Below are 93,907 nucleotides of genomic sequence, written 5' to 3'. Positions count from 1 at the left end.
AACGCCCCCTTCACCGAGGTCCAGAAGGTCCTCTCCGTCTTCTCAACCGTCACCGCACCGGTCTCGGCGGCGGCGTCGGTCTACAGCGTCTCGCGCTGACACGAAAAAGGGGACGCTCGCTGCGCCCCCTCCCTTCGTTCGCCGACGTACCCGATCCTAGAAGTAGGACTTCAGCGTGCCGCGGCGGCGGACGTCCAGCGTGGCGCAGTGGAACGAACCACCGAACGGGCCGTAGGACAAGAACGGCGCCGGGATCGGATCGAACCCCCAATCCTTGAGCGCCTTGATCAGTGTCGGCTGGCTCGCGTCGACGACGATCTTCTTCTCGTCGAGCGCCAGGACGTTGATCGACGTCCAGGGCGAGCACATCGAGATTTTGCTCATGAAGCCCTCGACGGGATCGGGCCGGGGCGCGATCAGCACGTCCCACTTCTTCAGGACGGCGGGCAGCTTCTCGACGTCGATGTAGTCCGGGTTGACCAGCACCTTGCCGGGCGCCAGCGGCATGAACGACGAGTCGATGTGCATCGGCTGCGGGCAGCGGCTCTCGATCTCATGGACCCGGAAGCCGGAGCCGAGGTGGCGGCGCAGCCACTCGATGCCCATCAGGTTGGTCACGTTGGAGCGCGTCACAAAGATGTCGCGGCCGCAGCGCACGAAATCGGCTGCGTCGAAGACCGGCTCGAACTCGTTGACCGTGAACTGCATCGGTTCGCCGGCCTTCAGGTTCGGCACCCGGTAGTCGTAGTTGTAGAGTTCGTCCGTAAGCTGTGGCCGGGGCGCCGAGGTCCAGCGCGCACCGTTCCGGAAGTACTCCTTGAACAGCGAGCGGTAGGCATCACCCTCGAAGTAGCGCGAGCGCCAGCACATCGGGCTCTCGATGATCTCGTCGCCGATCACGAGGTACGGATCGCGCGGGCAGGCGACGCAGAAGCCGCGGGAGGACCAGCGCGGCGCCTTGTACTTCCGCGAGAAGTCGAGCGAGTCGGGACGGCGGATCTTCACGCCCTCGCCGGCCAGGATCGAGATGAAGTTGTCGAGCTCCTTCTGCGCGAGCGTCTTCATGAACTTCGGGTACCGGAACCCGGACGCGAAGCGATAGAACGGCTGGGCCGCTCGCGGAAGGTTGAAGATGACCGTCAGGTGGTGTGTCGGAATGGTCGCACCGTCGAGACTTCCGACGATGACCTCCTCCAGCGGGTCCCACTCGTTCCAGGCCATGACCGGAGAGCTCGGCGCGGGATCGCGGGTCGCCCCGTAGGCGCTTCCGGCGTAGCGCTCCATCTGCGCGTCGTCGTGCACGACCTCACCGGTCGTGATGTGTGATTCGCGGTCCATCGAATTCTGTTCCCCTGTCCGCCCCGACGGCTGATTCTCGGGCCTTCCGCCCTGTGCCGCTTTGGTTCTGACTGTGTCTCCGGGGTGATAGACAACGGTTCCCAAAGCTGCAACTTCCGGAGACGTTCACCGTTTCCGACGGTTTTTTCCGGTCGGAAACACGGCGGATCTAAGCTGCGATTCGCTGTGCTGCTGGCCGAAAGGGGCCCATGAAACGTCTCACGACATTGGCCCTGATCGTCGGTCTCTGCACGGTCGTCGGCCTGTTCCTGTCCTCGGGACTGGAAGACGTCGCGGCTGCTGTGGTCAGCGCCGGTTGGGGTGCCCTGATCGTGGTCGTCGCACGCGCCGTCGCGGTGGCCTGGGCCGGCCTCGGCTGGTTCGTGATCTTTCCGGCAGCGGCGCGCCCGACGCTCTGGGACTGCACGACCCTGCGCTTCGTGCGTGAGGGCATCAACACGCTCCTCCCCGTGGCCCAGGTCGGCGGCGATTTCGTCGGTGCCCGGCTCCTGACCAAGCGCGGTGTGCCCGGCGGAATCGCGGGCGCCAGCATGTTCGTCGACCTGATGACCCAGGCGGTCACCCAATTCCTGTTCACCGTCGCGGGCGTCCTGCTCCTGGTCTGGATCGCCGGCGATGGTCCGATCGTCCGGACGGTGGCGGGCGGTCTCGCCCTTGCGGCGCCCGCCCTCGGCGCTTTCTACCTGATCCAGCGCCGGAGCGGCCATCAGGTCATCCAGGCCCTGGTCAGCCGCTTCGCCGGCTCGCGCGAATGGCGGGCCCTCGGTGCCATCGACGTACTCTACGACAGCCTGAAGCGTCTCTACGGCAACCGCGGCCGCGTCGCCGGTGGCCTCGGCATCCATCTGATCGGCTGGTTCATCGGCACGGTCGAGGTCTATGTCGCCCTGCATTTCATGGGCTATCCGGTCAGCATCGTCGAGGCGGTGGTGATCGAGAGCCTCGCTCAGGCGGTTCGCGGCGCGGCCTTCGCGGTCCCGGGCGCCCTCGGCGCCCAGGAGGGCGGCCTCATCGCGCTCTGCGCCATCTTCGGCATCCCCGCTGAAGCGGCCCTGGCGCTGTCCCTGGTCAAGCGTCTCGCCGACCTTCTGGTGGGTGTTCCCGGCCTCTTCGCCTGGCATGCGCTGGAGGGCACCCAGGCCGTCGAGCCGGTGGCGGCGGAGGCGCGGGCCGAACCCGCCCTGCGGCACGACCTTCTCGTCCCGGTGCTCGCCAATGACTTCGGCAGCCGCGCTCGCGCCGAGGCCGATCTGGGAGATCTCAAGAAGTGCGCCTAAATCGCGTCGTTCTCGCAGCCCTCCTCTTCGGCCTGCTGCACCTGAGCCCGACCGCGCGCGCGGCGGACGATGCCGCGGTGGAGTCGATCAGCAAGGTCTATACGACCTTCGAAGCGGCCCTGAAGGAGGCTCCGAAGGATGTCGGGGCGCGTGCGGCCAGCATTGGTCCCACCCTGAGCGAGACCTTCGATTTCCCGGCCATGATCCGCCTGGCCGCCGGACCGAAGTGGAAGACCTTCACGCCGGAGCAGCAGGGCGCGCTGACCGAGGCCTTCGGCCGATACTTCACCGCGACCTATGCCACACGACTCGCGCAGGCGGCCGGCGGCAAGTTCACGGTGAAACCGCAGAGCGAAGCGCGGGGTGCCAACCGCGTCGTCCAGACCGAAGTCGCCAACAAGGACGGCGACACCTCCCAGGTCGATTTCCTGGTCGGTTCCGGCAACCGGGTGCAGGACGTTTATCTCAACGGGAACGTCAGCGAAGTGGCGAGCCTGCGCGGCAGTTTCGCCGAGCCGCTGAAGACCGGCGGTGCGGACGGCCTCCTCACATTCATGCGCGATCGCACCACGGGAATGCTCGCCGTCAAACCAGCGCCTTAGAGTCGGGTGAAACACGCCGGACTTTGTTCCTCTCCCCGCCTTCGACGATTCGCGCCGCTCGCTACTGCGGCACTCTCACGAGACCCGTGACCGAGCGATGCCCTTCATGGACCTGACCTGGCTCTCGCACCTTCTGCCGCTGATCGCCCTGGTCGGCTGCTTCTACGGCCTGGCGGCGGCTGCCCTGGCCACCCGGTTCGCGCAGAAGCCCGAGCCGAAACTCGGATCCACGGTCCCGACGGTCACGATCCTCAAGCCCCTCTGCGGGATCGAGCCGAACCTCTACGAGAATCTCGAGACGTTCTGCCAACAGGCCTATCCGGCGCCGGTCCAGATCGTGTTCGGTGTCCAGAACGCCGCCGATCCGGCGATCCCGGTGGTCCGCCGGCTGCAGGCCACCTATCCGGCGGCTCGCCTGGATCTTGTGATCGACGCCCGCCAACACGGTTCGAACCGCAAGGTCTCGAATCTGATCAACATGTCGGCCCGCATCGCCCATGAGATCGTCGTCCTCGCCGACAGCGACATGGTGGTGAAGCCGGATTACCTCGCCCGCATCGTCGCTGCGCTGGGCCAGCCGGGCGTCAACGGCGTCACCTGCCTCTATCACGGCGTACCGGCGCATCGGGGCATCTGGGCCCACCTCTCTGCGCTCGCCATCGATGTCCAGTTCCTCCCCAACGTGGTGATGGGGACGTCCCTCGGCCTCGCCAATCCGTGCTTCGGCTCAACCATCGCCTTCAGCACGAAGGCGCTGGCGGCGATCGGCGGCTTCGAGGCGTTTCGGGACGATCTCGCGGACGATTATGCCATCGGCGAGGCCCTGCGCGCGCAGGGCGGACTCGTGGCGATCCCGAGCTTCAGCATCGGGCACACCTGCGTCGATACCGACCTGGCGAGCCTGTGGAGCCACGAGCTGCGTTGGAACCGCACCATCCGAAACGTCGATCCGGCCGGATACGCCGGTTCGTTCGTCACGCACGCCTTTCCGCTGGCCCTGATCGGCGCGCTGATCCCCGGGGCTGGCACCACTGCCCTCGCGGTCGCCGCCTTCGCGCTCGCCTGCCGCATCGTCCTCTGCGTCCGGCTGGAACGTGCCTTCGGCCTTGCCGCGCACCCCTACTGGCTGTTGCCGATACGTGACATCCTCTCCTTCATGAACTTCACTTGGAGCTTCGTCTCAGGTGCGGTGACATGGAAGGGCCACGATTATCGCGTGGTTGCAGACGGTACCTTGATCCCGGAGACGACGCTCGGCCGCGATGCTGGTGCATCGTCGCTCTGACCTTCGCCTCGACCCTCGTTTCATCTTTCCCCTGATTTCGCTGAGGCCTTGAACCCCATGCGCACCCTCTTCCTGCAGGCCCCCACCTTCGACGGCTTCGATGGCGGCGCCGGCTCCCGCTACCAGGCCAAGCGCGAGATCAAGTCGTTCTGGTATCCGACCTGGCTCGCTCAGCCGGCCGCTTTGGTGCCGAACTCGAAGCTGATCGACGCCCCGCCGCACAACATCAAACTCGACGAAATCGTCGCGCAGGCGCACGATTTCGATCTGGTGGTGCTTCACACCTCGGTTCCGTCGTTCAAGTCTGATGTGAAGACCGTCGAGGCGCTGAAGGCCGCCAACCCGAAGCTCATCGCCGGCCTGATCGGCGCGAAGGTGGCGGTGGACGCCGCCGGCTCCATGGCGCAGGCCCCCTGCATCGATTTCTGTGCCCGCAACGAGTTCGACTTCACCGTCAAGGAAGTCGCGGACGGCACCCCGATGTCCGAGATCAAGGGCTTGTCCTATCGTGATGCCAATGGCGTCGTGGTCCATAACGAGGACCGCGAGATCATGACGGACATGGATCAGCTGCCGTTCGTGACGTCGGTCTACAAGCGCGACCTCGAGATGGAGAAGTACTTCATCGGTTACCTGAAGCACCCCTACATTTCGTTCTATTCGGGCCGTGGCTGCAAGTCGCGCTGCACCTTCTGCCTCTGGCCGCAGACGGTCGGCGGCCACACCTATCGGACCCGCTCGGTCGCGCACGTGATCGAAGAGATCAAGTACTGCCTGAAGGAATTCCCGCAGACGAAGGAGTTCTTCTTCGACGACGACACCTTCACGGACAACCTGCCCCGCGCCGAGGAGATCGCCCGCGAGCTCGGCAAGCTCGGCGTGACCTGGTCGTGCAACGCCAAGGCGAACGTGCCCCGCGAGACCCTGAAGGTCCTGAAGGATAACGGCCTGCGCCTGCTGCTGGTCGGCTACGAGTCCGGCAACCAGAAAATCCTGAACAACATCAAGAAGGGCATGCGCGTCGAGGTGGCCGAGAAGTTCACGAAGGACTGCCACGAACTCGGTATCGCCATCCACGGCACCTTCATCGTCGGCCTCCCGGGCGAGACGAAGGAGACGATCCAGGAGACGATCGCCTTCGCCAAGCGCATCAACCCGCACACGATCCAGGTCTCGCTGGCCGCGCCCTATCCCGGCACGTTCCTCTACAAGCAGGCCGTCGAGAACGGCTGGCTCGACGTCGAGAATGCCGAACTGGTGGATGAGAACGGCGTTCAGATCGCGCCGCTTCACTACCCGCACCTGTCGCATACGGAAATCTTCGCGGCCGTCGAGGAATTCTACAAGAAGTTCTATTTCCGTGCGCCGAAGATCGCTTCGATCGTCTCCGAGATGGTTCGGTCCCCCGACATGATGAAGCGTCGCCTGCGCGAGGGCGTGGAGTTCTACCGCTTCCTCAAGGAGCGTCAGACCAGCGCCGCCGCCTGACCGCGACGCCAGTTCGATGTGAGACGGCCGGGCTGGAAAGCCCGGCCGTTTCGCGTTTCGGGGTTCAGGTCCCCAGCCGCGGACGGGGATCTCGTCCGCCAACCGGAGCCGCTGTATGAAGCGATTGGTTGTCACGGCCGATGACTTCGGCCTCAGCCTTCAGGTCAATGAGGCGGTGGAGCAGGCCCACCGCGACGGTATCCTCACTGCCGCAAGTCTGATGGTCTCGGCGCCGGCCGCCGCTGATGCAGTGGAACGGGCCAAGCACCTGCCGTCCCTGCGGGTCGGTCTGCATCTCGTGATGGTGGAGGCTTGGCCGACTCTGCCGCCGGCCGAACTGCCGGATCTCGTCGGGCCGGACGGGCAGATTCGCAGCGATATGGGCCGGCTGGGTCTGGATCTCGCGCTGAAGGCATCGGCGCGCCGACAGCTCGCTGCCGAGATCGAGGCGCAGTTCCGCGCCTATGCGGCGACGGGCCTGTCCCTCGACCACGTCAACGCCCACAAGCACTTCCACGTGCACCCGCTGATCGCCGGGCTCGTCCTGGCGGCCGGCGCTCGGCACGGCATGCGGGCGATCCGCGTCCCGCGGGAGACCCGGGCGGTCCTGCGGGCGGCCGAGCCGGGGACGCAGGCGAAGGCGGCCCTGGACACGGCACCCTGGGCCGCGCTCCTCGCGGTCCGCGCACGCCAGGCCGGCCTCCTGATCCCCGATCGGACGCTTGGTCTCGCTTGGTCGGGAGCAATGACGCCGGCCCGCGTGGCGGGCCTTCTGACACATCTGCCGGACGGTCTCACCGAACTTTATACCCACCCGGCGACCGGGGGCGGGTTCCCGGGCGAGGCTCCGGGTTATGCCTACGCGGCCGAGCGCGACGCGCTCATCGCTCCGGAAAGTTCGGCGGCCGTCGCCGGGATCCCGCGTGGCGGGTTCTCGGACTTTCTGACCTGAGGGTTCGAACGGCCCGTCGCCGATCGCGCTTCCGGATCGGAAACGGGCGCGGATTCGATCCGCGCCCGTTTTTCGTTTTGCTTTGAGAGTAGCGACCTACTTCGCTGGAACGGCTTCCGCCGTCTGAGCCCGTGCGGTCGGCGGCAGGGCTGCGTCGCCTTCGGGGCGCTTCGGATCGGGGTGCTTGGGCGGTGGGCCAAGGAAGGCCGGGACCACGAAGAACGCGGCTACCAGGGTGAAGAACAGCGACAGGGCAAGGAGCTTGCCCATGCTGGCCGTGCCCGGATGGCTGGAAAGCACCAGCGAGCCGAAGGCGGTGCCGGTGGTCAGGGCCGAGAAGAAGATCGCCCGCGTCAGGCTGGAGGCCAGCATGTCGGTGACGCCGGCCCGCCAGGCGATGACGTAGTAGATGTGGAAGGCCACGCCGACGGCGAGCATCAACGGCATCGCAATGATGTTGGCGAAGTTCAGCGGCATCCCGACGATGTGCAGCGCCATCAGCGTCCACAGGGTCGCCAGCACCAGGGGCCCCAGGGTCATCGCCACGTCCCACGGCTTCCGGAGCGCCACCGACAGGATGATGAAGATCAGGACCAGGGCGGTGATCGCGGCCTGCAGGAACGCGCCGAGGATGGTGTAGCTCGACGAGGTCGTCGCGACGGGAGCCCCGGTCGCGTGCGGCGCGACGCTCTGGACCTCCTTGGCGAAGTTCCGCAGGACGCGGTTGTCGTTGGCGTCACCGCTCGGATGGACCTCGATCCGCGAGCGTCCGTCGGCGGCGACCCACTCGGCCTTGAGCTTCGGCGGCAGGTTGTCCAGCGTAACTTTCTCGGGGTTCAGGAGTCCGGAGAGGCGGGTCAGCAGCGTCTTCAGGTCGATGGTGAGCGCGACACTGGCGGCCTCGCGGGTGCCGACCGGTGCGGCGGCGAGCTTGTCGAGGTCGGTGGCGAGGTCGCCCGCCGCCTTCGCCCCAGGGGCATCCGAGCCGGACGCGATGCCCCGCAGGGCCGTGACCGCCTCCTTGATCGCCTTGACGTTGTCCGCATCCGTGGGCGGCGGCGGCTTGCGGCCCGGATTTAGCACGGGACCGAGGAGTTGCGCCGTCTCGGCGATGGTCGCGAGCTTCTGGTCCTGATCCGGCGGCACGAAGGTGTTGATGTCGATCACCTTGGCCACCGACTTCAGCTTCGTGAGCTTGTCGGCCAGGGCCGGGACAGCCTCCACGGAGGGCGCCATCACGTCGATGATGTTCGGGCTGGTCGCCGGATCCTTGATCAGGTCGAGATAGGTCGAGATCGACTCCACCTTCGGGCTGCGCAGGTGCATCGGGTTGGAGTCGAAAGGCAGCTTGAAGAGAAGCGGAGTGCCCGCCAGCGTGATCACGCCGACGCCGATCAGGATCGGCTTGCGGTTGCGGATGATCCACGGGTCGACGCCGGCGAGCCAGGTGGTCTCGACGGCCTCGCGCTCGCCCTTCGGCTTGAACACCGCGATGAGCGCGGGCAGCAGCGTGAGGGCGAACAGATAGGCCACGATCATGCCGACACCGGCGATGAGGCCGAGCTCGGAGACCCCGCGGAACGCGGTGGGCAGGAACGCGAAGAAGCCGGCGATCAGGGAGATCGCCGCCAGGGTCAGCGACCAGCCGACTCCGTGCGCCGCGGCCCGCATGGCCGAGAGGAGGTCGGGCTGCTCGAAGCGGTCGGCACGGTAGCGGACCGCGAACTGGATGCCGAAATCGATGCCGAGGCCGACGAAGAGCGCTGCGAACGCCACCGAGATCGGGTTCAATTCGCCCACCATCAGCAGGCCGAGGCCGGCGGTGACGATGAGGCCCGCAAAGGTGGTGATCAGCACGGCGCCGATCAGTGGCGCGGAGCGCAGGGCGAGCCAAAGGAACAGGACGATCGCCCCGACCGTGACGCTATAGTTCAGGAGCGCATCTTCGGAGAGGGTGGCGAATTCGTCATCCGCCACCGCCACGGGACCGGTCAGCCGCATGCGCGGCGCACCGGCGAATTCAGGACCACCCAGGGTGTTGATCTTGAGATCGGAAGCGACCTTGCGCACCACCTCGGTGGCGTTCGCGCCGGGCTGCAGAGCGTTGTAGTCCAGCACCGGCTGGATCATCACGAACTTGCGCAGGTCGGTGCTCTGCGTCTGCCCGTTCGACAGGAGCATCTGCCAGGACATCCGCGCCGACTCGCCGGCCAGCACCTTGCGCACGGTCGCATCGATCTGCGTCATCGGCCGCTCGAGGTCCTCGAGCTTGGCATCGCCGCTCTTGATGCCGCGCGCGCCGAGACCCAGCACCCGCATGATACCGCGCAGGGACGGATCGGCGGCCAGCGGACCCAGCAGACCCTGCTGCTGCACGAGCTGCTCGGTGGTCTTGGTCAGCTCCTCCTGCGACATCAGGAGGAAGCCGTTCTTCTCGTAGAAGGCACCGCCGTCCGGACGGTAGACCGACTCGATCATGTCCTTGTGGCTGACGAGGGCCGCCGAGAACTCGGCCGCCGCTTCCTCCGCCTCCTCAGGCGTCTTGCCGTCGATGACCGCGACGAGGGTGCCCGTGCGTTGCGGAAAGGCCTTCTCGTAGTTGATCTCGTCCTGTCGCCAGGGCACATCCTTGTCGATCAACCGCTCGACGTCGGTATTGATCTTGAAGAGGTGAGCCGCCACACCGGCACTTGCCACGGTGACGAGTGCGACGAGAGCTATGACCAACCAGCGACGCTGGACGGAAAACGCGACGAGCCGTTCGATCACGAGTATCCTACCTGCCTGAGCGATCCGATTGCCGCCCGGCCGCGCCACATGTGGGCGCCGAGGCCAGTACGGCCACGGGACGGGAATCGATCTGTCTTGTGACGCCGGTTATCACCTGTTGGTGCAAAACCCGAATCCGGCGCGCGATCGGCCGGAGAGCGACGGTCCTCGGATCATCGAACGAATCGCATCGCTCACACGAATTTGCTTCACCGTGGCGCTCACCTAGCGAGCAAATGTCTGTAATGCAACGCGAACGGATCGATCAGTCTCCGGTTCGTCCAGGCGTGCGCTTTCGCACCGCACTTCTCCACGACCCAAGCTTTGGTGGATCGGAGAAGCGGTGACGAACAGCCAAGCTGCGGCCCAGGCATGCAGCCAAGGACTAGGAATAAGCGCTTCCGGCGGAGCTATAATCCGCCGGAGCGTTCCGGCTGACCGAAGGGTTCGGGTCACCGTCTGTGGCCGGATTGTTGCAGCACCCGGAGAACTTGCGCGAACGGCATCCATTCGGAGCCTTTCGGATTGGTTCCAGTCTAGCTCGCTGGAATTTGGCCTTTTTTCACGCTAAGCAGCCCGATACATCGGGGCCAACAACAAGGAGCCGCGTCTTGGGCATCCCTATCCGGTACGTCGCGAAGATTGGCGGCTACATCCTGAAGCAGCACCTCACCGGTCGCAAGCGCTACCCGCTCGTGATGATGATGGAGCCGCTGTTCCGCTGCAATCTTGCCTGCGCCGGCTGCGGGAAGATCGATTACCCCGACGAGATCCTGAACAAGCGGCTGCCGGTCGCCGACGCGCTGGAATCCGTGCGCGAGTGCGGTGCGCCCGTGGTGGTGATCGCCGGCGGCGAGCCTCTGCTGCACAAGGATCTGCCCCAGATCGTCGAGGGCATCATCGCGCAGAAGAAGTTCGCCATCGTCTGCACGAACGCGCTTCTGCTCGAGAAGAAGATCAAGGAGTACAAGCCCAGCCCGTACTTTACCTGGTCGATCCATCTCGATGGCGACAAGGAGATGCACGACCAGTCGGTGTGTCAGCGCGGCGTCTACGACAAGGCGGTGGCGGCGATTGCGAAGGCCAAGGAGATGGGCTTCCGCGTCACCATCAACTGCACCTTCTTCAACAACTCGTCCGCCGACAAGATCGCCGATTTCTTCGACAGCGTGACGAAGATGGGCATCGACGGCATCACCGTCTCGCCGGGCTATGCCTACGAGCGGGCGCCCGATCAGAAGCACTTCCTGAACCGCAAGGCGACGAAGGAGCTCTTCCGCGGCGTGTTCCGTCACGGCAAGGAGAAGGGTCGCGAGAAGTGGACCTTCCAGCAGTCGGGCCTGTTCCTGGACTTCCTGGCCGGCAACCAGACCTACCACTGCACGCCCTGGGGCAACCCGACCCGCACCGTGTTCGGCTGGCAGAAGCCCTGCTACCTCCTCGGCGAGGGCTACGCGGCGACCTTCAAGGAGCTGATGGAGGAGACCGACTGGGACTCCTACGGCACTGGCAACTACGAGAAGTGCGCCGACTGCATGGTCCATTCGGGCTATGAGGCCTCTTCGGTCGTCGACTCCGTGAAGAAGCCCTGGAAGCCCCTTGTGCACGCCCTCCGCGGCATCAAGACCGAGGGCGAGATGGCCCCCGAGGTCAGCCTGGAGAACCAGCGTCCGGCCGAGTTCGTGTTCTCGCGCAACGTCGCCCAGAAGCTGTCCGAGATCAAAGCCTCGGGTGTCGACACCAAGCGCGAAGCCCGCAACCGCAGCGCCGCCTGATCCAGGTTCGGCGCCGCCATCCGCGGACAGCGAAAGCCCCGCTCTGCTTCGGCAGGGCGGGGTTTTTCGTTGTTGCCCGGGTGCTGGCTGCGCGGGGAATCTCGCGTCAAGTGCCTTAAAAGGCCGAGATGCCGCGCTTCCGGGACGGGACGCCGATTCCGCCGCTGGCGATCTCCTCCGGGGTGGGGACGTCTGTTTGGGCCGCCGGCACAGGCACGGCCGCTGTCGTGACGGATGTGGGTTGCGGCAGCTTGCCCACGCGCTCGATGCGCACGCCGACATAGTCGCCGCGCCGCCAGGCGATCCGGACGAGGCAGAGGAAGTCGCGCCCGATGATCCGGAGCATGAAGACGGGCGGGAGCGCCTGGCTCGCACCGACGCAGATCCGCGCGCCCGATTTCGAGACGTCCTTCACGCTGCACGGAATCTCGGTGCCGTCCCGAAACCGGATCGTCGCGATCCAGTTCGTCGGGCTGCGCTCCTCGCGCCGCGGGATCGGCGCCGCTAATTCGGGTTGCTCCATGCGGGTCGTCACGGGGTTCCGTCTTTGCGCACCGTGCGCGTCGGCGCATGCTAGCAGCGGAAGTCTTTACAGACGGATATCGCCCGCCGCACGCTGCGCTTGGCGATGAGTCGGCGGCGCGTCGCAGGCGGTCACGGCCGGGGAGGGCGGCGGCGGTGCGCGGAGCGCAACCCGACCGTGATCAAGCCTCCACGCGACCTGAACGGCCCATTCCGGCAAAGCTTCGATCCGGAATAGGGCGGGACGCCTTGCCTTGCCGGCGCGAATCCTGATAAGGCAACCGCCTTTCCGCGATGCATCGACACATCGCCGAGGCCGCCGTCAGGTGCCTCGTTCCCGAGACCCTATGGATAGGCGGCGGGCTCGTTCCCGACCGACGTGAGACCGATGAAGATTCGCAACTCCCTCAAGTCCCTCCGTGGCCGTCACCGCGACAACCAGATCGTGCGTCGCAAGGGCCGCGTCTACGTCATCAACAAGACCCAGAAGCGCTTCAAGGCCCGCCAGGGCTGAGGCCACGGGGTGCTTGGCCGCCAGACGCGGCAAGCGCGCACGTTGACGTCGCGATCCGGGGCGAGGAAGCTCCGACCATGTCGCGACCCTCTCCGCATCGATTCTGCCTGAAAGCCGCGCTCGTCGCGGCTTTCTGCGTTTTCTTCGCTGTCCCCGCCGGAGCCCGGCCGACGCCGGAGGCGCCGCCGCCGAAGAAGGCGCAGCCGCTGACCCTCGACGACCTCTACGCTCGGCTGAAGGCGGCGGGCGACGAGGCCGAGGCGAAGGGCATCGCGCGACTGATCGAGCAGCGCCTGGGCCGATCCGGCAGCGCCACGGCCGACCTGCTCACCGAGCGGGCGCGGCAGGCGATGTCCAGTCAGGATCTCCCCCTGGCGATCGAGCTGATGGACCGGGCGACGACCCTTGAGCCCGGATGGTCGGAGGGCTGGAACCGGCGCGCGACGGTGTTCTGGATGCTGTCGGACCCCTCCGCGGCGATCGCGGACCTGCAGCGCACCCTCGTGCTGGAGCCGCGTCACTACGAGGCCTGGGCGGCCCTGGGGCGGATCTACCAGACCCTCGACGACAAGCGCCGCGCCCTGGAGGCCTTCCGCCGGGCGGCAGCGCTGTATCCCCGGATGGACCGGCTGCAGCAGGCCATCGACCGGCTGTCGCCGGACGTCGACGGCCGCGACCTGTAGCCGATCATGCTCCTGCTCAAGCTGATCGCCGGCCTCCTGGCCGGCGGCGTCGTCCTCGCGCTCGTCGCCGCGGGCGTCACCCTGCTGATCGCGGCGCGGATCGACGCGCGCTATCCCCCGGCCGGACCGTTCGCGTCGGTGACCGGCGGGCGCATCGCCACGATCCAGGCCGGTCCGAACCCGTCCGCCCGGGGCACGGTCGTCCTGCTGCACGGGGCCTCGGCCAACGCGGCCGACCCGATGGCGGATCTCGGCCGCCGCCTCGCCGCGGAGGGGTTCCGCGTCGTCGCCCTCGACCGGCCGGGCTTCGGCTGGAGCGACCGCCTGACCGGCGGCGCCATGGCGACGCCGAAGGCCCAGGCCGCGGCGATCGCCGAGGCCCTGGCGAACTTCGGTGTCGGGCCCGCCCTCATCGTCGGCCATTCCTGGGCCGGTGCCCTGGCGACCGCGCTCGCCCTGGATCATCCCGATCGGCTCGCAGGCCTCGTCCTCCTCGCGCCGGCGGTGATGCCGCTGCCCGCGCTCGGACCGATCCCCTGGTATTACCGGCTGGCCCTGCTGCCGCCGGTGACCTGGCTCCTCAGCCGGACGGTGGCGACGCCGATCGGGCTCTACTACCTGGCGCCGGCGGGCCGGTCGGTGTTCCGGCCCCAGGAGGCCCCGGCCGGCTACCTGGAGGCGAGCCGGGCCGCCCTGGTCCTGCGTCCGGCCACGATGCTCGCCAATGTCCAGGACCTGATGGCGCTGCCGGAGGCCCTGACGCGCCAGAGCGCCGCCTACGACCGCATCACCGCGCCGACCGTCATCATCACGGGCGACCGCGACGGCATCGTCCCGGCGGACCGGCACGCCAGGCCGCTGGCGCACCTGATCCCGGGCGCCCGGCTCGTGGTCCTGCCCGGGATCGGCCACATGGTCCACGTCGTCGCCACGCAGGCCGTGGTCGACGAGGTCGTGCGCCTCGCCGAATCGCTGCCCGCTCCCTGAGGCGCGTCGGGCCCGGAGCCCGGCGCGCCCCCGGCCGGGTCAGGCCTTCGCCGCGTGCTCGCGGGTGACGAAGGCGATGCGCACGAGGTTCGTCGCGCCGGGCGTCCCGAACGGCACGCCGGCCACCACGATGATCCGGCCGCCGATCTCGGCGAAGTTTTCGCGCACGGCGAACTTCGCCGCCCGGAACGCCATGTCGTCCACGTCGCTCGCATCCTTGGTGACGATGGGGTGGGTGCCCCAGCACAGGGCGAGGCGGCGCGCCGTCTCGCGCTTGGGCGTCAGCGCGATGATGGTCGCGTTGGGCCGGGAGCGGGCGAGGCGCAGGGCGGTGGAGCCGGAATGCGTCCAGGCCATGATGGCCGTGAGGTTCAGGGCGTCGACCATCTGGTGCGCCGCCGCCGCGATGGCGTCGGAGGCGGTGGCGTCGGGCTCGGAGCGCTGGGCCGTGAGGATGGTCCAGTAGAGGGCGTCCCGCTCCACCTGCTCGGCGATCCGGCTCATCATCGAGATGGCCTCGATCGGGAAGGTGCCGGAGGCGCTCTCGGCCGAAAGCATCACCGCATCCGCGCCCTCGTAGACGGCGGTGGCGACGTCGGAGACTTCGGCGCGGGTCGGCACCGGGGCGGTGATCATCGATTCGAGCATCTGGGTCGCGACCACGACCGGCTTGCCCATGCGGCGCGAGGCGCGGGTGATGCGCTTCTGCACGCCGGGCACCTGCTCGAGCGGCATCTCGACGCCGAGATCGCCGCGGGCCACCATCAGGCCGTCGGAGATCTCGATGATCTCCTCCAGGCGGGTCAGGGCCTGCGGCTTCTCGATCTTGGCCATCACCAGCGCCCGGCCGGCCGCGACCTTCTTCACCTCGGCCACGTCCTCGGGACGCTGCACGAAGGAGACGGCGATCCAGTCGGCGCCTGCCGCGAGGCCGGCTTCGAGGTCGCCCCGGTCCTTCTCGGTCATGGCGGCGACGGGAATCACCGTGTCGGGCAGGGAGACGCCCTTGCGGTTCGAGATGCGGCCGCCGATCTCGACGCGGGTCACGGCACGGCCCTCGGACACCTCGGTCACGGTCAGCCGCAGCTTGCCGTCGTCGATGATGACGACGTGGCCGGGCTCCAGGGCCGAGAGGATCTCCGGATGGGGCAGGTAGACCCGCGAGACGTCGCCGGGCGTCGGGTCGCTGTCGAGCACGAAGGTGGCGCCGTTCTGCAGGATGGCGGCGCCCTCGGCGAAGGCGGCCACGCGCAGCTTCGGCCCCTGGAGGTCGACGAGGATCGCGATCGGATGCTTGAGCTCGCGCTCGATCGTGCGGATGACCTCGATCTTCTCGGGCAGCTTCTCGCGGGGCAGGTGGCTCATGTTGAGACGGAAGACGTCCGCGCCGGCGCGAAACAGCTTCTCGATCATCTCCGGCGTGTCGGAGGCCGGGCCCAGGGTCGCGATGATCTTCGTACGGCGTGAACGTTTCACTGTGGTCTCCATCCCCAATACCAGCCTCGCCGGTTTCGGACGACCGGCGTTGAGCGAAGGGCCACAAGCACCGATGGGGCCGGCGCGTCAAGAACGCCGGACCGTGCCGGCGCCCGACGGACGCCGTCGCACTGCGCTGCCTGCATGTGCGCGCGGCCCCGCCGCCGGTTCCGGCGCGGGGGATCTATGGCGGGAGACGCGGGACGCCGCGAAACCACGGGAACAGAACGAAAGCCGGTTCCCCGGCGTCCCTGGGCCCGGCCCCGGAGGCCCGAACCCGTCACGTCACGGCGTCTGTCTACGGCGCTGGCGACTCGGCTTGTGGCGGCCCCCCTCCGGTGCCCCGATCCCTTGCTGGATCGACGGCCCCGGCGGCCGGCTGATCATGGCCCAAGGCCCCGGACCCGCCTCGTAGTGGGCGGGCCGTCCGTTGTCTGGGGATGCCCCAGATGCCGGGCCGCCGAAACGGCCCTCCATCCGGAACACCTTGCGTCGCGCGGTGCCGCCCGGGGCGATGGCGAAACCGGGCCATCGACGCGGGCGCCGTCTCCTCCTCCCAAACCCGCCGACCCGGTCCGCCTGCGGGCCTCCCATTGGGGGAGGCGAGTGACGGCAAAAGAGCATACAATAGGAATATTGTCAAGAACTTCGTGCGGCATCCTGGCCGTGATCGATGGTGGACGCTTGTCGCGATACCGTCGGTGGCCAGCCTGATGGCGGCCCGTACCGGGGTGGGATCGACCGAGTCGTGTCCTGCGACTCAACGGACCCTTCCCGGATGGGCACTGTCATGGGCCGACGCTTGGGCTCGTCTCAACCCGCTGCGCCCCGGGAAAAGTCGGCTTCATGGCAATGGGTAGAGTCAGAACCGAAGGCTGGATACGGTCGCTTTCCGCCGGTCTGCTTCGAAACGTGGGACAGCTGGACCGGACGTTCGTCCCGCGCGGAAGTGCGCCGCCTAACGAAGCGCTTCCGCGATCCGGAGCAGCGTCGCGGTGACGATACGGGGGTCGAGGGGCGCCACGGCAGTCCGGATGCGATCTTCCGTATCGGTCACGATCCCGGAGGCCCTGTCCAAGATGCCACGACCCGACGCCGTCAGTTCGGTCTTCAGAACGCGCCCGTGCTCGGGGTGGGCCGTCCGCACGATGAAGCCGTTGCGCTCAAGCGCGACGAGGATCGCCTGCATCGTCTGCGGGGTGACGAAGGCGGTCCTCGCGAGCGTGGCGTTCGACGCGCCCGGCTTGCCCTGAAGGCAGGCGAGGACCGCGTATTGCGGCATGGTCAGCCCGATTTCACGAAGCTCGGCGTCCAGACGGATGCGGAGCGCGTGCTGGGCCTGCTTCAAGGCGAACCCGACGGTCTCGTACGGATCACCCATGCCAGACACGGCGGCCTCGCTTGACATATCAGTGCCCTTATATGTATCAGGACCCTGACAATAGCGTCGAGCGTCGGCCCAGGGAAGACCCATCGTGCCTCATCTGATCGGACCGGATTTCATCGGTATCCAGGTCGTCGACATCGAGGCCGCGCGGGCCTTCTACACGAACGTCGTCGGGTTGAAGGCGGCCGCCCAAAACCCGCCCGGTGCCGTGGTCTTCGACACCAAGCCCATCCCGTTCGCCGTCCGCACGCCCGTAATCGACCTGGGGGACGCGGAAGACCTCGGCCGGGGCATCGCCATCTGGTTCGGCTGCGACGACGCCGACGCCCTGCACGATCACCTTGCCCAGCGGGGCACGACGATCATCTTCCCGCCCAAGGACGGGCCGTTCGGCCGATACTTCGCGTTCCGTGACCCGTTCGGCTACACGATCACGCCGCACACCGTCGCGCGGTCATAGCCGGAGCGCGCCATCCGGACGCCCGACCGTCGCGGACGGTACGGGCGGACGGGAGTGGTTCACGCCGTCCCGCGGGCGTCATCCATCGCGTCGAGGTCGGCGATGAGGCCCCTGCCGTTCGGCTGCCAGCCCAGGCGGGACCGCGTCAGTGCGCTCGACGCCGTCATGTCGGCCCCGACAAACCCCGCCAGCCATCCGAAATGCGCGGCGGCCGCGTCGGGCGCCACGGAGACCGCCGGGACGCCCAGGCCCCGGCCTACGGCTTCCGCGATGGCCCGGAGCGGGACGCCCTCCTCGGAGACGGCATGGTACCGGGCCCCCGCCTCGGCACGCTCCAGGGCCATCACGTAGAGGCGGGCGACGTCGCGCCTCGGCCCCGCCGCCCAGCGGTTCGCGCCATCCCCGACATAGGCGGACACGCCCTTGGCCCGGGCATGGGCGACGAGGTAGGTCACGAGTCCCTGCTTCACGGTGTCGTGCACCTGCGGGAGCCGCATCACCGACACGTTGACGCCCGCGTCCAGCAACGCCGCACCCGCCCGCTCGGAGGCGACCCGGGGGTTCGGGTGATCCAGGTCGAAGACGTCCTCGGTGGCGGGACGGCCGGGCGTCGGGCAACCCATCGCCACGCCGGACGTGATGAGCAGGGGCCGGTCCGAGCCCTTGAGCGCAGAACCGAGGGCTTCGATGGCCCGCCGGTCCTTCTCGCAGTTGGCCACGAAGTCCGAGAAGTCGTCATGATCGAACGCGGCATGGATCACGCCGTCGGCCCGGGCGGCTCCCTCGCGCAGGCTGTCCGAGTCCGTGAGGTCGCCCCGATGCGGCTCGACCCCCGCCGTGCGCAGCGCCGCCGCACCTGCCTCGGACCGCGTCAGTCCGATGACCTGATGCCCGGCGGCGACGAGTTCCGGGATGAGCGCCGAGCCGATGAAGCCGGTGGCGCCAGTGAGAAATACGCGCATGTGTGTTCGTCCGCGTCATGAGGGAGACCCTCTTTCCCGCAGCGCCCGACACCATAAAATACGTGACCGTATCAGGGTATAATTGCTCACAGGATCGCCATGCCGGCCGGCTCGGAGAACCCCCTCGGCGCCTATCTGCGGGACCGTCGGTCAAAGCTGGACCCGTCCTCCTTCGGGTTCGCGGGCCGCAGGCGGACGCCGGGCCTGCGCCGGGAAGAGGTCGCCCAGCGCTCGAACATCAGCGCCACGTGGTACACGTGGCTTGAGCAGGGCCGCGGCGGCGCGCCCTCCGCGGACGTGCTGAACCGCATCGCCGCGGGGCTGATGTTGACCGACGCCGAGCGCGAGCACCTGTTCATGCTCGGCCTCGGACGCCCGCCGGAGGTCCGCTACGCGGCCGCCAAAGGGATCACGCCCCGGCTGCAGCGGCTGCTCGACACGCTGGAGACCAGCCCGGCGCTGATCAAGACCGCCACCTGGGACGTCGTCGCGTGGAACCAGGCGGCTGCCGTCGTGCTGACGGATTGGGATACGGTCCCGCCGGGCGAGCGCAACATCCTGCGCCGCATGTTCGGCTCCAGCCATGTGCGCGCGATCCAGCACGACTGGGACAGCGTGGCCCGGTATGTGGTCGGAGCGTTCCGTGCGGACGCCGCCCGCGCCGGCGCGGCGTCCGAGGTCGGCGCGCTGGTCGAGGAACTGTGCCGGACGAGCGAGGACTTCGCGTCGCTGTGGCGCGAGAACGATGTGCACCATCACGGTGAGGGGACGAAGCGGCTGAAGCACCCGATCCTCGGCGCCATCGAGCTGGAATATTCGTCCTTCGCCGTCGACGGTCGCCCTGACCTTGGCCTGATCGTCTACAACCCGACCACGCCGTCCGTCAGGGAGCAGATCCGCAGGCTGGTCGATGCCCGGTCCGGTGAGAGCATCTCCGCAGACCCGTCACGGTAGCTGCGCAGTCGACATCGACTGTTGGGTCAGAGGCGGAACGTCCGCTTCGAGGAGAAAGGCCAGGGTCTGCTGACGACCCCGAACCGAAGCAGCCGGACGTCCGGCGAATCACCGCTCTCGGGGAGCACCGACACGGGCCCGTACGACTGGGGTGGGTCGAAGACGGACCGTCCGCTCATGGCCCCCAAAGTCGCCGCTCGCTGTCGATTCCAGCCGAACCAGCAGCAGGAGGCTTGGAAAAAAAGGCCATACCCCCCGAGACGAACCGGATCGGCAGCGTGAGACCGGAACCCGCCATAGCCGAACCCCCGCCACGCCTCAGGGCGTCGGCGCCACCGGCTGGTTCGGGTCGGTGAGCTGGATCGTCCAGCTCTTCTGCTCGCCGGTATCGACCTCGTAGAAGCCGTTGCGGTCGAGGCCGCGGGCGAGGCAGTCCTCGACGCCGCGGATCGTGAACTCGCGGTCCTTGGTGCACATCAGCGAGCGGCCGTTCCACTCGCCGCCGCGCGTGTAGTCCACCGCGTAGACGTAGTAGAACCGCGCCGCGAGGGAGCCCTTCAGGAGCGTCTCGCAGACCTTCGGCGCCACGTCCCACCAGCCCTCCGTCACCCAGCCCTGCGGATCGCGGTAACCCAGCGCGATGCCGACCTTGCTGGCGGTCTGGTTGCACATGCGCAGGTCGGCCCGGGCGGGCACCGGGAGCAGCGTGACGGCCAGGAGGGACGCGCCCGCGAAGGCCCGCTGCGCGCTGCCGACGCGCCGGGGGCGGTCCATCGGAGCTCGGGCATCGAGCCGAACAGGGCTCCCGCTCCGGTCAGGCGAGCCGTTCGGCGCGGTGGGATCCATTTCCGACGAGCGCCGGTCCAGACACGGGTTCGTCCCTCTCCCCTCGGCGGGGGAGGGTGCCTGCGGGGCAGGCGGGAGAGAGGGCGCCCCCTCCGAATCAGGCGCTCTCCTCACCCGATCCCCTTCGCGGGCCACCCTCTCCCGCGAAGGGGAGAGGGGAACGCGCGCGGGTCGGGACTGGAAACGCGTGCGTCCCATCAGGCGCGCGAACGCCCTAGCCGACGAGGATGATGCGGCAATCGTTGACATTGGTGCGTGTCGGACCCGGCTGAACGAGGTCGCCGATGGTGGCGAAGAACTTCGTCGAATCGTTGTCGGCCAGCATCGCGGCGGGATCGAGCCCGGCGGCGCGGGCGCGCGCCAGCGTGGTCGGGTCGACCAGGCCGCCGGCCGGGTCGGTGGCCTCGCCACGGCCGCCGTCGGTGCCGTCGGTGTCGGCGGCGATGCCGAGGATGTTGTCCGCGCCGTCCAGGGCGAGGGCGAGAGCCAGCGCGTATTCCTGGTTCGGCCCGCCATGGCCCTCGCCGCGGATCGTCACCGTGAGCTCGCCGCCCGAGATGAGCGCGACCTTGCGGCCGGCGCCCGCGAGGTCGAGGGCCATGCGGGCATGCTCGGCGGCGACCTCGCGGGCCTCGCCCTCGAGGTCGGGCCCGAGCATCACGGGCTCGTAGCCGGCCGCGGCGGCGGCGGCGGCGGCCGCCTCCAGGGCGTCGATGGGCCGGGCGATGATGCGGTACTCGGCCCGGGCGAAGGCGGGGTCGCCGGCCTTCGGGGTCTCGTTAGCGGGATCGTTCAGCAACGCCTTGGCGGTCTCGGGCAGGGGGATGCCGCGGCGCTCGCAGATCGCGCGGGCATCGGCCAGGGTCGTCGGATCCGGCACGGTGGGGCCGGAGGCGATCACCGCCGGGTCGTCGTGGGGCACGTCGGAGACCGCCAGTGTCAGGATCGAGCGGGCGTTGCGCGCCATCATGGCGAGGCGGCCGCCCTTAATCCGCGAGAGGTGCTTGCGCACGCAGTTGATCTCGTTGATCGGCGCACCGGAGCGCAGCAGGGCCTTGGTGATGGCCTGCTTCTCCGTGAGGGTCAGCTCCCCGGCCGGGGCGATCCAGTTGGCCGAGCCGCCGCCGGAGAGCAGCACCAGCACGTCGTCGTCCGGCCCCGCATCGGCGGCGATCTTCAGGGTGTCGATGGTGGCGTCGATGCCGGCCTGGTCCGGCACCGGATGCCCGGCCTCGACCATGCGGATCATCGGCGCCTCCTCGCCGTAGCCGTGGCGGGCGACCGCCAGGCCGACGATGCGGCTCGGATCGACGCCGTGCTCCTCCCGGTAGAACCGGCTCGCCACCGCCGCCATGCTGCCGCCGGCCTTGCCGGCCCCCAGGATGATGAGGCGGCCCTGTCCGGGCGCCGGCAGGTGCGGCACGAGGCAGCGCGCCGGGTGGGCGGCGGCGATGGCCTCGTCGAGGCAGTGGAGGAGGAGGGCGCGGCGGGCGTCGGTCGAGGCGGTCTCGGTCGAGGGGGAGTCGGTCATGGCGTTTCCGTATTCCGGTGGTCGATCGCGAAGGCGGCCCGGTGGTTCTCCTCCGGAGTGTTGTGCCCCCGGCATGGTGCCGGATTGTTGCCGTCGCGGCGCGATCCGCGATACGTGCTGTGCCCGACGCTCGCCGCCTCGGCAAGCCGCGCGTGCGCGGGCATCCCCCGCGATGCGGCCGGAGCCTTGCGTCCCGCCTGGTACAACGATGCCGCCCGCGCTCAACCGGACCGTGCCTCCCCATGCAGACACCGCATCCCGTCGAGACCCTCCCGGGCGATCCCGCCCGGGGCCTGCTCCTGATCTGCGACCACGCCTCCAACCACGTCCCCGAGGATTTGGACCAGCTCGGGGTGCCGGAGCACGAATTCGCCCGCCACATCGCCTACGACATCGGCGCCGCCGCGGTGACGCGCGCCTTGGCGGCGGCCCTCGGGGTGCCGGCGATCCTGACGCGGTTCTCGCGCCTGATCATCGATCCGAACCGGGGCCGGGCCGACCCGACCCTGGTGATGCGCCTCTCCGACGGGGCGGTGGTGCCGGGCAATGCCCGCATCGACGAGGCCGGCAAGGCCGAGCGCATCCGGCGCTTCTACGAACCCTTCGACGCGGCGATCGACGCCGGGGTCGCCGAGGCCGACGCCACCGGCACGCGCCCGGCCATCGTCACCATCCACAGCTTCACGCCCTACTGGCGCGGGGTGCCGCGGCCCTGGGAGGTCGGCATCCTGTGGGACCGGGACGATCGCATGAGCGCACCCTTGATCGCGGGCCTGCGGGCCGATCCGGCCGGGCTGACGGTGGGCGACAACGAGCCCTATGGCGGGGGCCTGCCCGGCGACACCATCGACCGCCACGCCATGGCGCGCGGCCTGCCGAACGCGCTGGTGGAGATCCGCCAGGACCTCATCGCCGCGGAGGCGGGACAGGCCGCGTGGGCGGAGCGATTCGCGCGCCTCCTCCGGCCGATGCTGCCGATCCGCGCTTGACGGAAGGCTTGCGCGCGCCGACCTCAGGTGGAGATTGGGAGACCCAGCATGACCGAGATCGACGACGTCACCCGCACCGAGCTCGAGGCCGCCGTGTTCCGGCGCCTCGTCGCCCACCTGCAGACCCGCACGGACGTGCAGAACATCGACCTGATGACCATGGCCGGGTTCTGCCGCAACTGCCTCTCGAACTGGCTCAAGGACGCCGCCGACGCCAAGGACCTGCCGATGACCAAGGACGAGAGCCGCGAGGCCGTCTACGGCATGCCCTTCGCCGAGTGGAAGCGCCTGCACCAGTCCGAGGCGACGCCCGAGCAGCAGGCGGCCTTCGCGAAGGCTGCGGCGGAGCCACACTGAGGCCGCAGCGGGGCCGCACTAAGGTCCCGGTAAGCTTGACGGCTTATCGAGGCGGTTCCGGCGCAGCCTCCCGCGCTTCGCAGATCAGGGACTTGAGACGACCATGGCCGCATCCGCCGCACCCGCCGTCGACGCTTCCTCCGTCGCCGCCGACCAGCTGAAGAGCTTCATCGAGCGCATCGAGCGCCTCGAGGAGGAGAAGGCCGGCCTCGCCTCCGACATCAAGGATGTCTACGCCGAGGCCAAGGGCACCGGCTTCGACACCAAGGCCCTGCGCAGGATCATCTCCCTGCGCAAGAAGGACCATGCCGAGCGCCAGGAAGAGGAAGCCATCCTCGAGCTCTACATGCAGGCCCTCGGGATGGTCTGACCCCCGCCTTCGACTCCGGCGCGGGCCGCGGGGCGGACGTCCCGATCCGGCCTCGCCCGGCGGCGGTCCCGTCCGGGGCGGCGAATTGCGGCCCGGGCGTTTTCGGAGCATTGCGGAGGCCATGCCCTCCGATGCTCCGACGCCAAGGATCGCCATGCGCACGAATGCCGGTCTCGCCCTTGCGCTCTTCCTCGCCTCGGCGCCCGTCCCGGCCCTGGCCGCACCGAACGAGGCCGTGCTCGCCGCGGCGAAGGCGCAGGAGGGCCCCTATCGCGAGACCCTGAAGGGTCTGGTGGACGTCGATACCGGCACCGGCGACGTTCCCGGCCTGTCCACCGTCGAGGCGATCCTGACGGCGCGCCTGAAGGCCTCGGGGCTCACGGTCGGCACCCGGGCCGCCCCCGCCTTCGGCGGCAACACCCTCATCGGCACGCGCGCGGGCAAGGGCACGCGCAGGATCATGATGCTGGTCCACTACGACACCGTCTTCGGCACCGGGGACGCGGCCAAGCGCCCCTACACCGAGCGGGACGGCCGGGCCTATGGACCCGGGGTGGCCGACGCGAAAGGCGGCGTCGCCATGATCCTGCACGTCCTGGCCGCCCTGGAGGCGCTGCACTTCGACGGCTACGGCACCCTCACGGTGGTGCTGAACCCTGACGAGGAGCGCGGCTCGCGCGGGTCGCGCGACGCGATCGCCGAAATCGCCCGCGACCAGGACGTGGTCCTGTCCTTCGAGCCCTCCTTCGCCGAGGCCGGCGTCGATGCGGTCACGGTGGCGACCAAGGGAATCAACTACGCCAGCCTGACCGTGAAGGGCCGCGCCTCCCACGCGGGCGGCGCGCCGGAGGCCGGCCGCAACGCCGTGGTCGAGCTCGCCCACCAGATCCTGCAGCTGCAGGACCTCGGCGATACGGGCAAGGGCACCAGCCTGCACTGGACCGTGGTCCAGGGCGGCACCAAGCCGAACATCATCCCCGAGGCGGCCCGGGCGGAGGGCGACATGCGCTACTTCGTGCCGAGCGAGTACGACCGGGTGCTGGCCCAGGCCCGCCGGATCATCGGGACGCACCGCGTTCCCGACACGCAGGTGAGCTTCGACCTCGCCAAGGGCCGCCCGCCGCTGCCCCAGAACCCCGCGACGCAGGCGCTGGGCGAACGGGCGCGGGCGATCTACGGCGAACTCGGCTCCGCGCTCGCCCTCGCCGAGATCGGTGGGGGCACCGATGCGGGCTACGCCTTCCAGCCCGACAGTCCGGCAAGGCCCGCCCTCCTCGAATCCCTGGGCATCGTCGGCGGTCACTATCACAGCGCGGACGAGTTCGCCGTGCTCGCCAGCATCACGCCGCGCCTCTACCTGGCGACCCGCCTGGTGATGGAGGTGTCGCGGGATCCGGCCCCCTGAGCCGGCCGCGTCCCCCGATCCGCCGCATGCCGTGACGGCTCCCCCGGTGAGGGCGCCGAGCGGATGGCCGGGAGGTGCCGGACGGTCCGGGCGCGCTCGGGCGAGGCCCGGGCCGCCCCTTGCGGCAGATCAAGGCGCGCCGCCGACAGGCGCCGTCAGATGCCCGTGAAACAAGAACGGGCGCGACCATGCCGCAGCACACGGGACCGGTGCTCGTCGTCGATGACGATGCGGCCGTCCGCCACTCCCTCCAGTTCATCCTGGAACTCGAAGGCTACGCCGTCCGCCTCTACGCGGATGGCGCCGACCTCCTCGGCGACGCCGCCCTGCCGTCCGCCGGGTGCCTGCTGGTCGATTACTGCATGCCCGGCATGGACGGCGTCCAACTCGTCGGGCGCCTGCGGGACCGCGCCGTCGATCTTCCGGCGATCCTGATCACCGGCTGCCCGACGGACGACCTGCAGCGCCGGGCCAAGGCCGTCGGCTTCCGCCGTGTGGTCGACAAGCCGTTCGAGGACGGCTCCCTCCTGGACGGGATCCACGAGGCCCTCGTGGCATCGTCCCGAGGCAGGGAGCGCGTCCGTAAAGCCCCTTGAGCGAAGACCCGGAATTTTGCCGTCCCTCCCGTGAGCCCAGTCAGGGAATCACGACCCGTTCTCCGGAGGTGTCCATGCAGACCGCTCTCGCCGCCATCGGCCTCACGCCCGTCTTCGTTCCGTAGGAAACCGATTCCATCGTTCCGGCAGCGACGCGCGATGCGGTGCACGGCATGCGCCGCACCGTCGCCGCCAACGCGGAGATCTTCGCCGAAGGCGACCGGGCGACGATCTCCACAAGGTCGTCTCCGGGATCGTGCGAACCGACAAGCTCCTTTCGGACGGGCGCCGGCAGAATTTCGGCTGGGCGACGGATCACCTCCTCGCCCTCGCCGAGCGGGTCTGCGGCGGCCGCCTCGTCTCCGTGCTGGAGGGGGGATACGATTTCGGCGGCCTGTCGCGCGGAGTCCAAGTCCATGTGGCGGCCCTGCTGGGAGCGGGGAGCGTTCGAACCCGGGGCCTTACCGAGGACGCACCGGACCTTTCGGACCCGTACCGGATGGATGGGTCGGGGCCGTTTTCAGGCCCCGACTCCCGTCGCTTCCCCGGACGGTCGGGCCGGTCTGTACCGGGCCCCGGCGTCGTTGGGTCTCGAGCCCCCGCGGAGCGGACCGGTCATCACGGCGATGCCGGTCCTTGTACGCCGCCAGGCGCACCGGCCGGAACCGGGTCTGCTTCGCGGAACGCGCCCCCTGACCGAAAGGGCAGCGCCTCCGACAGCCTGAGCGCCTCATGAACGATTTCCCGGCATCTGGGCCGCAGCGCGGGCACCGATCCAGGAATGCTCTGTTTTTCTTCGGAAACGCCTCGGTTGGGAAGCCGAGTTTGGATAATCGCGTTCAGACTCCCTTAGGAGGCGCAAAAAGATAATCATCGAAAGTCAACGGAATCTTGGATCACATCGAGACGATGATTTTCGGAGCTGAGATCCAGTTATCAGAGCCAAGGTCCCGCGATCTCAGTCTTTCCGGTATCGGAGATCTTACCGCAAAAACCCGGTCTGCGCGGCATGCGGCTTTCGTGATCCCCGGCAATACGCTTCGGCGATGAGACGGAACCCGACCCGGAGCGACATTCGAAACCGCCCCGGCACCGCGAAGGCCCGGTCTCGCCGTGCCATCTCCCCGATCGTCCACCGCGCAAAGCGAATCCAACATGGCCCAGATCCTCGCATTTCCGCCAACCACGACGTCGGACGGGCTCTCTCGTCTGAAGGCGCAGCTAGAGCACGACTTCGCGGCCGGCGTGGATCTCGGATCGCGGCGCGCCCAGATCGCGGCGCTCTCCGCTTCCCTCGCCCACCTGCTCGGGGCGCTGGAGCGGACGACCGGCGAAGTCTTCCGCGACGGGCCCGAACCGGATCCCGATGCCCTCCGGACACGCAACGCCGTGGCGAACCTGATCGCCTGCGTGAAGGATCTGATCGCCACGATCGACGGGCTGTTCCTGCGCAACCGCGCCCTCTCCGAGACCCCACGCGCTCCGGTCGGTCACAACGACGACCCCGGCGCGGTCGCGCGTTCCGGCCGGTGCCGAGTCAGCCCGTCTCTCCCTGCCTGAAATGCGCGGCCTCCTGGGCGGGGCGCTTCGACACCCGGATCCTGCTTCGCGAGAGAGATGATGACGAAAACGTCGGTGCGCCATTCCTGGGGGCAGGGCGAGGTCTACGAGAGCCTTTGCCTTCTCTCCATCGGGACGAGTTTCTGGATGATCTGCGTGTCCCTCGGCCTGTTCGACACGCTGACCACCTTCGTCCTCGCGCACAACCTGCTCGAGTTCCTGATGCTGGCGACCTTCATGGGCGCCGCCCTCATGGGGGCCTTCGTGCGGAAATCGATCATCCTGCGACGGACGATGGCCGAGCGCGACGCCGCGGCCTCCCAGGCCGAACAGGTCGCCCGCCATGACGCCCTCACGGGGCTCGCCAATCGCAGGCTCTTCCTCGAAACCCTCGGATGCTGGCAGACGAAGCCCGAGCCGGGACCACCCTCGGCCGTGCTCCTGATCGACCTCGACCGCTTCAAGCCGGTGAACGACCTCTACGGACACGCGGCCGGCAACGCCGTCCTGTGCGCCGTCGCCGACCGGCTGCGCGCCGTTCTGCCGCGTCACGGCATGGCCGCCCGCATGGGCGGCGACGAATTTTCCATGCTGCTCCGGCTGGAGGGCGGCAGCGAGGGCCTGCTCCGCCTGGCCGAACGGGTGATCGCCAGCCTCTCGGCGCCGGTTTTATGGAACGGCAACGAGCTGAAGGTCGGCGCCACGGTGGGCATCGCCTTCGTGACGGGCGAACTCGCCGATGCCGATGCCGTGCTGCACGCCGCCGACCTCGCCATGTACCAGGGCAAGAAGGACGGCCGCGGCGTCGTCCGGGTCTTCAAGAGCGCCATGGACGAGGAGTTGCGGGCCCGCGCGCAGCTCGAGACGGAATTGCGGGCCGCCATCGAGAACGGCGAGATCGAGCCCTTCTACCAGCCCGTCGTATCCTTGCCCGGCCGCAAGCTGATCGGCGTGGAGGTGCTGGCGCGCTGGCGGCACCCGATCCGGGGCCTGCTCGCGCCATCGGAGTTCATTTCGGTGGCCGAGGAGACCGGTTCGATCGCGGATCTCTGCTACAGCCTGATCCGCCGCGCCTGCCTCGACGCCCGGGAATGGCCGGCCGAGCTGACCCTGGCGGTGAACATCGCCCCGCAGCAATTCCTCGACGCCTGGATGGCCGAGCGCATCCTGGCGATCCTGACCGAGACCGGGTTTCCGCCGCAAAGGGTGGAGGTCGAGATCACGGAATCGGCCCTGATCCAGGATCTGGACGGAACCCGCAGAACCCTGACCTCGCTGCAGAATCTCGGTGTCCGGGTCGCTCTCGACGATTTCGGGACCGGGTATTCGAGCCTGTATCACCTGCGGGAACTGAAGTTCGACAAGCTGAAGATCGACCGCAGCTACGTCGACAGCGTCACGATGAGCGCCGAGCGCGCCAAGCTCGTCGACGCCATCATCAAGCTCGGCGCCAGCCTCGGCCTGGTCACCACGGCGGAGGGGATCGAGACGGAGGACAGTTCCAGCTGGCTCTCGGACCAGGGCTGCGCTTTCGGACAGGGCTACCTGTTCGGCAAGCCGATGCCGAAGGACGAGATCGACCGCGTGATCGCCCATCCCGCCTGCGATCCGGCGGATTGCGCCACCCCGCGGTCGACGCAGGCCGCCTGACGTTCCGGGGGCGAGGCCGGCCTCAGGCCTCCCGGAGACCGGGCTTCGCGCCCGGCTCGAAGGTGAACGCGACCCCGGCCTGCTCCAGGACGCGCCGGACGGCCTGAAGCGTCTCCGATCGCGGCCGGACGCCGGAGGCCGCATCCTCCAGCCGCATGATCGTCGAGACGGAGACCTCCGAGCGGCGGGCCAATTCGTCCTTCGACAGGCCGACCATGCCCCTTGCCCCGCGGATCTGGGCCGGGGTGATCATAGGACCCGCGCCCGGGCCGGTCTCGGCCGGCTTGTCCGGCATCCGCGGGGCGCCGAAGCGGTTCTGCCCCGGCACCGTGAGGCAGACGCCGACCCATTCGCGGATCGAGCCGTCCCGGTTCAGGACGGGAACGCCCCGCGAGTTGAACCAGCGGAAGACGCCGTCCGCGCAGAGCACGCGGAAGTCGGTGTTGTAGGGCGCCACGTGCGAGACGGCGGTGCGCCACGCGGCGGCCGTGCGCTCGCGGTCCTCCGGGTGAATGGCGTCGAGCCAGCCCTGACCCTGCATGGCCCCGTGGCTCTGGCCGGTCAGGGTCTGCCAGAGGGGCATTTCCAGCGCTTCCCCGTCGGGGCTGACGATCCACACCACCGCCGCCGTCGCGGTGATGAGGGCGTTGTAGCGGTCGAAGCGCTGCTCGACCGCCTTACGGGTGTCGTGGCGCGCCGTGACGTCGAAGACCACGCCCAGTCCCTGATGGGGCTCGCCCTGCGGCCCGAGGAGCACCTCGGCGCGGTGGTGGATCCAGCGCTGCGTCCGGTCCGGCCGGATGATGCGGAATTCGCGGCTGATCGGCTGCCCGCTGCGCAGGACCGCGATCTGGTCGCCGTGCACCGCCCGGTCCTCCGGGTGGATCATGTCGAGGGCGAAGCCGAAGGTGAACTCGGTGGAGGGATCGAGTCCGAGAATGCGATAGAGGCCGATCGAGGCGTCGAGCCTGTCCCTGCGCAGGTCCGCCGACCAGAAGCCGACCTCGCCCGCATCCTCGATCATCTTCAGGAAGTGGCGCGAAGACATGCCCCGAAAGCCGCCGTGTCCGGCGGCAGCGTTGCTGCGCATCAGGGATCGGGTCGGCATCGGTCTTTCCACGCGGCTCCGAACGAGCTCTCAAATGCGAGGATATCGAGCATGGTGCCGGGAAACCATTCGCCAGAAGTCCAATATCGGTCACGCGACCGCGACCGCATCCCGTCGATACCCCGGCGATTCCGGACTGCCTTTCACGACTCTTTGAGAGCAGCCGTCTAAGGTTCGACCAGATCGAATTCGGGAACGACGAGGAATTCGTGAGATCCGTTGTCCTGCTCACCAACTCGCCGACGCGAAGTCAGAGACTGAACGACCTCAGCTTCGGTCGTTGGCAGATCATCGTCGTCGATGTACTCGACCCGGACTTGGCACCGACGGCGATCGATCCCGCGTCCGTGGCGGCCGTGATCAGCGACGTGCCCCTCGCGAATTCCGTCGAGGTGGGCTCGGTCCGCCGGTACCTGACACGGTTCGGCGCCGGCGATCGCCCCTACCTCTGCATCCTGCACGAGGAGTCGCCGCGCGCCCATGCCCAGGCCCACGCCCTCGGCGCGAGCCGGGTCATCTCGGCCCGCGATCCCTTCGAACGGATCGCCGCGCTCCTGGCGGAGATCGTCCCGTCCCCCAAGTCGGTCGCCGAGCCTGCCCCCGCGCCGGCGGTCGTGACGGCCGCGGCGGGGGCCGCGAAATCCCTGACGCGCCTGTTCGATCTCGGCCGGGCGGGCCAGGCGCCGAACCCGGCGCTTCTCACGGAGGGCGCTACTCTCGTCCTCGGCGCCCTCGACCAGGCCGACATCCGGGGCTGGCTCGACGTCGTCTGGCGCTTCGACGACGCCACCCACCAGCACTGCCTGCTCGTGGCCGGTCTGGCAGCTGGGTTCGGGCGCCATCTCGGCCTGAAGATGGCCGATTGCCGGGCGCTGACGGAAGCCGCCCTCCTGCACGACCTCGGCAAGGCGCAGATCCCGCACGCGATCCTGAACAAGCCGGGGCGCCTGGATCCTGCCGAGCAGGCCGTGATGCGGACCCACCCCGCCCTGGGACACGCGATGCTGCTGGAGCAGGCCGGTTTCCCCGAGACCATGCTCGCCGTGGTCCGCTCGCACCACGAGGCCCTCGACGGATCGGGCTATCCCGACGGGCTCGAAGGGCCGGACATCCCGGATCTCGTCCGGCTGGTGACCATCTGCGACATCTACGGCGCTCTGATCGAACGACGCCCCTACAAGGCGCCCCTCGACCCCGGCGAGGCCTACGGCATCCTCGCCGGCATGGTCGGTAAAGTCGACAGGGACCTCGTCAGAGCCTTCGGGGCCCTGGCGACGGCATCGGGTCCGGGGCATCCCGTGCCGGTCCGGCGCTCCGATGCGGCGTGATCGGCGTGACCATCGTCGGCCGCTTTTCCCCCGGCGCCGGGGATGCATGAGACCGGGGCGACCGATCGCCCCGAAACCCTGAACCCTCGAAGGCTGCGGCGTGAACGGTCCCTTTCTGACGAAGCTCGAGCACAGCGGTCACACCGATGCGGCGGATCGCGCGGCCATCGCGTCGATCGTCGCGCATCATCGCGTCGTGGCCGCCCGCCAGGACCTCTCGGCCGAGCCGGGGCGCAGCACGGTGCTCGTCCTGCTCCAGGGCGTGATGTGCCGGTATCGGGTCATGGACGGCCGCTCGCGGCGGATCGCATCGTTCGTCCTGCCGGGGGATCTGTGCCGGCTCCCCGAGGCGCCGCCGAACACCTCGGATTGGAACATCGGGGCCTTGAGCCGATGCGCGGTCGGGGAAATCCCGATCGAAGCCCTGACGGCCCTGGCCCGGGAACGGCCGAACATCAACCGCGCCCTCTGGTGGATGACGCTGAATGAGCTCGCGCGGGCCCGGGAATGGCTCGTCACGGGCACCATGCCGGCGCCGCAGCGAACCGCCCACCTGTTCTGCGAACTCCACGCCTGCCTTCAGGCCGCGGGGCTGGCGGAGGGCGGCGCGTTCCGCCTGGAGATCGGACAGGCCGCCCTCGCGGATGCGGTCGGGCTGTCCACCGTCCACCTGAACCGCACCTTGCGGATCCTGCGCGAGGCGGGACTCGCGTGCCTGTCGCGCGGCCGGGTGGAAATCCCCGATCTCGCGCAACTGCGCGCGTTTGCCACCTTCGATGGCGGCTATCTCGGCCTGAACGGGCCGGTCGCCCGCACCGGGGGCGCGCTCCACCTCGGGACCTGAGGCCGGCGGGTCGGTTCCGCGTCCGTCATCCCCACGGAGGGCGAGACGGGTCCCGCCCGGGCTCGGTCGGGGCGGGTGGCGGCCCGTCCCGGGGTCAGTGGGAGAGCAGGCAGCAGACGGTGGCCCGCGCCAGCAGATCGCGGGTGACCCCGCCGAAGAACCACTCGCGCAGGCGGCTGTAGCCGTAGGCTCCGGTCACGATGAGATCCGCCCCGAAGGCGCCGGCGGCGCCCTCGAGGGTTTCGGCCACGGACCAACCCGCGGGCGCCATCGCCTCCGCGGTCGCCGGCACGTCGTGCAGGGCAAGGTAGGCGGCAACGTCCTCGATCTCGGAACGGTCGCGGGTCTCGGCCACCCGCACCACCTGGACGGCGTCCGCACGACGCAGGAGAGGCAGGGCGTCCGACAGGGCCCGGCGGGTCTGGAGCGTGTTCTTCCAGCCGACCACGATCCGGCGCGCGGCGAGGTGCTCGAGACCCGGCGGGACGGCGAGGACCGGGCGACCGAGGCCCATGAGCACGTCGCCGACCGGGACCGCCATGCCGGGCGACACGCCCGCCTCCTCCCCGTCGCGCCCGACCACGACGAGGTCGGCGGCGCGGGATTGCTGCTCCAGGAAGGGCACCGGGGCGGCGAGGTCGGAGCGCCAGGCGACCCGGTCGTTCAGGCAGGATGCCTGCCGGAAGACCCGCTCTGCGCCCGCGAGCCGATCGAGGGCGGCTTGGCGGATCTCCTCGATGGCCATGCCCGCCGGCACGATGCTCTCCCCGAACCCCTGCGGATATTCCGGCAGGCAGCCGGCCGCGCCGATCAGGCGGGCGCCGAAGCGGTGGGCGAGTTCCGCCGCCAGGCGGACCCGCGCCGCGGCGTGACGCCCGTCATCCACCGCGACCATGAGGCTTGCATAGGACATGGGATCCGCTCCTGGGTTCGACCGCGAGAGGCCGTCAGGGTGCGGCCCGCGGCGAGGCCCGGCCTTGATCTGTCTCAACCGCATGCCGGTCCCGGCCCGGGCTGTCGCCGGACGAGCCACGGACGGGACCGATCGCTCGCACGCGAGACCTTCTCGGCGTCAGCGCTCCAGGGACTTCAGGTAGGCGATCAGGGCCGCGGCCTCGTCCGGATCGAAGCGGAATTCCGGCATGCTCGGGTGACCCGTGCGGATTCCCTCGGCCAGGGCCTCGCCGAGATTCTCGACGGGGTAGCGGGTGTGGAGCTCGCGGAAGGGCGGTGCGATGCGCAGCGGGCTCGCTCCGGTTCGCTCGACCGCATGGCAGCGGGCGCAGTCGGTGCGTGCGATCGCGGCGCCCCGCTGTACCGCCCGGTCCCAGGCCAGCGCGGGGCCGCCGAGGGCGAGGGAGGCCAGCAGGAGGTGCCCGGCGGCGGAGGGGGCTGTCCGGCGCATCAGTGGCTCATCAGGCAGCAGAGGGTGGTCGCCTGCAGGACGTCGCGGGTGGCCCCGCCGAAGATCCACTCGCGCAACCGCGTATGCCCGTAGGCGCCCATCACGATGAGGTCGGCGTCGGCGCGCCGCGCGAACTGCAGGACCGCCTCCGCGGCCTCGGCGCCGGGGCTCGGGAGGAGATGGGTGGTGACGGTGGCTCCATGCCCGGACAGGTAGGCGGCCACGTCCTCCGCACCCTCCTCGTGGGCACCGGGCCCCGCCACCACGAGGTGGACGGCCTCGGCCCGGCTGAGGAACGGCAGGGCGTCCTGCACCGCCCGGCGGGATTCCCGCGTGTCCTTCCAGGCCACCACGATCCGTTTCGCCGTCAGGCGCTCGACGCCCGGCGGCGCCACGAGCACCGGGCGGCCGACCGCCATCAGGAGGGCGCCCGCGGCGATGCCCATGAGACCGGGATCGCCGTCGACGGGCCCGTGACGACCCACCACGACCATGTCGGCGGCGCGCGCCTGGGTCGTGAGATAGGCCGTGGGTTCGGCGAGCGCCGCCCGCCAGGCCGTGCGGATTCCGCGGCTAGCCTCGCGCAGGAACACCGCCCGGGCTTCCGCGAGCTGCTCCCGCGCACGCCGGTCCTCGATCTCGTAGATGCGTTCGGATTCGCGGACGTCGCTGACGGCGATGAGGGCGGGCACCTGCCGCGCGGCGACGCCGGTCAGGGTCGCGTCGAAGCGCTCGGCCAGGCTCGCGGAGAGCTGGACCCGATCCGCGGCGGCCGCGCCGAGGTCCAGCGACACCATGACGTTCGAAATCTTCATCTCTGCCTCCCATGGTCCGGCCGTCCGGACCGGACGGGACATCGTGGAGCGCGCCCTCCGCCCGGTCCTTGATCCATCGCAAGGGGTGGGGTGTGGCGTGGTGGTGCCGGCCTGTTCGCGACCCCTAATCGCGCAGGCGTCTCGCCAAGGGGATTGGACCGGGACCGAACCCGTCGGCGGCCACCGACCGAACGACCCGGAGCAGGGCTGCGACGTCCATCGGACGGTCCGTCCCTGCGTCCGGCTGCGGCGCTGCCGGCTCGGCCGGCCCCTGGCCCCGCGGCCCGGCGTGCCCTTGGCCGTCGACGGTCGTCCGCCGCCGCCGGGACAGCCGCGCCCGCAACCAGCGCGGCAGGGGGCGTCCGGACCGGCCCCGCGATCCCCAGACTCGCTCGTCGTCGACAGCCATGCGGCGTCTCCCGTATCCTCTCGATCGTCGGTGCCGCCCCGCGCCGTCCGCATCGGGGCCGCGGCCCCCTTCGCCTTCACGTCGGACGGGCCAGCACGAGCCGGAGCGGCGTGGGGGTCACGACCACGGAAAGGAGCGCGAGACCGAGCGCCTGGAGGCTGCCGATGCTCCGGTGGCGGCCGATGCTCCGGTGGCGAAAGAGGTCCGCGACGATCGGATCCGCCGACGGTCGCGCTCCGAGGATGTGCGGCACGCCCGTCGCTTGGACCGACCGGACGGAAGCGGATCGCAAGACGATCGTCACCGGAGCCTCCTGTTCCCGTTTACGGTCGCGATGATGACCGCGGGGCCGGCGCACACCTTGCGGTGGATCAATGTGACGCCACGGGGACTCCGGACCCTCCGCTTCCGGTCGCGGCGACGCGACGGGCCGCGGCACTGAGGCGAAGACGTGGCGGGCGTCCGCCCAGGGCGGGCCGACGCGACAGGACCTCCCCGGCCGTCCACGAAGGACGGCCGCGACGCCGCCGCCTCAGCGCAGGATGCGGGGTGCCGGCGTTCCGGCCGATGGGTCGGGCCCATCCGCATCGCACAGGCCGGCCCAGAGCTTCCACTCGGTCCAGGCCTGCTCCAGGGCCGCCACGGCCGCGTCCCGCGAGGACACGGTCGCGCCTCGCCGGAACGGAGACGCCCCGATGTCGAGGTGCAGGCCCCAGGTCCATTGCGCGGCGGGCGGGGGATCGTCGCGGATGCAATCCACCCGCCCGACGATCAGCGCCCCACTCGTGATGACGTAGGTCTCGCGCGGGTGGTCCTCGAGGCGGGTGTAGATGAGCTGCGCCACGATGCGGTGTGCCTCCGTCCCCCTCGGGCGTCGTGCCGCCGACGGCCTCGCCCCGGCATCCTACCGCAGAGACCGCGCGCGCGAAGCGGCCGGTTTTCCATCCGAAACGGCCCTGCGGGGGCGGGTCGGTCGCGCGGACACGAAAAAAGCCCCGGCGGCGCAGCGGCCGTCCGGGGCTCGATCCTCGGCGGGCGGCGCGGCCTTCAGAGGCGGGCGGTCTCGCGGCGGTTGAAGGCGAGGGCGCAGAGCGTCGCGACCGCGCCGGAGAGCAGGTAGACGCCGACCCAGGACAGGCCGAAGCGGCTGGAGACGCTGAGCGCCACCAGAGGCGCGAAGCCCGCGCCGATCAGCCAGGCGAGGTCCGAGGTGAGGGCGGCGCCGGTGTAGCGGAAGCGGGTGCCGAGATTGGCGGTCACCGAGCCCGAGGTCTGGCCGTAGGAGAGCCCGAGCAGGCCGAATCCGATCAGCACATAGATGGTCTGGCCGAGCTCGCTGTCACCGAAGATGATGGGCGCGGCGATGCTGGCCAGGGCGAACAGACCGATCAGGCCGGCCGCCACCCCCACCAGGGTCCGCCGGCCGATGCGGTCGGCCAGGACGCCGGAGAGCACGATGGTGCCGGCGGCCAGGAAGGCGCCCGAGCACTGCACCAGCAGGAACTCGCCCGCCGAGCGGCCGGTGAAGAGGTGGATCCAGCTGATCGGGAACACCGTCACGAGATGGAACAGGGCGAAGCTCGCCAGCGGCACCACGGCGCCGATGAGCACGAACCGGCCGTGCGTGCGCAGGAGCTCCAGCACCGGGGTCGGCTCCAGCTCCTGCATCTGCAGCATCCGCGAGAATTCCTCGGTGGCCACGAGCCGCAGGCGGGCGAAGAGCGCCACGACGTTGATCGCGAAGGCCACGAAGAACGGGTAGCGCCAGCCCCAGTCGAGGAAGTCGGCGTTGGAGACGTTGCCGAGGAAGAACGCGAACAGGGCGCTCGCCAGCATGAAGCCGACCGGCGCACCGAGCTGCGGGATCATCGCGTACCAGCCGCGCTGCTTCTCAGGGGCGTTCAGTGCCAGCAGGGAGGCAAGTCCGTCCCAGGCGCCGCCCAGGGCGAGGCCCTGGCCGAAGCGCAGGGCGGCCAGGATCCAGATCGAGAGGGCGCCGAGCTGGTGGTAGTTCGGCAGGAAGCCGATCGCCATCGTCGAACCGCCGAGCAGGAACAGCGCGATCGTCAGCTTCGCCGCGCGCCCGTGACGCCGGTCGATCTCCATGAAGATCACCGAGCCGATCGGGCGGGCGATGAAGGCCAGGGCGAACAGCGCGAAGGCATAGAGCGTGCCGGTCAGCGGATCGGCGAAGGGAAAGAACACGCCGGGGAAGATCAGAACCGAGGCGATGCCGTAGACGAAGAAGTCGAAATACTCCGCGGCGCGCCCGATTACGACGCCGATGGCGATCTCGCCCGGCGCCACTTTGTGATCGCTCGACGCCTCGTGCGCGTCGCGCTCCAGCGATGAGGAGGAGGGCAATGCGGAGTCTGCGCTCATCAAGGAAACCGTGCTCGCTTCATGCGTTCGAGGCCGAATCAGGCGCGGGGCGGCGCGTGAGGCCCTGGGATATGGGACACGTGTACGCCCTGCCATTTGTCTGCGTCAAAGCGCGGCGTGACGCGCCCCGGGACAAAGAGCGCGGTGTTTTGGCGCGATCCGTGAAATCGTGGCAGGGTCCATAGCGTGCTTTGTCCTGCATCGGCTATGCCCGCAGCGCTGATCAGACGCGCCGCATGCGACTTGTCAGATTGATGCAATGCAGCGAATTGAGACCCGACGATAACGCCTTCGGCCAATCGGGGCCGTTGGACGTCGCTCATCCGAGATGGTGCCAGACGAGTCCATGCCGGTCAAAACCCTTCGTACGCTCGCGCTCCTCCCGCTGTTCGGACTCCTGTCCGGCTGCAACATGGTCCTGATGCAGCCCTCCGGCGACATCGCAACGCGCCAGCGCGACCTGATCCTGGCCTCCACCGGCCTGATGCTGCTCATCATCATCCCGGTCATCGCCTTCACGCTGCTGTTTGCGTGGCGCTACCGGGTCTCGAACACCAAGGCCGAGTACGATCCCGACTGGCACCACTCGACGCAGCTCGAAGTGCTGATCTGGTCGGCGCCGCTGGTCATCGTCATCGCCCTCGGGGCCCTGACCTGGATCAGCACCCACACCCTCGATCCCTACCGTCCCCTGAGCCGCCTCGACGCAGACCGGCCGCTGCCGGCGGGGGTCAAGCCGCTGACGGTCGAGGTCGTCGCACTCGACTGGAAATGGTTGTTCTTCTACCCAGATCAGGGCATCGCCACCGTCAATGAACTGGCGGCTCCGGTCGATGTGCCGATCTCCTTCAAGATCACCTCCGCCACCGTCATGAACTCGTTCTTCATCCCCGCGCTCGCCGGGCAGATCTACGCCATGGCCGGCATGGAGACGAAGCTCCACGCGGTGATCAACAAGGCCGGCACCTACGAGGGCCTCTCGGCCAATTACAGCGGCTCCGGCTTCTCGCGGATGAACTTCAAGTTCCACGGCCTCGACCAGGCCGGGTTCGACCAGTGGGTCGCCAAGGTGAAGGCCGAGGGCAAGCCCCTCGACCGCCAGGGCTACCTCGCCCTGGAGAAGCCGAGCGAGCGCGAGCCGGTGCGCTACTTCTCCACCGTGGAGAACGGCCTCTACGGCGCAGTGCTCAACATGTGCGCCGTGCCGGGCAAGATGTGCATGAACGAGATGATGCACATCGACGCCATGGGCGGGGCCGGCAAGGAGAGCCACGCCAACCGCGAGCGGCTGGAATACGACAACCGCTACGCCGAGCAGGGCATCGAGGCGCCGGGCGCCACGGTCGGCGGCTCCGGCCGCGAATCCCACAGCCGGGAGCAGCCCGAGGGCATGAAGCCCAAGAGCATCGCACCGGAGGTGAAGCCGGACTCGGCACCGGAGCATTCCGGGCACGACCACGGTGGTCACCATGGCGGCCCGGCCGGTGACGGCAAGGATTCCAAGGGATCGGACTCCGTCGCGCCCGGTCAACTGAATCGATAATCGCGGACGCTTCGGTCGCCCGCACCCCCATTCGGCACACTCCTCTCACGAGTAGGTCCCATGTTCTCCAATCCGGATCTCCAGAAGCTCCTGTTCGGGCGGTTGACGCTCGACGCCGTGCCGCTTCATGAGCCGATCCTCCTCATCACCTTCGCGATGGTCGGCCTCGGCGGCGTCGCGGTGCTCGGTGCGCTTACCTATTTCCGCCTCTGGGGACCCCTCTGGCGCGACTGGTTCACCTCCGTCGATCACAAGAAGATCGGCATCATGTACATCGTGCTCGCGCTGGTCATGCTCCTGCGCGGCTTCGCCGACGCGCTGATGATGCGCGCCCAGCAGGCGATGGCCTTCGGGCCGAACGAGGGCTACCTGCCGCCGCACCACTACGACCAGATCTTCACCGCCCATGGCGTGATCATGATCTTCTTCGTGGCGATGCCGCTGGTCACGGGCCTGATGAACTTCGTCGTGCCGCTGCAGATCGGCGCCCGCGACGTGGCCTTCCCGTTCCTCAACAACTTCAGCTTCTGGATGACGGTGAGCGGCGCCGTGACCGTGATGGCCTCGCTGTTCGTCGGCGAGTTCGCCCGCACCGGCTGGCTGGCCTATCCGCCACTCTCAGGGCCCGCCATGAGCCCGGGGGTCGGCGTCGACTACTACATCTGGGCGCTCCAGATCGCCGGCATCGGGACCCTGCTGTCGGGCATCAACCTCATCGCCACCATCGTGAAGATGCGGGCCCCCGGCATGACCATGATGAAGATGCCGGTCTTCACCTGGACCGCGCTCTGCACCAACATCCTCATCGTCGCCGCCTTCCCCATCCTCACGGCCGTTCTCGCGCTGCTGTCGCTCGACCGCTACGTCGGCACGCACTTCTTCTCGAACGACCTCGGCGGCAACCCGATGATGTACGTGAACCTGGTTTGGATCTGGGGTCACCCGGAGGTGTACATCCTCATCCTGCCGGCCTTCGGCGTGTTCTCGGAGATCGTCTCGACCTTCTCGAGCAAGCGCCTCTTCGGCTACGCCTCGATGGTCTACGCCACCGTCGTCATCACGATCCTGTCCTACCTCGTGTGGCTGCACCACTTCTTCACGATGGGCTCGGGCGCCAGCGTGAACTCGTTCTTCGGCATCACGACGATGATCATCTCGATCCCGACGGGTGCGAAGATCTTCAACTGGCTCTTCACCATGTACAAGGGCCGCATCCGGTTCGAGGTCCCGATGCTCTGGACCGTCGGCTTCATGGTGACCTTCGTCATCGGCGGCATGACCGGCGTCCTGCTCGCGGTGCCCCCGGCCGACTTCGTGCTGCACAACTCGCTGTTCCTGATCGCCCACTTCCACAACGTCATCATCGGCGGCGTGCTGTTCGGCATGCTGGCCGGCATCACCTACTGGTTCCCTAAGGCCTTCGGCTTCAAGCTCGACGACTTCTGGGGCAAGGTGTCGTTCTGGTTCTGGCTGACCGGGTTCTGGGTCGCCTTCATGCCGCTCTATGTCCTCGGCCTGATGGGCGTCACCCGCCGCGTCCAGCACTTCGACGACCCGTCCCTGCAGATCTGGTTCATCATTGCGGCGTTCGGCGCCGTGCTGATCCTCTGCGGCATCGCCTCCTTCGCGATCACCCTGGTCGTCAGCGTCCTGCGCCGCGAGCAGCTGCGCGACACGACCGGCGACCCGTGGGGCGGCCGGACCCTGGAATGGGCGACCTCCTCGCCGCCGCCGGACTACAACTTCGCCTTCACGCCCGTGATCCACGATCACGACGCGTGGTGGGACATGAAGAAGCGCGGTTACGCCCGGCCGCTCCAGGGGTTCAAGGCCATCCACATGCCGAAGAACACCGCGGCTGGCATCATCCTCGGCGTGCTGAGCATCGTCTTCTCCTTCGCGATGATCTGGTACATCTGGTGGCTTGCGGCCTTCAGCTTCGCTGCGATCGCGGTCGTCGCGATCGGCCACACCTTCAACTACAACCGCGACTTCTACATCCCGGCCGACGAGGTCGTCCGGACGGAAGGCCAGCGGACGTCCCTGCTGGCGGAGCGTGTCTGAGATCATGGCAACCCAGTCTTCCGCTGCCATGAACTTCGAGCCCGGCCGAAGCCCGTCGGTGACGATTCCCCAGGTCGATCCGACGGCCTTCTACGACGCCAAGGGCGAGCATCACCCGGAAGGGAGCACGATGCTCGGCTTCTGGCTCTACCTGATGAGCGACTGCCTCATCTTCGCGGCGCTGTTCGCCACCTATGCGGTGGTGGGCCGGAACTACGCCGCGGGGCCCTCGCCGAAGGATCTGTTCGACCTGCCGCTGGTGGCGTTGAACACCTCGATGCTGCTGTTCTCCTCCATCACCTACGGCTTCGCCATGCTGGAGATGGAGAAGGGCGACCTCAGCCGCGTGCAGATCTGGCTGGCGATCACCGGCCTGTTCGGCCTCGCCTTCGTGGGGCTGGAGCTCTACGAGTTCCACCACCTGATCCACGAGGGCGCGACGCCCCAGCGCAGCGCCTTCCTGTCGGCCTTCTTCACCCTGGTCGGCACCCACGGCCTGCACGTTAGCCTCGGCATCGTCTGGCTGGTGACGCTGATGGCGCAGGTGCACAAGCGCGGGCTGGTGCCCGAGAACAAGCGTCGGCTGCTCTGCCTCAGCATGTTCTGGCACTTCCTCGACGTGATCTGGATCGGCGTCTTCACCTTCGTGTACCTGATGGGAGTCCTGCAATGAGCGCCGCGTCGAAGGCAGGACACGACGATCACGGGCACGGACACGGGCATGCCGACGGCGGCAGCCACGGGACCTTCAAGGACTACATGATCGGCTTCGTGCTGTCGGTCATCCTGACGGCGATCCCGTTCATCCTGGTGATGGGCAACGTACTCGGCAACGACCGCATCACCGGCATCGTCATCATGGGCTTCGCGGTGGCGCAGATCGTGGTGCACATGATCTACTTCCTCCACATGAACACGAAGTCCGAGGGCGGCTGGACCATCCTGGCTCTGATCTTCACCCTGACGCTGGTGATCATCACGCTCGCGGGCTCCCTGTGGGTGATGTACCATCTCAACACGAACATGATGCCGCAGCACATGCACATGGGCTGATGGCCAGCCCACGACCGGGGGCGCGGCGCTCCACCTTCGCGCTCGCGGCCCTCGCCGTCACGGGGCTGATCCTCGTGGCGGCCCTCGCGGCTCTGGGGACCTGGCAGGTCCAGCGCCGGACCTGGAAGCACGATCTGATCGCCCGGGTCGAGGCCCGGGTCCATGCCGATCCTATCGCGGCGCCGGGCCCCGGAACCTGGGACGGGCTGACGGCGGATGCCGACGCCTATCGCCGGGTGCGGACGAGCGGGCACTTTCGCAACGACCGCGAGACTCTCGTTCAGGCCGTCACCGATCTCGGCGCCGGTTTCTGGGTGCTGACGCCCTTGGAGCGCAGCGACGGTACCGCGATCCTGGTCAATCGCGGCTTCGTCCCCGCGGACCGCCGAGACCCGGCCGCGCGGGCGGCCGGACAGATCGCCGGCGAGACCACCGTCACCGGGCTCCTGCGCCTGAGTGAACCGGGCGGGGCCTTCCTCCGCAGCAATGCTCCCGAGGCCGGGCGCTGGTACTCGCGCGACGTCGCCGCCATCGCGGCGGCGCGGGGGCTCGCCGACGCCGCCCCGTACTTCATCGATGCCGACGCCACCCCGAATCCCGGCGGCTGGCCGGTGGGCGGGCTGACGATCGTGCGGTTTCCGGACAACCACCTCGTCTACGCGATCACCTGGTACGTCCTCGCCCTGATGGTCCTGGGCGCGGTCGGCTACACCCTCCTCGATGCCCGCCGCGGCGCGGGGCGGGCATCGGCCTGAGGTCAGGCCGCGGCGAGGCGCTGCAGCCAGGCGCCCGCTCGCACGACGTCGGCCTGCGAAAGGCCGTGCCCGACGGGCAGGGTCTCGTGCGTGACGGTGGCGCCGGCAGCCCGCAGGCGTTCGGCGAGCGACCCCACATTGGCCGCAGGCACGATCGGGTCGGCGGCGCCCGAGAGCATCAGCACCGGCCGGCCGGCGAGATCGGCCGGCGGCGTCTCCCGCAGGGGTACCATCGGGCGCAGGAGCACCGCGCCGGCGAGCACCTCTGGGTGCAGGAGCAGCAGGGCCGCGGCGATGTTCGCCCCATTTGAGAACCCGACCGCCACCGGCGCGGCGAGGCCGTAGGCCGTCCGCGCCGCGGCGACGAAGCCGGCGAGGTCGGCGGCGCGCCGGCGGAGATCGGCCTCGTCGAACACGCCCTCCGCGAGTCGGCGGAAGAAGCGCGGCATGCCGTTCTCCAGCACCGCGCCGCGGGGGGAGAGCAGGGCGGTACCGGGCAGCAGGGTCCGCCCGAGGGGCAGGAGGTCGGTCTCGTCGCCGCCCGTCCCGTGCAGGAGGAGGAGCGGCGGCAGCCCGGCCTCGGTGGCGGGCACGAAGCGATGGGTGAAGCGCTGGGCTCCGCCCCAGGATGGTTCGGTCATGGCAACCTCGCGACGATCGGTTGGAGCGCGCCCGCTCCGGACGGAGCGAGCGCTTGTCTTCGGCCGGTTTCGTTCAGGCCACTTCGGGCAGGTGCCCCTCGATCTGGGCCCGGTGGGGTTCGAGGAAGGCCGGCAGCTTGAGGTCGCGGCCCAGGGTCTCCACCGGCTCGTCGACGGCGAAGCCCGGGACGTCGGTGGCGATCTCGAACAGCACCCCGCCCGGCTCGCGGAAGTAGACCGAGCGGAAGTACTGCCGGTCGCGCTGCTCGGTGATCCCGAGCCCGTAGGTGCGGGTCAGCGTCTCCACCATCCGCGCCTGCTCCGCGTCGTCCCCCGCCCGGAAGGCGATGTGGTGCACGGAGCCCGCGCCCTGGCGGCCGCGGAGGAACTCGCCCACCGCCCGCAGGGTGACGAAGCCGCCCTCCGGGGCGCCGCTGGCGTAGCGGGTCGCCGCCCCCTCGCGTCCGGCTTCGTGGAAGCCGAACACCTCGGTCAGGATCGCCGCCGTGCCCTCCGCCTCCTTGAGAAGCAGGGTGACGCCGTGGAACCCGCGGATGGCGTGCTCCGCTGGAACCTCGGCGCCCGTCCAGGGCGCATCAGTCTCCGCCGCCTCGGTGCCAACCAGGGCCAGCATCAGGCCGTCGGGGTCGCGGAAGCGCAGGGTCGGCTCGCCCAGCACCGGGGCCAGGGTCTCGTGGGCGACGCCCTTCTCGATGAAGCGGTGGGTCCACCAGCCGATCGCGGCCCGCGGGACCCGGAAGGCGGTCTCCTGGGTCTCGCCGATCCCGACCCGGCCGGGGGCCGCATGCGCGATCGGGAAGAAGGTCAGGATCGTGCCGGGGCGGCCGGTCTCATCGCCGTAATAGAGGTGGTAGGTGCCCGGATCGTCGAAGTTGACGGTCTTCTTCACCAGCCGCAGGCCGAGCACCTGGGTGTAGAAGTCGACGTTGCGGGTCGCGTCGCCGGAAAACGCGGTGACGTGGTGGATGCCATTCTGCGACATGGGACGATCTCCTGGGGGCCGCACCGCACCGGGACCGGCCGTGCTGCGATGACCGGAAGATGCGCCTTGCCACCACGTTCGAAAATGGAAACGATGGAAACGCATCCTTTCTGAAAGACCATCGATGAAGCTTCCCGATTTCGAAGCCTGGGCCATCTTCGCCAAGGTGGTCGAGACCGGATCCTTCGGCCGTACGGCCGCTGAGCTGGGCATCACCACGGGTACGGTTTCCAAGGCGGTGACCCGCCTGGAAGTGCGGATCGGGGCGCGCCTGTTCCACCGCACCTCGCGCAAGCTCGCTCTCACGGAGGCCGGCGCCTCGGCCCGGGAGGCCGCCGCGCGCATCCTCGCCGAGGGCGAGGCGGCCGAGGCCCGGGCGCAGGACGCGGCGGCGCAGCCGCGCGGGAAGGTCCGGCTCGCCGCGCCGATGTCGTTCGGGGTGCTGCACGTGGCGCCGCTCCTGCCGGATTTCCTCGCGGCACATCCGGGCCTGAGCATCGATCTGCATCTGGGCGACGATCTGATCGACCTCGTCGGCGGCGGCTTCGACTGCGGCCTGCGCATCGCCGCGCTGACGGATTCCTCGCTCCGGGCCCGGCGGCTCTGCGCGATTCACCGCTCGCTCGTCGCCACGCCGGCTTACCTCGCCCGGCACGGATGGCCGGCCCATCCGCACGATCTCGCGGGCCATGCCTGCCTCGGCTACGCCTACCTGCCGAGCCCGGATCGCTGGCGCTTCCTGGGGACCGGCGGCGCGGAGGCCACGGTGGTGCCGGATGGCCCCCTGCGGGCGAACAATGCCGATGCCCTCGCGCCCGCCCTGCGTGCCGGCCTGGGCCTCGCAGTCCAGCCGGACTTCACGGTGTGGGAGGACCTGCGCGACGGGCGCCTGGTCCGGGCCCTGCCGGGCTGGACGCCGCCGCGGATCGACCTCCACCTCGTCACCCCGCCGGGCGATCCGCGCCCGGCCCGGGTCAGCGCCCTGATCGCCTATCTGGCCCACGCCCTCTCGGCCGCGCCCTGGGCGGCCGGGACCAGCACCGTCCCGGCGTGAGCCGCCGGCTCAGGCCTCGGCGATCTCCAGGGTCAGGCCGCGTCCGCGCAGCACCTTGTCGAGGCGCTGGCGCATTTCGGGGCAGAGGTGGTCCACGCGCAGGTGCAGGGTGTCGCCCTGCGGCGTCCCGGTGACCCACAGGCGGTAGCGCAGGCCTTCGTCCCGGAGCTGCTCCAGCAGGCGCTCGGAGGCGATTCGGTTGGCCTCGTTGTTCATCGCGATGAGGCGTGCATCCATCTCGGTCTCTCCTGCTTGCAGAAGGGCAACGCGCGACGGGGCCTTTTTCGTCCCTGCGACCTGACTTCGTGGTGAAGCGGAGCGTGTTCGGGCGCCCGAGAGGGGACGGCTGATCTCCCGCTCAACCGGAACACGGGGCCGATGCCGAGGTTCACGGGCATGAGATCGCTGGAGGAGGGTGTGATGACACGCAGGGCCATGATCGCCGTCGCGGTGCTGCTCGCGGGACCGGCCGCGGCGCAATCGGTGAGCGAGAAGACGGGGGTGAATGCGCTGATCGGGGTGAGCCCCTCCACCGCCGATTTCGTGACCCAGGCCGGGGTCAGCGACCTCTTCGAGATCCAGACCAGCCGGCTCGCGGCCGAGCGCAGCGACGCGCCGACCAAGGCCTACGCTCAGAAGATGATCGCCGATCACGAGAAGACCACGGGAGAGCTGAAGGCCATGGTCCAGGGTGGGAAAGTCCAGGCCACCCTCCCGACGGCCCTCGACAGCACGCATCAGGGCAAGCTCGACACCCTGAAGGGCCTGCAGGGTGAGGCCTTCACGAAGCAGTATCACAGCGATCAGATGAAGGCGAAAAGGATGCCGTCGACCTATTCCAGCGCTACGCGAAGGGCGGCGACAACCCGGACCTGAAGGCCTGGGCGGCCAAGACCGAGCCGGCCCTCGCGCATCACCTCAAGATGGCGCAGGATCTCGATAGGTAAGTCCCGTCCCCCCGGCGAGCGGTACGGCGGAGACCCGTCCCGACCCGCCGCCGGATCAGAAGACCTCGTCCGTGTGGACGTCGAAGCGGGCGAGGTGCGCGTAACCGAAGTTCGTGGTGATCGCCACGTCGGTCGCGTCGCGCCCGCGGGCCATGACGATCCGGCCGATGCGCGGCGTGTTGTGGCGCGCGTCGAAGGTGTACCAGGTCCCGTCGAGATAGACTTCGAACCAGGCCGAGAAATCCATCGGGTCGGGCACCGGCGGGATGCCGATGTCGCCGAGGTAGCCGGTGCAGTAGCGCGCCGGAATGTTCATGCAGCGGCAGAACGCGACGGCGAGATGCGCGAAATCGCGGCAGACGCCCTGGCGCTGCATGAAGCCGTCCCAGGCCGTCCGGGTGGCATCGGCGCACATGTAGTCGAAGCGGATGCGATCGTGCACGTAGTCGCAGATCGCCTGTACCCGGCCCCAGCCGAGGGGCGTGCCGCCGAACAGCGACCAGGCCGTCTCGGACAGCTTGTCGGTGTCGCAGTAGCGGCTGCCCAGGAGATAGACGAGCACGTCGTTGGGCAGGTTCTGCACCTCGATCTGCTGGGCGTTGGGCGCATAGGCGTCGGGCAGGCCGGAATCCTGGACCACGAAATCGGCCGAGATTGTCAGGCGGCCGGGGGGCGTGACGATGCGGGTGCAGATGTTGTCGAAGACGTCGCGATAGTCCTGCGACGGGATCGGCGGATCGAACTGGATGACGTGGGGGGTCAGGACGTCCGGCATCCGTGAGGGGTGCACGCTCAACGCGAGGATCATCGGCGTTGGCTGAACCGATTCGAAGGCGATGTCGAACCCAGTCCTGATCTTCATATCCACCACCTGATCCTGTCGAGAAACACACGCTTTTCACTTGCGACCGGGCGGCGGTTACCGCGCCGGTGCGTCAACGCGCCAGATCCGGATCCGTCGCCCGAGGCCCCCCGGCCCCCGGCTCGACTTCCTGGACATCGACGCTCACCGTCATGCCCAGATCGTCCGCCGGAAACCCGAAGAACGACCCGTGCAGCGGGACTGCCTGGCGCGGGTCTCGCGCCACCGCGACCCGGATCAGATCCCGGTTTCCGACGATGCCGTTCGTCGGATCGAACTCGATCCAGCCCGCGCCGGGCAGGTAGACCTGCACCCAAGCATGAGTCGAGCCACCGCCCACGTGGCGGTCGCGATCCCCGCGTGGGTTGTAGAGGTAGCCCGAGACGAAGCGGGCCGCCATGCCGAGGGCCCGCACGGCCTCGATCATCAACACCGCGAAATCGCGGCAGCTTCCGCGCTTCAGGCGCAGCGTCGTCACCGGATCCTGCACGCCCTTCTCGGAGCGGGCCAGATACGCGAAGTTGCGCCGGACGCTGCGGGTCATCTCGGCCAGAAGGTCCTGGGTCCCGATCCGTCCGGCGGGGGGCACGAAGCTGCGGGCCCAGGCGTCGACCTCGTTGCGCGGATCGGCGTATTGCCGCTCCATCGAGCGGCTGAGATCCGGGATGTCGTCGGCTCCGTAGCCGAACGGGTAGAACGCCGCATGGGCGGCGATGGGGAAGACCGGCGCCGATTCCGGCGTGTGGTCGAGGGTGATCGCGCATTCGAAGGTGAGCTGCGCGGCCCGCCCCGTGAAGGTGGCCACGGCCACGCAGTTGCCGAAGACGTCGTGAAGCCAGCGCAGGCCGCTCGGCTCCGGCGTGATCTTCAGGGTCGCCGAGATCAGGCGCTGGTCGTAGCTGTCGCGAGGCCGGAACAGGATGCGGTGTTCACCGAAGGCCACCGGCTGCCGGTAACGGTAGGTGGTGCGGTGGCGGACGGACAGGATGGGCAAGGCGAGGGGCTCCACCGCGCCGGATCGGCGTGGTCTGGTCGGCGCGGACGCTGGGTTCGGCGATGCAAGTCGTGCGCCGGAGCGACCCGTCGCGGTAGCGGCGGAAACGCCTCTCGGCGGGGCGATCCGACCGGGTCAGGGCACGATGGGCTGGGGCACGGTGGTGGCGATCTCCGCCTCGCTCAGGAGATCGAACGGGCGCCACGGCTTCGGAATGAACACTGCCTGCTCCGGCAGGGTTCCGGGTCGTTCGGCCCGCCGGCCCGAGGTGACCACCATGCGGGCCGCCGGCCACAGCAGGGCGACCGCGGAGGCGAGCTGGACCCCGTCCATCGCGCCGGCCAGGCTGACATCGGCGAAGACCAGGGCGACGTCGCCGCCGCGCTCGCGCATGATGGTGAGCGCGGCCTCCGCGCTGTCGCAGCCGATGGCGGTCAGGTCGGTGTCGCTCAGGAGCGCTTCGGCCAGCGCCCGCGTGGCGGCGTCGTCCTCGACCACGAGGGCGAGCTTGGATGGGCGGGGCTTGGCCGGATTGGGCTTGGCCACCGGTTCCGGTTCGACCTTGCGCACGAGGATCGCGAGGTGTTCCGGCACGCCCTCGGCGATCAGGTCGTCGTAGAAGGCGGCGAGGGCCTGGCCGATCCGGTCGAGCGACATCCCGGGGCTCAGCGTGTCCGCGAGCGATGTCCGGCTGACGGCGGACGGGTCGTCCGCGTTCGTACCTTTCGGGTCCGGCAAGCAGGGCCTCCGCGGTGTGTGTCTCGAGGCGAGCCGGAAGGGCTCGCCGACATTAAAGCCGGGAGATCACGGTCAGTTGCGGGAAATCATCCCGGACGCTGTCCGCCTTGTGCGTTTCGTCAGTCCGCCGTCGCGTCGGCATAGGCCAGGATGCCGGCCATGGAGCGCACGTCGCGGTAGCGTTCGCCGCGGGTGCTCATCATCGCCTCGAACTTCTCGTGCACCTGCGCCACCGACAGGCTGACGGCCTTCCGGCGCCCGCGCTGGGCGGCGAAGAAGATCGTCTTGTTGGCCCGGGCCGGGCCGGGCAGCATCTGCGCGGCAGCGGCCTTCGGCGTGTCGACCACGGTGGCGAGGAAGTCCTCGGCGTCGTCCGGGCCGAGGAAGTGGGCGAGGTAGACCTCGCCCAGGGTGAGTTCGCGGCCGATGCGGAGCGCGATGCGGGCGGCGTCGCGCTTCAGCATCTCGCCGGCCATCAGCGCGGACAGGTAGGGGTCGCGGCGCATCTCGAGAATGCGGGTCCGGTCGGCCGGATCGAGGACGGTGGGGCGTCCGTTGTCGCCCGCGACCACGAGGGCGGCATCCGTGGCGAGGCCGTATTTCGGCCCGAAGTCGCGCACCACGCCGAGCCAGGTCCGCTCGATGAACTGGAACAGGCCGGTCGCGGAGGACGTCTGGGCCTGGACCTCGGTCTTGAAGCTCGATTCCTTGTCGGCCACCGCCATCAGCAGGACGGGGTCGGTTTCCACCGCCTGCGCGGCGCGGACGATCTTCTGCACGAGGTGGCGCCGGATCTTCATCGGCCCGAATTCGAGGACTTCGTTCGGGTCGCCGACCGAGCTCTCCGTCAGGAGGTAGTCGTAGGAGACGCGGTCCACCGCATTGGAGCCGAGCTCGGTGTCGAGGTCATGGACCGGGGCGAAGGCGGAAGCGGCGGTGATCACCGCGCGGGGCGCGCTCGCCTGGGCGGAGGTCTGCAGGATGACCGGGACCGGCTGGATGCGCGGACGCGGCATGGTGATCTCGGTCATCGCCTGGGCCGACTGCACCACGCCGGTGTCCGGCCCGACGCCGTAGACCAGGACTCCGCCGAGGCCACCCGCCAGCAGCACCATGGAGAGCACGGAGCGGGTCAGGGCAGGGCGGCTGCCGTGATCGCGGCCGATGCGGCCGCCGAGGGTGAGGGCATCCGATGACGACGGAGCGGCGCCGAGGCCGGAGCGCGGTGCGAGCGAGCCCTTGACGGGCGCCCCCTTGGCGATGGGGCCCTTGGCGAAGACGGTCCGTGACGATCCGACGTTTCGACCCTGCATCTGCGCGACCCAACCCCGTTCCCAAGCGACGGATTGAGATTAGCTTGACAGATGTGGCGACAACACGGCCCAGTTTGGGGCAATCCCGTGGCAAGATTGGCACGGTGTCCAGAGCGTTTTCGCACATCGCAGCCGGACGGGGCGGGACGCGAAACGCCGAACGCGGCCATGCCGGAGCACGACCGCCAAACAAATCTCATCGAGAAGGAATGGTACCACTGCCCCGGCTCGAACGGGGGACCTCTTGATCCACAATCAAGCGCTCTAACCAACTGAGCTACAGCGGCACTGCGGGCGATCTATCCCGACCCGCGCCGCATTTCAAGCCGCCTTCGGCCGATCGTCGGCAAAAGTGTGGACCATTCTCCCGTCGAGCCCGAGGCGCCGTGCGGGCGACGGCGCCGAGCGGTCGACGCCGGGGCCGCCGACGGGCTAAGCAGGGCGCGGGTCCATCTCCCTGCGCGCGTTCCTCCCGGCGCACGCTCCCGTTCACCGGTCGATGCCACCGCACGCCATCCCCTCCCGACCGCCGCTCGCCCAGCGGGTGCTCGTGCAAGCGCCCGGCCAGCTGCGCGCCCTCGTGCGCGGCAGCGAGATCGGCCTGATCGTCCTGGCCGCCCTGATCGGCTGCTGCGGCGGCGTCGCGGTGGCCGGAATGAACCGCGCGACGCAGGCCCTGCGGGAGCTGCTCTACGGTCTGCCGCCGGGCTTGCGCCTGAGCGCGGCCACCGATCTCCCGCCCCTCGTGGTTCTCCTGGCGCCGGCCTTCGGCGGCGTCCTGCTCGCGCTCTTCACCCTGGCCCTGCGCTGGCAGCGACGGCCCCGGCGCCCGGTGGTCGACCCGATCGAGGCGAACGCGCTGCATGGCGGACGGATGTCGATCCGCGATTCCACCATCGTGGTGATCCAGAACACCATCTCCAACGGCAGCGGCATCTCGGTGGGAATGGAGGCGGCCTACACGCAGTTCTGCGCCGGACTGGCCTCGCGCCTCGGCCTCGCCTTCGAGCTGCGCCGGGCCGATCAGCGGACCCTCGTCGGCTGCGGCGCGGCGGCGGCCATCGCGGCGGCCTTCGGGGCGCCGCTGACGGGGGCGTTCTACGCCTTCGAGCTCATCATCGGCACCTATTCCATCGCCACGCTGACCCCGGTCGTGGTCGCCGCCCTCTGCGGCAGCGTCGTCGCCCGCGCCCTGGTGGCCCAGACCTCCCTCGTCACGGTGGAGCGGGCCGATGCCGTGACCACGACGGTCCTGACCACCCTCGACACGGTTCCGAGCCTCGCCCTCGGACTGATCTGCGCCGGCCTCGGCATCCTCATCATGCGCGGCGTGACCCTGGTGGAAGCCGGCTTTCGCGCCACCCGCCTGCCGACCCTCTGCGTCCCGATCCTCGGCGGCCTGTGCGTCGGCGGGCTGGCGCTCATCGCCTCGCCGCAGGTCCTCTCCGGCGGACACGGGGCGCTGCACCTGCACCTCGACGCCCATGGCACCACCCTCGGCCTCTCGGCCCTGATCGTGCTGTTCGTCGCCAAGGCGACGGCCTCGGCGGTCTCCATCGGGTCGGGATTCCGCGGCGGCCTCTTCTTCGCCTCGCTCTTCCTCGGCGCGATCGTGGGCGAGATCTTCGCCGCCGGCATGCCGATGATCCTGCCCGGCTTCGCCGCGTTCGGGCTGACCCCGCTCGCCTACGCGGTGATCGGCATGAGTGCGCTCGCCGTGGCGGTGATCGGCGGACCGCTGACCATGACGTTCCTCGCCCTCGAACTCACGGGCAGCTTTCCGATCGCCGGCCTGGTGCTCGTGGCGGTGATCGCCTCGTCGCTGACCGTGCGGAAGACCTTCGGCTATTCCTTCGCGACCTGGCGCTTCCACCTGCGCGGCGAGAGCATCCGCAGCGCGCACGATGTCGGTTGGATCCGGACCCTCACGGTCGGCAAGCTGATGCGCCGCGAGGTGCCGACGGCCGCCCTCGACCAGAGTCTCGCCAATTTCCTGCGCAAGCACCCCCTGGGCTCGCCCTCCCGGGTGGTGATGGTGGACGGGCAGGGGCGCTATGCCGGCATCATCCTCGTGCCGGAAGCCCACGCGGCCCTGCTGGAGGCGGAGGCCGAGGCGCCGGGTCTCTCCGCGCTCCTGCGCCACACCCACGACGTCCTCACCGCCGACATGAACGCCAAGATCGCCACGGCAATCTTCGACCGGACGGAGAGCGAGGCCCTGGCGGTGGTGGAGGACCTGAAGAGCCGCAAGGTGATCGGCCTCCTCACCGAGAGCCACACCCTCAAGCGCTACAGCGAGGAACTGGACCGGCAGCGCCGGGCGGTGCTGGGGGAGACGAGCTGAATTGCTGGCCGGGCGGAAAAGCGCCGCGCGGTCACGGACGCCCCGTGGCCCGGCGCCAGCCGGCATAGCCGAAGGCGAAGAGGCTGGCCCCGCCCATCATCAGGAGGCTCCAGCCCCAGTCGCTCGGCACCTGCCCGTCGACCGGATGACCGGCGAAGCCGGCGGCCAGCACGAGGCCGAAACCGGTGACGACGGCGGAGAGCAGAAGCCCGAGGCTGATCCCGATACTCATCACGAAACGCCTCCCACGCAGGAGATCCGGGCGCCGCGCCGCGGCCGCGCAAGGGCCGACGCCGGGTCCTGGGCGGGACGCGGCGCCGGCAGGGTCGGATCAGGGGATCACTCGATCAGAGGGTCCCTTCGTCGAGGGCCCCTTCATCAGGGGTCACTCGACAGAAGGGTCACTCGAGTGAAGGATCACTTGGGGACGGCGGTCGAACCCGTCGTCGCCGCGGATGCCGGCGCCTTCTGCGGGGTTCCGAGCACGTTCACCACGTCGAAGCGCACGCCGTCCTCCACCTTCTTCAGGAGGGCGTTGCCCTCGTAATACTTGCCTTGTCCGATCAGGCTCGCCGCCTGATCGACATCGGTGGTCGTCTGGTTCAGCGGCACGACGGCCAGGACGAAGTTCATGTCGACGCCGGCGAGCTTGAGCTGGTCGATGGCCGACTTGCGATCACCCTTCTCGAGGCTCTTGTTCGCGGTCGCCACGGCGGCCGCCTTGGTCGGCGTGGCGACGAAATCCTCGCCGAGCGTCAGCTGGCCGTCGACGGGCAGCCAGGCCGTGGGCTGCGTGGATGCCTTCGCCTCCGCGGTCTTGGCATCGGCCGCCTTCGCATCGGAAGCCTTCGCATCGGAAGCCTTCGCCATCGCGGCGTGCTTGTCGGGGCTCCGCAGGTCCGCTTCCGCCTTTGTGTAGATCGCCTCGTCGGTCTTGGCCTTGGCGAGCGACGCCTGCGCCTTGCCGATCAAAGTCTTGGCGAGGGTCGGATCGGCGTCGAAGATGGCGATGCGGGCGAGGTGCAGGTCGCGGAAGGCCTGGGCGCCGTCCTTCGACAGCTTGCCCACGTCTCTGTCCGCCGCCTGCTGCGCGGCCGTCACCGGCGGAGCCGTCGCGGGCTTCACCGCATCGTTGGCCAGTGCCACACCGCTGAGGAGCGAGGTTGCGGCAAGGAAAGCGGCAACTGTTCTTGTCTTATTCATCACACTGCCTCCGAAGAAGAGCCGCGCCTGGATCGTGGATCGAACTGATCTCCCTGCGCCGGCGATCTCTTCTGAAGCAAATGTGGTCTTGGCCAATCGAGATGTCATCTTAAAGTTTGGTCAGGTTCAGTTCATCAAATATTCGTTGACAGCAGCCCAGACGCGGAGGTGCATCAAGCCGTTTCCGAGTCGGATGCCGGCGGCACAAAAAAGCACGCGGTGATCGCTCACCGCGTGCCGGTCGTTCGCCCGAGGAGGAAACGGCTCAGGCGGCCGAGAGGCGGGACTTGCGCGTCAGCGCTTCCTCGACGGTGCCGTCGCCGTCGAGGTAGCCGTGACGCTTCGGGTTCGGCATGATCAGCGAGCCGATGAAGGCGACGCCGAGCATGACGGTCACGTACCAGAAGAACGTGCTCTCGGAGCCGACCTGCTTCAGGTAGAGCGCGACCATCTCGGCGGTGCCGCCGAACAGCGAATTGGCGATGGCGTAGGAGAGGCCGACGCCCAGGGCCCGCACCTGCGTCGGGAACAGCTCGGCTTTCACGATGCCGCTGATGCCGGTGTAGAAACTGATCACGATCAGGCCGACCATGATCAGCGCGAAGGACAGGACCGCGTTCTGCGTGGACCCGATGGCGGTCATCAGCGGCACCACCATCAGGGTCCCGAGGCCGCTGTAGAGCAGCATGTTGGCCTTGCGCCCGATCCGGTCCGACAACCAGCCGAAGAATGGCTGGATGATCATGTAGATGAACAGGGCGGCGGTGGAGATCTGCGAGGCCGTGACCTTGTCGATATGCGCCGTGTTGAAGAGGTACTTCGGCATGTAGGTGGTGAAGGTGTAGAAGCTCAACGAGCCGCCGGCGGTGTAGGCCAGCACCACGCAGAAGGCGCGCCAGTGCTTGAACAGGGCCGCGAAGGTGCCGGAATCCTTCTTGGCCATGTCTTCCTTGGTCGCCGTCTCGGCCAGCGACGAACGCAGGTAGAGCGCGACAACCGCCGCAATGGCGCCGATGACGAACGGGATGCGCCAGCCCCAGGCCGTCAGTTCCTGCGCGGTGAGGAAGCTCTGGAGGATGATCAGCACCAGCGAGGCGAGGAGCTGGCCGCCGATCAGGGTGACGTACTGGAAGGAGGCGAAGAAGCCGCGACGGCCCTTCACGGCGATCTCGCTCATGTAGGTGGCGCTGGTGCCGTACTCACCGCCCACCGACAGGCCCTGGATCATCCGGGCGAGCAGCAGCAGGGCCGGCGCGAGCTGCCCGACCGTGGCGTAGGTCGGCAGCACCGCGATCATCAGCGACCCGGCGCACATCATCAGCACCGAGATCAGCATCGAGGTCTTGCGGCCGAGGCGGTCGGCGATGCGCCCAAACAGCCAGCCGCCGATCGGGCGCATGAAGAAGCCCACCGCGAACACAGCGGCCGATTGCAGGAGCTGACTGGTGCTGTCACCGGCGGGAAAGAACACCGGTGCGAAGTAGAGCGCGAAGAACGCGTAGCAGTAGAAATCGAACCATTCGACGAGATTGCCCGACGAGGAGGCGACGATCGCCTTGATCCGGCGTCGGTTGTCCGCGGCGTCCTCCGCCTTGGTCGGAATGGTCCCGGCCCCACCTGTCATACGTCTCATCCCTGTGCTCTGAACAATGCCGTTCCACGGCTTGCTTGACGGGGACGTTATCGCCTCGAACGCGATTTCCAAAGAGCGATCAGCGGGTTGTCGGACACGGCCAAGATGACGATGAAACCACGCTGTGGAAGACGTGCCCCTGAGCTTGGCTGTACCGAGTCAATAGGCTGATCGCGATCAGCAGCAAGATCAGCGCAAGAAATCCGGGAACGGTTTCTCGAAGATCCTCGTTGCGGACGGCATCGACGTCAAGCGGCGTCCGACAACAACGAGAGTGGAAACGATCCCATGAGCAAGCTCTTTCGGAGCACGGTGACGGCGGCGGCCCTGGTGATCGGCGCAGCGAGCGCGTTCGCGCAGGGCGGGCCGGGCGGCGGCGCTGGTGGCGGGGCAGGCGGTGCCGGGGGCGGCGCGGGCGGTGCCGGGGGTGGCGGCGCCGGTATGGGCGCGGGCGGCGGCGCCGGTGGCGCGGGTCCGGGTGCGGGTGGTGCCGGCGGAATGCGCGGTGGCGCCGGTGGCGGTGCGGGCGGTGGCGCCGGCATGCGGGGCGGCGAAGCCGGCGGTGCGGCTGGCGGCGCAGGCACGCGCGGCGGCGCCGGCGGTGCGGAGACCGGGGCCGGTCCGGCCGGTGGTGCCCAGCGCGGCGAGGCCGGTGGCCGTGGCGCCGAGGGTGGCGCAGGGCGCCAGGACGGTCGTCCGGGTCAGGCGGCCGGAGAGCGCGGCGGCCGCGAGGACGGTGGCGCCGCGGCACGAGACGGCCGGGGCGACCGGGACGGCAAGGGAGATCGCGACGGCAAGGCGGACCGCGACGGCAAGGGCGATCGGGGCGGCAAGGCTGATCGCGACGGCCGCGAGGAGCGCGGTGGACGGGCCGACCGCGATGAGCGCGGCGGTCGCGACGGCCGCGTCGAGCGCGAGGGCCGGGGTGGTCGCGGCGACCGTGGCGATCGCGGCGCCGTCCGCGGCGCCTATGGCCGCCTGGGGGCGCCGCAGCGCACCGAGTTCCGCCAGAGCGTGTTCCGCCGGGGCATCCCACGCCTCGCCGCCGGCGCCTTCGCGCTCACCGTCGGCACGGCCATCGCCCGCAGCTACACCCTCTACGACCTGCCGCCGGACATCGTCCGGATCGCGCCGGAATACGAGGACTACCGCTACGTGCTGGTGGACGACGACATCGTCATCGTCGATCCCGACACCTACGAGATCGTCGACGTGATCCGCGGCTGACCCGAGCGATCGGAACCGCGTCGGGGGCGGGGCTTCAGGCTCCGCCCCTTCGCGTTTTCCGCTCAGCGCTTGCGGTCGAGGAGGCCGGAGACCACCCGTGCGGTGTAGTCGACCATCGGCACGATGCGGGCATAGTTCAGGCGCGTCGGGCCGATGACCCCCACCACGCCGACGATCTTCTGCGACCCGTCGCGGAACGGAGCCGCGATCATCGAGGAGCCTGAGAGCGAGAAGAGCTTGTTCTCCGAGCCGATGAAGATGCGCACGCCCTCGCCGCCCTCGGCCCGGGACAGGAGTTCGATCACGTCCTTCTGGGTCTCGAGGTCGTTAAACAGCAGGCGGATGCGGTCGAGATCCTCGGCGGCCCGCAGGTCGTCCAGGAGATTGGCCTGACCGCGCACGATGAGCTGCCGGGCATCCGAGGGGCCGACGCTGACGGCGAGGCCGGCATCCACGAGGCGCTCGGTGATCACGTCGAGTTCGCGCTTCATCGCTTGCCGGCCCGACTCGATCTCGGCGCGGAGCGTCCCCAGGGTCCGGCCCTGGAGCCGGGCGTTCAGGTAGTTCGAGGCCTCCTGGAGAGCCCCCGCCGGCAGGCCCGCCGGCAGGTCGAGGAGGCGGTTCTCCACCGAACCGTCGTCGGAGACCAGGACGACCAGCGCCCGGGTCGGGTCGAGGCGGACGAACTCGATATGCTTCAGGTGGACATTGGTCTTGGTGGTAAGCACCACGCCGGCCCCACGGGAGATCCCTGAGAGCAGCATCGAGGCCTCGGCCAGGGCGGAATCGAAGGTATGGCCCGAGGCGGCCGCGCGCATCTGCGCCTCGATCCGCTCCTGCTCCTCACGCCCGACATCGCCGAGCTCCAGCATCGCATCGACGAAAAAGCGCAGGCCCTGCTCCGTGGGCAGACGGCCGGCCGAGGCGTGGGGTGCGAAGATCAGCCCGGAATGCTCGAGATCCGCCATGACGTTCCGGATCGAGGCCGGCGACAGGGCCATGGGCAGGATGCGCGCGAGGTTACGCGAGCCGACCGGCTCGCCGGTCGTCAGATAGCTCTCGACGATCTGCCGGAAGATTTCACGCGAGCGTTCGTTCAGCGCGCTGAGAACCTGCATCTGCTGCGATGTGGAGAAGGGGCGGGCGGGCTCGGTCACATTCCATTCCTGAGGCGGAGAGTGTGACGGTCTCCCGTGCTTTACACAATGCCGTCCACCGTCGCCCCTGGCGGACGCATGGAGAATACGAGAAACCGCTTGGCCGCGGAAGGCGTTCCGCACCTCGGGCTCACCGGCGGCGCCGGCAATCCGCCCGACCTCGCTTGCCGGGCGGGGGCCGGAACCGTAAAGCCGCACTCCATCGACACCGGTAAGGAGAGCGGCATGCGGCCCTCGAAGCGCGCGAACGACGAACTGCGCATGGTCACCCTGGAGCGCGCCGTCTCCCGCCACGCCGAAGGCTCATGCCTCGTCAGCTTCGGCGACACCAAGGTGCTGTGCACGGCCACCCTGGAAGAGCGCGGCCCTGGCTGGCTGCGCGGCTCCGGCAAGGGCTGGGTCACCGCGGAATACGCCATGCTGCCGCGCGCCACTCACGCGCGCACCCGGCGCGAGGTGACGGCCGGCAAGCCCTCCGGACGCACCCAGGAGATCCAGCGCCTGATCGGCCGCTCCCTGCGCGCCGTGACCAACCTGCCGGCGATCGGCGAGCGCCAGATCACCGTCGATTGCGACGTGATCCAGGCCGATGGCGGCACCCGCACCGCGGCGATCACCGGCGCCTGGGTCGCCCTGCACGAGTGCTTCACCTGGATGCGCGGCCGCTCGATCATCTCGGTCGACCCCCTGCGCGACCACGTGGCGGCGGTCTCCTGCGGCATCTACAAGGGCAAGCCCGTCCTCGACCTCGACTATTTGGAGGATTCCGCGGCCGAGACCGACGCCAACTTCGTCATCACGGGCACCGGGGGCCTCGTCGAGGTCCAGGGTACCGCCGAGGGCAAGCCGTTCTCGGAGGAGGAGCTGTTCGAGCTGATGCGCCTCGCCAAAAGCGGCATCCAGTCCCTCGTTGCCCTCCAGAAGCAGGCCGTGGCGCAGGGAGTCTCCGCATGAGCGAGCACCGCATCCTCACGGGTCGCGTCGTCATTGCGACCCACAATGCCGGCAAGCTCGTTGAAATGCGCGAGTTGCTGGCGCCGTTCGGCGTCGACGCGGTCTCGGCCGGCGAACTCGGCCTGCCCGAGCCGGACGAGACCGGGACGATGTTCGCCGAGAACGCGGCCATCAAGGCGCACGCCGCCGCGATGGCCTCGGGCCTGCCGGCCTTCGCCGACGATTCCGGCCTCTGCGTCAACGCCCTCGACGGGGCACCCGGGCTGTTCTCGGCCCGCTGGGCCGGGCCGTCCAAGGATTTCACCGGCGCCATGGCCCGTATTGCCGCGGAACTCGACAAGCGCGGCGCCACCACCCGGCGGGCGCACTTCGTCTCCGCCCTGGTGATCGCCTGGCCGGACGGCCACACCGAGACCTTCGAGGGCCGGGTCTTCGGCGAACTCGTGCCGCCGCGCGGCGCGAGCGGGTTCGGCTACGACCCGATGTTCCAGCCCGACGGCGACCACCGCACCTTCGGGGAGATCTCCTCCGCGGAGAAGCACGGCGTCGACTGGCAGACCGGCAACGCCCTGTCGCATCGCGCCCGCGCCTTCGTACTCCTGGCCCAGACCTGCCTGCGGCGTCCGTAAACTGCCTGCGGCGCCCTTGAGACCGGCCGCGGGATTGCCAAACGGCGGTCCCGCGCGCACATCCGCGTCATGACCGAACCGACAGGCCCGGACCACCCGACCCGCGATGCGGGGTTCGGGGTCTATGTCCACTGGCCCTTCTGCGCCGCGAAGTGCCCGTATTGCGACTTCAACAGCCACGTGCGCCACGCGCCCGTGGACGAGGGCCGCTTCCTGGACGCCTTCCGGGCCGAGATCGCCCATGTGGCGGCGCGCACGCCCGGACGGACGGTATCGAGCGTCTTCCTCGGCGGCGGCACGCCCTCCCTGATGCAGCCCGCCACCGTGGCGGGCCTGCTCGACGCCATCGGCGGCGCCTGGACCGTGACGCCCGACGTCGAGATCACCCTGGAAGCCAATCCCACCAGCGTCGAAGCGGAGCGCTTCCGCGGCTACCGCACCGCCGGGGTCAACCGCGTCTCCCTCGGCGTCCAGGCCATGGACGACGCCGCCCTGAAGCAACTCGGCCGCCTGCACAGCGCAGCCGAGGCCATGGCGGCGGTGCGGGTCGCGGCGGCGCATTTCGAGCGCTACTCCTTCGACCTGATCTATGCCCGGCCCGACCAGGGCCCGGCCGCGTGGCGGGCCGAACTCGAAGGTGCCATCGCCCGGGCGGCGGAGCACCTGTCGCTCTACCAGCTCACCATCGAACCGGGCACGCCGTTCTACGGCCTCGCCGCCGCCGGCAAGCTGGTGCCGCCGGACGACGATGCCGCGCGTGCCCTCTACGACGTGACCCAGGAGGTCTGCGACCGGGCCGGCTTGCCGGCCTACGAGATCTCCAACCACGCCCGGCCCGGTGCGGAATCCCGGCACAACCTCCTGTACTGGCGCTACGGCGAATATGCGGGAATCGGCCCCGGCGCCCACGGACGCCTCGTCGAAGCGGCAGGCCGGATCGGCACCGTCACCGAGCGGGCGCCGGAAGCCTGGCTCGCCCGGGTGGAGGGGCAGGGTCACGGCATCGTCGAGACCGAGACGCTGGCCGCCTCGGACCAGGGCGACGAGTTCCTGATGATGGGTCTGCGCCTGCGCGAAGGCATCGACCCCGCGCGCTACGCCGCCCTGAAGGGGAGGGCCCTCGACCCGGGGCGGATCGACGGCCTCGTCGCCGAGGGGCTTATCGCCCGACATGCGGGCGGCCGCATCGCCGCGACGCCCGCCGGCGCGCCGGTGCTCAACGCGCTGGTGGCCGCGCTCGCCGCCTGATCAGGTGCCCGACGGGCCGAGGGTGCGCGGCGCCGGGCTGACGATGGCCGGCGCACCCGAACGGATCTCGTAGACCGCCAGGGCGCGGTCGCTCGGGCCGTCCGGCCGGAACCGGAAGGTCCCGTCGACGCCGGAGAAGCCGGACGGGTTGGTGAGCGTGGTGTCGGCGAATCGCTGCGAGCCGAACTGGCGCGACAGGGCCGCCATCAGCGAGACCGCGTCGTAGGCCAGGGTGGCGACGCGCGGCGGCACCGAGCCGAACCGCGCCTGGTAACGCTGCGAGAAGCCGGTGAAGCCGGCTGCGTCCGGGGCCGCGAACCAGCCGCCCTGGAGGGCGGGCAGGGCGAAGATCCGGGGATCGTTCCAGACGGCGGTGCCGATTGGCCGGACCCGGCCGGGGGCGAACCCGGCCTTGGTCAGGGCCGGGGCAACGGTGGCGAGGCCATCCGGCGTATCCGGCAGGAACAGCGCGTCGGCCTGAGCCGCCGGCCCGGTGATCAGCCCGCCGAGGCGCCCGATGGCGGGGGCCGGATTGCCGACGGGATAGCGCTCGATCGCCACGAGGCGCGCGCCCTTGCGGGCTACCGCCTCGCGGAACTGCGCCTCCACGGCGTTTCCGTAGCTCGAATCCGGGATCATCGCCGCGAAGGATTTGCGGCCGGACGCGACGGATTCGTCGACGACCCGGTCGACCTCGGCCTGGGGCAGGAAGCTCAGGAGGTAGGTGCCGCGGGCCGCGACCCCGGCATCGGTCGAGAAGGCGATGAGGGGCTTGCCCGCCGCGCGTACCACGCCGGCCGCCGCCTGGACGTTGGCGGCGAAGAGCGGGCCGAGGACGACCTCGGCCCCATCCGCCACTGCGGCTTGGGCCGCCTCGCGGGCGCCGTCCGGCGCGCCGCGGTCGTCCTTCACCAGGATCTGCAGGTCGGACTTCTGGAAATCCTCGATGGCGAGTTCGGCCGCATTGCGCATCGCCGTGCCCACCGCCGAGCCCGGTCCGGTGAGCGGTACCACCAGGGCGACCTTCACCGATCCGGTGCCGATCCGCCCCCCCGCGGCGGCAATCGGCGCGTCGGCCCCCGGGCCTTCCACCTGGGGTGGCGGGACCCGGTTCGAGACGCGGCCGCCGCCGTCCGGCACTCCGACGCAGGCCGCGAGCAGGAGCAGGGTCGAGATCCCGACCAGCCCGGATTTCAGCCTGTTGGCGTGCGTCATCGGTGGCCCCCCTGTCGCCGGCTGACGACCCAGGCTTGCAGCCTAGGGGCCAAAAGTAAATGTGAACCGACGCGCCGCCGAGCATTCCGCAGGGAGCCCCGATCGTGGCAAGGTCGCGGCCATGACCCAGAAGATCGACACGCGGACCCGGCGGCGGCGCGACCCGGCCGCGACGGGGCCCGGCGCCCGCCCACCCGCCACCTTCACGGCCTTCGGGCTCGCCGCCGAGGCCGAGGCGATCGAGCCCGGTCTCCACGTGGTGGCGACCCCGATCGGAAACCTGAAGGACGTCTCGTTCCGCGCCCTGGCGACGCTCGCCGCCGCCGATGCGGTGCTGGCCGAGGACACCCGCGTCACCCGCACGCTGCTGATGCATTACGGGATCACCACGCCCCTCTTGGCCTATCACGAGCATTCCAACGCGGCGGTGCGCGAGCGGATGATCGCCCGGATGCAGGGCGGCGAGGCCCTAGCCCTGGTCTCCGACGCGGGCACGCCCCTCGTGTCGGATCCGGGTTTCAAGCTCGTGCAGGCGGCGATCGAGGCCGGCCTCAGCGTCACGCCCATTCCGGGCCCCTCGGCGGTCATGACCGCCATCGTGGCCGCCGGCCTGCCCACCGACCGATTCTTCTTCGAGGGCTTCCTGCCGGCCAGGTCCGGCGCGCGGCGCAACCGCCTGGAGGCGCTCGGGCGCATCCCCGGCACCCTGGTGTTGTTCGAATCGCCCCATCGCCTGCCCGAGATGCTGGTCGACGCCGTGGAGGTTCTCGGGCCCACGCGCCCGGCAGCGGTCGCCCGCGAGCTGACCAAGCTCTACGAAACGATCCGGCGCGGCAGCCTCGGCGATCTCGCCGCGCTCTATGCGGAGGAGGGCGCGCCGAAGGGCGAGGTGGTGGTGATCATCGGCACGCAGGACGAGGTGCCCGACGCCGCCGAGACGGATGCGGGCCTCGATGCGGCCCTGACGGCGGCGCTCGCCCGGCACTCGATCAAGGACGCCGCGACCCTGGTGGCGGAGGAGACCGGCCAGCCCCGCCGGGTCGTCTATGCCCGTGCCCTGGCCCTGGCCCGGCGCGACGATGAGACCTGAGGGCCCTGCGGCCGAGCGCCGGCGCGCCACCGAGCTGCGCGGCCGGACGGCCGAGACCCTCGCGCTCCTCGCCCTGATGCTGAAGGGGTACCGTCCGCTCGGGTCGCGCTTTCGCGCGGCGGGGGGCGAGATCGACCTGATCGTCCGGCGCGGGGCGACGATCGCGTTCGTGGAGGTGAAGGCGCGCAGCACGCTGGAGGCGGCGCAAGGCGCCATCGACGCCCGCAAGGTCGCCCGATTCTCGCGGGCTGTCCGGGCCTGGATCAGTCGGCACCCGAACACCGACGCGGCGACGTTTCGGGCGGACGCGGTGTTCGTCTCGCCCTGGGCCTGGCCCCGGCACGTGGCCGACGCCTTTCCGATCCGATGATCTTAGGCGCGCGCGGCCGCCACGGCTGCGATCAGCGTCCGCTTGAGGTCGGCTTGGCTGAACGGCTTCTGCACGACCGGACGATCGCGGAACGGCTCACGGATGCCGGCGCCGCCGTAGCCCGTCGAGAATACGATGGGCAGGTCGCGCTTCACGATGGCTTCGGCCACCGGATAGATCGGCTCGCCCGCCACGTTGACGTCGAGGATGGCGACCTCGAAACTCTCGTTCTCCGCCATCTCGAGGGCGGTCGACAGACGCGCGGCGGGGCCGACGACGGTGCAACCGAAATCGAGCAGCATGTCTTCGAGCAGCATCGAGATCGCGGCTTCGTCCTCGACGACAAGCACGCGAGCCCCATTGAGAAGGTCTTCGTCCACTTGAGCACTCACGCCGGGGCTTCTTCCCTTCGATCGACTTGGAAATCCGGAACGCCTTCCGCGGAAGGTGTTCAGGGGTTCGCTCCCACCGTGTGCAATCAGGCTCGCAACATGCGAATGATGCAGGGCCTGAGCGAGCCGGCAAGGCCCTTTGAACAGCCCGGCACAGAGCGAGCCGTCGCCCGTTCCGTGGGGCGTGTCAAGCGCCTGAACCTCGTCAAAGGCCGTCTGCGGGGCAGCAATGTTACGGTCTGAAACATTTCTGCGCCACCGACTCCTACCGGTAGGCAGCCCCCCCCTGGAATGCCAACAACCTATGTTAACGGGACGGTCCGGGGTGCGAGACTGGACGCGACGGTCCGCGATGGCCTGGCTCGCGCTCTCCGGCGTGCAGGCTCCCGACTCGGCCACGGCCGGGTCTCCCCTCGTGGTCGCCTCGAAGAGCGACACCGAGGGCGCGCTGACCGGCGCCATGATCGCCCAGGTTCTGGAGAAACTGAACCTGCCCGTCCTGCGCAAGCTCGGACTCGGGCCGACCCTGATCGTTCGCAACAGCCTCCTGTCCGGCGAGATCGCGATTTATCCCGAATACACCGGCAACGGCGCCTTCTTCACCGGCACGGAGACCGATCCGATCTGGAAGTCGCCGCAGGGCGCGTACGACACGATCCGGCGGCGCGACGCCGAGCGCGGCCTCGCCTGGCTGACCCGGGCACCGGCCAACAACACGTGGCTGATCGCCGTCAACGGGGACCTGGCACGGCGCGAGCGCCTGACCACGATGACCGACTTCGCCGGAGCGGTCCGCCGCGGCCTCATTCGGCTCGCCGCCTCCACCGAGTTCGTGGAGAGTCCGGCGGCCCTGCCGGCCTTCGAGGCGGCCTATGGCTTCGCCCTGCCCTTGAATCGCATCATCAGCCTGCCCGGCGGTGACACGTCCGTCACGGCGCGAGCGGCCGCGCAGGGGATCAGCGGCGTGAATGCCGGGATGGTCTACGGGACCGACGGGGCCCTCGCGGCGCTCGACCTCGTCGTCATGAGCGATCCCCTGGATGCCCAGATCGTCTACGAGGTGGCCCCGGTGATCCGGCAGGCCGACCTCGCCCGCCACCCCGAGATCGCGCCCGCCCTGGCGCGCGTGTTCACCCGCCTCGACGCCGAGACCCTGCGGCGGCTGAACGCGCGCATCACCGTGGACGGCGACGTGGCCGAAGCGGTGGCAGCCCGTTACCTGTCCGAGAACGGCCTGCTGCCGTGACGGCGGGGACATCGGAAAGCGCGCTGCGGACGGTCGGGATCGGGCGCGTCCTCGCGTTGCTCGTCGGCACCGCCTGGCTCGGTGCCCTGGCGCTCGCCCTGACCTGGCTGCCGGTGCTCACCATCGCGCGGAACCGGCTCGCGCTCGGGGATCCACGGACCGGCTCGGAGGCGCTCGGCGCAACCGGCGCCCTGGTTCTCGCAATGAGCGCCCTCGCCATCGCCCTCGTGGTCTCGCGCAAGCGGGCGGCGGCGGCGCTCGCCACGCTTCTGCTTCTCCTGGCCATCCTGGCCTTCGGACAGGGCCTCGGCGCCGGTGCTGCCCGGTCCCTCGCCGGACTCCCGCCCGCCGCGCGGGCCAGTCTCGGATCGGGATCCTGGCTCGGCCTGTTCCTCCTCGCCGGCGCCCTCGGCCTCGCGGTTCGGCGGTCTCGCGGACCGGGTTTCGGCCTCGCCATCGGCCTCGGCTTGGGCCTGGCGTTCGTCGTCCTTGGGTGGTCGGGCGCCTTCGATGCCCTCTCGCTCGCGGTCGAGTACGCGGCGCGGCGCGAGACGGTGAACGCGGCGCTCGCGGAGCATCTCGCCCTCGCGGGCGCGGCCCTCATTCTCGCGGGTCTCCTCGCGGTCGGGCTGTCGCTGCTCCCGCAGGGGCTGGTGGCCCTGGTCCTCGGCGGGATTCAAGTCGTGCCCGCCGTGGCCCTCCTCGGGGGAATGGTCGCCGTGATGTCGGGCCTCCTCCGCGCCGTTCCGATCCTGCGGGACCTTGGTCTCTCGGCGCTGGGCCCCGTCCCCGCCATCGTCGCCATCGCCGCCTATCTGGCCCTGTCCCTCTGGCGCGGGCTGACCCTGGCCCTGCGGGCGCCGGACGACGACACCCTGCAGGCTGCCGAGGCCCTCGGCCTCTCGCGGGGACAGGTGCTGGCGCGGGTCCGTCTGCCGATCGGTGCGCCGATCCTCGTCGGGGCCGTGCGGGTGGCGGCCGTGCAGGGACTCGGCCTCGCGACCCTCGGCGCCCTTGTCGGGGCCGGCGGCCTCGGCCGCATCGTCTTCGACGGGATGGCGCAGTTCGCGCCCGACCTGATCCTCCTCGGGGCGATCCCGGTCGTGGTGCTCTCGTTGCTGACCGAGCGCGGTCTCAGCCGAGTGGAGGCCGCCGCGCGGCGGCGGTGGCACGCATGAGCCGGTCGCGACGAACTGCGGCCCTCGGCTTCGCCCTCATGGGCCTCGGCCTCGCCGTGGCCAGTCATCCCAGGGTGGCGAGCTGGATCACCGAGGCCCTGGGGGAGCCGGCGCGGCGTCCCCTGTCGGTGGAGCGCCTCCTCGACCTGGCATGGAAGCACCTCGCCCTGGCCGGAACCGGCCTCACCCTCGTGGCCGTCCTGGGGATCGGCCTCGGCATCCTGATCACGCGCCGCTTCGCAGAACCCTGGCGGCCGATGATCGATGGACTCGCGGCGGCCGCGCAGGCGGTGCCCCCGGTGGTCGTGGTCGCGCTCGCCCTGCCGATCCTCGGCTTCGGAGGTCCCCCGACGCTGCTCGCCCTCGTCGCCTACGGAATCATGCCGGTCCTGCGGGGGACGGCGGGCGCCATCGCGGGGGTGGCACCGGAGGTCCGCGAGGCCGGACGGGCGATCGGCCTGACCCGGCTCCAGGTCCTGGCGCGAATCGAACTGCCCCTGGCCGCCCCCGATATCGTCGAGACCCTGCGCACCGCCCTGGTGCTCGCCATCGCCACCGCCGCCGTCGGCGCCCTGGCGGGGGCCTCGACCCTCGGCACGCCCATCGTGTCGGGCCTGCAGAACCAGAACACCGTGGCGATGCTCCAGGGCACCGCCGCCACGGCCGCCCTGGCGTTCCTGGCCGACGCCGCGCTGCTGGCCGGCGTCGGCGGGTGGCGCGCTATTCGTCCTTGAACACCACCTGCGCGCCGCGGCTGACGCGGTTGGCGAGGTCGCGCGCATCCCAGTTCGTCAGGCGGATGCAGCCGTGGGATTCGGTCTTGCCCACTTTCTCCGGCTCCGGTGTGCCGTGGATGCCGTAGGAGGGGATCGAGAGGTCGATCCAGACCACGCCGACCGGATTGTTGGGGCCGGGCGAGATGGTGAACTTAGTCTTCGCCTTCACGCCGGCGAACTGGTACTTCGGATTGTAGGTGTAGGTCGGCGCGTAGGCGACGCCTTCGACCTTCGCCTCGCCGGACGGGGCCGGCTTCTCCTCGCTGCCGATCGAGGCCGGATAGAACGCGACGAGTTTGCCGTCCCGGTCGAAGGCCCGCACGGCGCGGCTCTCCTTGTCGACCTCGATGCGGGTCACGTCCTTCGCGTCGCGCGCCTCGGGATCGACCGCCTGGGCGTTCGAGCCCTTCGTGTCCGTCGCCTTGCCGGTATCCTTGTTGGACTCCCTCTCGCTGGAATCTCTCTTGCCGGATTCCGTCTTGCTGGCCTCCTGCGCCTGCTTCTTCGCGGCCTTCTCCTCCGTCGTGGCCTTGCCGGTCTCCAGCGGCTTCACCGCGGCGACCAGGATCACCGTACCGGCCTTGCCGAAATCCGCGTCGGGGTTGAGCGCGCCGAGGAGATCCGGGGCCATGTGGAAGCGCTCGGCCAGCATCTCGCGGGGGCTTGTATAGCCCAGCGCGTCGAGATCGGCCTGCTCCTCCATCTTCGCCGGTATCTTCTCGACGAAGGGCCCCGCCGCATCGGCCTCCGTGACGGTATATTCGGTGAGCACCGGATCACGGCTCGTCGCCTGAAGCGTGTCGGCGAGGTCGGGCGCGATCTCCGTTTCGGCCTTCAGGCCGTTGGCGGAGGCGAAGGCCGCCAAGGCGCCGCGCAGGTTGTCGCCGTCCCGGCCGTCGATGGCGCCGGGCGAGAAATGGGCCCGGTCGAGGAGGATCTGCGCCTTCACGAGCGCCGGCTCCGGGCGCTTCGCCCCGCTGCGCTTGGCCACCTCGCCCTTCGACTCGGCCCTGTCCGTCCTCTTCGCCGCGCCCGTCTTCGGTTCGCCGCCCTGGGCGTCGGCCTTCGCGGCGTCCCCGGTCGGCGCCAGGGCTGCGGATTCCACCGCCTCGCGCGTCAGGGCTGGTCCCTCCGCCTTGTCCTTCGTCTCGGCCTGCGCGCCGCCCGCCAGGGCGACCAGGGCGAGGGCGGCGAGACCGCCGCCAATGCGTGTCGAAGGATACCTGATCACCGAAGAACTCCCGCGCTATCCGCCTGATGGCGCGGGAGTAAGCGCGCGGGGCCGTCCGGCGTTCCGCCCTTCACTGACAGAGGCGGTGGCCGGCATTCCGCTGCCGCTCGTCGAGATGGAGGTGGTTGGCGTGGGCCGCATCCGAGCCCGGGCCGAGGACCGTGCGGAAGAACGCGCAGGCCCGGCCGCGTACGGCGGCCAGGAAGGTCGCCTCCGGCGTTCCCTCCGGCGCGGCCAGCACCGAGAGGGCCGGGCGGTTGGCGAAGGTGAAGCCCATCACGTCGATGCCGTTGGCGAAGCTGTGTTCGCTGAGCTTGGCATCGGGATCGTGGTTCTGGCCCCGGCATTCGTAGGAGGTGCCGATCGTCAGCCCCTTCAGCGGCTGGCCGAGGTCGCGCTCGGCGGCCGCCTGCGCCTCCGTCGCCCAGCGGGCGAGGGATTCGGCGGCTTCGCAGACCAGGGTCACCGGCGGCGCCAGGGCAAGGTCGTCGGCCAGCGCCGTGACCTTCAGGGGCCTGGCTGCCCCGCACTGACCGTTCGTGATGGCCGGCAGAGGCTCGAAGCGTGCGCCGAGGCGCTCCAGGCGACGCCGGCAGGCGCCGTCGTCGACGGGCACCACGGTGATGGCCAGGGCGGGGGCCGAGAGTTCGGCGGGTCGCGGAGGCGGTGCCGGCACTTCCCCGCCGTCCGTGGGCTTCACCGGTTCGGCCTCGCGCGCCTTTGCCGCCTCTGCCGGCGGCGACAGTTCCACCGGTCGTTCGGGTGGGCGCGGCGCTTCGACCTGGGCCGGCGGGGCGAGCTCCGTTGGGCGCGGCGGGGGCGCCGGCGGCGGCATCGGGATCGCCGTCGCATCCGACGGCACGCCTTTCTCCTGCGCCGAACCGTCGCGCGTGAGGCCGAGTTGGCCGGCGAGGACGAGGATCGCGGCTCCGGCAAGGCGACAGGCGGGTCGGTGACGCATCTCGTTTTCCATCTGGTCCGGGGCCCCGGACCGCCGGTAACGGTCGGGAGGCGCTGCGGGTTCGCGCGGGGCCTTTACCGCATCAACCCATAGACGAAACCGACGCCGTGTCGCTTGCGGGCGTAGGCCCGCATTTGCGCTTCGCGCCCGGGTGCTTACCTTGCGGCGCGACGCGCGATGAACCGGACGAAGGACTGCGAATGACCACTGGCACGCCCGACGCTTCCCAGGAGATGGCTCACGAGACGACCGCCGCCGCGGCGCGGATCGGCCCCTTCGCCGACCCGGCCTGGTCGACGCCCCACGGCCTGCCGCCGTTCGAGCACATCGTGCCCGCCCATTATCTCCCGGCCTTCGAGGCGGCGCTGGCCAGCCACCGGGCCGAGATCGACGCCATCGCGGCCGACACCGCCCCGGCGACCTTCGCCAACACAGTCGCGGCTCTGGAGCGAGCGGGGCACGACCTCGACCGCGTCGCCTCGGTGTTCTTCAACCTGAGTGGAAGCCACACCAACCCCGAGCTGCAGGCGGTCGAGCGGACCATCACCCCGCGCCTGGCCCGCCACGGCAGCGCGATCTACCTCGATGCCGCCCTCTGGGCCCGCATCTCCGCGGTGGATCCCGAGGCCGAGCAGCTCGGACCGGAGGAGCGCCGGGTGCTCGACCGCTACCGGACCCGCTTCCGCCGCTCGGGTGCCGATCTGGCGCCCGAGGCCAAGGATCGGATGGCTGAGATCGCCGCCCGCATGGCCGAGCTCGGCACCAGCTTCAGCCAGAACCTGCTCGCCGACGAGAGCAGTTTCGCCCTGCCCCTGGAGACCGAGGACGATCTCGCCGGGCTGCCGCCCTTCCTGCGCGCGGCAGCGGCGGCGGCGGCCCGGGAGCGGGCCAGCGCGCACGGCCACGTCATCACCCTGTCGCGCTCGCTGATCGAGCCGTTCCTCGTCTTCTCCACGCGCCGGGACCTGCGTGAGAAGGCCTACGACGCCTGGACCCGCCGCGGTGAAAGCGGCGGCGCCACCGACAACCGCGGCCTCATCGCCGAGATCGTCGCGCTGCGGGCCGAGCGGGCCCGACTGCTCGGCTACGACAGCTTCGCCCATTTCAAGCTCTCGGACACGATGGCGGGCTCGCCCGACCGGGCGATGGACCTCCTGCGCAACGTCTGGACGCCGGCGCACCACCAGGCCGCCACCGAGCGGGACCGGCTGCAGGCGCTGGTCCAGGCGGAAGGCCACAACTTCGATCTCGCCAAGCACGACTGGCGTCACTACGCCGAGAAGCTTCGCCGGGCCGAGCACGACCTCGATGAGGGCGAGATCAAGCCGTACCTGCCCCTCGACGGCGTCATCGCGGCAGCCTTCGACACGGCCGAGCGTCTCTTCGGCCTGCGCTTCGAAGAACTGCCCGACGTGCCGCGCTATCACCCGGACGTGCGCGCCTGGGCCGTGCGCAACGGGGACGGATCCGAGGTCGGTCTGTTCCTCGGCGACTACTTCGCCCGCGCCACGAAGCGCAGCGGCGCCTGGATGAGCGCCTTCCGGTCGCAGGAGCGGCTCAACGGCGACATCAAGCCGATCATCGTCAATGTGATGAACTTCGCCAAGGCGCCGGACGGCGAGGCCACGCTGCTCTCCTTCGACGATGCCCGGACGCTGTTCCACGAGTTCGGCCATGCCCTGCACGGCCTCCTCTCCGACGTGACCTACCCGCTGCTCGCCGGAACCGCGGTGGCGGGCGACTTCGTCGAGTTGCCGTCGCAGCTCTACGAGCATTGGCTCGAACAGCCGGAGGTGCTGCGCAAGCACGCCCGGCACTACCGCACCGGTGAGCCGATGCCCGAGGACCTGCTGAAGCGCCTGCTCGCGGCCCGGACCTTCAACCAGGGCTTCGCCACCATCGAGTACACCGCCTCGGCGATCGTCGACATGACGCTGCACCTGTCGAGCGCCGGCGAGGATGGGCTCGACGTCGCGGCCTTCGAGGCGGACGCCCTCAGGCGCATCGCCATGCCGGCCGAGATCGCGATGCGTCACCGGACGCCGCATTTCGCGCATATCTTCTCGGGCGACGGCTACGCGGCCGGCTACTACAGCTACCTCTGGTCCGAGGTACTCGATGCCGACGCCTTCGACGCCTTCCGCGAGGCCGGGGACATCTTCCATCCGGAGACCGCGGCGCGCCTGCGCAAATACGTGTACGGGGCCGGCAACCTGCGTGATCCGAGCGAGGCCTACACCGCCTTCCGGGGGCGGTTGCCGAGCATCGACCCGCTCCTGCGCCAGCGGGGGCTGGCGGCCTGACGACCCGCCACGCGGCAGACAGGGTAACGGTTTCGTAAAGAAACAGCCTTAACCAATGCTTCCTGCCCCATCAGGAAGCATTGGTCATGACGGATAAGGCCCTCGCGGCATCGGCCGACCCCTCGCCCGACACCCTGCTCAAGCAAGCGATCCTCGGCGCCCGCGCCTCGGCCGAGAAGGCCGCTGCGCCGTCCGTCGCCGGCGGCGCCCCCTGGACCGCGAAGCTCCGCCCCGAGCCGCGTCTCCTTGCCATCGCCGCGGCAAGCCTCGGGCTCGGTGCCCTCATGGGGGCCGGCGCGATGAGCCTCGCAGCCCCGCGCGGGGCGGACGGCAGCGAGACCCTGGCGCAGATCCGCCACCAGATGGAGATCGGCCGCACCGAATCTGAGCGGCAGGTCGAGCGCCTGGCCAAGGGCCTCGCGCAACTTCAGGACATTGCGGAGGCCGGCCGCCAGGAGGCCAAGGCGCGCCATACGAACCTCGCCGAGCGCCTCGGCCGCGCGGAGCAGGGCCTCGCCACGAAGCTCGCCGCCACCGGTGACCGCCTCGAGCAGGCGGAGAAGGACCAGAGCGCCCGCCTCGCCGCCCTCACCCTGCAGATCGAGAAGCGCACGGCTGCCCCGGCTCTGCCGCCCGTCGTCGCGCCCCAGGCCGCCAAATCTGCCGCCCCCGAGCCCACCGAAACGGGCGCGCTTCCGGACAAGCCGAAGCCGTCACCCGCCGAGGGCTGGGCGGTGCGGGAGGTCTACGATGGGGTGGCGGTCCTGGAGGATCGCAAACGCCGCCTCGTGGAGGTCGGCCCGGGCGACACCGTTCCGGGTGTCGGACGCATCGAAGGCATCGAACGGCGGGGCAAGAGCTGGGTCGTCGTCACCAAGCAGGGCGTCATCACGCCGCAAGCGTGGTGAGGCCGGGCCGAGTTCGGCCGACCTGACGAGCCACGGTCAGGACGCCTGGGCCTCGATCTCGGTCTCGGCGTTCCGCACGGGGAAGCGGGGCTCGATCGTCAGGGGATCCGCGATCATCGACCCCCGCGCGGCGCGATTGCGCCCGTGGGTCAGTGCCCGCGTCTGCGCTTCCTCCGACGGATGCAGGATGGCGGTCAGGAAGGCAAAGCCTTCGAAGTCGGAATCGAGGTTCTTGGCTTCGAACACTGGCATGGCGGTCACCGGACCCGAGGTCCTGAAGGGCCCCCGGAGGGAGCCTCAGGACCCGTCATTGGCAGATAATGGGGACAGCGGCAATAAGTTCCGAAAGCCCACGATTATTTACCGTTAATTCACCTCTGCGCCGGACCGAAGGTTAACGCGGTGCGGCAGCGCACCTGATTACAGTGTTCGCGCATCCTGGTAGATCGCCGCGGGAAGGCCCCGGATGTCGGTCTCGACGGTGAGGAGGTGGCCGGCCAGCGGGTCGTCGGCCGGGTCGCGCCCGCGCAGGGCGGTGGTGATGAACAGGGTCGTCAGATCCGGGCCGCCGAAGGCGCATTTGGTGACGAGCGCGGTGGGCACCGGCAGCACGCGCTCGATCTGCCCCTCCGGATCGAAGCGGGTGATGCGCGATCCGCCGTAATGGCAGACCCAGAGATACCCGGCGGCATCGACCGTCAGGCCGTCCGGCTTGCCCCAATCGGCTTCGAAGGCCGCGAAGGGCCGGGGCGGTCCGATACGGTCCTCCGCGATGGGATGGACCCGGATCACCCCTTCGGCGGTATCCGCGGTGTAGATCCGGCTGCCGTCGGCCGTCATCACCGGTCCATTCGACACGGCGACCCGCCCTCCGAAGGCATCGAGGCGCCCACCGTGCCAGCGGTGGAAGGTGCCGGTGGGCTCCGCCTCGGCGTCGTCCATGGTGCTGAAGTAGAGGGCGCCGTCCGGTCCGACATGGCCGCTGTTGAGCCGGTTGCCCGAGCGATGATCGTCGGGCGCCACCAGCGGATTCCGACGGCCGCTCTCCAAGTGAAGCCGCACGACGCCGGATTCGAAGCCGGCGAGCACCGTGCCGGGATCTTCCGTGAGAAGCGCGAATCCAAGCTTCTCGTCCTGCGGATAGCGCTGCGTCGCCCCGCTCGCGGGGTCGTAGCGCCAGATCGTCGGCGTCTCGACGTCGACCCAGCTGAGCGTTCCCGAGCGGGCGTCCCAGGTCGCTTCCTCGCCGAGTGCGCAGCGGCAGGGAACGGCGACGCGGGGCGTGTGCGGATGGACGCGCAGGGTCATCGGGTCGGGCTCCGGACTCGGCAGGGGCTTGAACGGGGGAACGGCACTCCGCTCCGGCGACGTCTGTCAGGCGACGTCTTCGCGCAGGAGCTCGGTGTTGACCGCGAAGGCCGCCATGGCCCCCTCGGCGGCGGCGACCACGGCGAATTGCACCCGGCGGGAGGCGTCCCCGGCGACGAACAGGCCAGGCACGTTGGTAGTCTCGTACTCGCCCGTCGGCACCACGCCCTTTCGGGTCAGGTCGCAGCCGAGCTGCGTGATGAGGTCGGACGGCTCGCACGGCATCGTCATCAGGAACACCGCGTGGCAGGGCAGGCTGGTGCCGTCCGCGAAGGTGAGGCGCTGCGGTTGGCGGCCGTCGCCGTCGAGGCGCCGGATCGGCGTCTCGACGATGCGGACGCCATGGCGGGCGAGACGCGCGCGATCGTGGTCGGAGAGAACGGTCGGCTGCGCATCGGTGCAGAGGGTGACGTCGTCGCTCCAGACGGTCAACTCGAGGGCCATGCCCTTGGCCGCTTCGCCATGGGCATAGACGACGAGGGGCCGGTCTCGATTCTCGTAGCCGTCGCAATAGGGGCAGGAATGGATCCCGTGGCCCCAGTAGAGGTCGAAGCCCGCCACCGAGGGCAGGGCCTGATGCAGGCCCGTCGCTAACACCAGCTTGCGCGTCGTCTCGTGGCTGCCGTCGGCCAGGGTGACGCAGAAGCCTTCGTCGCAGCCCCGGGCCTGGGTGACCTCGACCGCGCGGCGCTCCACCGTGGGATAGCGGTCCAGATCGGCCTCGGCCCGGGCCCTTAGCTCCAAGGGCGGCGTGCCGTCTCGGGTGAAGACCCCCCAGCTCCGCGGCGTGACCGCGTTGCGGGGCTGGCCGGCATCGCAGAGGAGCACGTCGCGGCGGCAGCGCCCGAGGATGAGCGCAGCGTTGAGGCCCGCCGGGCCGCCGCCGACGATGATGACGTCGCGCATATCGCCCGCTCCCCGGCCTGACCTATCCGAGGATCAACGGTCGGACACGGGGGGAGGTTCGGTGAAGGCCCCCCGGAACAGGAAAAAGGGCGCTCGCGCGCCCTCGTTCCGTTCCCCAGGGGCGGCGCGCCTCAGGCGGCGGTCGGAGCCTTCACGGGGATGCCCTTCTCGGACAGGAACTGCTGCAGCTCGCCCGATTGGAACATCTCGCGGGTGATGTCGCAGCCGCCGACGAACTCGCCCTTCACGTAGATCTGCGGAATGGTCGGCCAGTTGGAGAAGGCCTTGATCCCGTCCCGGACCGCCGCATCGTCGAGGACGTTGACGCCCTTGAACGGCACTTCCAGGTAATTGAGGATCTGCACGACCTGGCCCGAGAAACCGCACATGGGAAACTGCGGCGTGCCCTTCATGAAGACGACCACGTCCTGGGACTTGATCTCGTTCTCGATCGCGGTGTTGACATCGCTCATGGGAGTCCTCGTTCGTCTCGGGTCGTGGAAGCTCGCGCTTGAGTTCAGGATTCCGGCGCGGATTTCAAGGCCGTCGATCCTGCGATCCGACGCAGTGCCGCATCCCAATCACACGGAAGCACGAGAAGTTCGTCCGGACCGAGTGGGCATTGCGCCGGCAGGTTCGGAATCAAGGTATCGCCGTAGCGCCTCAGTCTCAACTTCGCCAGGGCCTGCGCAGACGACCAGATCTTATCCCAGTCCAGGCGTTGCCGCATGGAGCGCTCGTATCGATTCATCGCCGCGATCTGGAACGTCCCGGCTTCCTGGTACCAGTGGTCGAAGGCTGCCGCGTCCGGCGGGGACAACCGCTTCAGCAGGTGCGCCAAAGTCTGTGCCAGCAGGCTCTCCACGGCCTGGACCTGGGATCGACCCACGCTCTCGATCTCCTCGGCGACGTTCTCCCAATCCAGGATGTTCGACAGATCCGGCCGACGCGCGAGAGCGCGCAGGGTCGAGGCCTGCTGCTCGGCCCAGGTCACGATGTCGTCGTCGTAGAGGCTCGGCTGGTCCATACGGTCCGCCTCCGGGGAGACCTCAATCCTGCGGGACGCCCGTGGTGAGCGCAAGGGCGTGCAGCACGCCCCCCATCCGGCCCTGCAGCGCGCCGTAGACCATCTGGTGCTGCGCGACGCGGGTCTTGCCCTTGAAGGCGGTGGACAGGACCGTGGCGGCGTAGTGATCTCCGTCGCCGGCCAGATCCTTGATCTCGATCCGGGCGTCGGGCAGCGCCTCACGGATCATCGCCTCGATCTCGCGCGCATCCATCGGCATCGGGTTGGCTCCTGACGGTCGGAAAGGGGGGGCTTCAGGCTGGGACGCCCGCCGGTTGGCTCGCCATGTAGGCCGGCAGCCAGCCCTCGTGGGTCTCGCGCAAGGTGGCCACCGATATGGTCTCGCCGTGCGGCAGGGTCAAATGGTCGTTGCCCGTCACGCCGATCACGGCCGCCGGGATGCCCTGGGCCGAGGCGCTGTAGAGCAGGTCCGGTGCGGTCTCGGGGTCGACGGCCAGGAGGTATCGGGCCTGGTCCTCGCCGAACAGGTAGGCATGGGTCGCCAGGCCCTGGGGCACCTCGGGGAGGGCGGCGCCGATGCCGCCCGCCATCGCCATCTCGGCCAGCGCCACGGCGAGGCCACCGTCGGACAGGTCGTGGACGGTGTCGACGAGACCCGACGTGATCAGCCCGCGCACGAAGTCGCCGTTGCGCCTCTCGATGGCGAGGTCGACCGGGGGCGGAGCCCCTTCCTCGCGCCCGGCGATCACCGAGAGGTAGACAGACTGGCCGAGCCAGCCGGCGGTCTCGCCGATCAGCACCAGGACGTCGCCGGCGCGCTTGAGGTCGAGGGTGGCGTGGCGCGTGACGTCGTCGAGGACGCCGACGCCGCCGATGGTGGGGGTCGGCAGGATGCCGACGCCATTGGTCTCGTTGTAGAGCGAGACGTTGCCGGAGACGACGGGGAAGTCGAGGGCCCTGCAGGCCTCGCCGATGCCCTTCAGGCAGCCGACGAGCTGGCCCATCACCTCGGGCTTCTCCGGGTTGCCGAAGTTCAGGTTGTCGGTGATGGCCAACGGCCGTCCGCCGACCGCCGTGATGTTGCGCCAGGCCTCGGCCACGGCCTGCTTGCCGCCCTCCACCGGATCGGCCTCGCAGTAGCGCGGGGTGACGTCGGCGGTCATGGCGAGACCGCGCGGACCGTCCTCGACCCGCACGATCGCGGCGTCGCCGCCCGGCTTCTGCACCGTGTTGCCGCCGATGAAGTGGTCGTACTGCTCGTAGACCCAGCGCTTCGACGAGAGGTCGGGCGAGCCCACCAGGCGCTTCAGGGCCTCGGTGCTGCCCACTGTCTCGGGCACGTCGGCGGCGGCGAGCACCGGCTGGTGCGTGTTAGCGATGTGGGGCCGGTCGTAGAGTGGCGCCTCGTCGCCGAGCTCCTTGATCGGCAGGTCGGCCATGACGACGCCGTCGTGTTTCACGACGAACCGCAGCGTGTCGGTGGTGTGCCCGATGATCGCGAAGTCGAGGCCCCACTTCACGAAGATCGCCTCGGCCTCGGCCTCCATGCCGGGCTTGAGCACCATGAGCATCCGCTCCTGGCTCTCGGAGAGCATCATCTCGTAGGCGGTCATGCCGGCCTCGCGGGCCGGCACCTTCTCGATATGGAGCTCGACGCCGAGGTCGCCCTTGGCGCCCATCTCGACGGCCGAGCAGGTGAGGCCGGCGGCCCCCATGTCCTGGATCGCGATCACAGCGCCCGAGGCCATCAGCTCGAGGCAGGCCTCCAGCAGCAGCTTCTCGGCGAAGGGGTCGCCGACCTGCACGGTGGGGCGCTTCGACTCGGAGGCGTCGTCGAACTCCGCCGACGCCATGGTGGCGCCGTGGATGCCGTCGCGGCCGGTCTTCGACCCGAGATAGACGATCGGATTGCCCACGCCGGTGGCGGCCGCGTAGAAGATGCCGTCGGTGCGGGCGAGGCCCACCGCCATGGCGTTGACGAGGATGTTGCCGTCGTAGCGCGGGTGGAAGCCCATGGCGCCGCCCACCGTCGGCACGCCGAAGGAATTGCCGTAGCCGCCGATGCCCGCGACGACGCCGGAGACGAGGTGGCGGGTGCGCGGATGATCCGGCGAGCCGAAGCGGAGGGCGTTCAGGGCGGCGATCGGGCGCGCGCCCATGGTGAACACGTCGCGCAGGATGCCGCCGACGCCGGTCGTCGCGCCCTGGTAGGGCTCGATGAAGCTCGGGTGGTTGTGGCTCTCCATCTTGAAGACGCAGGCGAGCCCGTCGCCGATGTCGATCACGCCGGCGTTCTCACCCGGGCCCTGGATCACCCAGGGCGCCGAGGTCGGCAGGCCGCGCAGGTGCTTGCGGGACGACTTGTAGGAGCAGTGCTCGTTCCACATCGCCGAGACGATGCCGAGCTCGGTCAAGGTCGGGTCGCGCCCGATCAGGCCACGGAAGCGCGCGTACTCGTCCGGCGTCAGGCCGTGCTGGCGGACCAGTTCGGGGGTGATCGGAACATCGTTGCGGAACATGCGACCCTCTCGGCACCGCCCCCGTCCGGGTCCGGCCGTGCGTGACGGCTCTAAAGCGGAACGCCGCGCCGTGGCAACACGCGATCGTGGCGCGAGCGCGATCCGCGGCCCTAATCCTCCGGGCTTTCGGCGATGAAACGCCCCTTGGGCTGCTCCTTCACGTCGCGCCACCGCCGGATCAGCGCATGGACGGGTTCGGGGCCGGCCACGAAGGCGACGTAGTCGAAGGCCTCCGGGTCGCGGCTCGACATGAGCAGCTGGAAGTGCATCCGGAACAGGTTCCACTTGCGCCGGGCGATGATGCGCGTCTCGATCAGATCCTCGATCCGGACGTGAATCTCGACGGGGCGATGGGCCAGGGGCGCCGGAAGCTTCGAGGCGCTGAGCGGATTGCGCTGGTGGACCGAGAGCCAGTCCCACTTGGCCCGGACGTCGAGCCAGCGGATCGCGTCGCTCGCCGCCACCCGGGCGAGGGCGCCGCGGGTCTCGGTGGCGCGGGGATCGAGGGTGATCCACGGGATGACGCTGCCGATGCTCACGAAGGAGACCGGCGTGCCGCGCCGGCCGAATTCGGGATCGGCGACGAGCACCCGGTCGAGCGCCTCGAGCCCGAGGAAGCTCGACGAGGAATGGCCGATGACCACGATCTCGGAGGCCTGGCCCTCCGCGCCCCGAATGATCGACGCGAAGGCGTCGAGCCGGGCGCGCATCCGGGTGTCGGCGCCGCTGGCGTGATCGTGGGTGAAGGCGGTGTCGTCGACGAGATGCGCCACGTAGAACGGCTTGCCGCGGGTCGCCCGCATGAGCAGCGCGAGGAGCCCGTAGGCCAGCACGGGCACCGCCAGGAGCCCCCAGATCCCGGACAGGCCAGGCACCAGGGCGACGGCAGCCGACGCGAGGCCGAGGCTCAGGACGACGAGGAACAGGTAGATCAGGTGCACGCCGACGATGACCCGGGCGAAGCGCCGGGCCTCACGCCGGAAGGGAGCGACGTAGCCCGACCGGATCAGGCGCCACCACAGGGCCGGCACCTCGAGCAGGCGGCGTCCGTTGGTGCGGGGGAACCGGGCCGCGACGATGTCGTCCCAACGCAGGAGGGTGTAGTGCGTCGTGTGTCCGTCGAGATCCACGCGCCAGTCGACGGCCAGCCCATCCGCGCTCCGCTCCGGATCGCCCACCGTGATCGCCAGTCCGCGCCGGACGGCCGTGAGCCGGGCTTCCCGCCGGAACAGACCCCAATAGGTCTCGGGTTCGCGGGGATCGAAGCCCGGCATGTAGAAGACCTGACGGGCAGCCGGTGCGGGCGGTGCTGAAGGCGTGATGATGGGGACCCGTCCGATTCGAAGCTGGCGGCCGCTGGCCGCGCCCGTCCCTACACGATGGCGATCCGAGTAGACGAGTGCGAAAGCGCATCCGGGCGCCGTCGGGGCGCCCCGACCGCACGTCCTACCGGGCGGCCGGCGCGTGGGACAGGAAATCCGCCACCGCCGCGACGAAGCGCTCGCCGTAGGCCTCGCGCTTGCGCTCGCCGACGCCGTGGACCGTGCGCAGGGCGTAGAGGTCGATGGGCTTGGTGCGCGCCATCTCGATCAGGGTCCGGTCGGGGAAGACCATGAAGGCGGCGATGCCCTCGGCCCGGGCGATGGTGGCGCGCAGGCCGCGCAGGTGCTGGAACAGGGCCTCGGTGGCGGGATCGAGATCCAGGCTCGCATCCTCGCGGGCCGCCCCGCGCTTGCGGTCGCGCGGCTCGGCCACCTTCGGCTCGGGGTCGGGCCGCATCTGGATGGCCTCGCGGCCGAACAGGATCGCCTCGCCCTTGTCGGTGAGCGAGAGCCCGCCGAACCCGTCGCCATTCTCGGTCACGGCCCCGGCGGCGAAGAGCTGGCGCAGCATCGCGCGCCAGGCGGCGATGGGCTTGTCGGCACCGACCCCGAAGGTCTTCAACGCCGCGTGGCCGTTACGCCGGATCGTGTCGGATTCCTTCCCGTGCACCACGTCGCAGACATAGGCGGCGCCGAAGCGCTGGCCGGTGCGCACGATGGCCGAGAGCAGCTTCTGGGCCGGCACCGTCGCGTCGATGAGCGAGACGCCGCTGCGGCAGAGGTCGCAGCGCCCGCAGGGTTCGCTCGCCTCGCCGAAATAGCCGAGCAGCGACTGGCGCCGGCAGGTGGCCCCTTCGCAGAGCGCGATCATGGCTTCCAGCTTGCGCCGCTCCACGCGCCGGCGCTCGTCCGGCACGTCCTTCTCGTCGATCTGGCGGCGGCGCAGGGCCATGTCGTCCAGGCCGTAGATGGTCAGGGTGTCGGCGGGCAGGCCGTCGCGGCCGGCGCGGCCGATCTCCTGGTAGTAGCCCTCGACGTTGGAGGGCATGTCGGCATGGCAGACGAAGCGCACGTCGGGCTTGTTGATGCCCATGCCGAAGGCCACCGTGGCGGTCATCACCACCCCGTCCTCCTGCAGGAAGGTGTCCTGGTTCCGCATGCGCGTGCCCTGGTCGAGGCCGGCATGGTAGGGCAGGGCGTTGAAGCCGTCCTTGGCCAGGGTCTCGGCCAGTTGCTCGGTCCGCTTGCGGGACGAGCAGTAGATGATTCCGCTCTCGGCGCGCCGGTGGCGCAGGAAGCGCTCGATCTGGCGGGTGGGGTTGTCCTTCGGCGTGAAGGTCAAGCGGATGTTCGGCCGGTCGAAGGAATGGACGAAGGCCTTGAGTTCGCGACCCGCCGGGAACAGCCGCTCGGTGATGTCGGCCCGGGTCGCCTTGTCGGCAGTGGCGGTGAGCGCCACGGTCTGGACGTTGCCCAGCGCCTCGCGGGCCCGGGCGAGGTCCCGGTATTCCGGACGGAAGTCGTGACCCCATTGCGAGACGCAGTGCGCCTCGTCCACGGCGAGCCGGCGCACGCCGGCGCCCCGCAGGGCATCCATGAGCCCCTCCATCATCAGCCGCTCGGGCGAGACGAAGAGCAAGCGCAGGTCGCCGGAGCGGATCTGCCGCCAGGTCTCGCGGGAGGTCGCCTCGGCGACGGACGAGTTCAGAGTCGCAGCGGCCACACCGAAGCCGAGCATCTGCTGCACCTGGTCGTGCATCAGGGCGATCAGCGGCGAGACCACGACGGTCAGCGACGATTCGACGAGCGCCGGCAACTGGTAGGTCATCGACTTGCCGGAGCCCGTGGGCATCACGGCGAACACGTCGGTCCCGTCGAGGACGGCGCCGATCACCTCGTCCTGGCCGGGCCGGAAATCGTCGTAGCCGAAGGTGGTCTTCAACGCGGCGCGAGCCTCGTCGAGGCGGCTTGTCATGGGCATCCTGGCCTGATGGTGAGCGGGCGGGCCGCTTGCGGCGCCGATGTGTCGGCAAGACGCTCGACGCGTCTACACGGGTGACGCGTCGATCCGGGGATCGGCATAATGCCTCTGACCATCCGAAGCGAGGAGGTCAATCGCCTCGCCGAGAAGGTGGCCACCTGGCCAAGACGAGCCAGACCGAAGCGGTGCGCCGGGCCCTCGCACAGGAGTTCATCGGCAACGACTTTTCGCAGACCGACAGTCCGGGGATTCTCGTCTGACGCTCCGACACCATTGGGCAATCAGTTCGACGCGATCCGCCCGTCCGCGACCTTGACCATATCGGCCCGCCCGTCCAGCTCGCCGAACAGGGCCGGGTCGGCCCCCGTCATCCAGACCTGCCCCTGCAGGGCTTCGAGGGCATCGAAGAGCCCGGCGCGCCGGCGCGGATCGAGATGGGCCGCGACCTCGTCGAGCAGGATCACGGGCGCCAGGCCGCTCATGGCCTGGACCAGGCGGGCATGGGCGAGGACGAGACCGATGAGGAGTGCCTTCTGCTCGCCGGTGGAGGCGGTGGCGGCGGGCACGTCCTTCGGGCCGTGGCGGACAACGAGGTCGCTGGTCTGCGGTCCGCTCAGGGTTCGGCCGGCGGCGCGGTCGCGGCTGCGGCCCTGGCGCAGGGCCATGCGGAAGCGGTCCTCGGCCTCGATCGCGGGCCAGACCGCCACGAGGTCGTCGAGGTCGCCTTCCAGGCGCAGGCCGGCCCAGGGAAAGGGCTGGGCATCGTCACGGGTCTCGGCGATGAGCCGATCCAGGCGCTCGGCAGTCTCGCGCCGGGCCAGCGCCACGGCGACGCCGAGCTCGGCCACCTCCCGCTCGATCGCGTCGAGCCATTGGCCATCGTTGGGCCGCTCGTCGAGCAGGCGGTTGCGCGAGCGCAGGGCGCGCTCCATCGCGTTGACGCGGGCGCCGTGGCTCGCGTCCACCGCGAGGACGAGGCGGTCGAGAAAGCGGCGCCGGTCACCGGCCGGGCCGCGAAACAGACCGTCGAGATCGGGGGTCAGCCAGACCACCCGGAGGAACTCCGAGAAGGCCACGGGCGAGGGCGCGGTGGCCCCGTCGATCCGGCACAGGCGGGCGGCGCGGCCGTCGAGGCCGGGCGGTTCGTAGCCGGTGCCGATCCGATGCTCGGTCTCATCCCCCGCCAGGGTCATGGACACGGCGAAGCCGCCCGGCCCGCCGGTCCGCGGCATCGCCGAGAGGTCGGCGCGGCGCAGGCCGCGTCCCGGCGAGAACAGCGAGATCGCTTCCAAAAGGTTGGTCTTGCCGGCCCCGTTCTCGCCCACCAGGGCGACGAAGCGACGGTCGACCGCGAGGTCGAGGTCGGCGTGGTTCCGGAAGTCGCGGCAGATCAGACGGGTGAGACGCACCCGCCTGCCCTTAGCCGATCACCCGCGGCCTGTCTCGCACCGCGACGCCACGAGCGGCGATCACACCCGCATCGGCATCAGCACGTAGAGGGCGGCGGCGCCCTCGCGGTCCTGGATCAGGGTCGGGGAGCCCGGATCGGCCAGCTTGAAGAGGGCGGTGTCGCCCTCGAGCTGACTCGTGATGTCGAGGAGGTAGCGGGCGTTGAAGCCGATATCGAGGGCGGGAGCGTCGTAATCGACGTCGAGTTCCTCGGTGGCGCTGCCGGAATCGGGGTTGTTCACCGAGAGGGCGAGGCGGCCCTCCTGCACGGCCAGCTTCACCGCCCGGCCGCGCTCCGACGAGATCGTCGAGACGCGATCGACGGCCTTGGCGAAGACGTCGCGCTCGACGGTGAGGAACTTGTCGTTGCCCGACGGGATCACGCGCTGGTAATCCGGGAAGGTCCCGTCGATCAGCTTCGAGATCAGCACCACACCGCTGGCGAACTTGAAGCGGATCTTGGCCGGCGACAGGTCGATCTCGACGCTCTCGCCGCCGTCCTCCACCAGCTTGATGATCTCGGCCACCGCCTTGCGGGGCACGATGATCCCCGGCATGTCGCGGCTGCCCTCGGGCGCCTCGATCTCGACGCGGGCGAGGCGGTGCCCGTCGGTGGCGACGCCGCGCATGCGCAGGGTCCCATCGACCTCGATGGTGTGGAGATAGATGCCGTTGAGATAGTAGCGCGTCTCTTCCGTCGAGATCGCGAACTGCGTCTTCTCGATCAGGCGCTTCAGGTCGGAGGCCGCGATCACGAAGCGGGTCGGCAGCTCGCCGGCCGCGAGATCGGGGAAATCCCCCTCGGGCAGGGCGCCGAGCGAGAAGCGCGAACGCCCCGAACGGATGGTCATCTGCCCGGTCTCGCCGCTGGTCTCGAGCGAGACCTGGGCGCCGTCCGGCAGCTTGCGCACGATGTCGTAGATGACGTGGGCGGGCACCGTGGTGGCGCCGGCATCCACCACGTCGGCCGGAATGGTCTCCGTCACCTCGATGTCGAGGTCGGTCGCCCGCAGCTCCAGGCTGCCTGCGTCGCAGCGGAGGAGGACATTGGACAGGATCGGGATGGTATTGCGGCGCTCCACCACGCGGTGCACGTGGCCGAGCGACCGAAGAAGGGCCGCACGCTCGACAGTGACTCTCATGGTCTGAACTCGTGGTCTCTCGTCGGACGTCGCCGGAACGGGCGCGATCGAAGCGCTCCGGTTCCACGTGCGCCCTGGCACCGTGGCCGTCGAACTTGGCGAAGCCTCCGGGCGAACGCAAGTGCGAGAGGCCGGCTATCCGCGGATGTTTCGGGGCGTCGCACGACGGCGCGACACCCCGGCGCGCTCAATCCTGCAGCATGCGCTTCAGAAGCTCGACCTCGTCGTTCAGGACGTTGTCCTCGCCGATCAGCTTGTCGATCTTGCGCACGGCGTGCAGCACGGTGGTGTGGTCGCGCCCGCCGAAGCGGCGGCCGATCTCGGGCAGCGAGCGCAGGGTGAGCACCTTCGACAGGTACATCGCGATCTGGCGCGGCTTGACCACGGCGGCGGTGCGCCGCTCGGACAGGATGTCGGAGCGCGAGACGTTGTAGCGCGAGGCCACCAGCTTCTGGATGTCCTCGATCTTGATGCGCTTGGGCTCGCGGTTCTTCACGAGATCGCGGATCGCCGTCTCGGCGGTCTCCATGGTCACGGCCGTGCCCGTGAGGGTGGCGTGGGCCAGGAGACGGTTCACGGCGCCTTCGAGATCGCGACCATTGGCCGTGATCGCCCGGGCGACGTAGGTGGCCACCGTCGGGGACACCTCGAAGTTCGGATGCGAGACCTGCACCGCGGCCAGTCGCGCCGAGAGGATCGAGGCGCGCAGCTGCTCGTCGAGGCTGCCGATCTCCACCACGAGGCCACCGGCCAGGCGCGAGCGCACGCGCTCCTCCAGGGCTTCGAGCTCGGTGGGCGGACGGTCCGAGGCGACGACCACCTGGCGGCCGGCATCGATCAACGCGTTGATGGTGTGGCCGAACTCGGCCTGGATCGACTTGCCCTGGATGAACTGGACGTCGTCGAGGATGAGGAGGTCGATGGCGCGCAGGCGCTCCTTGAAGGCCAGCGCGTTCTGGGTCTTCAGCGCGTTGACGAAGCCGTACATGAAGCGGTCGGCGGTGAGGTAGATCACCCGGCGGCCGGATTCCCGGGCGGCATGGCCGATGCCGTGGAGGAGGTGGGTCTTGCCCAGGCCGACGCCGGCATGGAAGTAGAGCGGGTTGTAGAGGGCACCCTGGCCGTCGTGGCGGGCGACGCGCTCGGCGGCGGCGTGGGCCAGGGCGTTCGAACGGCCGACGACGAAGCTCGCGAAGGTCAGGCGGTTGTCGAGGGGGGCGCCGTTGAGGTCGCCGCCGGCCTCGCCGCGCGGGGCCTGGGCCGACTCGCCCTCGGAGACGTTCAGGCCGTCCCCGTGCGACGGCATCGCTGAGCCGGCGGCCTGGAGGCGGGCGAGGGGGCTCGCGGCGCTGCTCGCCGTCTTCGGGACGCTGGGAACGGGGCGGGCCGCGGCGGAGGGACCCCGTACCGAGACGTCGAGGCGCGACACGGTCTCGACCTCGCTGCGGAAGGTGTTCAGCACCCGGTCGAGGTAGTGGGATTCGATCCAGCTCTTGAGGAATCGGGTGGGCACCGTGAGGCGGGCGGTTCCGTCCAGGACCTCCACCAGTTCGAGGCGGGCGAACCAGCTCGCGAACACATCCTCGCCCAATTCCGCCCGCAGGCGCCGCTTCACCCGGGCCCAGGCAGCCACCGTATCGGGACCGCTCACGCCGCTCATGCCCATCTCGGCATTGCCGGACACGCTACCGTCGACATGCATCATCGCTCTCCTCGTCCCGAGAGCGGAGGGCCGCCACCGGTACGTACGCACACTTGACTGACGTTGCGCCCCGCGAGGCATTCGCGAGACCCATATTGCCGGACCAGAGTCAACTGCCTCCGGGAAGGCTTTTGTCGATGAAGCAAGCCTATCAACAATAAGCTACGGTTCTCCTAACAACGGGACTTACGGGGATAGCTAAAATTGCAGCAATTCCGACGCGGGGTTCCGGTGCCGAGTCCAGGCGACGCTCCCACCTTGTGTACGATTCGCCCTGGACTCGCCGTAACCGGGTATTTGTTGGTTCATCGTGACACATCGTTAAGCTACACTCGCCCTCGACAGGTCGCAACAAGACAGATTCCAGTTAGCGTTAACGCCGTGTCACCGGATCTGTCCCGATTCGGGCGTGTCAGGGGCGTCGTCTCGCATGGTCTCGGTCGCGGCGGGCGCGTGCTCCGCGCAAGGGTCGCAGAAGCCGAAACGAAAAAAGCCCGGCATCGCTGCCGGGCTTTTTCGCGTCTCTGCTGGAAGGATGGCTTAGGCGGCGAGCGCCTTCACCCGCGCGGCGAGGCGCGAGACCTTCCGGGAGGCGTTGTTCTTGTGCACGATGCCGTGCTGGGCGGCCCGCATGATCTCGGGCTCGGCGGCGCGGAGGGCGGTCAGCGCGTTGGACTGATCACCGGCGGCGATGGCCTCCTCGACCTTGCGGACGAAGGTGCGCATACGGCTGCGACGCGAGCGGTTGACCGCGGTGCGCTTCGCAATCTTGCGGGTCATTTTCTTGGCCGACACGGTGTTGGCCATGGGGCATCCTCGTCACGTTTGAGGCGATCGCGACGGGCCCGCGGGCTTGAGTGTCGGTGGATCGCGTGCAGGTTGTTCGGGCAATGGCGAAGCCGACGATCGCGGAGTGCGCGTCCGTCGGCGATGTGGGCTCTATAGCCACGCGTTGCCGATCCGTCAACGGAACGTCATCGTGCCGTCGTCGGTTCGGCGCCCAGGGGGGCTGTCGACGCGCCACCCGAGCGCGAGAGGAGAGCGGATGCGGAGCGAGGCGGATCGGGCGCGGATCGCGCGGCATCGACCCCAATCGGGCATGGCGACCCCGCGATTCTCGGGGCTCGCCAGTTTCATGCGCCTGCCCGTGATCGACCCGTCCGAAGCTCCGGGGCGAATCGATATCGGCCTCATCGGCATTCCCTTCGACGGCGCGACCACCAACCGGCCCGGCGCGCGGCTCGGTCCGCGCGGCGTGCGCGAGGCCTCCACCGGCACCCGCGCCCGGAACGCGGCCACCGGCGTGGCACCCTACGACCTCGCGGCCTGCGCCGATCTCGGCGACGTTCCCGTCAATCCCGTCGACGTGGCCGCCACGGCCCGGGCCATCGAGGCCTTCTACCGGCCCCTGGCGGATGCCCGGATCGTTCCGCTCTCGGTCGGGGGCGACCACTTCGTGACCTACCCGGTGCTCCGGGCCCTCGGAGGAGCGCGTCCCGTCGGCCTGATCCACATCGATGCCCACGGCGACACCGATGACGCGCAGTACGACGGCACGCGCCTGACCCACGGCACCCCGTTCCGCCGCGCCATCGAGGACGGCGTCCTCGATCCCCGCCGGATGGTGCAGATCGGCCTGCGCGGCAGTACTGATTCGGCGGACGAGCTCGACTGGGCCCTGGCCCAGGGCGTACGCATCCTGCCGATGGAGGCGGTGATCGATCGCGGCCTGCCAGCGGTCCTGGCCGAGGCCCGCGCCGTGATCGGCCCCTTGCCGGCCTACCTGAGCTTCGACATCGACGCCCTAGATCCCGCCTATGCGCCCGGCACCGGCACGCCGGAGATGGGGGGCTTCACGGCGCGCGAGGCGCTGCAGATCGTGCGGTCCCTGCGCGGCCTGGATCTCGTGGGTGCCGATGTGGTCGAGGTCGCACCGCCCCTTGATCCCTCCGGTGTGACGGCGCTCGCGGGGGCGACTCTTGCCTTCGAGATCCTCTGTCTCCTCGCCGAGGCGGTTGAGGCACGCAGATCGGGTTGAGCGAGCGGCCGACACACGGATGTCCGGCGGACCGGTCGAGAACCTTCTCGCGCTGAATCGTCGGGAACGAACCGAATCGGTGCTCACCGACGAGAATGGGACGCGGGCAAGCCTGGATATTAGTCTGATAGCGGGCGTGCGCGACCTCAGGCGAGCGCGGAGCCGCACCCTCCCGGGCCCGGCGCCGCATCGGACACTGGTTCGAACGGTTGACCTGAGCGGTCCCGGCGCAGAGCCTGCGCCGACCGATTCACCCGGAAGGTCTGCCGCTTGGAACCCGATCTCACGCTCTACCACGCCCCCCAGACGCGATCCTCCGGCGTACGCATCCTGCTCGAGGAACTCGCCGCGCCGCACACGCTGGACGTTCTGGACCTGCCGTCGGGACGGGGGCGGGAGCCCGAGTACCTGCGGATCAATCCCCTGGGGAAGGTGCCGGCCCTGCGCCACGGCGAAGCGCTGATCACCGAGCAGGCGGCGATCTACCTCTACCTGGCCGACCTGTTTCCCGAGCGGGGCCTCGCTCCGCCCATCGGCGACCCGCTGCGCGGGCCGTACCTGCGCTGGATGGTCTTCTATGGCTCGACCTTCGAGCCGGCGGTGGTCGACCGGGCACTTCAGCGCGAGCCCGGTCCCAGGGCGATGTCGCCCTACGGCGACTTCGACGCGGTGCTGGGGACGGTAGTCGAGGCCCTGACGCCGGGCCCCTACCTCCTCGGTGACCGGCACTCCGCCGCCGATGTGCTGTGGGGCGCCGCGCTCAGCTGGACCACGAGCTTCAAGCTGGTGCCGGAAGAGCCCGCAATCATGGCCTACCTCGCCCGCATCAATGCCCGTCCCGCGGTCCGCAAGATCATGGCGGCCGAGGCCGCTCTCTCGGCGGAGCTGGAGGCGGCGCGGGCCTGAGCGAGGGGCCGCCCCCGTGCAGGAGAAGGGATACGGCCGGACGCTCAGCCCGGCGGCAGTGCCGCTCCGCTGCCCCGGGCCACCATCTCCTGCGGGGGAACGTCCGCCGCGAAGGCGGCGATCAGGTGAACGCCGATCACAGGGCCGAACACCAGTGTCATCATCACGGCCATGATCAGCGCGACGCTGGCGTCGCCCGGCGTGGAACGCCGTGTCCTGGGCCGGCGCGCCTTGACGCGCACGAGCTTGGAGCCATCCGCGCGGCGGAAGCTGAGGGTCCGCACGGGCGCCACGGCGACGCGCAGGCGTGGAAAGGCATTCGATAAGGTCATGGGCTCACCTCGTTCGACCGGGCCATCGGGGCCGGTCGCGGGCGAGCCGGATCAAGCGATCAGGCGCGGGTCTCGCGGAGGGCCATCGGCGGCGCGGTCCATCGACTACTGTCGCTGGGCATTGGGGTCGGGAGTTCCTGTGGAGCTGCGCGGGCGAGCGGATCTGCTGCACGTGCGAACGACGCCGAAATGATGCGGCGAGAGACGTTAGTCAAGCCTTAACGCGCCAGCCCGCGATCGGCTCCGCGCGCTTGTCCCGCGCCTGTGGATCAGGCGTCGAGGAGGCGGGCGAAACGCTGGATCAGCCTTCGACCGACCTCGTCCTTGTCGAGGGTCGGCCAGGTCTCGACGGTGCCGTCGCGCCCGACCAGATGGACGGTGTTGGCGGTGCCGCCCATCACCCCACCGGCCGGCGACACGTCGTTGGCGACGATGAGGTCGCAACCCTTGCGGGCGATCTTGGCGCGGGCGTTCTCGAGAACCCGGTCGGTCTCCGCCGCAAAGCCGACGACGAGGCGGGGGCGCCCGGCCGAGCGTCCCGCGATAGTGGCGAGGATGTCGGGGTTCTCGACCATGGCGAGGGGCGCCGGCGCGGAGCCGTCCTTCTTGATCTTGGACGCGCGCGTCTCGGCCGGTCGCCAGTCGCCGACGGCGGCGGCGAAGATGGCGAGGTCGGCGGGGAGGGCGGCCTCCACTGCCGCCAGCATCGCGCGGGCGGTCTCGACCGGGACCACCTGCACACCGGGCGGGTGGGGAATCGCCACCGGCCCGGAGACCAGGATGACCGTCGCGCCGGCCGCCGCCGCGGCGGCCGCGATGGCATGGCCCTGGCGCCCGGAGGAGCGGTTGGCGAGGTAGCGCACGGGGTCGATCGGCTCGTGGGTCGGCCCGGAGGTGACGAGCACGCGCCGGCCGGCCAAGGGGCCGGACGCGGCCTCAACGGTCGCGCCGCGTCCCGCCAGGAAGCCGAAGCCCGAGGCTGGACGGGCCTCCGCCAGCATCGTCTCCACCGCGTCGGCGATCTCGGCGGGCTCGGCGAGGCGGCCGGGCCCGAACTCCGCTTCGGCCATGGCGCCTTCATTGGGACCGACGACGCGGACGCCGTCGCCGCGCAGGGTCGCGAGATTGCGCTGCGTGGCCGGGTGCTGCCACATCCGCACGTTCATCGCGGGCGCGATCAGGATCGGCAGGGTTGTGGCCAACAGCACCGTGGCGGCGAGGTCGGACGAATCGCCCGTGGCCATGCGGGCCATCAGGCTGGCGGTGGCCGGCGCGACCACGATGGCGTCCGCGTCCCGGGCAAGCTTGATGTGACCGATGTCGGCTTCCTCGGCCCGGTCGAACAGGTCCGTATGGGCGCGTTCACCGGCGAGGGCCGCCGCCGCCAGGGGCGTCACGAATTCCTGGGCCCCCTTGGTCAGGAGCGGGCGCACCTGTGCCCCGCGCTCGCGCAGGCGCCGGATCAGGTCCAGCGCCTTGTAGGCGGCGATGCCGCCCCCGATGACGAGGAGGATGCGGCGGTTCTGGAGCGGGCGGGTCATGGTCGAACCCCTCGGGAGGCGAGCCTGACGGAGCGTTGCAAGGCAGGCTACCGGAACGCCATCACCAGCGCACCGATGGCGATGCCCCACAGGGCCACCGTCGACCAGATCGCGCGCTTGCGCTCGGCCCGGGCGAAGGCGTCGAGGCGACCGGCGTCGCTGGAACCCCGCTCGTCGAGGCGCACCAGGATGCGGCGCAGGCGCTGGGCGAGGTCGGGGAGGTCCGAGACCACGTCGGTGATGGTCAGAGCGGCGCGGCCGAGGCTCTCGACACGGCCCACCGGCCCGAGGTTGCGGGCGATCCAGGAGCGCACCACGGGCTCCGCGCCGGTCCACATGTCGAGTTGCGGATCGAGCGAGCGGGCGACGCCCTCGACCACCACCATGGTCTTCTGCAGCATCACCAGTTCGGTGCGGGTGCTCATGTCGAACAGGGCGGTGATGTCGAACAGCAGGGTGAGCACCTTGGCCATCGAGATCTCGTCGGCCTTGCGCTGATGGATCGGCTCGCCGATCGCTCGGATCGCCTGGGCGAAATCCTCGACCGAATGGTGCGCCGGCACGTAGCCGGCCTCGAAATGCACCTGGGCCACGCGCTTGTAGTCGCGCAGGATGAAGCCGAGCAGGATCTCGGCGAGGAAGCGCCGCTCCATGTGCCCAAGCCGGCCCATGATGCCGAAATCGACGGCCACGAGCGTTCCGGTCGGATCGACGAACAGGTTCCCCGGATGCATGTCGGCATGGAAGAAGCCGTCCCGGATGGCGTGGCGCAGGAACGACTGGATCACGGCCCGGCCGAGGGCCTTCGGGTCGTGCCCGGCCGCCACGATGGCGGCGCGGTCGTTGAGGCGGATGCCCTCGATCCACTCGCTGGCGAGCACGTCGCGGGCGGTCAGCTCCCAATCGGGCTTCGGCACGCGGAAATCCGCGTCGTCCCGGGTGTTCTGCGCCAGCTCGGACATCGCGGCCGCTTCGAGCCGGAAGTCCATCTCCATCATCACGGAGCGGGCGAGGATCTCCACCACCTCGCGGGGGCGCAGGCGCTCGGCCTTGGGCGAGAGCACGTGGACCACGCGGGCCATGAAGCGCATGACCTGGAGGTCGCGCTGGAAGCGCTCGCGCACGCCCGGGCGCATGATCTTGATCGCCAGCACGCGCTCGGTGCCGTCGAGGTCGAGGATATGGGCCTTGTGGACCTGCGCGATCGAGGCCGCCGCGATGGGCGGGCTGAACGAGACGAAGAGATGCGCCACCGGCTTGCCCAGGGCCGCCTCCACGAGGCGTATCGCCGTCTCCTGCGGGAACGGCGGGACACGGTCCTGCAGGGTCTCGAGGTCGCGGGCCGCCGCCATGCCGACGATGTCGGGGCGGGTGGCGAGGAACTGGCCGAACTTGACGTAGCTCGGCCCGAGGCGCGTCAGGGCGCGCTGGAGCGGGCCGGCGCCGACCCCTAGGCCGGGACGCTCCAGCATCCGGCCGATCCGCAGGACGAGGCGGAGGTGCGGCGGCAACTCGGTCGGGTCGACCAGGGCGAGGGCGCCCTCGCGCGCCAGCACGAAGCCGACATGCGCGCCGCGGGCCAGGTGAACGACGGCGCCGAGCATCAGGCGGCCCGCGTCGTCACGAAACCCGCCGTCACGAGACCTTCCAGCCCGAATGGATCGCCACGATGCCGCCCGTCAGGGGCCGGTGGCTGACGTGCCGGAACCCGGCCGCCTCGATCATGCCGGCGAAACGCCCGGGGGAGGGGAACTTGCGGATCGATTCCACGAGGTAGCGGTAGGAATCCGCGTCGCCGGCCACGCGCGCGCCGAGGCGCGGGATCACGTGGAACGAGTAGGCGTCGTAGATCCGGTCGAGCACCGGCAGGTCGACCTTCGAGAATTCGAGGCAGAGGAACCGGCCGCCGGGCTTCAGGACCCGGTGCGCCTCGGCGAGCGCCTTGTCGATCCGGGGTACGTTCCGAATGCCGAAGGCGATGGTGTAGGCATCGAACCGCTCCGCCGGGAGGGGCAGCGCCTCGGCATTGGCCGTGACGAAGTCGATGCGCCCGGTGAAGCGGTCCCCGGCCCGCTCGGCGCCGACGCGCAGCATGGCCTCGTTGATGTCGAGCACGGTGGTGTGCGTCGCGGGGCCGCCGGCCTCCAGGGCGCGGAACGCGATGTCGGCGGTGCCGCCGGCCACGTCGAGGTGCCGGAAGGGCCGGTTGCGCGGCGGCCGCAGCATCGAGATGAGGTGCGACTTCCAGGCGCGGTGCAGCCCACCCGACATCAGGTCGTTCATGAGGTCGTAGCGCTTGGCGACGGAGCGGAAGACGTCGTCGACGCGCCCCTGCTTCTCGTCGAGGGACACGCTTTCGAAGCCGAAATGCGTGCTCGCCTCGTCCGCGGATTGATCGACCGACCGTTTCACCGAACTCATGGACCACCCTCTCGCGGACGCTCATAGCGAAACGTGGCCGAAATCGCCATCTGCCATCCGAGCCCAGTCCCCATCGGCGACGCCGCACGTGCCCCATCGGCGATGCCGCACCGAAGACACCGATCGAACGCATGCCCGAACTCCCGGAAGTCGAAACCGTACGGCTCGGCCTCGCCCCGGCCCTGGTGGGGTCCCGCTTCAGCCGCGTGATCCTGCGGCGTCCGAACCTGCGCTTCCCGTTCCCCGACCGCTTCGCCGAGCGCCTAGAGGGTCGCACGGTCACGGACCTCGCCCGTCGGGCGAAGTACCTCGTGGCCGGTCTCGATTCGGGAGAGTCGCTGATCATGCATCTCGGCATGAGCGGGCGCTTCGACGTGGCCCTGCCGGACGGGCGCAATCTCTCACCCGGCGATTTCTACCTCGAGGGCGCACAGGGCAACGCCAAGCACGACCATGTCGTCATGGCGATGTCGAACGGCGCCACCGTGACCTACAACGACGTCCGGCGCTTCGGTTTCATGGATCTCGTTCCGACCCCCGCCCTGGGCGAGAGCCGGCACTTCGCCGGCATGGGGATCGAACCCCTGAGCGAGGCCCTGACCGCGGACGCCGTCGCGCGCCTGTTCCGCAACAGGATCACGCCGCTGAAGGCCGCCCTCCTGGACCAGCGACTGATCGCCGGTCTCGGCAACATCTACGTCTGCGAGGCCCTTCATCGGGCGGGGCTGCACCCCGAGATGCGGGCGGGACAACTCGCCAGACCGGACGGGACGCCGACACCGAAGGCCCGGCGGCTCGCCAAGGTCATCGGCGAGGTTCTGACCGAGGCCGTGGCGGCCGGAGGATCGACCCTGCGCGATTACGCCCATACCGATGGCGGCAGCGGCGCGTTTCAACACGCGTTCCGGGTCTACGACCGGGTTGGTCACCGTTGTGGAGCGCGGGGATGTACTGGCACGATCGAGCGGATCGTCCAATCCGGGCGATCGACATTCTTTTGCGCGACTTGCCAGATCCGTCCGACAAAATAACGGGGGATGATGACGTGCCGCACCTTCGTTCGGGAAATGCTCAGACCTGGCTCGTTAAAGCTCATTTCGTAAATGGATGCGAACATGATGTCCGGCGAATGGGCATCCGGTTCTTCGGAAGACTGTCCGTCCAACTACACGAT

Annotated in this window: 88 protein-coding genes, 1 tRNA gene and 1 pseudogene; 42 read left to right on the top strand and 48 right to left on the bottom strand. The window is 69.7% G+C overall.

The genetic code is table 11. From position 1 onward, the window contains the following. Positions 1 to 156: 156 nt before the first annotated feature. Positions 157 to 1,338: a hypothetical protein gene (locus ASF20_RS13500; protein ID WP_056274861.1), complete on the bottom strand. Its 1,182-nt coding sequence runs from the start codon at positions 1,336 to 1,338 to the stop codon at positions 157 to 159. A 209-nt stretch (positions 1,339 to 1,547) separates the two neighbouring features. Here ASF20_RS13500 and ASF20_RS13495 point away from each other — a divergent pair, with 209 nt between their 5' ends. From ASF20_RS13495 to hpnK, 5 genes are all read left to right on the top strand, one after another. Beyond that, positions 1,548 to 2,636 (top strand): flippase-like domain-containing protein, encoded by a 1,089-nt coding sequence (locus tag ASF20_RS13495; RefSeq protein ID WP_056274859.1) that lies wholly within the window; start codon positions 1,548 to 1,550, stop codon positions 2,634 to 2,636. Positions 2,637 to 2,668: 32 nt separating this feature from the next. After that, on the top strand, positions 2,669 to 3,238 hold the full coding sequence (locus ASF20_RS13490) for an ABC transporter substrate-binding protein (protein ID WP_348271548.1): 570 nt from the start codon (positions 2,669 to 2,671) through the stop codon (positions 3,236 to 3,238). A gap of 106 nt (positions 3,239 to 3,344) precedes the next feature. Continuing rightward, positions 3,345 to 4,523, top strand: coding sequence for a bacteriohopanetetrol glucosamine biosynthesis glycosyltransferase HpnI (gene hpnI, locus ASF20_RS13485; RefSeq protein WP_056274890.1), 1,179 nt, complete (start codon positions 3,345 to 3,347; stop codon positions 4,521 to 4,523). Positions 4,524 to 4,580: 57 nt separating this feature from the next. Then, positions 4,581 to 6,011 carry a hopanoid biosynthesis associated radical SAM protein HpnJ gene (gene hpnJ / locus ASF20_RS13480; RefSeq protein WP_055951775.1) on the top strand — a complete coding sequence of 477 codons (1,431 nt, stop codon included), beginning with the start codon at positions 4,581 to 4,583 and terminating at the stop codon, positions 6,009 to 6,011. A gap of 115 nt (positions 6,012 to 6,126) precedes the next feature. Further along, positions 6,127 to 6,963, top strand: a complete 837-nt coding sequence (gene hpnK / locus ASF20_RS13475) for a hopanoid biosynthesis-associated protein HpnK (protein ID WP_056274855.1) — start codon at positions 6,127 to 6,129, stop codon at positions 6,961 to 6,963. A gap of 96 nt (positions 6,964 to 7,059) precedes the next feature. Here hpnK and ASF20_RS13470 read toward each other — a convergent pair whose 3' ends face one another. Continuing rightward, the gene (locus ASF20_RS13470; protein ID WP_056274854.1) at positions 7,060 to 9,732 is read right to left on the bottom strand and encodes an MMPL family transporter; all 2,673 of its coding nucleotides are present in this window, start codon (positions 9,730 to 9,732) and stop codon (positions 7,060 to 7,062) included. 611 nt (positions 9,733 to 10,343) lie between these two features. Between ASF20_RS13470 and hpnH the strand changes: the two genes are divergently transcribed. After that, the gene (hpnH, locus tag ASF20_RS13465; protein ID WP_055951783.1) at positions 10,344 to 11,507 is read left to right on the top strand and encodes an adenosyl-hopene transferase HpnH; all 1,164 of its coding nucleotides are present in this window, start codon (positions 10,344 to 10,346) and stop codon (positions 11,505 to 11,507) included. A 115-nt stretch (positions 11,508 to 11,622) separates the two neighbouring features. Here the strand turns inward: hpnH and ASF20_RS13460 are convergent, their stop codons facing one another. Further along, the gene (locus ASF20_RS13460) at positions 11,623 to 12,042 is read right to left on the bottom strand and encodes a PilZ domain-containing protein (RefSeq protein ID WP_244476428.1); all 420 of its coding nucleotides are present in this window, start codon (positions 12,040 to 12,042) and stop codon (positions 11,623 to 11,625) included. A gap of 375 nt (positions 12,043 to 12,417) precedes the next feature. Here ASF20_RS13460 and ykgO point away from each other — a divergent pair, with 375 nt between their 5' ends. The 3 genes from ykgO to ASF20_RS13445 all read left to right on the top strand — a co-directional run bounded on the left by ykgO (position 12,418) and on the right by ASF20_RS13445 (position 14,213). Continuing rightward, positions 12,418 to 12,543: a type B 50S ribosomal protein L36 gene (gene ykgO / locus ASF20_RS13455; RefSeq protein ID WP_056222898.1), complete on the top strand. Its 126-nt coding sequence runs from the start codon at positions 12,418 to 12,420 to the stop codon at positions 12,541 to 12,543. 77 nt (positions 12,544 to 12,620) lie between these two features. After that, the gene (locus tag ASF20_RS13450; protein WP_056274851.1) at positions 12,621 to 13,226 is read left to right on the top strand and encodes a tetratricopeptide repeat protein; all 606 of its coding nucleotides are present in this window, start codon (positions 12,621 to 12,623) and stop codon (positions 13,224 to 13,226) included. Positions 13,227 to 13,232: 6 nt separating this feature from the next. Next, positions 13,233 to 14,213, top strand: a complete 981-nt coding sequence (locus tag ASF20_RS13445; protein WP_056274850.1) for an alpha/beta hydrolase — start codon at positions 13,233 to 13,235, stop codon at positions 14,211 to 14,213. A 39-nt stretch (positions 14,214 to 14,252) separates the two neighbouring features. On the opposite strand, the gene pyk is transcribed toward ASF20_RS13445, so the two are convergent. Then, positions 14,253 to 15,689, bottom strand: a complete 1,437-nt coding sequence (gene pyk / locus ASF20_RS13440; protein WP_056223036.1) for a pyruvate kinase — start codon at positions 15,687 to 15,689, stop codon at positions 14,253 to 14,255. Between the two features lie 958 nt (positions 15,690 to 16,647). After that, a complete protein-coding gene (locus ASF20_RS13435) occupies positions 16,648 to 17,037 on the bottom strand; it encodes a MarR family transcriptional regulator (protein ID WP_244476427.1) in 390 nt (129 codons plus the stop codon). Between the two features lie 127 nt (positions 17,038 to 17,164). Between ASF20_RS13435 and ASF20_RS13430 the strand changes: the two genes are divergently transcribed. Then, positions 17,165 to 17,536, top strand: coding sequence for a VOC family protein (locus tag ASF20_RS13430; RefSeq protein WP_056274848.1), 372 nt, complete (start codon positions 17,165 to 17,167; stop codon positions 17,534 to 17,536). Between the two features lie 59 nt (positions 17,537 to 17,595). On the opposite strand, the gene ASF20_RS13425 is transcribed toward ASF20_RS13430, so the two are convergent. Beyond that, a complete protein-coding gene (locus ASF20_RS13425) occupies positions 17,596 to 18,498 on the bottom strand; it encodes an SDR family oxidoreductase (protein ID WP_056274846.1) in 903 nt (300 codons plus the stop codon). A 99-nt stretch (positions 18,499 to 18,597) separates the two neighbouring features. On the opposite strand from ASF20_RS13425, the gene ASF20_RS13420 reads away from it, so the two are divergent. After that, positions 18,598 to 19,452, top strand: a complete 855-nt coding sequence (locus ASF20_RS13420; protein ID WP_056274845.1) for a helix-turn-helix transcriptional regulator — start codon at positions 18,598 to 18,600, stop codon at positions 19,450 to 19,452. Positions 19,453 to 19,770: 318 nt separating this feature from the next. Here the strand turns inward: ASF20_RS13420 and ASF20_RS13415 are convergent, their stop codons facing one another. Both ASF20_RS13415 and ASF20_RS13410 read right to left on the bottom strand, forming a co-directional pair. Next, entirely contained in the window at positions 19,771 to 20,226 is a 456-nt protein-coding gene (locus tag ASF20_RS13415; RefSeq protein ID WP_056222876.1) for a DUF1036 domain-containing protein, read from the bottom strand. A gap of 286 nt (positions 20,227 to 20,512) precedes the next feature. After that, positions 20,513 to 21,829 carry a glycerate kinase gene (locus tag ASF20_RS13410; protein ID WP_056274842.1) on the bottom strand — a complete coding sequence of 439 codons (1,317 nt, stop codon included), beginning with the start codon at positions 21,827 to 21,829 and terminating at the stop codon, positions 20,513 to 20,515. 242 nt (positions 21,830 to 22,071) lie between these two features. Here ASF20_RS13410 and ASF20_RS13405 point away from each other — a divergent pair, with 242 nt between their 5' ends. The 5 genes from ASF20_RS13405 (at position 22,072) to ASF20_RS13385 (ending at position 25,546) form a co-directional block, all read left to right on the top strand. Beyond that, on the top strand, positions 22,072 to 22,818 hold the full coding sequence (locus tag ASF20_RS13405; RefSeq protein ID WP_056274840.1) for an N-formylglutamate amidohydrolase: 747 nt from the start codon (positions 22,072 to 22,074) through the stop codon (positions 22,816 to 22,818). 48 nt (positions 22,819 to 22,866) lie between these two features. Beyond that, positions 22,867 to 23,175 (top strand): DUF1244 domain-containing protein, encoded by a 309-nt coding sequence (locus tag ASF20_RS13400; protein ID WP_056222868.1) that lies wholly within the window; start codon positions 22,867 to 22,869, stop codon positions 23,173 to 23,175. A 103-nt stretch (positions 23,176 to 23,278) separates the two neighbouring features. Then, the gene (locus tag ASF20_RS13395) at positions 23,279 to 23,545 is read left to right on the top strand and encodes a DUF2312 domain-containing protein (RefSeq protein WP_055951813.1); all 267 of its coding nucleotides are present in this window, start codon (positions 23,279 to 23,281) and stop codon (positions 23,543 to 23,545) included. A gap of 154 nt (positions 23,546 to 23,699) precedes the next feature. Further along, positions 23,700 to 24,950, top strand: a complete 1,251-nt coding sequence (locus tag ASF20_RS13390) for a glutamate carboxypeptidase (protein WP_056274839.1) — start codon at positions 23,700 to 23,702, stop codon at positions 24,948 to 24,950. A gap of 188 nt (positions 24,951 to 25,138) precedes the next feature. Next, positions 25,139 to 25,546 carry a response regulator gene (locus ASF20_RS13385; protein WP_056274837.1) on the top strand — a complete coding sequence of 136 codons (408 nt, stop codon included), beginning with the start codon at positions 25,139 to 25,141 and terminating at the stop codon, positions 25,544 to 25,546. A 40-nt stretch (positions 25,547 to 25,586) separates the two neighbouring features. On the opposite strand, the gene ASF20_RS13380 is transcribed toward ASF20_RS13385, so the two are convergent. Then, on the bottom strand, positions 25,587 to 25,964 hold the full coding sequence (locus ASF20_RS13380; RefSeq protein ID WP_056274835.1) for a hypothetical protein: 378 nt from the start codon (positions 25,962 to 25,964) through the stop codon (positions 25,587 to 25,589). Positions 25,965 to 26,701: 737 nt separating this feature from the next. Between ASF20_RS13380 and ASF20_RS13375 the strand changes: the two genes are divergently transcribed. Both ASF20_RS13375 and ASF20_RS13370 read left to right on the top strand, forming a co-directional pair. After that, positions 26,702 to 27,106 (top strand): hypothetical protein, encoded by a 405-nt coding sequence (locus ASF20_RS13375; protein ID WP_056222849.1) that lies wholly within the window; start codon positions 26,702 to 26,704, stop codon positions 27,104 to 27,106. A gap of 57 nt (positions 27,107 to 27,163) precedes the next feature. Continuing rightward, positions 27,164 to 28,756 carry an EAL domain-containing protein gene (locus tag ASF20_RS13370; RefSeq protein WP_056274834.1) on the top strand — a complete coding sequence of 531 codons (1,593 nt, stop codon included), beginning with the start codon at positions 27,164 to 27,166 and terminating at the stop codon, positions 28,754 to 28,756. A gap of 22 nt (positions 28,757 to 28,778) precedes the next feature. On the opposite strand, the gene ASF20_RS13365 is transcribed toward ASF20_RS13370, so the two are convergent. After that, positions 28,779 to 29,864 (bottom strand): PAS domain-containing protein, encoded by a 1,086-nt coding sequence (locus ASF20_RS13365; RefSeq protein WP_156648062.1) that lies wholly within the window; start codon positions 29,862 to 29,864, stop codon positions 28,779 to 28,781. 209 nt (positions 29,865 to 30,073) lie between these two features. On the opposite strand from ASF20_RS13365, the gene ASF20_RS13360 reads away from it, so the two are divergent. Beyond that, positions 30,074 to 31,192 carry an HD domain-containing phosphohydrolase gene (locus ASF20_RS13360; protein ID WP_056274832.1) on the top strand — a complete coding sequence of 373 codons (1,119 nt, stop codon included), beginning with the start codon at positions 30,074 to 30,076 and terminating at the stop codon, positions 31,190 to 31,192. Between the two features lie 100 nt (positions 31,193 to 31,292). After that, the gene (locus ASF20_RS13355) at positions 31,293 to 32,036 is read left to right on the top strand and encodes a Crp/Fnr family transcriptional regulator (protein ID WP_056274830.1); all 744 of its coding nucleotides are present in this window, start codon (positions 31,293 to 31,295) and stop codon (positions 32,034 to 32,036) included. A gap of 94 nt (positions 32,037 to 32,130) precedes the next feature. Here the strand turns inward: ASF20_RS13355 and ASF20_RS13350 are convergent, their stop codons facing one another. From ASF20_RS13350 to ASF20_RS13325, 5 genes are all read right to left on the bottom strand, one after another. Further along, the gene (locus tag ASF20_RS13350) at positions 32,131 to 32,949 is read right to left on the bottom strand and encodes a universal stress protein (protein WP_056274828.1); all 819 of its coding nucleotides are present in this window, start codon (positions 32,947 to 32,949) and stop codon (positions 32,131 to 32,133) included. 159 nt (positions 32,950 to 33,108) lie between these two features. Further along, positions 33,109 to 33,441 carry a cytochrome c gene (locus ASF20_RS13345; RefSeq protein ID WP_056274827.1) on the bottom strand — a complete coding sequence of 111 codons (333 nt, stop codon included), beginning with the start codon at positions 33,439 to 33,441 and terminating at the stop codon, positions 33,109 to 33,111. After that, the gene (locus ASF20_RS13340; RefSeq protein WP_056274824.1) at positions 33,441 to 34,256 is read right to left on the bottom strand and encodes a universal stress protein; all 816 of its coding nucleotides are present in this window, start codon (positions 34,254 to 34,256) and stop codon (positions 33,441 to 33,443) included. Before ASF20_RS13340 ends, ASF20_RS13345 begins: the two co-directional genes overlap by 1 nt. Before the next feature lie 941 nt (positions 34,257 to 35,197). Then, complete coding sequence (locus ASF20_RS13330; RefSeq protein ID WP_056222827.1) at positions 35,198 to 35,509, bottom strand: hypothetical protein; 312 nt, start codon at positions 35,507 to 35,509, stop codon at positions 35,198 to 35,200. Positions 35,510 to 35,712: 203 nt separating this feature from the next. Next, positions 35,713 to 37,047 carry an MFS transporter gene (locus tag ASF20_RS13325; protein ID WP_056274821.1) on the bottom strand — a complete coding sequence of 445 codons (1,335 nt, stop codon included), beginning with the start codon at positions 37,045 to 37,047 and terminating at the stop codon, positions 35,713 to 35,715. A 346-nt stretch (positions 37,048 to 37,393) separates the two neighbouring features. Here ASF20_RS13325 and cyoA point away from each other — a divergent pair, with 346 nt between their 5' ends. Genes cyoA through ASF20_RS13300 form a run of 5 tightly spaced genes read left to right on the top strand, consistent with a single transcriptional unit; the run spans position 37,394 to position 42,462 of the window. Further along, entirely contained in the window at positions 37,394 to 38,590 is a 1,197-nt protein-coding gene (cyoA, locus tag ASF20_RS13320; protein ID WP_056274819.1) for a ubiquinol oxidase subunit II, read from the top strand. A gap of 60 nt (positions 38,591 to 38,650) precedes the next feature. After that, on the top strand, positions 38,651 to 40,654 hold the full coding sequence (cyoB, locus tag ASF20_RS13315; RefSeq protein ID WP_056222817.1) for a cytochrome o ubiquinol oxidase subunit I: 2,004 nt from the start codon (positions 38,651 to 38,653) through the stop codon (positions 40,652 to 40,654). Positions 40,655 to 40,682: 28 nt separating this feature from the next. Next, positions 40,683 to 41,327, top strand: coding sequence for a cytochrome o ubiquinol oxidase subunit III (gene cyoC / locus ASF20_RS13310; RefSeq protein WP_156389669.1), 645 nt, complete (start codon positions 40,683 to 40,685; stop codon positions 41,325 to 41,327). Next, the gene (gene cyoD / locus ASF20_RS13305; RefSeq protein ID WP_056274817.1) at positions 41,324 to 41,707 is read left to right on the top strand and encodes a cytochrome o ubiquinol oxidase subunit IV; all 384 of its coding nucleotides are present in this window, start codon (positions 41,324 to 41,326) and stop codon (positions 41,705 to 41,707) included. The genes cyoC and cyoD overlap by 4 nt, the downstream gene beginning before the upstream one ends. After that, positions 41,707 to 42,462 carry an SURF1 family protein gene (locus ASF20_RS13300; RefSeq protein ID WP_056274816.1) on the top strand — a complete coding sequence of 252 codons (756 nt, stop codon included), beginning with the start codon at positions 41,707 to 41,709 and terminating at the stop codon, positions 42,460 to 42,462. The genes cyoD and ASF20_RS13300 overlap by 1 nt, the downstream gene beginning before the upstream one ends. 2 nt (positions 42,463 to 42,464) lie before the next feature. Here the strand turns inward: ASF20_RS13300 and ASF20_RS13295 are convergent, their stop codons facing one another. Further along, positions 42,465 to 43,103: an alpha/beta hydrolase gene (locus ASF20_RS13295; protein ID WP_056274815.1), complete on the bottom strand. Its 639-nt coding sequence runs from the start codon at positions 43,101 to 43,103 to the stop codon at positions 42,465 to 42,467. A 73-nt stretch (positions 43,104 to 43,176) separates the two neighbouring features. Further along, positions 43,177 to 44,106, bottom strand: a complete 930-nt coding sequence (locus tag ASF20_RS13290; RefSeq protein WP_056274813.1) for a ring-cleaving dioxygenase — start codon at positions 44,104 to 44,106, stop codon at positions 43,177 to 43,179. A 124-nt stretch (positions 44,107 to 44,230) separates the two neighbouring features. On the opposite strand from ASF20_RS13290, the gene ASF20_RS13285 reads away from it, so the two are divergent. Then, a complete protein-coding gene (locus ASF20_RS13285) occupies positions 44,231 to 45,160 on the top strand; it encodes a LysR family transcriptional regulator (RefSeq protein ID WP_056274811.1) in 930 nt (309 codons plus the stop codon). A 9-nt stretch (positions 45,161 to 45,169) separates the two neighbouring features. Here the strand turns inward: ASF20_RS13285 and ASF20_RS13280 are convergent, their stop codons facing one another. Further along, positions 45,170 to 45,397: a hypothetical protein gene (locus ASF20_RS13280; protein ID WP_056274809.1), complete on the bottom strand. Its 228-nt coding sequence runs from the start codon at positions 45,395 to 45,397 to the stop codon at positions 45,170 to 45,172. A gap of 183 nt (positions 45,398 to 45,580) precedes the next feature. On the opposite strand from ASF20_RS13280, the pseudogene ASF20_RS13275 reads away from it, so the two are divergent. Next, positions 45,581 to 46,107: pseudogene (locus tag ASF20_RS13275) on the top strand (DUF4142 domain-containing protein). Positions 46,108 to 46,162: 55 nt separating this feature from the next. Here the strand turns inward: ASF20_RS13275 and ASF20_RS13270 are convergent. The 5 genes from ASF20_RS13270 to ASF20_RS13250 form a co-directional block, all read right to left on the bottom strand. Beyond that, positions 46,163 to 46,969, bottom strand: a complete 807-nt coding sequence (locus ASF20_RS13270) for a transglutaminase family protein (RefSeq protein WP_056222782.1) — start codon at positions 46,967 to 46,969, stop codon at positions 46,163 to 46,165. 73 nt (positions 46,970 to 47,042) lie between these two features. Continuing rightward, a complete protein-coding gene (locus tag ASF20_RS13265) occupies positions 47,043 to 47,963 on the bottom strand; it encodes a transglutaminase family protein (protein ID WP_056223026.1) in 921 nt (306 codons plus the stop codon). Between the two features lie 135 nt (positions 47,964 to 48,098). After that, positions 48,099 to 48,620: a response regulator gene (locus ASF20_RS13260; protein WP_056274808.1), complete on the bottom strand. Its 522-nt coding sequence runs from the start codon at positions 48,618 to 48,620 to the stop codon at positions 48,099 to 48,101. Positions 48,621 to 48,820: 200 nt separating this feature from the next. Next, a complete protein-coding gene (locus ASF20_RS13255) occupies positions 48,821 to 50,014 on the bottom strand; it encodes a transglycosylase SLT domain-containing protein (RefSeq protein WP_056274806.1) in 1,194 nt (397 codons plus the stop codon). Between the two features lie 210 nt (positions 50,015 to 50,224). Beyond that, positions 50,225 to 50,301 (bottom strand) — tRNA-His (locus ASF20_RS13250). Positions 50,302 to 50,513: 212 nt separating this feature from the next. Between ASF20_RS13250 and ASF20_RS13245 the strand changes: the two genes are divergently transcribed. Beyond that, positions 50,514 to 52,358 carry a chloride channel protein gene (locus tag ASF20_RS13245; protein WP_056274804.1) on the top strand — a complete coding sequence of 615 codons (1,845 nt, stop codon included), beginning with the start codon at positions 50,514 to 50,516 and terminating at the stop codon, positions 52,356 to 52,358. Between the two features lie 31 nt (positions 52,359 to 52,389). Here the strand turns inward: ASF20_RS13245 and ASF20_RS13240 are convergent, their stop codons facing one another. From ASF20_RS13240 to ASF20_RS13230, 3 genes are all read right to left on the bottom strand, one after another. Further along, positions 52,390 to 52,590 carry a hypothetical protein gene (locus tag ASF20_RS13240; protein WP_056274802.1) on the bottom strand — a complete coding sequence of 67 codons (201 nt, stop codon included), beginning with the start codon at positions 52,588 to 52,590 and terminating at the stop codon, positions 52,390 to 52,392. A gap of 185 nt (positions 52,591 to 52,775) precedes the next feature. Beyond that, a complete protein-coding gene (locus ASF20_RS13235; RefSeq protein WP_056274800.1) occupies positions 52,776 to 53,561 on the bottom strand; it encodes a YfdX family protein in 786 nt (261 codons plus the stop codon). Positions 53,562 to 53,826: 265 nt separating this feature from the next. Next, entirely contained in the window at positions 53,827 to 55,194 is a 1,368-nt protein-coding gene (locus ASF20_RS13230; RefSeq protein WP_280136499.1) for an MFS family transporter, read from the bottom strand. Positions 55,195 to 55,482: 288 nt separating this feature from the next. On the opposite strand from ASF20_RS13230, the gene ASF20_RS13225 reads away from it, so the two are divergent. Beyond that, on the top strand, positions 55,483 to 56,421 hold the full coding sequence (locus tag ASF20_RS13225) for a DUF1236 domain-containing protein (RefSeq protein ID WP_056222764.1): 939 nt from the start codon (positions 55,483 to 55,485) through the stop codon (positions 56,419 to 56,421). Positions 56,422 to 56,483: 62 nt separating this feature from the next. On the opposite strand, the gene hrcA is transcribed toward ASF20_RS13225, so the two are convergent. Continuing rightward, positions 56,484 to 57,539, bottom strand: coding sequence for a heat-inducible transcriptional repressor HrcA (hrcA, locus tag ASF20_RS13220; RefSeq protein WP_200917560.1), 1,056 nt, complete (start codon positions 57,537 to 57,539; stop codon positions 56,484 to 56,486). Between the two features lie 264 nt (positions 57,540 to 57,803). Between hrcA and rph the strand changes: the two genes are divergently transcribed. From rph to hemW, 3 genes are all read left to right on the top strand, one after another. Next, on the top strand, positions 57,804 to 58,532 hold the full coding sequence (gene rph / locus ASF20_RS13215; protein WP_056274885.1) for a ribonuclease PH: 729 nt from the start codon (positions 57,804 to 57,806) through the stop codon (positions 58,530 to 58,532). Continuing rightward, positions 58,529 to 59,161, top strand: a complete 633-nt coding sequence (gene rdgB, locus ASF20_RS13210) for an RdgB/HAM1 family non-canonical purine NTP pyrophosphatase (RefSeq protein ID WP_056274796.1) — start codon at positions 58,529 to 58,531, stop codon at positions 59,159 to 59,161. Before rph ends, rdgB begins: the two co-directional genes overlap by 4 nt. A 69-nt stretch (positions 59,162 to 59,230) precedes the next feature. Further along, complete coding sequence (gene hemW, locus ASF20_RS13205; protein ID WP_056274794.1) at positions 59,231 to 60,409, top strand: radical SAM family heme chaperone HemW; 1,179 nt, start codon at positions 59,231 to 59,233, stop codon at positions 60,407 to 60,409. On the opposite strand, the gene ASF20_RS13200 is transcribed toward hemW, so the two are convergent. Continuing rightward, positions 60,410 to 61,624 (bottom strand): penicillin-binding protein activator, encoded by a 1,215-nt coding sequence (locus ASF20_RS13200; protein WP_056274793.1) that lies wholly within the window; start codon positions 61,622 to 61,624, stop codon positions 60,410 to 60,412. It lies immediately after the preceding gene. A gap of 121 nt (positions 61,625 to 61,745) precedes the next feature. Between ASF20_RS13200 and rsmI the strand changes: the two genes are divergently transcribed. Together rsmI and ASF20_RS13190 are read left to right on the top strand one after the other, a co-directional pair. After that, the gene (gene rsmI / locus ASF20_RS13195; RefSeq protein ID WP_056274791.1) at positions 61,746 to 62,714 is read left to right on the top strand and encodes a 16S rRNA (cytidine(1402)-2'-O)-methyltransferase; all 969 of its coding nucleotides are present in this window, start codon (positions 61,746 to 61,748) and stop codon (positions 62,712 to 62,714) included. Next, positions 62,704 to 63,084, top strand: coding sequence for a YraN family protein (locus ASF20_RS13190; RefSeq protein ID WP_056223020.1), 381 nt, complete (start codon positions 62,704 to 62,706; stop codon positions 63,082 to 63,084). Before rsmI ends, ASF20_RS13190 begins: the two co-directional genes overlap by 11 nt. A 2-nt stretch (positions 63,085 to 63,086) precedes the next feature. Here ASF20_RS13190 and ASF20_RS13185 read toward each other — a convergent pair whose 3' ends face one another. Beyond that, positions 63,087 to 63,476: a response regulator gene (locus tag ASF20_RS13185; RefSeq protein ID WP_056222745.1), complete on the bottom strand. Its 390-nt coding sequence runs from the start codon at positions 63,474 to 63,476 to the stop codon at positions 63,087 to 63,089. A 352-nt stretch (positions 63,477 to 63,828) separates the two neighbouring features. On the opposite strand from ASF20_RS13185, the gene ASF20_RS13180 reads away from it, so the two are divergent. Genes ASF20_RS13180 through ASF20_RS13170 form a run of 3 tightly spaced genes read left to right on the top strand, consistent with a single transcriptional unit; the run spans position 63,829 to position 66,634 of the window. Beyond that, entirely contained in the window at positions 63,829 to 64,722 is an 894-nt protein-coding gene (locus ASF20_RS13180) for a glycine betaine ABC transporter substrate-binding protein (protein WP_082501329.1), read from the top strand. Then, positions 64,719 to 65,900, top strand: coding sequence for an ABC transporter permease subunit (locus ASF20_RS13175; RefSeq protein ID WP_082501328.1), 1,182 nt, complete (start codon positions 64,719 to 64,721; stop codon positions 65,898 to 65,900). The genes ASF20_RS13180 and ASF20_RS13175 overlap by 4 nt, the downstream gene beginning before the upstream one ends. Continuing rightward, positions 65,897 to 66,634 (top strand): ABC transporter permease subunit, encoded by a 738-nt coding sequence (locus ASF20_RS13170; RefSeq protein WP_056274787.1) that lies wholly within the window; start codon positions 65,897 to 65,899, stop codon positions 66,632 to 66,634. The genes ASF20_RS13175 and ASF20_RS13170 overlap by 4 nt, the downstream gene beginning before the upstream one ends. Here the strand turns inward: ASF20_RS13170 and ASF20_RS23375 are convergent. Continuing rightward, complete coding sequence (locus tag ASF20_RS23375; protein WP_244476431.1) at positions 66,621 to 67,667, bottom strand: L,D-transpeptidase; 1,047 nt, start codon at positions 67,665 to 67,667, stop codon at positions 66,621 to 66,623. The genes ASF20_RS13170 and ASF20_RS23375 overlap by 14 nt on opposite strands. A gap of 310 nt (positions 67,668 to 67,977) precedes the next feature. Further along, complete coding sequence (locus ASF20_RS13160) at positions 67,978 to 68,742, bottom strand: extensin family protein (RefSeq protein WP_156648064.1); 765 nt, start codon at positions 68,740 to 68,742, stop codon at positions 67,978 to 67,980. A gap of 359 nt (positions 68,743 to 69,101) precedes the next feature. Between ASF20_RS13160 and ASF20_RS13155 the strand changes: the two genes are divergently transcribed. Both ASF20_RS13155 and ASF20_RS13150 read left to right on the top strand, forming a co-directional pair. Next, a complete protein-coding gene (locus tag ASF20_RS13155) occupies positions 69,102 to 71,171 on the top strand; it encodes a M3 family metallopeptidase (protein ID WP_056274878.1) in 2,070 nt (689 codons plus the stop codon). An 86-nt stretch (positions 71,172 to 71,257) separates the two neighbouring features. Continuing rightward, positions 71,258 to 72,079 carry a hypothetical protein gene (locus tag ASF20_RS13150; protein ID WP_056274785.1) on the top strand — a complete coding sequence of 274 codons (822 nt, stop codon included), beginning with the start codon at positions 71,258 to 71,260 and terminating at the stop codon, positions 72,077 to 72,079. A gap of 36 nt (positions 72,080 to 72,115) precedes the next feature. Here ASF20_RS13150 and ASF20_RS13145 read toward each other — a convergent pair whose 3' ends face one another. The 13 genes from ASF20_RS13145 to rpsT form a co-directional block, all read right to left on the bottom strand. Further along, on the bottom strand, positions 72,116 to 72,331 hold the full coding sequence (locus tag ASF20_RS13145; RefSeq protein ID WP_056274876.1) for a hypothetical protein: 216 nt from the start codon (positions 72,329 to 72,331) through the stop codon (positions 72,116 to 72,118). Positions 72,332 to 72,499: 168 nt separating this feature from the next. After that, positions 72,500 to 73,387, bottom strand: coding sequence for an SMP-30/gluconolactonase/LRE family protein (locus tag ASF20_RS13140; RefSeq protein WP_056274783.1), 888 nt, complete (start codon positions 73,385 to 73,387; stop codon positions 72,500 to 72,502). 66 nt (positions 73,388 to 73,453) lie between these two features. After that, positions 73,454 to 74,353 carry an NAD(P)/FAD-dependent oxidoreductase gene (locus ASF20_RS13135; RefSeq protein ID WP_056274781.1) on the bottom strand — a complete coding sequence of 300 codons (900 nt, stop codon included), beginning with the start codon at positions 74,351 to 74,353 and terminating at the stop codon, positions 73,454 to 73,456. Between the two features lie 131 nt (positions 74,354 to 74,484). Next, a complete protein-coding gene (gene grxD, locus ASF20_RS13130) occupies positions 74,485 to 74,826 on the bottom strand; it encodes a Grx4 family monothiol glutaredoxin (RefSeq protein WP_056222726.1) in 342 nt (113 codons plus the stop codon). Positions 74,827 to 74,870: 44 nt separating this feature from the next. Next, entirely contained in the window at positions 74,871 to 75,380 is a 510-nt protein-coding gene (locus ASF20_RS13125) for a DUF29 domain-containing protein (protein WP_056274780.1), read from the bottom strand. Positions 75,381 to 75,402: 22 nt separating this feature from the next. Then, on the bottom strand, positions 75,403 to 75,639 hold the full coding sequence (locus ASF20_RS13120; RefSeq protein ID WP_056222722.1) for a BolA family transcriptional regulator: 237 nt from the start codon (positions 75,637 to 75,639) through the stop codon (positions 75,403 to 75,405). A 34-nt stretch (positions 75,640 to 75,673) separates the two neighbouring features. Beyond that, on the bottom strand, positions 75,674 to 77,899 hold the full coding sequence (gene purL / locus ASF20_RS13115) for a phosphoribosylformylglycinamidine synthase subunit PurL (protein ID WP_056274778.1): 2,226 nt from the start codon (positions 77,897 to 77,899) through the stop codon (positions 75,674 to 75,676). 110 nt (positions 77,900 to 78,009) lie between these two features. After that, positions 78,010 to 79,173, bottom strand: coding sequence for a hypothetical protein (locus ASF20_RS13110; RefSeq protein WP_056222716.1), 1,164 nt, complete (start codon positions 79,171 to 79,173; stop codon positions 78,010 to 78,012). 172 nt (positions 79,174 to 79,345) lie between these two features. Further along, a complete protein-coding gene (gene recQ / locus ASF20_RS13105; RefSeq protein WP_056274777.1) occupies positions 79,346 to 81,196 on the bottom strand; it encodes a DNA helicase RecQ in 1,851 nt (616 codons plus the stop codon). A gap of 287 nt (positions 81,197 to 81,483) precedes the next feature. Continuing rightward, complete coding sequence (gene recF, locus ASF20_RS13100; RefSeq protein ID WP_056274775.1) at positions 81,484 to 82,611, bottom strand: DNA replication/repair protein RecF; 1,128 nt, start codon at positions 82,609 to 82,611, stop codon at positions 81,484 to 81,486. Between the two features lie 60 nt (positions 82,612 to 82,671). Then, on the bottom strand, positions 82,672 to 83,793 hold the full coding sequence (gene dnaN, locus ASF20_RS13095; protein ID WP_056222704.1) for a DNA polymerase III subunit beta: 1,122 nt from the start codon (positions 83,791 to 83,793) through the stop codon (positions 82,672 to 82,674). Positions 83,794 to 83,980: 187 nt separating this feature from the next. Next, positions 83,981 to 85,495: a chromosomal replication initiator protein DnaA gene (dnaA, locus tag ASF20_RS13090; RefSeq protein ID WP_056223003.1), complete on the bottom strand. Its 1,515-nt coding sequence runs from the start codon at positions 85,493 to 85,495 to the stop codon at positions 83,981 to 83,983. A 540-nt stretch (positions 85,496 to 86,035) separates the two neighbouring features. Further along, a complete protein-coding gene (gene rpsT / locus ASF20_RS13085) occupies positions 86,036 to 86,302 on the bottom strand; it encodes a 30S ribosomal protein S20 (protein ID WP_055951936.1) in 267 nt (88 codons plus the stop codon). 292 nt (positions 86,303 to 86,594) lie between these two features. On the opposite strand from rpsT, the gene speB reads away from it, so the two are divergent. Both speB and ASF20_RS13075 read left to right on the top strand, forming a co-directional pair. Then, positions 86,595 to 87,533 carry an agmatinase gene (gene speB, locus ASF20_RS13080; RefSeq protein WP_348271547.1) on the top strand — a complete coding sequence of 313 codons (939 nt, stop codon included), beginning with the start codon at positions 86,595 to 86,597 and terminating at the stop codon, positions 87,531 to 87,533. A gap of 270 nt (positions 87,534 to 87,803) precedes the next feature. After that, entirely contained in the window at positions 87,804 to 88,439 is a 636-nt protein-coding gene (locus tag ASF20_RS13075; RefSeq protein WP_056274771.1) for a glutathione S-transferase family protein, read from the top strand. Between the two features lie 44 nt (positions 88,440 to 88,483). On the opposite strand, the gene ASF20_RS13070 is transcribed toward ASF20_RS13075, so the two are convergent. The 4 genes from ASF20_RS13070 to ubiE all read right to left on the bottom strand — a co-directional run bounded on the left by ASF20_RS13070 (position 88,484) and on the right by ubiE (position 92,733). Beyond that, on the bottom strand, positions 88,484 to 88,771 hold the full coding sequence (locus ASF20_RS13070) for a hypothetical protein (RefSeq protein WP_244472648.1): 288 nt from the start codon (positions 88,769 to 88,771) through the stop codon (positions 88,484 to 88,486). 269 nt (positions 88,772 to 89,040) lie between these two features. Continuing rightward, entirely contained in the window at positions 89,041 to 90,312 is a 1,272-nt protein-coding gene (coaBC, locus tag ASF20_RS13065; RefSeq protein WP_056274769.1) for a bifunctional phosphopantothenoylcysteine decarboxylase/phosphopantothenate--cysteine ligase CoaBC, read from the bottom strand. Positions 90,313 to 90,359: 47 nt separating this feature from the next. Then, a complete protein-coding gene (gene ubiB / locus ASF20_RS13060; RefSeq protein ID WP_056274768.1) occupies positions 90,360 to 91,916 on the bottom strand; it encodes a 2-polyprenylphenol 6-hydroxylase in 1,557 nt (518 codons plus the stop codon). A gap of 31 nt (positions 91,917 to 91,947) precedes the next feature. Next, on the bottom strand, positions 91,948 to 92,733 hold the full coding sequence (gene ubiE / locus ASF20_RS13055; protein WP_056222692.1) for a bifunctional demethylmenaquinone methyltransferase/2-methoxy-6-polyprenyl-1,4-benzoquinol methylase UbiE: 786 nt from the start codon (positions 92,731 to 92,733) through the stop codon (positions 91,948 to 91,950). Positions 92,734 to 92,864: 131 nt separating this feature from the next. Between ubiE and mutM the strand changes: the two genes are divergently transcribed. After that, the gene (gene mutM, locus ASF20_RS13050; protein ID WP_056222690.1) at positions 92,865 to 93,764 is read left to right on the top strand and encodes a bifunctional DNA-formamidopyrimidine glycosylase/DNA-(apurinic or apyrimidinic site) lyase; all 900 of its coding nucleotides are present in this window, start codon (positions 92,865 to 92,867) and stop codon (positions 93,762 to 93,764) included. Positions 93,765 to 93,907: the final 143 nt, after the last annotated feature.

The organism is Methylobacterium sp. Leaf88 (genome assembly GCF_001422795.1).
GTDB lineage: Bacteria > Pseudomonadota > Alphaproteobacteria > Rhizobiales > Beijerinckiaceae > Methylobacterium.
Note: the sequence above shows the minus strand (reverse complement) of the source record. Positions and strands in the feature narration are given on the sequence as shown.

What these genes read in the sequence shown, in the direction of transcription:
- ASF20_RS13380 (WP_056274835.1), bottom strand. Translation starts at nt 25,964, where the DNA reads ATGGACTTGGACTCCGCGCGACAGGCCGCCGAAATCGTATCCCCCCTC.
- cyoA (WP_056274819.1), top strand. Translation starts at nt 37,394, where the DNA reads ATGCCGGTCAAAACCCTTCGTACGCTCGCGCTCCTCCCGCTGTTCGGA.
- rpsT (WP_055951936.1), bottom strand. Translation starts at nt 86,302, where the DNA reads ATGGCCAACACCGTGTCGGCCAAGAAAATGACCCGCAAGATTGCGAAG.
- coaBC (WP_056274769.1), bottom strand. Translation starts at nt 90,312, where the DNA reads ATGACCCGCCCGCTCCAGAACCGCCGCATCCTCCTCGTCATCGGGGGC.
- hpnK (WP_056274855.1), top strand. Translation starts at nt 6,127, where the DNA reads ATGAAGCGATTGGTTGTCACGGCCGATGACTTCGGCCTCAGCCTTCAG.
- rsmI (WP_056274791.1), top strand. Translation starts at nt 61,746, where the DNA reads ATGACCCAGAAGATCGACACGCGGACCCGGCGGCGGCGCGACCCGGCC.
- ubiB (WP_056274768.1), bottom strand. Translation starts at nt 91,916, where the DNA reads ATGCTCGGCGCCGTCGTTCACCTGGCCCGCGGCGCGCATGTCGGCTTC.
- ASF20_RS13420 (WP_056274845.1), top strand. Translation starts at nt 18,598, where the DNA reads ATGCCGGCCGGCTCGGAGAACCCCCTCGGCGCCTATCTGCGGGACCGT.
- ASF20_RS13370 (WP_056274834.1), top strand. Translation starts at nt 27,164, where the DNA reads ATGATGACGAAAACGTCGGTGCGCCATTCCTGGGGGCAGGGCGAGGTC.
- recQ (WP_056274777.1), bottom strand. Translation starts at nt 81,196, where the DNA reads ATGACAAGCCGCCTCGACGAGGCTCGCGCCGCGTTGAAGACCACCTTC.
- speB (WP_348271547.1), top strand. Translation starts at nt 86,595, where the DNA reads ATGGCGACCCCGCGATTCTCGGGGCTCGCCAGTTTCATGCGCCTGCCC.
- ASF20_RS13180 (WP_082501329.1), top strand. Translation starts at nt 63,829, where the DNA reads ATGGCCTGGCTCGCGCTCTCCGGCGTGCAGGCTCCCGACTCGGCCACG.
- ASF20_RS13395 (WP_055951813.1), top strand. Translation starts at nt 23,279, where the DNA reads ATGGCCGCATCCGCCGCACCCGCCGTCGACGCTTCCTCCGTCGCCGCC.
- ASF20_RS13390 (WP_056274839.1), top strand. Translation starts at nt 23,700, where the DNA reads ATGCGCACGAATGCCGGTCTCGCCCTTGCGCTCTTCCTCGCCTCGGCG.
- dnaA (WP_056223003.1), bottom strand. Translation starts at nt 85,495, where the DNA reads ATGCATGTCGACGGTAGCGTGTCCGGCAATGCCGAGATGGGCATGAGC.
- ASF20_RS13125 (WP_056274780.1), bottom strand. Translation starts at nt 75,380, where the DNA reads ATGGACCAGCCGAGCCTCTACGACGACGACATCGTGACCTGGGCCGAG.
- ASF20_RS13155 (WP_056274878.1), top strand. Translation starts at nt 69,102, where the DNA reads ATGGCTCACGAGACGACCGCCGCCGCGGCGCGGATCGGCCCCTTCGCC.
- dnaN (WP_056222704.1), bottom strand. Translation starts at nt 83,793, where the DNA reads ATGAGAGTCACTGTCGAGCGTGCGGCCCTTCTTCGGTCGCTCGGCCAC.
- ASF20_RS13290 (WP_056274813.1), bottom strand. Translation starts at nt 44,106, where the DNA reads ATGTCGCAGAATGGCATCCACCACGTCACCGCGTTTTCCGGCGACGCG.
- ASF20_RS13325 (WP_056274821.1), bottom strand. Translation starts at nt 37,047, where the DNA reads ATGAGCGCAGACTCCGCATTGCCCTCCTCCTCATCGCTGGAGCGCGAC.
- ASF20_RS13495 (WP_056274859.1), top strand. Translation starts at nt 1,548, where the DNA reads ATGAAACGTCTCACGACATTGGCCCTGATCGTCGGTCTCTGCACGGTC.
- ASF20_RS13280 (WP_056274809.1), bottom strand. Translation starts at nt 45,397, where the DNA reads ATGGATGCACGCCTCATCGCGATGAACAACGAGGCCAACCGAATCGCC.
- ASF20_RS13295 (WP_056274815.1), bottom strand. Translation starts at nt 43,103, where the DNA reads ATGACCGAACCATCCTGGGGCGGAGCCCAGCGCTTCACCCATCGCTTC.
- ASF20_RS13300 (WP_056274816.1), top strand. Translation starts at nt 41,707, where the DNA reads ATGGCCAGCCCACGACCGGGGGCGCGGCGCTCCACCTTCGCGCTCGCG.
- ASF20_RS13385 (WP_056274837.1), top strand. Translation starts at nt 25,139, where the DNA reads ATGCCGCAGCACACGGGACCGGTGCTCGTCGTCGATGACGATGCGGCC.
- cyoB (WP_056222817.1), top strand. Translation starts at nt 38,651, where the DNA reads ATGTTCTCCAATCCGGATCTCCAGAAGCTCCTGTTCGGGCGGTTGACG.
- hemW (WP_056274794.1), top strand. Translation starts at nt 59,231, where the DNA reads ATGACCGAACCGACAGGCCCGGACCACCCGACCCGCGATGCGGGGTTC.
- ASF20_RS13190 (WP_056223020.1), top strand. Translation starts at nt 62,704, where the DNA reads ATGAGACCTGAGGGCCCTGCGGCCGAGCGCCGGCGCGCCACCGAGCTG.
- ASF20_RS13200 (WP_056274793.1), bottom strand. Translation starts at nt 61,624, where the DNA reads ATGACGCACGCCAACAGGCTGAAATCCGGGCTGGTCGGGATCTCGACC.
- ASF20_RS13415 (WP_056222876.1), bottom strand. Translation starts at nt 20,226, where the DNA reads ATGGACCGCCCCCGGCGCGTCGGCAGCGCGCAGCGGGCCTTCGCGGGC.
- ASF20_RS13120 (WP_056222722.1), bottom strand. Translation starts at nt 75,639, where the DNA reads ATGCCGATGGATGCGCGCGAGATCGAGGCGATGATCCGTGAGGCGCTG.
- ASF20_RS13340 (WP_056274824.1), bottom strand. Translation starts at nt 34,256, where the DNA reads ATGAAGATTTCGAACGTCATGGTGTCGCTGGACCTCGGCGCGGCCGCC.
- ASF20_RS13225 (WP_056222764.1), top strand. Translation starts at nt 55,483, where the DNA reads ATGAGCAAGCTCTTTCGGAGCACGGTGACGGCGGCGGCCCTGGTGATC.
- ASF20_RS13375 (WP_056222849.1), top strand. Translation starts at nt 26,702, where the DNA reads ATGGCCCAGATCCTCGCATTTCCGCCAACCACGACGTCGGACGGGCTC.
- grxD (WP_056222726.1), bottom strand. Translation starts at nt 74,826, where the DNA reads ATGAGCGATGTCAACACCGCGATCGAGAACGAGATCAAGTCCCAGGAC.
- ASF20_RS13345 (WP_056274827.1), bottom strand. Translation starts at nt 33,441, where the DNA reads ATGCGCCGGACAGCCCCCTCCGCCGCCGGGCACCTCCTGCTGGCCTCC.
- ASF20_RS13445 (WP_056274850.1), top strand. Translation starts at nt 13,233, where the DNA reads ATGCTCCTGCTCAAGCTGATCGCCGGCCTCCTGGCCGGCGGCGTCGTC.
- ASF20_RS13230 (WP_280136499.1), bottom strand. Translation starts at nt 55,194, where the DNA reads ATGAGACGTATGACAGGTGGGGCCGGGACCATTCCGACCAAGGCGGAG.
- ASF20_RS13350 (WP_056274828.1), bottom strand. Translation starts at nt 32,949, where the DNA reads ATGTCCTATGCAAGCCTCATGGTCGCGGTGGATGACGGGCGTCACGCC.
- ASF20_RS13135 (WP_056274781.1), bottom strand. Translation starts at nt 74,353, where the DNA reads ATGCGCGACGTCATCATCGTCGGCGGCGGCCCGGCGGGCCTCAACGCT.
- rph (WP_056274885.1), top strand. Translation starts at nt 57,804, where the DNA reads ATGCGGCCCTCGAAGCGCGCGAACGACGAACTGCGCATGGTCACCCTG.
- ASF20_RS13285 (WP_056274811.1), top strand. Translation starts at nt 44,231, where the DNA reads ATGAAGCTTCCCGATTTCGAAGCCTGGGCCATCTTCGCCAAGGTGGTC.
- rdgB (WP_056274796.1), top strand. Translation starts at nt 58,529, where the DNA reads ATGAGCGAGCACCGCATCCTCACGGGTCGCGTCGTCATTGCGACCCAC.
- ASF20_RS13245 (WP_056274804.1), top strand. Translation starts at nt 50,514, where the DNA reads ATGCCACCGCACGCCATCCCCTCCCGACCGCCGCTCGCCCAGCGGGTG.
- ASF20_RS13260 (WP_056274808.1), bottom strand. Translation starts at nt 48,620, where the DNA reads ATGTCGCTCGACCGGATCGGCCAGGCCCTCGCCGCCTTCTACGACGAC.
- ASF20_RS13400 (WP_056222868.1), top strand. Translation starts at nt 22,867, where the DNA reads ATGACCGAGATCGACGACGTCACCCGCACCGAGCTCGAGGCCGCCGTG.
- ASF20_RS13425 (WP_056274846.1), bottom strand. Translation starts at nt 18,498, where the DNA reads ATGCGCGTATTTCTCACTGGCGCCACCGGCTTCATCGGCTCGGCGCTC.
- ASF20_RS13410 (WP_056274842.1), bottom strand. Translation starts at nt 21,829, where the DNA reads ATGACCGACTCCCCCTCGACCGAGACCGCCTCGACCGACGCCCGCCGC.
- ASF20_RS13150 (WP_056274785.1), top strand. Translation starts at nt 71,258, where the DNA reads ATGACGGATAAGGCCCTCGCGGCATCGGCCGACCCCTCGCCCGACACC.
- cyoD (WP_056274817.1), top strand. Translation starts at nt 41,324, where the DNA reads ATGAGCGCCGCGTCGAAGGCAGGACACGACGATCACGGGCACGGACAC.
- ASF20_RS13405 (WP_056274840.1), top strand. Translation starts at nt 22,072, where the DNA reads ATGCAGACACCGCATCCCGTCGAGACCCTCCCGGGCGATCCCGCCCGG.
- ASF20_RS13140 (WP_056274783.1), bottom strand. Translation starts at nt 73,387, where the DNA reads ATGACCCTGCGCGTCCATCCGCACACGCCCCGCGTCGCCGTTCCCTGC.
- purL (WP_056274778.1), bottom strand. Translation starts at nt 77,899, where the DNA reads ATGTTCCGCAACGATGTTCCGATCACCCCCGAACTGGTCCGCCAGCAC.
- ASF20_RS13270 (WP_056222782.1), bottom strand. Translation starts at nt 46,969, where the DNA reads ATGAAGATCAGGACTGGGTTCGACATCGCCTTCGAATCGGTTCAGCCA.
- ASF20_RS13110 (WP_056222716.1), bottom strand. Translation starts at nt 79,173, where the DNA reads ATGCCGGGCTTCGATCCCCGCGAACCCGAGACCTATTGGGGTCTGTTC.
- hpnJ (WP_055951775.1), top strand. Translation starts at nt 4,581, where the DNA reads ATGCGCACCCTCTTCCTGCAGGCCCCCACCTTCGACGGCTTCGATGGC.
- ykgO (WP_056222898.1), top strand. Translation starts at nt 12,418, where the DNA reads ATGAAGATTCGCAACTCCCTCAAGTCCCTCCGTGGCCGTCACCGCGAC.
- ASF20_RS13450 (WP_056274851.1), top strand. Translation starts at nt 12,621, where the DNA reads ATGTCGCGACCCTCTCCGCATCGATTCTGCCTGAAAGCCGCGCTCGTC.
- ASF20_RS13170 (WP_056274787.1), top strand. Translation starts at nt 65,897, where the DNA reads ATGAGCCGGTCGCGACGAACTGCGGCCCTCGGCTTCGCCCTCATGGGC.
- ASF20_RS13070 (WP_244472648.1), bottom strand. Translation starts at nt 88,771, where the DNA reads ATGACCTTATCGAATGCCTTTCCACGCCTGCGCGTCGCCGTGGCGCCC.
- ASF20_RS13240 (WP_056274802.1), bottom strand. Translation starts at nt 52,590, where the DNA reads ATGAGTATCGGGATCAGCCTCGGGCTTCTGCTCTCCGCCGTCGTCACC.
- ubiE (WP_056222692.1), bottom strand. Translation starts at nt 92,733, where the DNA reads ATGAGTTCGGTGAAACGGTCGGTCGATCAATCCGCGGACGAGGCGAGC.
- ASF20_RS13235 (WP_056274800.1), bottom strand. Translation starts at nt 53,561, where the DNA reads ATGAATAAGACAAGAACAGTTGCCGCTTTCCTTGCCGCAACCTCGCTC.
- hpnI (WP_056274890.1), top strand. Translation starts at nt 3,345, where the DNA reads ATGGACCTGACCTGGCTCTCGCACCTTCTGCCGCTGATCGCCCTGGTC.
- ASF20_RS13255 (WP_056274806.1), bottom strand. Translation starts at nt 50,014, where the DNA reads ATGCAGGGTCGAAACGTCGGATCGTCACGGACCGTCTTCGCCAAGGGC.
- ASF20_RS13500 (WP_056274861.1), bottom strand. Translation starts at nt 1,338, where the DNA reads ATGGACCGCGAATCACACATCACGACCGGTGAGGTCGTGCACGACGAC.
- cyoC (WP_156389669.1), top strand. Translation starts at nt 40,683, where the DNA reads ATGAACTTCGAGCCCGGCCGAAGCCCGTCGGTGACGATTCCCCAGGTC.
- hrcA (WP_200917560.1), bottom strand. Translation starts at nt 57,539, where the DNA reads ATGCAGGTTCTCAGCGCGCTGAACGAACGCTCGCGTGAAATCTTCCGG.
- ASF20_RS13160 (WP_156648064.1), bottom strand. Translation starts at nt 68,742, where the DNA reads ATGCCGCCGCCGGCGCCCCCGCCGCGCCCAACGGAGCTCGCCCCGCCG.
- ASF20_RS13145 (WP_056274876.1), bottom strand. Translation starts at nt 72,331, where the DNA reads ATGCCAGTGTTCGAAGCCAAGAACCTCGATTCCGACTTCGAAGGCTTT.
- mutM (WP_056222690.1), top strand. Translation starts at nt 92,865, where the DNA reads ATGCCCGAACTCCCGGAAGTCGAAACCGTACGGCTCGGCCTCGCCCCG.
- ASF20_RS13365 (WP_156648062.1), bottom strand. Translation starts at nt 29,864, where the DNA reads ATGCCGACCCGATCCCTGATGCGCAGCAACGCTGCCGCCGGACACGGC.